General features: G+C 39.5%; 123 protein-coding genes, 4 tRNA genes and 4 pseudogenes (1 of these 131 running past the window's edge). 90 read left to right on the top strand and 41 right to left on the bottom strand.

What is annotated here, in order from left to right:
* From AC1M9M_RS12985 to AC1M9M_RS12950, 8 genes and pseudogenes are all read left to right on the top strand, one after another.
* On the top strand, positions 1–468 hold part of the coding region annotated (locus AC1M9M_RS12985; protein ID WP_481596535.1) for a DUF2345 domain-containing protein (this coding region is incomplete at its 5' end). The annotated region extends 311 nt beyond the left edge of the window; 468 of 779 annotated nt are visible.
* A complete protein-coding gene (locus tag AC1M9M_RS12980) occupies positions 465–1,928 on the top strand; it encodes a hypothetical protein (RefSeq protein WP_481596534.1) in 1,464 nt (487 codons plus the stop codon). The genes AC1M9M_RS12985 and AC1M9M_RS12980, both read left to right, overlap by 4 nt.
* 5 nt (positions 1,929–1,933) lie before the next feature.
* Positions 1,934–3,001 (top strand): PoNe immunity protein domain-containing protein, encoded by a 1,068-nt coding sequence (locus AC1M9M_RS12975; RefSeq protein ID WP_481594916.1) that lies wholly within the window; start codon positions 1,934–1,936, stop codon positions 2,999–3,001.
* An 89-nt stretch (positions 3,002–3,090) separates the two neighbouring features.
* Positions 3,091–3,204: pseudogene (locus AC1M9M_RS12970) on the top strand (hypothetical protein); the annotation flags it as partial.
* A 4-nt stretch (positions 3,205–3,208) separates the two neighbouring features.
* Positions 3,209–4,276 carry a PoNe immunity protein domain-containing protein gene (locus tag AC1M9M_RS12965; protein ID WP_481596533.1) on the top strand — a complete coding sequence of 356 codons (1,068 nt, stop codon included), beginning with the start codon at positions 3,209–3,211 and terminating at the stop codon, positions 4,274–4,276.
* A 93-nt stretch (positions 4,277–4,369) separates the two neighbouring features.
* A pseudogene (locus AC1M9M_RS12960) lies at positions 4,370–4,477 on the top strand (hypothetical protein); the annotation flags it as partial.
* A 4-nt stretch (positions 4,478–4,481) separates the two neighbouring features.
* On the top strand, positions 4,482–5,549 hold the full coding sequence (locus AC1M9M_RS12955; protein WP_481596532.1) for a PoNe immunity protein domain-containing protein: 1,068 nt from the start codon (positions 4,482–4,484) through the stop codon (positions 5,547–5,549).
* A gap of 428 nt (positions 5,550–5,977) precedes the next feature.
* Positions 5,978–6,766: a hypothetical protein gene (locus AC1M9M_RS12950; protein WP_481596531.1), complete on the top strand. Its 789-nt coding sequence runs from the start codon at positions 5,978–5,980 to the stop codon at positions 6,764–6,766.
* Between the two features lie 131 nt (positions 6,767–6,897).
* Here the strand turns inward: AC1M9M_RS12950 and AC1M9M_RS12945 are convergent, their stop codons facing one another.
* Complete coding sequence (locus AC1M9M_RS12945; protein WP_481594913.1) at positions 6,898–7,179, bottom strand: helix-turn-helix domain-containing protein; 282 nt, start codon at positions 7,177–7,179, stop codon at positions 6,898–6,900.
* A gap of 364 nt (positions 7,180–7,543) precedes the next feature.
* Between AC1M9M_RS12945 and AC1M9M_RS12940 the strand changes: the two genes are divergently transcribed.
* The 3 genes and pseudogenes from AC1M9M_RS12940 (at position 7,544) to AC1M9M_RS12930 (ending at position 9,905) form a co-directional block, all read left to right on the top strand.
* Positions 7,544–8,629 (top strand): Imm72 family immunity protein, encoded by a 1,086-nt coding sequence (locus AC1M9M_RS12940; protein ID WP_481596530.1) that lies wholly within the window; start codon positions 7,544–7,546, stop codon positions 8,627–8,629.
* A gap of 87 nt (positions 8,630–8,716) precedes the next feature.
* Positions 8,717–8,833 (top strand): annotated as a pseudogene (locus AC1M9M_RS12935) (hypothetical protein); the annotation flags it as partial.
* Between the two features lie 4 nt (positions 8,834–8,837).
* A complete protein-coding gene (locus AC1M9M_RS12930; protein ID WP_481596529.1) occupies positions 8,838–9,905 on the top strand; it encodes a PoNe immunity protein domain-containing protein in 1,068 nt (355 codons plus the stop codon).
* Between the two features lie 87 nt (positions 9,906–9,992).
* Here AC1M9M_RS12930 and AC1M9M_RS12925 read toward each other — a convergent pair whose 3' ends face one another.
* Entirely contained in the window at positions 9,993–11,705 is a 1,713-nt protein-coding gene (locus AC1M9M_RS12925; RefSeq protein ID WP_481596528.1) for an electron transfer flavoprotein-ubiquinone oxidoreductase, read from the bottom strand.
* A 183-nt stretch (positions 11,706–11,888) separates the two neighbouring features.
* Here AC1M9M_RS12925 and AC1M9M_RS12920 point away from each other — a divergent pair, with 183 nt between their 5' ends.
* From AC1M9M_RS12920 to AC1M9M_RS12900, 5 genes are all read left to right on the top strand, one after another.
* A complete protein-coding gene (locus AC1M9M_RS12920; RefSeq protein WP_035264966.1) occupies positions 11,889–12,500 on the top strand; it encodes a DUF1285 domain-containing protein in 612 nt (203 codons plus the stop codon).
* A gap of 49 nt (positions 12,501–12,549) precedes the next feature.
* Positions 12,550–13,434, top strand: a complete 885-nt coding sequence (gene murI / locus AC1M9M_RS12915; RefSeq protein ID WP_481592062.1) for a glutamate racemase — start codon at positions 12,550–12,552, stop codon at positions 13,432–13,434.
* A gap of 72 nt (positions 13,435–13,506) precedes the next feature.
* A complete protein-coding gene (locus AC1M9M_RS12910) occupies positions 13,507–14,469 on the top strand; it encodes a DUF4062 domain-containing protein (RefSeq protein WP_481586764.1) in 963 nt (320 codons plus the stop codon).
* A gap of 125 nt (positions 14,470–14,594) precedes the next feature.
* On the top strand, positions 14,595–15,611 hold the full coding sequence (gene hemH / locus AC1M9M_RS12905) for a ferrochelatase (protein WP_481596527.1): 1,017 nt from the start codon (positions 14,595–14,597) through the stop codon (positions 15,609–15,611).
* Positions 15,612–15,625: 14 nt separating this feature from the next.
* Positions 15,626–16,270: an MBL fold metallo-hydrolase gene (locus AC1M9M_RS12900; RefSeq protein ID WP_092768141.1), complete on the top strand. Its 645-nt coding sequence runs from the start codon at positions 15,626–15,628 to the stop codon at positions 16,268–16,270.
* A 350-nt stretch (positions 16,271–16,620) separates the two neighbouring features.
* Here the strand turns inward: AC1M9M_RS12900 and AC1M9M_RS12895 are convergent, their stop codons facing one another.
* Positions 16,621–16,800 (bottom strand): DNA gyrase inhibitor YacG, encoded by a 180-nt coding sequence (locus tag AC1M9M_RS12895; protein ID WP_035264978.1) that lies wholly within the window; start codon positions 16,798–16,800, stop codon positions 16,621–16,623.
* 84 nt (positions 16,801–16,884) lie between these two features.
* Here AC1M9M_RS12895 and AC1M9M_RS12890 point away from each other — a divergent pair, with 84 nt between their 5' ends.
* Both AC1M9M_RS12890 and AC1M9M_RS12885 read left to right on the top strand, forming a co-directional pair.
* Positions 16,885–17,550, top strand: coding sequence for a class I SAM-dependent methyltransferase (locus AC1M9M_RS12890; RefSeq protein WP_481596541.1), 666 nt, complete (start codon positions 16,885–16,887; stop codon positions 17,548–17,550).
* Positions 17,547–18,773 carry a TIGR03862 family flavoprotein gene (locus tag AC1M9M_RS12885; RefSeq protein WP_481596526.1) on the top strand — a complete coding sequence of 409 codons (1,227 nt, stop codon included), beginning with the start codon at positions 17,547–17,549 and terminating at the stop codon, positions 18,771–18,773. The genes AC1M9M_RS12890 and AC1M9M_RS12885 overlap by 4 nt, the downstream gene beginning before the upstream one ends.
* A gap of 24 nt (positions 18,774–18,797) precedes the next feature.
* Here AC1M9M_RS12885 and AC1M9M_RS12880 read toward each other — a convergent pair whose 3' ends face one another.
* Positions 18,798–19,130, bottom strand: coding sequence for a HopJ type III effector protein (locus AC1M9M_RS12880; protein WP_035264987.1), 333 nt, complete (start codon positions 19,128–19,130; stop codon positions 18,798–18,800).
* A 119-nt stretch (positions 19,131–19,249) separates the two neighbouring features.
* On the opposite strand from AC1M9M_RS12880, the gene crcB reads away from it, so the two are divergent.
* Positions 19,250–19,630, top strand: a complete 381-nt coding sequence (gene crcB, locus AC1M9M_RS12875; RefSeq protein ID WP_481596525.1) for a fluoride efflux transporter CrcB — start codon at positions 19,250–19,252, stop codon at positions 19,628–19,630.
* A 73-nt stretch (positions 19,631–19,703) separates the two neighbouring features.
* On the opposite strand, the gene AC1M9M_RS12870 is transcribed toward crcB, so the two are convergent.
* The 4 genes from AC1M9M_RS12870 to AC1M9M_RS12855 all read right to left on the bottom strand — a co-directional run bounded on the left by AC1M9M_RS12870 (position 19,704) and on the right by AC1M9M_RS12855 (position 23,335).
* Positions 19,704–19,955 (bottom strand): type B 50S ribosomal protein L31, encoded by a 252-nt coding sequence (locus AC1M9M_RS12870; RefSeq protein ID WP_481596524.1) that lies wholly within the window; start codon positions 19,953–19,955, stop codon positions 19,704–19,706.
* Between the two features lie 77 nt (positions 19,956–20,032).
* Positions 20,033–21,325, bottom strand: coding sequence for an ABC1 kinase family protein (locus tag AC1M9M_RS12865; protein ID WP_481596523.1), 1,293 nt, complete (start codon positions 21,323–21,325; stop codon positions 20,033–20,035).
* Positions 21,326–21,469: 144 nt separating this feature from the next.
* On the bottom strand, positions 21,470–22,774 hold the full coding sequence (locus tag AC1M9M_RS12860; protein WP_481596540.1) for an MATE family efflux transporter: 1,305 nt from the start codon (positions 22,772–22,774) through the stop codon (positions 21,470–21,472).
* A 99-nt stretch (positions 22,775–22,873) separates the two neighbouring features.
* Positions 22,874–23,335, bottom strand: a complete 462-nt coding sequence (locus AC1M9M_RS12855) for a DMT family transporter (RefSeq protein WP_035264998.1) — start codon at positions 23,333–23,335, stop codon at positions 22,874–22,876.
* Between the two features lie 112 nt (positions 23,336–23,447).
* Between AC1M9M_RS12855 and hemW the strand changes: the two genes are divergently transcribed.
* Both hemW and AC1M9M_RS12845 read left to right on the top strand, forming a co-directional pair.
* Entirely contained in the window at positions 23,448–24,602 is a 1,155-nt protein-coding gene (gene hemW / locus AC1M9M_RS12850) for a radical SAM family heme chaperone HemW (protein ID WP_481596522.1), read from the top strand.
* A 205-nt stretch (positions 24,603–24,807) separates the two neighbouring features.
* A complete protein-coding gene (locus AC1M9M_RS12845) occupies positions 24,808–25,143 on the top strand; it encodes a hypothetical protein (RefSeq protein WP_481596521.1) in 336 nt (111 codons plus the stop codon).
* A gap of 59 nt (positions 25,144–25,202) precedes the next feature.
* Here the strand turns inward: AC1M9M_RS12845 and AC1M9M_RS12840 are convergent, their stop codons facing one another.
* The 5 genes from AC1M9M_RS12840 to hemF all read right to left on the bottom strand — a co-directional run bounded on the left by AC1M9M_RS12840 (position 25,203) and on the right by hemF (position 30,455).
* Entirely contained in the window at positions 25,203–25,808 is a 606-nt protein-coding gene (locus AC1M9M_RS12840; protein ID WP_481596520.1) for an SRPBCC family protein, read from the bottom strand.
* 172 nt (positions 25,809–25,980) lie between these two features.
* On the bottom strand, positions 25,981–27,804 hold the full coding sequence (locus AC1M9M_RS12835) for an acyl-CoA dehydrogenase C-terminal domain-containing protein (protein ID WP_481596519.1): 1,824 nt from the start codon (positions 27,802–27,804) through the stop codon (positions 25,981–25,983).
* A 381-nt stretch (positions 27,805–28,185) separates the two neighbouring features.
* Positions 28,186–28,974: a shikimate dehydrogenase gene (gene aroE, locus AC1M9M_RS12830; protein ID WP_481596518.1), complete on the bottom strand. Its 789-nt coding sequence runs from the start codon at positions 28,972–28,974 to the stop codon at positions 28,186–28,188.
* A gap of 84 nt (positions 28,975–29,058) precedes the next feature.
* Positions 29,059–29,271, bottom strand: a complete 213-nt coding sequence (locus AC1M9M_RS12825; RefSeq protein WP_481596517.1) for a hypothetical protein — start codon at positions 29,269–29,271, stop codon at positions 29,059–29,061.
* A gap of 242 nt (positions 29,272–29,513) precedes the next feature.
* Complete coding sequence (gene hemF, locus AC1M9M_RS12820) at positions 29,514–30,455, bottom strand: oxygen-dependent coproporphyrinogen oxidase (RefSeq protein ID WP_035265021.1); 942 nt, start codon at positions 30,453–30,455, stop codon at positions 29,514–29,516.
* Positions 30,456–30,700: 245 nt separating this feature from the next.
* Between hemF and hemN the strand changes: the two genes are divergently transcribed.
* Positions 30,701–32,071 (top strand): oxygen-independent coproporphyrinogen III oxidase, encoded by a 1,371-nt coding sequence (gene hemN / locus AC1M9M_RS12815; RefSeq protein WP_481596516.1) that lies wholly within the window; start codon positions 30,701–30,703, stop codon positions 32,069–32,071.
* A gap of 86 nt (positions 32,072–32,157) precedes the next feature.
* Here the strand turns inward: hemN and ribA are convergent, their stop codons facing one another.
* Positions 32,158–32,760 carry a GTP cyclohydrolase II gene (ribA, locus tag AC1M9M_RS12810; protein ID WP_180028265.1) on the bottom strand — a complete coding sequence of 201 codons (603 nt, stop codon included), beginning with the start codon at positions 32,758–32,760 and terminating at the stop codon, positions 32,158–32,160.
* Between the two features lie 317 nt (positions 32,761–33,077).
* Here ribA and dxs point away from each other — a divergent pair, with 317 nt between their 5' ends.
* The 8 genes from dxs to AC1M9M_RS12770 all read left to right on the top strand — a co-directional run bounded on the left by dxs (position 33,078) and on the right by AC1M9M_RS12770 (position 41,813).
* Entirely contained in the window at positions 33,078–34,982 is a 1,905-nt protein-coding gene (gene dxs / locus AC1M9M_RS12805; protein WP_481596515.1) for a 1-deoxy-D-xylulose-5-phosphate synthase, read from the top strand.
* Between the two features lie 118 nt (positions 34,983–35,100).
* Positions 35,101–35,931 carry an inositol monophosphatase family protein gene (locus AC1M9M_RS12800; RefSeq protein ID WP_035265030.1) on the top strand — a complete coding sequence of 277 codons (831 nt, stop codon included), beginning with the start codon at positions 35,101–35,103 and terminating at the stop codon, positions 35,929–35,931.
* Positions 35,932–36,339: 408 nt separating this feature from the next.
* Complete coding sequence (locus AC1M9M_RS12795) at positions 36,340–38,154, top strand: DEAD/DEAH box helicase (protein WP_481596539.1); 1,815 nt, start codon at positions 36,340–36,342, stop codon at positions 38,152–38,154.
* Positions 38,155–38,586: 432 nt separating this feature from the next.
* Positions 38,587–39,405: an ABC transporter ATP-binding protein gene (locus AC1M9M_RS12790; RefSeq protein WP_035265033.1), complete on the top strand. Its 819-nt coding sequence runs from the start codon at positions 38,587–38,589 to the stop codon at positions 39,403–39,405.
* Positions 39,402–40,181 (top strand): lipid asymmetry maintenance ABC transporter permease subunit MlaE, encoded by a 780-nt coding sequence (gene mlaE, locus AC1M9M_RS12785; protein ID WP_481592051.1) that lies wholly within the window; start codon positions 39,402–39,404, stop codon positions 40,179–40,181. The genes AC1M9M_RS12790 and mlaE overlap by 4 nt, the downstream gene beginning before the upstream one ends.
* A complete protein-coding gene (gene mlaD / locus AC1M9M_RS12780) occupies positions 40,181–40,861 on the top strand; it encodes an outer membrane lipid asymmetry maintenance protein MlaD (RefSeq protein ID WP_180028249.1) in 681 nt (226 codons plus the stop codon). The genes mlaE and mlaD overlap by 1 nt, the downstream gene beginning before the upstream one ends.
* Positions 40,862–40,880: 19 nt before the next feature.
* Positions 40,881–41,513, top strand: coding sequence for an MlaC/ttg2D family ABC transporter substrate-binding protein (locus AC1M9M_RS12775; RefSeq protein ID WP_035265038.1), 633 nt, complete (start codon positions 40,881–40,883; stop codon positions 41,511–41,513).
* A gap of 12 nt (positions 41,514–41,525) precedes the next feature.
* On the top strand, positions 41,526–41,813 hold the full coding sequence (locus AC1M9M_RS12770; protein ID WP_481592050.1) for an STAS domain-containing protein: 288 nt from the start codon (positions 41,526–41,528) through the stop codon (positions 41,811–41,813).
* Positions 41,814–41,923: 110 nt separating this feature from the next.
* Here AC1M9M_RS12770 and AC1M9M_RS12765 read toward each other — a convergent pair whose 3' ends face one another.
* The gene (locus tag AC1M9M_RS12765) at positions 41,924–42,937 is read right to left on the bottom strand and encodes a CorA family divalent cation transporter (RefSeq protein ID WP_481596514.1); all 1,014 of its coding nucleotides are present in this window, start codon (positions 42,935–42,937) and stop codon (positions 41,924–41,926) included.
* 155 nt (positions 42,938–43,092) lie between these two features.
* Here AC1M9M_RS12765 and AC1M9M_RS12760 point away from each other — a divergent pair, with 155 nt between their 5' ends.
* A complete protein-coding gene (locus tag AC1M9M_RS12760) occupies positions 43,093–43,692 on the top strand; it encodes an LOG family protein (protein WP_481596513.1) in 600 nt (199 codons plus the stop codon).
* Positions 43,689–44,090 carry an NUDIX hydrolase gene (locus AC1M9M_RS12755; protein ID WP_481596512.1) on the top strand — a complete coding sequence of 134 codons (402 nt, stop codon included), beginning with the start codon at positions 43,689–43,691 and terminating at the stop codon, positions 44,088–44,090. Before AC1M9M_RS12760 ends, AC1M9M_RS12755 begins: the two co-directional genes overlap by 4 nt.
* A gap of 17 nt (positions 44,091–44,107) precedes the next feature.
* On the opposite strand, the gene AC1M9M_RS12750 is transcribed toward AC1M9M_RS12755, so the two are convergent.
* Positions 44,108–44,740: a ComF family protein gene (locus tag AC1M9M_RS12750; protein ID WP_092768104.1), complete on the bottom strand. Its 633-nt coding sequence runs from the start codon at positions 44,738–44,740 to the stop codon at positions 44,108–44,110.
* A gap of 67 nt (positions 44,741–44,807) precedes the next feature.
* A complete protein-coding gene (gene recG / locus AC1M9M_RS12745) occupies positions 44,808–46,853 on the bottom strand; it encodes an ATP-dependent DNA helicase RecG (protein ID WP_481596511.1) in 2,046 nt (681 codons plus the stop codon).
* Positions 46,854–46,906: 53 nt separating this feature from the next.
* Between recG and AC1M9M_RS12740 the strand changes: the two genes are divergently transcribed.
* Positions 46,907–47,692: an NAD-dependent epimerase/dehydratase family protein gene (locus AC1M9M_RS12740; protein ID WP_481596510.1), complete on the top strand. Its 786-nt coding sequence runs from the start codon at positions 46,907–46,909 to the stop codon at positions 47,690–47,692.
* Positions 47,693–47,740: 48 nt separating this feature from the next.
* On the opposite strand, the gene plsB is transcribed toward AC1M9M_RS12740, so the two are convergent.
* Positions 47,741–50,314 (bottom strand): glycerol-3-phosphate 1-O-acyltransferase PlsB, encoded by a 2,574-nt coding sequence (gene plsB, locus AC1M9M_RS12735; RefSeq protein ID WP_035265057.1) that lies wholly within the window; start codon positions 50,312–50,314, stop codon positions 47,741–47,743.
* Positions 50,315–50,615: 301 nt separating this feature from the next.
* Here plsB and AC1M9M_RS12730 point away from each other — a divergent pair, with 301 nt between their 5' ends.
* Together AC1M9M_RS12730 and AC1M9M_RS12725 are read left to right on the top strand one after the other, a co-directional pair.
* On the top strand, positions 50,616–51,488 hold the full coding sequence (locus AC1M9M_RS12730) for an acyl-CoA thioesterase (protein ID WP_035265059.1): 873 nt from the start codon (positions 50,616–50,618) through the stop codon (positions 51,486–51,488).
* A gap of 168 nt (positions 51,489–51,656) precedes the next feature.
* Complete coding sequence (locus AC1M9M_RS12725; RefSeq protein ID WP_481596509.1) at positions 51,657–52,910, top strand: dicarboxylate/amino acid:cation symporter; 1,254 nt, start codon at positions 51,657–51,659, stop codon at positions 52,908–52,910.
* Positions 52,911–52,965: 55 nt separating this feature from the next.
* Here AC1M9M_RS12725 and AC1M9M_RS12720 read toward each other — a convergent pair whose 3' ends face one another.
* The 6 genes from AC1M9M_RS12720 to AC1M9M_RS12695 all read right to left on the bottom strand — a co-directional run bounded on the left by AC1M9M_RS12720 (position 52,966) and on the right by AC1M9M_RS12695 (position 59,247).
* Positions 52,966–53,910 (bottom strand): metal-dependent hydrolase, encoded by a 945-nt coding sequence (locus tag AC1M9M_RS12720; RefSeq protein ID WP_481596508.1) that lies wholly within the window; start codon positions 53,908–53,910, stop codon positions 52,966–52,968.
* Between the two features lie 133 nt (positions 53,911–54,043).
* Complete coding sequence (gene yihA / locus AC1M9M_RS12715; RefSeq protein WP_481596507.1) at positions 54,044–54,898, bottom strand: ribosome biogenesis GTP-binding protein YihA/YsxC; 855 nt, start codon at positions 54,896–54,898, stop codon at positions 54,044–54,046.
* An 86-nt stretch (positions 54,899–54,984) separates the two neighbouring features.
* Positions 54,985–55,431: an RrF2 family transcriptional regulator gene (locus AC1M9M_RS12710; protein ID WP_481596506.1), complete on the bottom strand. Its 447-nt coding sequence runs from the start codon at positions 55,429–55,431 to the stop codon at positions 54,985–54,987.
* Positions 55,432–55,537: 106 nt separating this feature from the next.
* A complete protein-coding gene (locus AC1M9M_RS12705; RefSeq protein ID WP_481596505.1) occupies positions 55,538–56,299 on the bottom strand; it encodes a globin domain-containing protein in 762 nt (253 codons plus the stop codon).
* Positions 56,300–56,448: 149 nt separating this feature from the next.
* Positions 56,449–58,032 (bottom strand): helicase HerA-like domain-containing protein, encoded by a 1,584-nt coding sequence (locus AC1M9M_RS12700; RefSeq protein WP_481596504.1) that lies wholly within the window; start codon positions 58,030–58,032, stop codon positions 56,449–56,451.
* Between the two features lie 12 nt (positions 58,033–58,044).
* On the bottom strand, positions 58,045–59,247 hold the full coding sequence (locus AC1M9M_RS12695; protein WP_481596503.1) for a PLP-dependent transferase: 1,203 nt from the start codon (positions 59,245–59,247) through the stop codon (positions 58,045–58,047).
* 152 nt (positions 59,248–59,399) lie between these two features.
* On the opposite strand from AC1M9M_RS12695, the gene AC1M9M_RS12690 reads away from it, so the two are divergent.
* The 30 genes and pseudogenes from AC1M9M_RS12690 (at position 59,400) to AC1M9M_RS12545 (ending at position 75,630) form a co-directional block, all read left to right on the top strand.
* Entirely contained in the window at positions 59,400–60,158 is a 759-nt protein-coding gene (locus AC1M9M_RS12690; protein WP_481596502.1) for a type 1 glutamine amidotransferase, read from the top strand.
* Positions 60,159–60,393: 235 nt separating this feature from the next.
* Positions 60,394–60,705 carry a 30S ribosomal protein S10 gene (gene rpsJ, locus AC1M9M_RS12685; protein WP_004725677.1) on the top strand — a complete coding sequence of 104 codons (312 nt, stop codon included), beginning with the start codon at positions 60,394–60,396 and terminating at the stop codon, positions 60,703–60,705.
* A gap of 59 nt (positions 60,706–60,764) precedes the next feature.
* Entirely contained in the window at positions 60,765–61,403 is a 639-nt protein-coding gene (rplC, locus tag AC1M9M_RS12680; protein ID WP_035265091.1) for a 50S ribosomal protein L3, read from the top strand.
* 11 nt (positions 61,404–61,414) lie between these two features.
* On the top strand, positions 61,415–62,017 hold the full coding sequence (rplD, locus tag AC1M9M_RS12675) for a 50S ribosomal protein L4 (protein WP_035265093.1): 603 nt from the start codon (positions 61,415–61,417) through the stop codon (positions 62,015–62,017).
* Positions 62,014–62,334 carry a 50S ribosomal protein L23 gene (gene rplW / locus AC1M9M_RS12670; protein ID WP_035265097.1) on the top strand — a complete coding sequence of 107 codons (321 nt, stop codon included), beginning with the start codon at positions 62,014–62,016 and terminating at the stop codon, positions 62,332–62,334. Before rplD ends, rplW begins: the two co-directional genes overlap by 4 nt.
* 11 nt (positions 62,335–62,345) lie before the next feature.
* Positions 62,346–63,170 (top strand): 50S ribosomal protein L2, encoded by an 825-nt coding sequence (gene rplB / locus AC1M9M_RS12665; RefSeq protein WP_035265099.1) that lies wholly within the window; start codon positions 62,346–62,348, stop codon positions 63,168–63,170.
* Positions 63,171–63,189: 19 nt separating this feature from the next.
* Positions 63,190–63,465 (top strand): 30S ribosomal protein S19, encoded by a 276-nt coding sequence (gene rpsS, locus AC1M9M_RS12660; protein WP_004281508.1) that lies wholly within the window; start codon positions 63,190–63,192, stop codon positions 63,463–63,465.
* A gap of 11 nt (positions 63,466–63,476) precedes the next feature.
* Positions 63,477–63,806, top strand: a complete 330-nt coding sequence (rplV, locus tag AC1M9M_RS12655; protein WP_035265103.1) for a 50S ribosomal protein L22 — start codon at positions 63,477–63,479, stop codon at positions 63,804–63,806.
* Position 63,807: 1 nt separating this feature from the next.
* Positions 63,808–64,624: pseudogene (gene rpsC, locus AC1M9M_RS12650) on the top strand (30S ribosomal protein S3).
* A complete protein-coding gene (rplP, locus tag AC1M9M_RS12645) occupies positions 64,564–64,977 on the top strand; it encodes a 50S ribosomal protein L16 (RefSeq protein ID WP_035265110.1) in 414 nt (137 codons plus the stop codon). Before rpsC ends, rplP begins: the two are co-directional and overlap by 61 nt.
* On the top strand, positions 64,977–65,174 hold the full coding sequence (gene rpmC, locus AC1M9M_RS12640) for a 50S ribosomal protein L29 (protein ID WP_035265113.1): 198 nt from the start codon (positions 64,977–64,979) through the stop codon (positions 65,172–65,174). The genes rplP and rpmC overlap by 1 nt, the downstream gene beginning before the upstream one ends.
* On the top strand, positions 65,171–65,428 hold the full coding sequence (gene rpsQ, locus AC1M9M_RS12635; protein ID WP_004691314.1) for a 30S ribosomal protein S17: 258 nt from the start codon (positions 65,171–65,173) through the stop codon (positions 65,426–65,428). Before rpmC ends, rpsQ begins: the two co-directional genes overlap by 4 nt.
* A gap of 91 nt (positions 65,429–65,519) precedes the next feature.
* Entirely contained in the window at positions 65,520–65,888 is a 369-nt protein-coding gene (gene rplN / locus AC1M9M_RS12630; protein ID WP_035265119.1) for a 50S ribosomal protein L14, read from the top strand.
* 11 nt (positions 65,889–65,899) lie between these two features.
* The gene (rplX, locus tag AC1M9M_RS12625; protein WP_035265122.1) at positions 65,900–66,217 is read left to right on the top strand and encodes a 50S ribosomal protein L24; all 318 of its coding nucleotides are present in this window, start codon (positions 65,900–65,902) and stop codon (positions 66,215–66,217) included.
* 16 nt (positions 66,218–66,233) lie between these two features.
* Positions 66,234–66,770 (top strand): 50S ribosomal protein L5, encoded by a 537-nt coding sequence (gene rplE / locus AC1M9M_RS12620; RefSeq protein WP_004809796.1) that lies wholly within the window; start codon positions 66,234–66,236, stop codon positions 66,768–66,770.
* 9 nt (positions 66,771–66,779) lie between these two features.
* Positions 66,780–67,085: a 30S ribosomal protein S14 gene (gene rpsN / locus AC1M9M_RS12615; RefSeq protein WP_067731180.1), complete on the top strand. Its 306-nt coding sequence runs from the start codon at positions 66,780–66,782 to the stop codon at positions 67,083–67,085.
* Between the two features lie 12 nt (positions 67,086–67,097).
* A complete protein-coding gene (gene rpsH / locus AC1M9M_RS12610) occupies positions 67,098–67,493 on the top strand; it encodes a 30S ribosomal protein S8 (protein ID WP_035265132.1) in 396 nt (131 codons plus the stop codon).
* Between the two features lie 13 nt (positions 67,494–67,506).
* On the top strand, positions 67,507–68,040 hold the full coding sequence (gene rplF, locus AC1M9M_RS12605; RefSeq protein WP_035265135.1) for a 50S ribosomal protein L6: 534 nt from the start codon (positions 67,507–67,509) through the stop codon (positions 68,038–68,040).
* Positions 68,041–68,054: 14 nt separating this feature from the next.
* A complete protein-coding gene (gene rplR, locus AC1M9M_RS12600; RefSeq protein ID WP_035265138.1) occupies positions 68,055–68,405 on the top strand; it encodes a 50S ribosomal protein L18 in 351 nt (116 codons plus the stop codon).
* A gap of 2 nt (positions 68,406–68,407) precedes the next feature.
* A complete protein-coding gene (rpsE, locus tag AC1M9M_RS12595; protein WP_035265141.1) occupies positions 68,408–68,905 on the top strand; it encodes a 30S ribosomal protein S5 in 498 nt (165 codons plus the stop codon).
* Between the two features lie 6 nt (positions 68,906–68,911).
* Positions 68,912–69,088 (top strand): 50S ribosomal protein L30, encoded by a 177-nt coding sequence (gene rpmD / locus AC1M9M_RS12590; RefSeq protein WP_004786899.1) that lies wholly within the window; start codon positions 68,912–68,914, stop codon positions 69,086–69,088.
* Between the two features lie 3 nt (positions 69,089–69,091).
* Complete coding sequence (gene rplO / locus AC1M9M_RS12585) at positions 69,092–69,532, top strand: 50S ribosomal protein L15 (protein ID WP_179999269.1); 441 nt, start codon at positions 69,092–69,094, stop codon at positions 69,530–69,532.
* Positions 69,533–69,577: 45 nt separating this feature from the next.
* A complete protein-coding gene (gene secY / locus AC1M9M_RS12580; RefSeq protein WP_171076742.1) occupies positions 69,578–70,897 on the top strand; it encodes a preprotein translocase subunit SecY in 1,320 nt (439 codons plus the stop codon).
* A gap of 20 nt (positions 70,898–70,917) precedes the next feature.
* Positions 70,918–71,034: a 50S ribosomal protein L36 gene (rpmJ, locus tag AC1M9M_RS12575; RefSeq protein ID WP_000867907.1), complete on the top strand. Its 117-nt coding sequence runs from the start codon at positions 70,918–70,920 to the stop codon at positions 71,032–71,034.
* A 106-nt stretch (positions 71,035–71,140) separates the two neighbouring features.
* Positions 71,141–71,497, top strand: coding sequence for a 30S ribosomal protein S13 (gene rpsM / locus AC1M9M_RS12570; protein WP_035265156.1), 357 nt, complete (start codon positions 71,141–71,143; stop codon positions 71,495–71,497).
* A 19-nt stretch (positions 71,498–71,516) separates the two neighbouring features.
* Entirely contained in the window at positions 71,517–71,903 is a 387-nt protein-coding gene (gene rpsK, locus AC1M9M_RS12565; RefSeq protein ID WP_001040166.1) for a 30S ribosomal protein S11, read from the top strand.
* Positions 71,904–71,915: 12 nt separating this feature from the next.
* The gene (gene rpsD / locus AC1M9M_RS12560; protein WP_035265160.1) at positions 71,916–72,542 is read left to right on the top strand and encodes a 30S ribosomal protein S4; all 627 of its coding nucleotides are present in this window, start codon (positions 71,916–71,918) and stop codon (positions 72,540–72,542) included.
* Between the two features lie 17 nt (positions 72,543–72,559).
* A complete protein-coding gene (locus AC1M9M_RS12555; RefSeq protein ID WP_035265161.1) occupies positions 72,560–73,567 on the top strand; it encodes a DNA-directed RNA polymerase subunit alpha in 1,008 nt (335 codons plus the stop codon).
* A gap of 18 nt (positions 73,568–73,585) precedes the next feature.
* Complete coding sequence (gene rplQ / locus AC1M9M_RS12550; protein WP_034587447.1) at positions 73,586–73,951, top strand: 50S ribosomal protein L17; 366 nt, start codon at positions 73,586–73,588, stop codon at positions 73,949–73,951.
* 179 nt (positions 73,952–74,130) lie between these two features.
* Positions 74,131–75,630 carry a flavin-containing monooxygenase gene (locus tag AC1M9M_RS12545; protein ID WP_481596538.1) on the top strand — a complete coding sequence of 500 codons (1,500 nt, stop codon included), beginning with the start codon at positions 74,131–74,133 and terminating at the stop codon, positions 75,628–75,630.
* A gap of 48 nt (positions 75,631–75,678) precedes the next feature.
* On the opposite strand, the gene AC1M9M_RS12540 is transcribed toward AC1M9M_RS12545, so the two are convergent.
* A complete protein-coding gene (locus tag AC1M9M_RS12540) occupies positions 75,679–76,851 on the bottom strand; it encodes an acyl-CoA dehydrogenase family protein (protein WP_481596501.1) in 1,173 nt (390 codons plus the stop codon).
* 179 nt (positions 76,852–77,030) lie between these two features.
* Between AC1M9M_RS12540 and AC1M9M_RS12535 the strand changes: the two genes are divergently transcribed.
* The 5 genes from AC1M9M_RS12535 (at position 77,031) to AC1M9M_RS12515 (ending at position 82,479) form a co-directional block, all read left to right on the top strand.
* Positions 77,031–77,291 (top strand): FAD assembly factor SdhE, encoded by a 261-nt coding sequence (locus tag AC1M9M_RS12535; protein ID WP_035265169.1) that lies wholly within the window; start codon positions 77,031–77,033, stop codon positions 77,289–77,291.
* A 61-nt stretch (positions 77,292–77,352) separates the two neighbouring features.
* A complete protein-coding gene (locus AC1M9M_RS12530; protein WP_481596500.1) occupies positions 77,353–77,667 on the top strand; it encodes a hypothetical protein in 315 nt (104 codons plus the stop codon).
* 537 nt (positions 77,668–78,204) lie between these two features.
* Positions 78,205–79,248 (top strand): hypothetical protein, encoded by a 1,044-nt coding sequence (locus AC1M9M_RS12525; RefSeq protein ID WP_035265182.1) that lies wholly within the window; start codon positions 78,205–78,207, stop codon positions 79,246–79,248.
* An 84-nt stretch (positions 79,249–79,332) separates the two neighbouring features.
* Positions 79,333–79,920: a rhombosortase gene (rrtA, locus tag AC1M9M_RS12520; protein ID WP_092768072.1), complete on the top strand. Its 588-nt coding sequence runs from the start codon at positions 79,333–79,335 to the stop codon at positions 79,918–79,920.
* A 339-nt stretch (positions 79,921–80,259) separates the two neighbouring features.
* Positions 80,260–82,479, top strand: coding sequence for a TRAP transporter large permease subunit (locus tag AC1M9M_RS12515; RefSeq protein WP_481592036.1), 2,220 nt, complete (start codon positions 80,260–80,262; stop codon positions 82,477–82,479).
* 54 nt (positions 82,480–82,533) lie between these two features.
* Here the strand turns inward: AC1M9M_RS12515 and AC1M9M_RS12510 are convergent, their stop codons facing one another.
* The 3 genes from AC1M9M_RS12510 to rnr form a co-directional block, all read right to left on the bottom strand.
* Complete coding sequence (locus AC1M9M_RS12510) at positions 82,534–82,743, bottom strand: YheV family putative zinc ribbon protein (protein ID WP_171076743.1); 210 nt, start codon at positions 82,741–82,743, stop codon at positions 82,534–82,536.
* 40 nt (positions 82,744–82,783) lie between these two features.
* Positions 82,784–84,823: a M3 family metallopeptidase gene (locus AC1M9M_RS12505; RefSeq protein ID WP_481596499.1), complete on the bottom strand. Its 2,040-nt coding sequence runs from the start codon at positions 84,821–84,823 to the stop codon at positions 82,784–82,786.
* Positions 84,824–84,995: 172 nt separating this feature from the next.
* Positions 84,996–87,434, bottom strand: coding sequence for a ribonuclease R (rnr, locus tag AC1M9M_RS12500; protein WP_481596537.1), 2,439 nt, complete (start codon positions 87,432–87,434; stop codon positions 84,996–84,998).
* Positions 87,435–87,696: 262 nt separating this feature from the next.
* Here rnr and AC1M9M_RS12495 point away from each other — a divergent pair.
* The 4 genes from AC1M9M_RS12495 to AC1M9M_RS12480 all read left to right on the top strand — a co-directional run bounded on the left by AC1M9M_RS12495 (position 87,697) and on the right by AC1M9M_RS12480 (position 88,437).
* Positions 87,697–87,787, top strand: a tRNA-Ser gene (locus AC1M9M_RS12495).
* A 16-nt stretch (positions 87,788–87,803) separates the two neighbouring features.
* Positions 87,804–87,880 (top strand) — tRNA-Arg (locus tag AC1M9M_RS12490).
* A gap of 43 nt (positions 87,881–87,923) precedes the next feature.
* Positions 87,924–88,000: transfer RNA gene (locus AC1M9M_RS12485), tRNA-Arg, on the top strand.
* Between the two features lie 360 nt (positions 88,001–88,360).
* Positions 88,361–88,437 (top strand) — tRNA-Arg (locus tag AC1M9M_RS12480).
* Between the two features lie 75 nt (positions 88,438–88,512).
* On the opposite strand, the gene AC1M9M_RS12475 is transcribed toward AC1M9M_RS12480, so the two are convergent.
* Positions 88,513–89,820, bottom strand: coding sequence for an SRPBCC family protein (locus tag AC1M9M_RS12475; RefSeq protein WP_481596498.1), 1,308 nt, complete (start codon positions 89,818–89,820; stop codon positions 88,513–88,515).
* Positions 89,821–89,991: 171 nt separating this feature from the next.
* Here AC1M9M_RS12475 and AC1M9M_RS12470 point away from each other — a divergent pair, with 171 nt between their 5' ends.
* Both AC1M9M_RS12470 and AC1M9M_RS12465 read left to right on the top strand, forming a co-directional pair.
* Entirely contained in the window at positions 89,992–90,495 is a 504-nt protein-coding gene (locus tag AC1M9M_RS12470; protein ID WP_481596497.1) for a YcxB family protein, read from the top strand.
* A 45-nt stretch (positions 90,496–90,540) separates the two neighbouring features.
* Positions 90,541–91,179, top strand: coding sequence for a fumarylacetoacetate hydrolase family protein (locus AC1M9M_RS12465; RefSeq protein WP_481596496.1), 639 nt, complete (start codon positions 90,541–90,543; stop codon positions 91,177–91,179).
* A gap of 51 nt (positions 91,180–91,230) precedes the next feature.
* Here the strand turns inward: AC1M9M_RS12465 and AC1M9M_RS12460 are convergent, their stop codons facing one another.
* Positions 91,231–92,034, bottom strand: coding sequence for an AraC family transcriptional regulator (locus AC1M9M_RS12460; RefSeq protein ID WP_481596495.1), 804 nt, complete (start codon positions 92,032–92,034; stop codon positions 91,231–91,233).
* 102 nt (positions 92,035–92,136) lie between these two features.
* Here AC1M9M_RS12460 and AC1M9M_RS12455 point away from each other — a divergent pair, with 102 nt between their 5' ends.
* Positions 92,137–93,078: a DMT family transporter gene (locus AC1M9M_RS12455; RefSeq protein WP_481596494.1), complete on the top strand. Its 942-nt coding sequence runs from the start codon at positions 92,137–92,139 to the stop codon at positions 93,076–93,078.
* On the top strand, positions 93,075–93,962 hold the full coding sequence (yddG, locus tag AC1M9M_RS12450) for an aromatic amino acid DMT transporter YddG (RefSeq protein WP_481596493.1): 888 nt from the start codon (positions 93,075–93,077) through the stop codon (positions 93,960–93,962). Before AC1M9M_RS12455 ends, yddG begins: the two co-directional genes overlap by 4 nt.
* Positions 93,963–93,999: 37 nt before the next feature.
* Here yddG and AC1M9M_RS12445 read toward each other — a convergent pair whose 3' ends face one another.
* Positions 94,000–95,244, bottom strand: a complete 1,245-nt coding sequence (locus AC1M9M_RS12445) for a YihY family inner membrane protein (protein ID WP_481596492.1) — start codon at positions 95,242–95,244, stop codon at positions 94,000–94,002.
* 114 nt (positions 95,245–95,358) lie between these two features.
* Here AC1M9M_RS12445 and wrbA point away from each other — a divergent pair, with 114 nt between their 5' ends.
* A complete protein-coding gene (gene wrbA / locus AC1M9M_RS12440; RefSeq protein ID WP_035265209.1) occupies positions 95,359–95,955 on the top strand; it encodes an NAD(P)H:quinone oxidoreductase in 597 nt (198 codons plus the stop codon).
* 51 nt (positions 95,956–96,006) lie between these two features.
* Here the strand turns inward: wrbA and AC1M9M_RS12435 are convergent, their stop codons facing one another.
* On the bottom strand, positions 96,007–96,381 hold the full coding sequence (locus AC1M9M_RS12435) for a hypothetical protein (RefSeq protein WP_035265212.1): 375 nt from the start codon (positions 96,379–96,381) through the stop codon (positions 96,007–96,009).
* Positions 96,382–96,652: 271 nt separating this feature from the next.
* On the opposite strand from AC1M9M_RS12435, the gene AC1M9M_RS12430 reads away from it, so the two are divergent.
* The 3 genes from AC1M9M_RS12430 to AC1M9M_RS12420 all read left to right on the top strand — a co-directional run bounded on the left by AC1M9M_RS12430 (position 96,653) and on the right by AC1M9M_RS12420 (position 99,649).
* Positions 96,653–97,633 (top strand): aliphatic sulfonate ABC transporter substrate-binding protein, encoded by a 981-nt coding sequence (locus tag AC1M9M_RS12430; RefSeq protein ID WP_481596491.1) that lies wholly within the window; start codon positions 96,653–96,655, stop codon positions 97,631–97,633.
* A gap of 115 nt (positions 97,634–97,748) precedes the next feature.
* Positions 97,749–98,798 carry an isopenicillin N synthase family dioxygenase gene (locus tag AC1M9M_RS12425; protein ID WP_481596490.1) on the top strand — a complete coding sequence of 350 codons (1,050 nt, stop codon included), beginning with the start codon at positions 97,749–97,751 and terminating at the stop codon, positions 98,796–98,798.
* The gene (locus AC1M9M_RS12420) at positions 98,795–99,649 is read left to right on the top strand and encodes a MetQ/NlpA family ABC transporter substrate-binding protein (protein ID WP_481596489.1); all 855 of its coding nucleotides are present in this window, start codon (positions 98,795–98,797) and stop codon (positions 99,647–99,649) included. Before AC1M9M_RS12425 ends, AC1M9M_RS12420 begins: the two co-directional genes overlap by 4 nt.
* Positions 99,650–99,685: 36 nt before the next feature.
* Here AC1M9M_RS12420 and AC1M9M_RS12415 read toward each other — a convergent pair whose 3' ends face one another.
* The 7 genes from AC1M9M_RS12415 to miaB form a co-directional block, all read right to left on the bottom strand.
* Positions 99,686–100,261, bottom strand: coding sequence for a xanthine phosphoribosyltransferase (locus tag AC1M9M_RS12415; protein ID WP_035265221.1), 576 nt, complete (start codon positions 100,259–100,261; stop codon positions 99,686–99,688).
* An 82-nt stretch (positions 100,262–100,343) separates the two neighbouring features.
* Positions 100,344–101,057: a DUF3108 domain-containing protein gene (locus AC1M9M_RS12410; RefSeq protein WP_035265223.1), complete on the bottom strand. Its 714-nt coding sequence runs from the start codon at positions 101,055–101,057 to the stop codon at positions 100,344–100,346.
* 141 nt (positions 101,058–101,198) lie between these two features.
* The gene (locus AC1M9M_RS12405) at positions 101,199–101,879 is read right to left on the bottom strand and encodes a hypothetical protein (protein ID WP_179999309.1); all 681 of its coding nucleotides are present in this window, start codon (positions 101,877–101,879) and stop codon (positions 101,199–101,201) included.
* A 258-nt stretch (positions 101,880–102,137) separates the two neighbouring features.
* Entirely contained in the window at positions 102,138–102,431 is a 294-nt protein-coding gene (locus tag AC1M9M_RS12400) for an antibiotic biosynthesis monooxygenase family protein (protein ID WP_481596488.1), read from the bottom strand.
* A 74-nt stretch (positions 102,432–102,505) separates the two neighbouring features.
* Positions 102,506–102,994, bottom strand: a complete 489-nt coding sequence (gene ybeY / locus AC1M9M_RS12395) for an rRNA maturation RNase YbeY (RefSeq protein ID WP_481592023.1) — start codon at positions 102,992–102,994, stop codon at positions 102,506–102,508.
* 30 nt (positions 102,995–103,024) lie between these two features.
* Positions 103,025–104,110, bottom strand: a complete 1,086-nt coding sequence (locus tag AC1M9M_RS12390) for a PhoH family protein (protein ID WP_092768044.1) — start codon at positions 104,108–104,110, stop codon at positions 103,025–103,027.
* 38 nt (positions 104,111–104,148) lie between these two features.
* Positions 104,149–105,606 carry a tRNA (N6-isopentenyl adenosine(37)-C2)-methylthiotransferase MiaB gene (gene miaB, locus AC1M9M_RS12385; protein ID WP_481592022.1) on the bottom strand — a complete coding sequence of 486 codons (1,458 nt, stop codon included), beginning with the start codon at positions 105,604–105,606 and terminating at the stop codon, positions 104,149–104,151.
* Positions 105,607–105,966: 360 nt separating this feature from the next.
* Here miaB and AC1M9M_RS12380 point away from each other — a divergent pair, with 360 nt between their 5' ends.
* From AC1M9M_RS12380 to AC1M9M_RS12360, 5 genes are all read left to right on the top strand, one after another.
* Positions 105,967–107,880, top strand: coding sequence for a lytic transglycosylase domain-containing protein (locus AC1M9M_RS12380; RefSeq protein WP_481596536.1), 1,914 nt, complete (start codon positions 105,967–105,969; stop codon positions 107,878–107,880).
* A gap of 26 nt (positions 107,881–107,906) precedes the next feature.
* Positions 107,907–108,569, top strand: coding sequence for a ribonuclease T2 family protein (locus AC1M9M_RS12375; protein ID WP_481596487.1), 663 nt, complete (start codon positions 107,907–107,909; stop codon positions 108,567–108,569).
* Between the two features lie 173 nt (positions 108,570–108,742).
* On the top strand, positions 108,743–109,729 hold the full coding sequence (locus AC1M9M_RS12370) for a malate dehydrogenase (protein WP_035269892.1): 987 nt from the start codon (positions 108,743–108,745) through the stop codon (positions 109,727–109,729).
* A gap of 148 nt (positions 109,730–109,877) precedes the next feature.
* Positions 109,878–110,117, top strand: coding sequence for a DUF2789 family protein (locus AC1M9M_RS12365; protein WP_179999322.1), 240 nt, complete (start codon positions 109,878–109,880; stop codon positions 110,115–110,117).
* Positions 110,118–110,236: 119 nt separating this feature from the next.
* On the top strand, positions 110,237–110,488 hold the full coding sequence (locus tag AC1M9M_RS12360; RefSeq protein WP_035269894.1) for a DUF2789 family protein: 252 nt from the start codon (positions 110,237–110,239) through the stop codon (positions 110,486–110,488).
* A gap of 25 nt (positions 110,489–110,513) precedes the next feature.
* Here the strand turns inward: AC1M9M_RS12360 and AC1M9M_RS12355 are convergent, their stop codons facing one another.
* The gene (locus tag AC1M9M_RS12355) at positions 110,514–111,041 is read right to left on the bottom strand and encodes a hypothetical protein (protein ID WP_035269895.1); all 528 of its coding nucleotides are present in this window, start codon (positions 111,039–111,041) and stop codon (positions 110,514–110,516) included.
* A 58-nt stretch (positions 111,042–111,099) separates the two neighbouring features.
* A complete protein-coding gene (locus AC1M9M_RS12350; RefSeq protein WP_092768036.1) occupies positions 111,100–111,702 on the bottom strand; it encodes a 2OG-Fe(II) oxygenase in 603 nt (200 codons plus the stop codon).
* A 117-nt stretch (positions 111,703–111,819) separates the two neighbouring features.
* Between AC1M9M_RS12350 and AC1M9M_RS12345 the strand changes: the two genes are divergently transcribed.
* The 3 genes from AC1M9M_RS12345 to AC1M9M_RS12335 are packed head-to-tail and all read left to right on the top strand — an operon-like array spanning position 111,820 to position 114,627.
* The gene (locus tag AC1M9M_RS12345; protein WP_035269897.1) at positions 111,820–112,677 is read left to right on the top strand and encodes a 23S rRNA (adenine(2030)-N(6))-methyltransferase RlmJ; all 858 of its coding nucleotides are present in this window, start codon (positions 111,820–111,822) and stop codon (positions 112,675–112,677) included.
* A gap of 39 nt (positions 112,678–112,716) precedes the next feature.
* Positions 112,717–113,541: a CDP-diacylglycerol--serine O-phosphatidyltransferase gene (gene pssA / locus AC1M9M_RS12340; protein WP_035269898.1), complete on the top strand. Its 825-nt coding sequence runs from the start codon at positions 112,717–112,719 to the stop codon at positions 113,539–113,541.
* Between the two features lie 18 nt (positions 113,542–113,559).
* The gene (locus AC1M9M_RS12335; protein ID WP_481596486.1) at positions 113,560–114,627 is read left to right on the top strand and encodes a DUF6670 family protein; all 1,068 of its coding nucleotides are present in this window, start codon (positions 113,560–113,562) and stop codon (positions 114,625–114,627) included.
* The last annotated feature ends 170 nt before the right edge of the window (positions 114,628–114,797 follow it).

Here is a 114,797-nt window from a genome sequence, read left to right as displayed (position 1 = left end):
GATGACTTAAAACCTGTTGCACAAGCTCCATTTAAACTGATTTTTGCTGATGGTTCTGCCCAAGAAGGTGTATTAGATGCCGAAGGTTATGCCAAAGTCACTATTCCTAGTGATAAAACTCAACCTAAAGTCTACTATGGCTTTAGTAGTGTTGAGGCGAAACCAGATAGAGAAAAAATTGATAATCCTTTTAAAGATCAAAAAGTGATGAGTGTTAGTGAAGCTGAACAACTTATTGAGCAATACAACCAACAAGAATTAGATGCATTATTAGATGAATATTTCCCTGATGAAATTGAAGACATGCTCATGTCGAATAATATCGAATACGATGATCATGTAAGCGATTATGAAGAACAATTAATACCACAACAAAATAATGTAGATGATGCAATAGCAGATGATTTAGAAGAAATTTTACTTACAGATGATTCTACTTCTAGATTAGACCTAGGAGATAAACAATGAATACTGCCGTAGCCAAGGGTTCAACGCAAGCTGTAAGAGTAACAGCTAAAGGGGAAGAATCGGCGGCTCAATGGATTAAAGGTGTACTTGATGGTAGTGGCTCCAGTCCCGCTCAAATTATTGTTGCAGTTGTGATAGGTTGTATACCCTTTGTTGGTCAAGGCGTTGATGTCGGGAATGTGATTGTCTCAGTCGTTAAAATATCAGAAAAGCCAGATAATAAAGAGAATTGGTTTGATTTGGTATTTAATCTTGTTGCATTTGTTCCAATTGCTGGTGATGGATTAAAAATTGTTTTTAAACAATTGCGTTCAGGTAAAGCTATGGGAGCTATTTTGGATGCAATACCAAGCAAAACATTACGTGGTGATGTAGATAAATGGTTTAGAACCTTAAATTGGAATACATACACAAGAGAGCTGCAAACAACTAGTAATAAAATTATTGATGGTTTAATTGGCGTTTTTGATAGTTGGATGACACGAGCTGTTCTCGGCAATGCTAAGTTAAAAACATTAGTAACTCAGCTTCAGCAAATGAAGAAAGTTGCCAATCAAAAAATTGATATGGTTATGAAAGAAATGCAAGCAGCCCATAAAAAGGCACTAGCAACTCCTTATCCTAACACTACAGCTAGAGCTCCAATTACGACTCGAACACCGACAACAACCAGTAGACCAAATCAAAATCCAGCCCCACGCACTCAGCAAAATGGCAATGTATCAAGAAATACTGGAGGAAATAATGTAAGCCCAGGTCGTCAAAATACTTCAACACGACGTCAACAATTACAGCGAAAAAGAAGATCGAATCAAGAACTTGGTTCAGGTGGTGAGCACATTACGGATTATTACTATGTAAAACGCATGAAAAGTCGCTCTAAAATTAATAATAATGGCGTGCTGTACGAATATCACGATACGGGTCATAACGGACTTGATCATGTATGGCATAGTGCTCGACTAGCACATAAGTATCGTATTACAGACAGTAAAGCGACCAATGCACTGAGTCATCGAACACTGATGACACCAAAGGCAGCCATGATGGCATTGAAAATGGGTCTCGATGTTTATATGGCATCAGACCAAGATGATAAAGTGAAACGCTCCGTTGGAACAACGGTGAGTGATGGCGTACAAATGTCACATTTATGGATTTCTCGGAAAATTAAAAGTTCAGGTTTAACAATAACTCACCGACGTAGTTTAGAAAGTGCAATTGATGCATGGGAGCGTGTTGAGTTTAAACCTGCTTCTGAAAGGGTCATGGTAAATGGAAAGGGTCAAACCGTAGCAGTACGTTGCCCATATGATCGCAGTTTGGTCACCATTACTGGTGATAAATTTGATCATCATGAAAAATGTAAAGGCTTAAATAAGCCAAAATGTACACGTACAGTAACCGCACATGGTATTAAGTTAGAATTTGTTTTACCTAATGATATGTTACCGGAGTAATAAAATTGACTAATCAAGTAACTGATATAGATATTAATTGGGAACAATGGTTTAAGTTCGAAATAAATGATACGAATTATTATCGTGAAAAACTATTACCAGAAGAAATATATCATGAACGCTATTCAATTTTTCTAAATGGTATTTACTCTGTGACTGATGGATTTCAGAAATATAAATCTGGTGCTAAATCCAGTAAGAAAATGGCAGCGGGTCGAAGAAGAGTAATTGATGTACTAGATTTAATGTCACTACAATATTCAGCAGGTGGTGATATTGCTTTTATCCAAGAGCTTTATCCTTATTTATTAAATTGGACAGAAGAATATGCAGATGTTCATACACAATATCATCAAAGCCCAGATGCAGGCGGACGTTATGTTTGGCATATTGCCATGGGGACTGAAGATTATTGGTACATTGCTTTACGTTTAATTTGTTTTGGATTATTGACTGGTAATGCAGATCAAATGACGAGAATTATGCCAATTATTGATTACACGGAAGCAACGTCTGAAGGACAGGAAAAAGATGGCTTAATTGAGCGATTGGTTGCGCCCTTTGTAGAAGACCGTGGATTACCTCCTAAAGATGCACGTCGTCATTTGCCTTATCGTAAGCTCATTAAAGTATTTGATGCTACACCTGAAAAACGTCCAGCAATGATGTTGCAATACTTAGAAGATTGGTATGAAGCCAGTCGTCGTGAACCTTATTATGATCAACATCCTCAGGCTGATATTAATGAGGGTTTTTCATTTTTTGGCTATTGGTCATGGGAAGCAGCAGCAGTAACATGGCTATTAGATATTGACGATTCAACTTATCGAGAGCATCAATTTTATCCTAAAGACTTAGTTGATTTTGCTAGATCGCAAGCTGAATCGGTTTCAGCTGAAACAACTATTGAAAAAATTAAAATCAAAGGTGGAGAGCAATCCACGAAAACAGGTTTTTGGACGACACCTGCGCAACCGAATGGACGCCAATATTTCAAAAAAGGTGAGATTTTACCAATGCTTTCAGAGACAGATTGGGGTGAAGTATATTGGTATTTTGATGGTGAAGAATAATTTTAATTTGCCCTTCGGGCATTATTTTTTATTTATAATAATATTCTCAGTTAGACATTTCAAATAACAAAAGTTTAGACATAACTAAATTTTATCATCATGAAAAATGTAAAGGTTTAAATAAACCCAAATGCACACGGACAGTTACGGCACACGGGATTAAATTAGAATTTGTTTTACCCAATGAGATGTTGGAGAGATAAAAGAATGTCGATACAAGTAGGTGATCAAGAAATAGATTGGCAAAAATGGCAATTTTTAGAGATTAATGATGAAACAAAATTTAGAGATAATTTTTTAAATGCCCAAGATTATCATGAAAATTTTGAAGAACTTATAAATGGACTATATACCGTTGTAGATGGATTTAGTCATTATAAAAATGATTCTAAGTTTAGTGGATATATCGCAGCTGGTCACCAAAGAATTAGAGATGCTTTAGATTTGATGTCCTTACAATATTCAGCAGGTGGTGATTTAAATTTTATAAAAGAACTTTACCCGTATCTTCTTCATTGGACAGAAGAATATGCTGAAACGAGTCATCTTTATAATTTAAGCCCTGATGCAGGTGGCCGTTATGTCTGGCATATTTCCTTGGGAACTGAAGATTATTGGTATATTGCTTTACGTTTAATTTGCTTCGGCTTACTTGCTGGCTATGCAGATCAAATGAAGCGAATTATGCCAATTATCGATTATGTGGAAGCAACGCCTGAAGGGCAGGAAAAAGATGGTTTAATCGAGCGATTGATTGCTCCATTTGTAACAGATCGAGGCATACCACCGAACGATGCACGTCGTCATTTGCCTTATCGTAAGCTCATTAAAGTTTTTGATGCTGCACCTGAAAAACGTCCAGCAATGATGTTGCAATACTTAGAAGATTGGTATGAAGCCAGTCGTCGTGAACCATACTTTGAACAGCACCCAGAAACCGACTTAAGATCTGGTAGAAGTTATTATGGTTATTGGTCATGGGAAGCAGCAGCAGTAACATGGCTATTAGATATTGACGATTCAACTTATCGAGAGCATCAATTTTATCCGAAAGATTTAGTTGATTTTGCTAAAGCACAATCAGAAAAAGTACAAGCACAAGATTCGATAGAAAAAATTAAAATCAAAGGTGGTGATAAATGTCCAAAAACAGGTTATTGGACGACTCCTGCCCAGCCAAATCAGCGTCAGCACTTTAGTAAAGGTGAGATTTTACCAACGCTTTCTGAGCAAGATTGGGGTGAAGTATATTGGTATTATGATGGTGAAGAATAGAATTAAAAATGCCCTTCGGGGCATTATTTTTATATGGATAATATTATTGCCCATTCTTAATATCATAAGTCCAAAGAAAAAAATAACTTCAACCATTATGAGAAATGTAAAGGCCTAAATTAGCTAAAGTGTACACTGACAGTAACCGCACACGGTATAAAATTAGAATTTGTTTTACCAAACGAGATGTTGGAGAGATAAAAGAATGTCAACACAAGTAGGTGATCAAGAAATAGATTGGCAAAAATGGTTAAGTTTAGAGGTAAAAGACACAAGTTTGTTTAGAGATAATTTGCTTGAACAAGAAATGTATCATAAACGATTTGACATTTTAGTGAATGGTATATATTCCGTTACAGACGGTTTCAATAAGTATAAAAATGATTCTAAATTTGGCGGATATATCGCAGCTGGTCATCAACGCTTACAAGATGCTTTAAACTTAATATCTTTACAATATTCCGCGGGTGGAGATTTAAATTTTTTAACGGAACTTTACCCATATATTCTTCATTGGACAGAAGAGTATGCTGAAACGAGTCATCTTTATAATTTAAGCCCAGATGCAGGTGGACGTTATGTCTGGCATATTTCTTTAGGAACTGAAGATTATTGGTATATTGCTTTACGACTGATATGCTTTGGTTTACTGACAGGGTATGCAGATCAAATGAGTCGAATTATGACGATTATCGACTACACAGAAGCAACACCTGAAGGACAAGAAAAAGATGGCTTAATCGAGCGATTGATTGCTCCATTTGTAACAGATCGAGGCATACCACCGAACGATGCACGTCGTCATTTGCCTTATCGTAAGCTCATTAAAGTTTTTGATGCTGATGCAGAAAAGCGTCCAGCAATGATGTTGCAATACTTAGAAGATTGGTATGAAGCCAGTCGTCGTGAACCTTATCATGATCAACATCCACAACCTGATATTAGATCAGGCATCAGTTATTTTGGTTATTGGTCATGGGAAGCTGCAGCTGTGACATGGCTATTAGATATTGACGATTCAACTTATCGAGAGCATCAATTTTATCCGAAAGATTTAGTCGATTTTGCTAGATCGCAAGCTGAATCGGTTTCAGCAGAAACCACTATAGAAAAAATTAAAATCAAAGGTGGAGAGCAATCCACGAAAACAGGTTTTTGGACGACTCCTGCCCAGCCAAATCAGCGTCAGCACTTTAGTAAAGGTGAGATTTTACCAACGCTTTCTGAACAAGATTGGGGTGAAGTATATTGGTATTATGATGGTGAAGAATAAAACTATATCGCTCAAGGGGAAACTTTCGTATTTATCGAAGTTTAATAAAAAAACTTTAGCGAGGGTTTTAAAAGACATTACATATTCGAATAGCTCATACTAGCTGCACCCTCATGTATAACCTAAGTAATTTTTTATAACGGATCTTTAGTTAAGATTAATTTGGCTGCGGAAAAATATCACCGTTTAATGTTGGATGATAAAGGCGTGTCTTTTTACATCAGGAATTAAAACTAATAACGAGGTGGAGTCAGAGCAAAGCAAACTTTCTCTTTGGAATACATCCAAGTAGTAATGAACGGAAAAATAACGATTTTTTTAACAAAAGTTTCAATATGAAAAATTATCTGAGTTTAATTTTTGGATTTTCGATATGTTGCCTATTATTGGCTTGTACTCCAAATACGAAAAGTAAAGGAAATGAAATCATGCCACCACAAAGTGCTATTTTACATTTTGGACAGCAAGGATTAAAAGATTTTATTCAATATAGTTATGCGCCATTAGACCGCCAACCTGCGGGGATGAATTTTTTGTCACTAGATTGGAGACCGCCCAAACTGGGACAGGTTAAAATTGTAACTGAACAAAGTAACTTTGAAATTGATAATGTTATTAGTGTAATGGGGACGCAAATTGCACGAATGGGCAATGATGGTCTTTTGATTATGGATGTAACCGCTAGTTTACATGCTAATGAATATACGACTAGAGAAGATGCATATCAGGCTTATGTAAAACTTATGAAGCAAATGAGTGAGAAAAACTGGAAGCAATATTTTTTACCTTATTCGGAACGTATAGATAAAAAAGATAATTTAAAATATATGAGTCAAAACATGGGAGAGGTTATTGACCCTAGCTATATTTTAAGTTTTAAAGAGTGGCAAGAAATGATGGATCTGACTAATGGCCATATGTATTTTAATTTATATAATAGTAATATTAATTTGGCGATATCTCTTTCTAAAACATATAAAGATGATAAAAAAGAACAGTATATGCTGAGATACAGTTTTGAGCATTTTAGATATACTGGTTTCAATGCTATTTCTAACTCAGATGAAATGACAGCAGAACAGTTAAAACAAGCCTTTTTAGATGAAAGAAGAGACAATGAAAAAGATCGTAAATTTAAGGAAGAAAAAATTAAACTAGAAGGCTATCATATTGATGACAGCTATGTAGACCCTGATGTTTGGCAATATATGAAATAGGATATTTGGTGGGCTTTGTTTTAGAAAGTTGTTTGTTAGGTTTGATTTAGCAATATAATTGTGAGACGAGTAACCCCACACCTAAAATCTATTCGACATCCAACTGGCCTAATTACAATAAAAAGATTTAATTAATCGTGGAAATATTTCGATTTGTTTCGATCTTCAGACTCAATACCTTCGCCTTCAGGCAAACTCTTGGGTAAATTAAATAGATTGGACTTGATCAGGAAAGCCTCTACGTGGCGGACGATTCTTGAAGCCGTAGGCTCTGACACGCCATAACTCGTTGCGACATGAAATAATGTTCGATATTCACGCCAATAACTTAAGCTCAGAAGGATTTGATCTTCTACACTTAACTTAGATGGTTTACCTTTAGCAGGTACAAGCATTTTTAGCTGTTCAGCCATTAAATCAAAGGTTGGCCATGAGATGCCTGTATATCGCTTAAACTGTGTTTCAGAAAGCTTTTTTTAGTCGATGTATTTCATTCGCAAATTATGCATGAATATTTAAAATTATTCGGTACACATAGTCAGCAAGTGATAGATCGTTTTTTGATTTATGAAAGAGATCTATTGATAAAGTTATTAAAATTCAAAATACAAATTGGAAGGATGCAATCTTACCTAAGGATACAACCGAAACTGTTGAATACCTATTAAATCGAGAAGCTTCAAAGAAAACAGTACAGCAGGGACAAATATTACATGCGACATCAAGTACTAGTCGTGCTAATTCAAGAGAGAGTAGCTCAAATAAAGCAGATAGATAATGAAAGTTGATCAAAAACTGAGATTTAGAGTAATTAATTTTTTAAAAATGATTACAAGTTATAGTTTTTTAAAAAAAATTTACTATCTCAATAAGGAATTTACTGTTGCTTTTGAGAATGCTTTAAGAAAATCTAGTGAAGAGTTTGAATTATTAACTAGACATGAGAGAGAATTATTAATGTATCTCTATGTTCTAGATATTGAAGAAAAAACTTTATTAGATTTTCTAGGAAGTAAGTTCAAAAAAGAAGTCTATTCAGATTTTATATCTGAAAATATACACTCTACAATTTTTGGAAGATATGGTGATGAGCGCGGGCTTGAAAATGATCCTCTATATAAAAAATTAGGAATGGTCGGAAGGGATTCTGGTTGGATATTCGAAAATCTACATGAAAATGAAATAAAAAAGATATGTATTGCAAATGAGTTTACAGCATTTATAAAAATAACCCTATCTGATTTTGATAACGAATATTATATTCCTCATTATCCTTTTTTGTATAAAAAATGGAATTTTGAATCATTTAACAAGTTCGTGTATTGGAGTTTCATTCGCAGTTTTAAAGTTGAATTAATTTTCGACAATAATCAAATAAATAGTGATATTGAAATTTTTTCAGGTGAAGAGATCCAAATTTCAGGTATATATGAACCTTGGTTTGAAAAATCCGTCTATCAAAAATTAACCAATGACCCTGAATATAATGTGTATGTTGGTTGCCCAAATTATTTTTTGGAAGGTTCGGAAGCTACTCAATATAAATTAGAAGGCACAGATGATTGGTATGATGTTAAATGGCGTTTAATTTGGGAAGACAATCGCTATATAGATGGAACCATACCCGAGGAAGAAAAGAATTATATTTTTGATATAGAAAATATAGGAAAACAATCCAATCAACCCGAAACTGAATCAACTGAAAAATTAAGTATGGCGGCTGGGCAGGTTAGCCCTAAAGCAGGCTATTGGTATACAACAGCGAAATTAAATTCACGGCAATACTTTAAAAAAGGCGATATTTTTCCTGATTTTGAAAGTGATTGGGGCGAGGTGTACTGGCAGTTTGATGGTGAAGAATAATTTTAATTTGCCCTTCGGGGCATTATTTTTTATTTATAATAATATTCTCAGTTAGACATTTCAAATAACAAAAGTTTAGACATAACTAAATTTTATCATCAAGAGAAATGCAAAGAATTAAATAAAATTAAGTGCACACGGACAGTAACTGCACACGGTATTAAATTAGAATTTGTTTTACCAAACGAGATGTTGGAGAGATGAAAGTATGTCAATACAAGTAAATGATCAAGAAATAGATTGGCAAAAATGGTTGAGTTTAGAAGTAAAAGATGCAAGTTTATTTAGAGATAAGTTGCTTGAGCAAGAAATGTATCACAGAAGATTTGATACATTTGTTAATGGGTTATATACAGTTGTTGATGGATTTAGCCATTATAAAAATGATTCTAAATTTGGTGGATATATTGCTTCTGGAAGAAGACGGATTATTGATGCATTAGATTTGATGTCCTTACAATATTCAGCAGGTGGTGATTTAAATTTTATAAAAGAACTTTACCCGTATCTTCTTCATTGGACAGAAGAATATGCTGAAACGAGTCATCTTTATAATTTAAGCCCTGATGCAGGTGGCCGTTATGTCTGGCATATTTCCTTGGGAACTGAAGATTATTGGTATATTGCTTTACGATTGATATGCTTTGGTTTACTGACAGGCTATGCAGATCAAATGAATCGGATTATGCCAATGATCGACTACACCGAAGCAACGCCTGAAGGGCAAGAAAAAGATGGCTTAATCGAGCGATTGGTTGCACCGTTTGTGGAAGATCGTGGTACTCCACCGAAATATGCTCGTAGACATTTTCCATATCGTAGACTCCTTAAAATTTTTGATGCAACCCCCGAAAACCGATCAGCAATAATACTACGATACCTAGAAGATTGGTATGAAACAAGTCATCATGAACCTTATCATGATCAACATCCACAACCTGATATTAGATCAGGCATCAGTTATTTTGGTTATTGGTCATGGGAAGCAGCTGCTGTGACATGGCTATTAGATATTGATGATTCAACTTATCGAGAGCATCAATTTTATCCGAAAGATTTAGTTGATTTTGCTAAAGCACAATCAGAAAAAGTACAGGCACAAGATTCGATAGAAAAAATTAAAATCAAAGGTGGAGATAAATGTCCACAAACAGGTTATTGGACGACTCCAGCCCAACCAAATGAGCGTCAATATTTTGATAGAGATGACATTTTACCAATGCTTTCAGAACAAGACTGGGGTGAAGTATATTGGTATTTTGATGGAGAAGAATAAAACTATATCGCTCAAGGTGAAAACTTTCGCATTGATAGAAGCTTAATAAAAAACCCGCTTACGCGGGTTTTTTGATCTCAAACGAGATTACATATTCGGATAGTTCGGACCACCCGCACCCTCAGGTACAACCCAAGTAATATTTTGTGACGGATCTTTAATATCACAAGTCTTACAGTGAACACAGTTCGCAGCATTAATTTGGAAACGCTTAGAACCATCATCATTTTCCATGATTTCGTATACGCCAGCAGGACAGTAGCGCTGAGCAGGCTCATCCCATTGAGGAAGGTTAACGTTTATTGGAATTGATGGATCAGTTAATTTTAAATGCGCTGGCTGATTTTCTTCGTGTACTGTATTCGAAACAAACACTGAAGATAAACGGTCAAATGTAAGCTTACCATCTGGTTTTGGATAGTTTGGTTTGAAGTTCACAGCATCAACAGTTTTTAAAGCACTGTAATCAGGTGTCAAATCACGTAAAGTGAACGGAACTTTAAATACATTTTGATCGATAAAGTTGAATGCACCACCGAAGAATGTACCAAACTTATGCATTGCAGGGCCAAAGTTACGAGCATTATATAACTCTTCTTTTAACCAACTGTTGTTAAATTTCTCTGTATATGACGTTAACTCTTTAGCAAAGAAATCTTCGCCTTCTGTCACACGAGCAATTGCAAGGTCGCCGCCTTTTTCTACACCAGCTTTAATTGCTTCAAATACAGCTTCACCACATAACATGCCTGATTTCATAGCAGTGTGTGAACCTTTAATTTTTGCAAAGTTCAAGAAGCCAGCATCATCACCAATTAAGCTTCCACCTGGGAAGGTGAATTTAGGAAGAGAGTTAAAACCACCTTTAACCACTGCACGTGCACCGTAAGAAATACGTTTACCGCCTTCCAATACATCTTTAATTAATGGATGTGTTTTCCAACGTTGCATTTCCATGAATGGATACATATGAGGGTTTTGGTAAGATAAGTCGACAATCATACCCAATGATACTTGGTTATTTTCAGCGTGATATAACCACCAACCACCAGATGAACCAGTTTCAGTTAAAGGCCAACCCGCACCGTGCATGACTTTACCTGGTTTGTGCTTCGCTGGATCGATTTCCCAAAGTTCTTTAATACCGATACCGTAATGTTGAGGATCAGCGTCTTTATCTAAGCCGAATTGAGCGATTAGGCGTTTACCTAAATGACCACGGCAGCCTTCAGCGAATAACGTGTATTTCGCATGGAGCTCATAGCCTGGGGTAAAGTTATGTGTTGGCTCACCATCTTTACCAATACCCATATCACCTGTTTGGATACCTTTTACAGTACCATCAGCATGATACAGAATTTCCGCTGCTGCGAAGCCCGGGAAAATGGATACTTCAAGCTCTTCAGCTTTTTGTCCTAACCAGCGTACGACGTTACCAAGAGAGATGACATAGTTACCGTCGTTGTGCATTGTTTTAGGCACAAAAGCATGAGGCATTTTTTGAGATTTTTGATCTGAAAGAAGGAAGTACGTTTCATCTTCTGTAACAGGTACGTTTAAAGGCGCACCTTCTTCTTTCCAATTTGGGAACAATTCATTAATAGCGCGTGGTTCAAGCACAGCACCAGAAAGAATATGCGCACCTACTTCAGAGCCTTTTTCAACGACACATACAGATAAATCGTTGAGGTTGTTTTCAATTGCAAGTTGACGGATTTTGATCGCAGCTGAAAGACCCGCAGGGCCCGCTCCAACGATTACAACGTCAAACTCCATCGATTCACGTTCGATGTGTTCCATAAAGGACTCCTCATAAAGTAAAGGGTGGCAACCGATAATTCCGACGGTGCTGCCATGAGTGTTCTTAGTTGCAGGTACAATTTTGCTCTCGTACCTTTTATATATTTTGCGCTAGTATAGGTTCAAACCTTGATCAAGCCAATTGGCTGAGTCGCTTTATTTTCCGTCAGCAGGGCATAAACCATGGTAAAACAAAATGATTCTATAACAGCACAGCCTGATTCACTTGTACCTGATGATAAAAACTTAATCAATATCGTACAATATCTAAAAGATGCACAGTCAAGTCACAAAAGGTCAATCCCACCTCTTGAACAATGGAACCCAAAGCATTGTGGCTCAATGGATTTGAAAGTAAAAGCGAATGGTGAATGGTGGCACGAAGGTCAATTGATTAAAAGACAAAGCCTCATTGACCTATTCTCGACAGTACTGTGGAAAGAAGACAACAAATTTTACTTAAAAACACCCGTTGAGCAAATCGAAATTGAAGTCGAAGATGAACCTTTATTGGTCAATCAGGTAGATCAAGTCGAGATTCAAGGGCTTTCTTATCTACAGCTAACAACGACCACTCAAGATCTCATTATTGTGGATCAAGATCATCCAATCTTTATGCGAGATTTTCAAGGAGAGATGCGTCCTTACGTGCATGTGCGTTTCGGCATCAACGCATTGATACAACGATCAACTTTTTTTCATTTAGTTGAAATGGGGGAGTTGAGCGAAAATGAGCAAGGTGAATCAGTTTTGAATTTAAAAAGTGGTAATCTGCTATTGCAATTAGGGACTTGAGGTTTAAGCTTAGCCCATTCATTTAAGCATTATAAAAGTAGTCGTTGAGATGTCTGCAATTTTACCCCAACCGAGCTCTAATGAGCCTATGCCTCATGCACTTGAACATGCCCCTATTGGGATTTTCGACTCGGGGATTGGTGGTTTATCAGTTGCATTGGAAATAGCAAAATATTTACCCAATGAGCATATCCTTTACTATGCAGATACAGCTCATGTCCCTTATGGTCCGCGCGAAGATCAAGATATTCGTCAGCTCACAGCACATGCAATTGAGTGGTTGTATCGTCAAGGATGTAAAGTTGCGGTTGTTGCGTGTAATACGGCATCAGCTTTTAGTCTGGATTACTTAAGGACACATTATGGTGAGCGATTTCCGATCATTGGGTTGGTTCCTGCGTTAAAACCTGCAGTTTTACAGACACAGTCTAAAGTGGTGGCTGTATTGGCGACTCCAGCGACTTTTAGAGGCCAGTTAATCAAGGATGTAATGCAGAATTTTGCAGATCCTTTAGGTGTTAAAGTTCATCAAGTCACCAGTTTGGATTTGGTTCCTTTCGTGGAAGCAGGGCAACAAAATTCGCAAGCCTGTATTGCAACATTACAACGGATACTTGATCCCGTCATGCAAGATCAAGCCGATTATTTGGTGTTGGGTTGTACGCATTATCCATTTTTAAAATCAGCAATTGAGCATCTTTATACAGAGCGACTGACTTTGGTTGATTCAGGATTTGCTGTTGCACGCCAAACAGCAAGAGTCCTTATCAAAAATAAATTCAATGCTACTCAACCATATGACAAATCAGTGCAGTTGCGTTGTGTCGTCAGTGGCGGAAATGCGCTTGAACTTCAGCCTGTACTTCAAAATATGATCGGGCATGAAATACTATGGTCAATTGAAAATTTAACTGATACATTCGAAGAAGAATGATCAATATCAAGCTATATATTTTAAGCCTTATGAGTAAGGCATTTTTACCTAGATGCAGGATTGGATTAAGGCATGCTAGATAAGCGTTACCAAGTGTTTATTACAACTTCTGGTAAAGAGATGCAGCCAGAGCGTATGGTTGTGTCACAAACGCTGATCGGTATGGGTTTTTTTTCATGGGGTTTAGAACAAAGAACACCTGTAACAACCGCTTTTGCACGCCGTCAAATTGATGATTGTGATTATGTACTTCTGCTTTTAGGAAGCCAGTATGGTGAGCAATCTGTCTCTGGTATTAGTTACATGCACTTGGAATATATCTATGCCGTGACTAAGCAAAAGCCCATTATTGTATTTATGCATGAACAGCCAGAATCGCGTGAGGAGCATTTACGAGAGCATGAAGTGGATCTTCAACAGCGCTTTCAAAATTTCCGTCAACAGATCATTCGAGAAGTTGATCAGGTCGTATTTTTTAAAAGTGCTCGTGAATTAGAGCTAGCACTCAGGTCTCATATGCCTCAAATGCTTGAACGTTACCCTGTTTTGGGTTGGGTAAGACCACAAAGCATTCAAGCAAAACAAGATGAGATTGATCGATTAAGAGCTCAGCTGGCACAAGCAAAAATGGAACAAGCCAAATCTGAAGTCGATCCTTTTCTATCTTTGCCTAGAATAGAGTGGGATGATCAATTCAGTTTTGATTATCGTATGCATGCCTATGTTGATAGTCATTTTAAAGAAATTATTTGTATACGTTCCATGCGATGGCATGAAATTTATACTGTTCTTGAGTCTCAATTTTCCCAAGCAACACCAGAAGATTTTTATTCTAAAGTGTTGAATCAGTATTTGACTGATACGGGGCTGGTCGATGCTCAATTGCAACTTCCTAAGGCACATATGGTATCTAGAGCACAGATTAATGTACGTGCATTGCATACCATCAAGCAACAAATGCGTAATAATGAATGGATCGTTCCTGTAGGACGAGATGATCGTCAGCGGATGTTATGGAAATGCATGAATAAATAGATCAAGTTCATATGATAGTTTTTCTCTTTCATTCACATTTTAAAAAGCAATCATAAAATCACGCCGAATTTACTTAGACTCTGATAAAGTATTTCTTAATTAAACAGTGAATTGATGTGGATCAGATGTCTGAGTTAAAGCCGAAAATCACCGTAATTATTGCCAACTTGGGAACACCAGATGCCCCTACAGTGCCTGCGGTACGAACTTTTCTAAAACAGTTTTTATCTGATCAGCGTGTGATTGAGATTCCATCGTTTTTGTGGAAAATTATCTTACATTGTTTTGTTTTACCATTTCGACCAAAGCATGTTTCTGAAGCATATGCGCAGGTGTGGAATGAAGATTCACCTATGCGTGAAATTCTGTTAAAGCAAACAGATTTAATCCGTCAAAAAGTTATTCAAGATTATCCAGATTTTGAGGTTCAGGTCGTTCCTGCGATGACTTATGGTCATCCTAGTATTCATGATGTTCTAAAAAAACTCTCTCAGACACCGCAAGATCACGTCATTTTATTTCCACTTTTTCCTCAATATTCAGCGACATCTACAGCACCTTTGTATGATGCATTGGCGAAATGGGTTTTAACGCAGAGAAATTTACCTGGCTTAAGTTTAATACGCGATTATTATCAACATCCAAAATTTATTCAGGCTTTGGCAAAGAGTGTTCAGGTTTTTCAGGCGCAACACGGTAAAGCGGAAAAATTATTAATGTCTTTCCATGGGATTCCTCAGCCTTATGCAGATAAAGGTGATCCATATGCCGACCGTTGTAGAGTTACAGCGAAAAAAGTCGCAGAGGCTCTGGGATTACGTGACGATGAATGGGCTATCAGTTTCCAATCACGATTCGGTAAACAGGAGTGGGTCAAGCCATATACAGATGCGTTGCTGACTGAATGGGGACAACAAGGAGTTCAATCTGTCCATGTGCTCAGCCCTGCTTTTTCAGCAGATTGCTTAGAGACTTTAGAAGAGTTGGCTGTGGAAAATGCCGAAACCTTTAAAACGGCGGGCGGGAAAGATTATGTCTATATTCCAGCATTAAACACTGATGCAGCACATATTGATTTGTTGGTCGATTTAGTAGAAGCTCAACTGGATGCACTCAAGATTACCCTTCAACATTCTGCATAAATTTAAAGGTTCCTATGCTTCAAGTTAAAATTATTCCTGTGACAGCATTTCAGCAAAATTGTTCCTTGGTTTGGGATCAAGAGACCAAAGAAGCTGTGTTAATTGATGCTGGAGGTGAGCCTGAAAAAATTATGCAAGTTGTGCAAGAGTTAGACTTAACCGTGAAGGAGCTATGGTTAACTCATGGTCATCTTGATCATGCTGGTGCGGTCGGAGCATTGGCGCGAGAGTGGGGTATTCCAGTAATTGGTCCTCATAAAGAAGATGCATTTTGGTTAGATATGATTCAGGAAGTTTCAGCACGATATGGGTTTCCGATACCTGAACCTGTTGTGGTTGATCAGTGGCTTGAAGGTGGTGAAACTTTAAAATTGGGGGATGAGTCCTTTGAGGTTCGATTCGCTCCCGGTCATACGCCTGGCCACGTCATGTTCTATAATGCTAACTATGGCTTGTTATGGACTGGCGATGTTCTTTTCAAGGGTTCAATTGGTCGAACAGATTTTCCCAAGGGAAATCATCAACAGTTGCTGGATTCGATTGAGAGAGAATGTTTTAGTTTGCCAGATGAAACACAGTTTATTTCAGGGCATGGTCCAATCAGTACCATTGGCTATGAGAAAAAGTTTAACCCGTTTGTGGCAGGTAAAGCTGGTTAATTAAAAACGAAAAAAGTGATCTCGATTGATGTCATTCAATTCCCAAAAGAGAAGGGCAGCGGCTAACACAAATAGTGCAGAGATTAAAATCAAGACGAAATCATGTTGATAAATGCCTAGACCTGCAAAAAGGAGGCCTAGGCAAGATAAAATTATACTGAGTGTGAATGTGAATTTATAAAGTCTCATGTATTTATGAAGGTAGAATTGTTGTTTTAATGTGATTATCATCACAATATCACAACATAAACTTAAATAAAATCACATTTATTGAGTTTTCTTAAAAAAGCTAATTTTTTGTTTGTGTAAATATAATTGAATTATTCTTTTAATATTGAGCAAAGTTGGCATTATTCATGATATTCCCCTTGATCAGCTTGAGGAGAATCCTGTGTCGGAAGGCGATATTCATCATTTGCCCAAGCCCCTAAATCGATAAGTTTGCATCGTTCAGAACAAAATGGACGAAATTCATTGCCAGTCCATTGACTAGGCTGTCCACAGCGTGGGCACGGAAATGTTTTTGGCATAAATCAATCCTAGTAAAATAAAACAGCTAAAATAGGCAAAAGCATCTAGAGTTGCTAGACTTGTCGCGTTTTCATAAGTTTGATCTGATTATGCCGATTCGTCAATTTCAAGCACAGCGTATGCATGCGCCACGCGACTTTCAACCGATTCTAGCTGAACCACTATGTGTTGAGATTGGGGCGGGTAAAGGTAAACATGCTTTATTGTTTGCGCAACAAAATCCGCAAAGACAACTAATCGCGATTGAACGAACTAGAGAAAAATTTCTAGCGATGCAAAAACAGCATCAACTAGAGGGACAAACCAATTTGCGACCTGTACATGCAGATGCAATCCCTTGGATCGTACATGCGCTATTTCCACAGCAAGTTGAAGATTTTTTTATTTTATATCCGAATCCTGAACCTCATAATCCAGCGCAACGTTGGTTGAATATGCCTTTTTTTGAATTTTTACTGTCTCGATTGCAACCGAATGGTACGATCACTTTAGCCAGCAATATTCCTGAATATATTGACGAGGCAGAGGAACAACTGCTTAATGTTTGGAACCTTTCTTATGTTAAAGAACGAATCTCTTCAACTTCGGCAAGAACGCATTTTGAAGTAAAGTATCTAGAGCGTGGTGAATTATGCCAGCAGTTGATTATTCAAAAACCTGAAGCGTACCAAACTCGCTTCGATCACTTTATGCCTCTGCAAGGGCAAATGCCGATCTCTTCTGAAAATCAACAAACGAATAATCTATGAATTTGGAATATTCAAAGCGAATCGCAATCGTAGGCGCAGGTCCAGCAGGTTTAATGGCTGCTGAAGTTTTATCTGCTCATCCTGCATTTGAAGTTCATATTTTTGAACAAAAGCCTTCAGCTGCACGTAAATTTTTGATGGCAGGTAAAACAGGTTTAAATATTTCTCATGCCGAACCTATCGATCAATTTATTGGTCGTTATGATCATGCCGAATGGCTTGCACCTTGGGTAAAAAAATGGGATGCGCGTTGGATTCGAAATTGGATGAAAAACCTAGGGATTGAATCCTATGTTGGAAGCTCTGGTCGTATATTTCCCAATGAAATGAAAGCAGCTCCATTACTGCGTGCTTGGTTAAAAAGTTTAGTAGATACCAAGGTCAATTTTCATTATCGGCATCAAATTACCGCGCTTAATCAAAATGAACTGACAGTTTTTGATACTCAATCCAATTCAATACGAACTGAGCAATTTGATGCGATTGTATTGGCGTGTGGCGCTGTGTCATGGGCGCAGTTGGGTAGTGATGGGGCTTGGCAGTCATGGTTGGCTAAAGAAGAGTTAAAAGCGTTTTCCCCGAGTAATGCTGGTGTAGTCAGAGCTTGGTCTTCGTATATGGAACCTATATTTGGCTCGCCACTCAAACGAGTTGAAGCTTGGGTGGATCATCAGCCCAAAGCTAAGGGGGATATCGTGATCACCCATTATGGTTTGGAGAGTGGGTTGGTCTATAAGCATGGTCGGGCACTTCGAACACAATTGCAATATCAAGATTCCATGGTTTTAAATTTAGATTTACTGCCAGAATTATCTGAGCATGAAATCATCTCTAAACTTAAGAATGCTAAGAAGCAAAGTATTAATAATATTTGGCGAAAATTGGGATTAGACACTGCAAAGTCAAATTTATTACGTGAATTGACCCCAAAGCATGATTGGGCGATTGCAGAGAAAATGGCTCAGCATATTAAACATTTATCTATCAAACTAGATGGTTTTAGACCCATTGAAGAAGCCATTAGCTGCGCAGGTGGTGTACGGGAAATTGCCTTGACTAAACAGTTACAGTTGAAAAGTAATCCAATTGTTTTCTGCTGTGGAGAGATGTTGGATTGGGATGCCCCGACAGGTGGTTATTTACTTACAGCATGTTTTGCAACAGGTCGAGCAGCAGGATTAGGTGTAATTGAATACCTAAATAAAACTGTTGAAAAAGACTAGCCAAGCGCTAGTCTTTATTTATGATTATTTCGCAGTGAGTGCATTTCCTTCAAATTTAATGCCATCCCATCCATGAATCATGAATTGACGGATATTTTGATGATCTGATGCTTCAGGTGTCGCCAGAACAGAAGCGTAGTGTTCTGCAAAAAGCTGTAATGTTTGTTCTTGAGAAAGACCATTTAATTTGGCAAAGGAAAAAACTTTAGCACTCCCTTGATTTTCATTACTGGCATTATATTGTTGACCATTACTAAATGCGGTTGGCGTATGTGTATAACCTGCTTCAATAAATGAAATTACGTCGGCAAATTTTGCTTCGCCATTTTTTAATTGTTCCAATAATGCTTGAGCCATAATTGAGTCCTTACACGTTTAAATTTGCTACATCTTAACGAAAAAACGCGTGAATCCAAGACAATAATTCGTTACTTTTTAAGGTAAAAATATGATCAATACACGAGAACGGACATAATATGAGTTGGTTATGGGTAGCATGTGGTGGAGCGATTGGTGCAACACTTCGATATATGACCAGTATGTGGTTCATGCAAAATGCAGATCAATTTCCATGGGCAACTTGGATTGTGAATATCTTGGGCTGTGTTCTAGCAGGGGGATTTTTTGCATTCAGTTTACAATATCCTGTATTACAACAAGAAGCTCGCCTATTTTTTATGGTTGGCATATTAGGTGGTTTTACCACATTCTCAAGTTTTGGCTTGGAAACTTTTCAATTCATAAAATCTGGGCAATACAATTTGGCACTGATGTATGTTGTGAGTAGTATCATGATTGGACTCTTGGGATTGGTTTTGAGTTTTTCCTTTACTCAATTTTATTTAACCCATAAATAACGATAAGAATAAAAAAAAGCCTAAATTGGAGGAGTAAATTTAGGCTTTAAAATAGTGAGAGTCGAAAATTTTATTATTTACGTTTAAAGCGACCGAAACGCTTATTGAAACTTGCCACACGTCCTTCATTATTAGCTTGACGGACTTCACCAGTATAGAAAGGGTGCGAAGCACTTGAAATATCTAGCGTGACATAGGGGTAAGTTTTCCCTTGATATTCTTTGGTTTGCTTTGACTGAATCGTACTACCGATGATGAAATACTGATCTGAGTTGGTATCATGAAACAGTACTTCATGGTATTCAGGATGAATATTGGGACGCATGGAAACACTCCTAATTATTTATATTTTGTTATAATATAACATAACAACAATGAGCATTGTAAGGTCTTGTTAATTTTTCAATTAGGAACGAGCGTTTCAAACAAATCATTGAGATTGTCATCGACTTTTAAGTTAATCAGATTCCAATAGTGTCCAGAAATCGTACGATTGACCATTAATGTGTCTGGAGAGGGCTTAAATGTATCCCAATACTTAAGTGATTTTTTCACTAAAATGACGCCATCATGATGAGATGAGTTTTTAGCAAAATTGTATTGAGTGGTAAGGGGTCTGAGCAACACTTCTAACCATTGTTTGTAAAGTTCCTCAGGGAATTTTCCTGTTTCAGCAAGAGCATCCAACGCGAATAGATGTTGTTCAATCTCTTGGATATTTTCAGCACGACCAGCGCGAACTAATTTTTTAAATCGATCCACCAGTTCAGCAGATAAGGTTTTAACACCACCAAAATCATAGATGATGACACTACCATCTGAGCGGAAAGCAAAATTGCCAGGATGCGGATCACAATGAAAGCGTTTTAGATAGAAAATCTGATGGCCAAGAGCCTGAATTAGTCGACGACCAATTTCGTTACGTGTTGCAAGCGGCCAAGTGCTTGCGGTTTCAATATTGTCACCTGCTTCTAAGCTCAATGTAAGAACTCGTCTGCTGGAATAATCTTTGAAAACTTGTGGGATAATAATTTTAGAATCCAATGCTTGATGGAAGGTTCTAAATACCTCTAAATTTTGCGCTTCAATTTCATAGTTGAGCTCTTCGTGTAAGCTGTCTTGAATTTCTGCAAATAATCGATCTTGTAATTTTTTATCGACTTTTAATACACCCATCAAACGTAAAGCCAAGCGAACTTGTTTTAGATCGCTTTCGCATGCTTCATCTACGCCTGGGTACTGTACTTTCACAACGACTTCTTGGCCATTTTTTAAGGTTGCTTTATGAACTTGCCCAATCGAAGCTGCTGCAAAAGGTTGTTCATCGAATGTTTTAAAAACCTCTAACAGTGGCTGACCAAGTTCTTTTTCTACTTGTTGCTTGATTTGTTGGAAGGGCATCGCAGGGGCTTGACGTTGTAATTTAGCAATAGCCTTCGCGACTTCAGGCGGGAAAATATCTTTATATTGTGATGCAATTTGACCAACTTTCATTACAGCACCTTTCATTTCCCCAAGGGTATCTGCAATTTGAACACCAATGTCTTGAAATAGCTTACTGCGTGCTTCGTTTTTTTTATCATCATCTGCATTAAAGGTGCGGATAGAGTTGGACACGGTTTTAGTAGCAATACTTGCAGTCATACCTGCGAGTTTCATGAAACGACGGCCGGGAGAGCTCGCTTTGTTTGCCATGAGTTGAGAACCTCGATTCATTATTTTCATCTTCTGATTTGATCATAGGCGACAAATCAAAAGATGCATATTTGAAATTGTTAATGAGTTGTAAGTAAATGATTGGCATAAAAAAATAAATCCCGAGCATCCGGGATTTATTGTTCATGATGATTGACTACGCTCAAGTCGCTGATTATTCATATATAAACGTCCGAGTAAGAGTACACAGGCAATACTTAACCCCACGATCAATCCAATCCATACACCCGCAGGGCCAATGTTGGTAAATCTAGAGAGATATACGCCTACAGGGAATGCAATCACCCAATAGGCAAGCATAGTAATCCACATAGGACCCTTTGTATCTTGCATGCCTCTTAGACAACCTGCAGCACTGATTTGCCAAGCGTCCATCAGTTGGTAAGCAACAGCGAATAGCACCAAGTAAACCGCAATTTGAGTCACCAATACATCAGAGGTATACAACGCGACAATTTGATGGCGGAAGACCCACAATAAAACCATGGTCATTACTGCCAGTACAGTACTTGATGCTAAACCCAACCATTGGACTTTACGCATAGATTGGTAATCCTTTTCACCATAATACGTTCCCACTCGGATGGTAAGTGCGATCGCGAGAGACATCGGGATCATAAATAATTGTGACGTAATGGAGATGGCGATCTGATGCGCTGCTACCGTAATTTCACCCAATGGACTCAATACAATTGCTGCAGTACTGAAAATACTGACTTCAAAGAAGATAGCCAAGCCAATTGGGAAACCTAAAGCAAGGATGCGTTTTAACCAGTAGCGATCAATTTTTTCAAAATGACTAAAGGGTTGGGTTTTTTGATATGCCTGATTATTCAAGATATACAATGCCAACGTGATCAGCATCAGCCACTGTAGAATTGCCGTTGCAAATCCACATCCAGCACTTCCCAATGCAGGAATTGGACCTAGACCATACATAAACACAAAATTAAGCGGAATAAGTACGACTAAGGCCATTAAACTGATCACAGTCACTGGGCGTGGATTACCAATCGCCTCAGAGTATCCTCGTAGTGCAGCAAACATGGTGACCGCTGGCATACCGAATCCAATCGCATGTAAAAATAGGCCAGCTTTAGGGTGAAGTGACTCTGGAACGCCAAGAAGAGGAAGCGTATAGGGGAGAATCTGTAAGACTAGACCAGCAATAATCCCGAGAACTAAAGCAACCCATAATGCTTGTCGTGTAATAGTGGCAATTTTCTCTGGAGTCCTCGCACCGTTTGCTTCAGCAACCAACGGCGTTGTTGCAATCATAATACCGCTAAATAGCAACATGACAGGAATCCAAAGACCTACCCCGACAGCGATTGCTGCTAAGTCTAATGCAGATAAATGTCCTGCCATAATGGTATCAATCAGTCCTAATCCTGCTTGCGAAAATTGCGTAATCAAGATTGGGATCATGAGATGAAATAGTTTTTTTAATTCATAACTGATGTTGGAGGTTGCAGTCACATTAGACACAAAAATTACTCATCGTTTTTATGTGCTTAGAATGAAGGTTTAGCGTTGTAAAGTGAGAAGCACACCTATAAAAATCACCACGCCACCCAAAATGCGCTGCCAATTAATGGCAATTTTTTCTGTACCTAAAATTCCAAAATGGTCGACTATCATGGACATAACAATCTGTCCAAAAATAATTAATGCCGATAAGGTTAAGAAACCTAATTTAGGTGCGGAATAAATACTAATACTGATGGCATAAACACCTAAAAAACCGCCAAGCCAAAGATGCCAAGGAATTTGTACAATTTCGCTCAATTGTGGTTTTTCAGTCTGTTGAAAAAAAACCAGTATTGCGAGAACTATTGTACCAATCAAAAATGATAAAAGTGCAGCTTGTAATGGAGAATATAAATATTCACGTAATTGTGTGTTAATCGCAGTTTGGAAGGTCATTGCGATTCCGATCCCCAGCGCTAAAGGGATAAAGAATAAAAATTGGCTCGCGACTTTAAACATAAATGCACCCACGTCCTTGTTTTATATTGAGTGTAAAGTAAAAACTGAATCAGTTCTGAGCGTTATGGTGTAGTCATGTTAAAATAAGTTTTTTAAGTTTTGAGCTGTACGTTTGGCTACTTTGAATCCACAAGATATTCCATTGTCACTTTATATTCATATGCCGTGGTGTGTGCGTAAATGTCCATATTGCGACTTTAATTCGCATGCAGTACCCAATGGGGCATTGTCCATGACGTTGGAGAAAGAATATTTACAAGCATTGGTTGAGGATTTCAAAACACAGATAAATTTTGCTCAGGGTCGTCAAATTCATAGCGTGTTCATAGGTGGAGGTACTCCTTCTCTCATTTCTGCTCAAGGGTATCAATGGCTATTTGCTCAGCTAAGCGCTTTGATTCCGTTTGAGGATGATTGTGAAATTACCTTAGAAGCCAACCCGGGAACGGTAGAACATGATCCATTTGCAGATTATTTAAAGGCGGGGATCAATCGATTGTCTTTAGGTGTCCAAAGTTTTAACTCGAATCATCTTCAAAAACTGGGGCGTATTCATTCCAACCAAGATGCAATTTCAGCAATTGGTTTGGTGAAGGATGCAGGCTTTAAGCGAATTAATGTTGATTTAATGCACGGCTTACCTGAACAAACGCTTGAACAAGCATTACTTGACTTAAAACTTGCCGTGGAGCACGGTGCTACACATATCTCGTGGTATCAGTTAACCATTGAGCCCAATACCGTATTTTTTCGAACTCAACCTATATTGCCTGTCGATGATGTATTAGAAGAAATTCAGGTACAGGGTGAGGCCTATTTAATCGAAAATGGTTTTACTAACTACGAAGTGTCGGCTTGGCGTAAAGAAAAACCCTCAGCACATAATTTAAATTATTGGCAATTTGGCGATTACTTAGCGATTGGTGCTGGTGCGCATGCTAAAGTGACGCTAAGTGATGGTGTATATCGTTACCAAAAAACACGATTACCGAAAGATTATCTAGCGAAAGTCCCTGCAGAGCATTTGCAGTTTAAGAAAATTGAAGCTGATGAAATGCCATTCGAATTTATGATGAATGCACTTCGACTTAATCAAGGTGTACCAACTTCACATTATGAAGCTCGTACAGGTTTATCTTTGCAATCAATCCAAGATCAAGTTCAATCATTGATTGACAGAAAATTAATGGTAGATGATCCAAACCGTTTGTCATGCACTGCTCAAGGACATTTATATTTGAACTCATTGCTTGAGGAGTTTCTGTAAGTTTTATAGTTAAACTCCAATGTAATTTTTAACAGCGAAACTGTTAAATCCACATTTATTTCGCTTTTTTACTGTGAAAATAATGATGAGTTTTTTTAATGGTTTTCATCAAGATAGGTAATAAAAATGAAATTAGTTCTAGTGGCTTCAATCTTGGGATTGGCATTCGTTGGTTGTGCTGATAAAAAACAAAAATAGTGAGCAAATGTCAGAACAAGAGAGACCAGCGCATTTAAATGCTGAAGCTTCAGCGCCTGTTGATCAAGTTGCTCGTGCTGAAGGTGAACAGGTGATCCATTTTACTGGACCAATGGATTTAACATTAGAGCTAAAAACAAAAGACAATTTTCAGACGGCAGAACTCAGGGATAACTCGGATGCGGTTTATCACTTGAAGAGCGCGGTTGCTGCAAGTGGTGTAAAACTTGCAAATAGAGATGGTGTTTCAATTCATTTTAAAAATTTCAATGGTTTGAATGAGGGAACAGTTGAACTCGTGAAAGATAAGCCAATAGAGATTAAAGAGTACCGAGAGCATTAAAATATATGCATTAATTTACAACACCTGATTGGTTGTTCAATCAGGTGTTTTTTAATCCCTTAATTTGAGCGTTGATCTTCAACATATTTTTTTAAATGATTGGCCATTTCCCACTGAGAACCAATAAAACGATACAGGGCTTCAACTTCTTGTTTTGTCGCGTCTTGAATAAATTTATCGTCTAAAGTTACTTCAATAGTTCGTTCAAATTCTGTGCTATTGGCGTTGATACGATCAAATTCATAGGTAATTTTTGAATGGATTGGGACTTGAGCAAATTGTTCTATGGTTGCGATAACAAACTTCTTATCTTTCTCAAACTCAATCACATGCCATTCATTACTCCAATCTTTTATGCCTTGAATAGGGCTGCTAATAAATTCTTTGAAAGTCGTACCTTTTTGAACACGAATATTCTTAGGCTCAATGGCTTGAGTTGCACCCACATTAATTTTTGGCCAAAGATTCACATTGGTTAAAATATTGAAGACTTCACTCACAGGGCGATGAATAATGACCTCAGCAGATCCACTCGTCGAGTAATTCAAATTCTTTGTTGAATACGTCGTGGTTTTTTGGTGATTTTTAATATCCGATTCAGCGAAGCTATTTGTAGCGAGAAAGACTGCACTGAGTAAAGAGAAGGAGATCAATGTCTTATGCATATTATTTTCCTTTTTGTATATTGATAAAAGCTCATTTGGAATATTTATATCGCTTGATCAAGATACCACTGTTGTATTCTTGCTCTAAATGTAATTTCGTATTCTTAAAGTACAATGGTTTATTGAATTAATAAAAAAAGACCGCCTTGGCGGTCTTTTTTTCTATGAAATCTTAGTAATCAAAACTGAAGTGTTCAGCTTCTAAAGACATTAAAGTTTTCGAAGGGTTAACCATAGATTCAGCATGACCTTGGGCACGTGGAAGTAAACGCTCAAAGTAGAAATCTGCAACTTTGATTTTCGCTTTATAAAACTCAGGAGTTTCTTGACCATCACCTGATGCTAACTTCGCTGATGCCACTGCCGCTTGTTGAGCCCAGTAGTATGCCATCATTGCATAACCAGAGAACATTAAGTAATCCACAGAAGCACTTGAAACGATGTCGCGATCTTTGCGTGCAGCAAGCATAATACGTACAGTTAATGCGTTCCATTGTGCACAAATCTTAGTTAAGTCCCAAGCAAAACGGCGCATGTATTTATTGCGTGCGTGCTGGCCACAGAATTTTAAGATTTCAGCTGTATAGTCACGAACGACTTTACCTTTAGAAGATAACAGTACTTTACGACCGATTAAGTCTAGTGCTTGAACACCAGTTGTACCTTCGTAAAGCGTTGAAATACGCGCATCACGAACGATCTGCTCCATACCATGTTCTTTGATATAACCATGGCCACCAAAGACTTGCATACCGTGGTTTGCTGCTTCTAAACCTAACTCTGTTAAGAAGCCTTTCAAAATTGGGGTATAGAAACCTAATTTATCATCGTAATCATCAAACTTCGCTTGATCACCTTGAGCTAAAGCATCAGTCATTTTGTCAGCAAGCTGTGCAGCATGATAGATCATTGCACGGCCACCTTCAGCAATCGCTTTTTGAGTCAAAAGCATACGGCGAACATCAGCATGATGGATAATTGAGTCAGCTACTTTTTCAGGCTCTTTTTTACCTGAGAGTGCGCGCATTGACATACGTTCTTTTGCATAAGGTAATGCACCTTGGAATGCAAGTTCTGCATGTGCTAAACCTTGAACAGCAGTTCCGATACGCGCCGTATTCATGAAGGTAAACATTGCGTGTAAGCCTTTGTTGACTTCACCAATCAGATAACCCGTTGCAGCATCAAAGTTCAGTACGGCAGTAGCAGATGCTCTGATCCCCATTTTGTGTTCAATAGAACCGCAAGTCACAGGATTGCGTTCGCCTACACCACCATCAGCAGTTGGGATGAATTTTGGAACAATGAATAATGAAATACCACGCGTACCAGCTGGAGAGTCTGGAAGACGTGCCAACACAATATGAATGATATTTTCAGTTAAATCGTGTTCACCCGCAGAAATAAAGATTTTAGTACCTGTGATAGCATAAGTACCGTCACCTTTAGGTTCAGCTTTAGTTTTAACTTGACCCAAGTCTGTACCACATTGTGGTTCAGTCAAACACATTGTGCCTGACCATGTACCAGCAGTGAGGTGAGGCATGTAGGTGTTTTTCTGTTCTTCAGTACCAAATTGCATGATGGTATTCATACAACCCATACTTAAGCCCGGATACATCGTGAAAGACCAGTTTGCTGTACCCATCATTTCTGATTTGATCAGGTTCAGCGACATAGGCAGTGCTTGACCACCAAACTCTTCAGGATAAGAAAGACCTTGCCAGCCACCTTGTACAAACTGCTCGTAAGCTTCTTTGAAACCTTTAGGCGTTTTGACTTCGCCATCTTTAAAATGACAGCCTTCTTCATCTCCAGACTGATTAAGTGGAGATAATACATTTTCACAGAAATCTGCAGCACCTTCGATAATCATATCGACAGTATCAGAGTCAGCAGCTTCGCCGTTGCTTAGAGTTTTATAGTGCGCAGGATAATCAAAAACTTCGTTCATTAAGAAACGAATATCACGTACGGGCGCTTTATATGCAGGCATTGAACTTTTCCTAATTTGAATAGAGAAAATACTTGTTAGATGATCCGATTATTGACCTACAACACTAAAAAAACATTGATGTAAGTCACGGAAATAAATGTCAGAATTGCGAATTAGTGTTTAGGCTCTTGAATGAATATAAACTGAATTTATTTGTTGTAGTAGGAGTTTATTAGGAAAAATAATATTATTAATACATAAGCTTAGGTTGGTTTTGTTGTGTGGATGACCATATGTTTAATTTGAATTTATTCAATTTGAATATGCACTAAAAATATGTCACTAAAATCAATTCGAAGAGATTTAATCGATATTATAGAGAGAAAAAAGTGCAATTTAAAAAATTGCACTATTCACAAGGCACTAAACGTGTGCAAAAAACTAAATAAAATCTTTTAATTCTGGACGCACACCATTCCAAATCGCGAAAGATTCAATCGCTTGTCCAACGAGCATTCCAAATCCTTCTGCAGTCGGAATTCCACGCTGTTTCGCTTGATCAAGGAAAGTGGAAGGTTTGCCATAGGCCATTTCATAGGCATATTTGAATTTTAACTGTTGAGGTAGATTGATTGCATCGCCAGATAAGCTTGCCGAGGTAGCATTAATAACAATATCAAATTCACCTGCTATGTGATCAAGACCACAAGCGTTTAGCTCTAGATCTGGGACAGCAGGTTGTAAGTCCTGAATCAATTGCTCTGCGCGAGCAACCGTTCGATTAGCAATCATGATTTTATTTACACCAGCTTTATGCAGTGGATAAATCACGCCACGTGTTGCACCACCTGCGCCTAAAATAAGCACGGTTGCTTGCTCAAGAGGCCAATTTAAATGTTGAATGGCTGCAACAAGTCCTTGGCCATCGGTATTGTCGCCATGCAATACACCATCTTTCATCCATAGTGTATTTACTGCTTTTGCAATTTTGGCACGTTCAGTGAGTACATCACATTGTGCAAAAGCTTGTTCTTTAAACGGCACCGTGACATTCAGACCAATACCACCAGCCTTAAAAAATTCATTGATACTCTGTGTAAAACCATCGAGAGGAGCAAGGCGTTTGCTATATTCAAGGATCACCCCAGTCTTTTGTGCGAACGCATGATGAAGCTCTGGAGATCGAGATTGTTCAATGGGATTTCCAATTACGGCAAATTGTTTGCGCATTGCTCTAATTCCTGATGAAGAAGTGGCAAACAATATACGTCAAATGCAGAAAGTTCCCAATATGAACATCTTTAATGAAGTGTATTAATGACTTGGGTTACAAATTTCAAATAGGGTATGAAGTAAAATATGCGCAATGTTGAGCAGTAGACCAACAGCTGCAAACACCATCAAGCTAAAACCAAAGCTATCATTGAGTAGTGTTTCTGAAAATATAGTGGTACTGATTGCACTCAAAAGAGCAATAATCAGTGTCCAAAATACGACAACACGTGCGCGAATAGAGTTGTGTTGCATATCGATTCCTTATGCAGAAGTAAAGACTTCCATGAGTAATACAAGTAAAAATTGATTGTACAGTACTTTGCTTAAATTAAACTTAAGAGCTGTGTCAGAAGTGTGACAAAATTTAATCAATTTTATCTATTGTGCCTTTTTTTCTAAGAGAATGTAATGTAATTATTCAATTTCGTTAGACAATGGGATGAATATATTGCTCAACAAAAAAGCCCTGTTTTAACAGGGCGAGTGATTTACATTTAATGCAGTTCAGCGAGCCAATCTCTCGGTTTTAAATAGTAGTCGGTTAATTTTTTTTCAGCAGAGCCTTCATCCCATTCAGGTCTGTATTTCCAACCCGTTAATGGAGGAAGACTTACTAAAATAGACTCAATTCGACCGCCAGTTTGTAATCCAAATAACGTCCCTCGATCGTAAACTAAGTTATATTCCACATAGCGCCCACGACGATACAATTGGAAATCGCGTTGAGCTTCACTATAGGGTTTATCTTGATTACGTTGGAAGATTGGTAGAATCGCATTGAGATATCCATTGCCTACAGCTTGCATGTATTTAAAACAAGTTTCGAAATCCCACTGATTTAAGTCATCAAAAAATAACCCACCGACACCACGTTGTTCATCACGATGCTTCAAATAAAAATAATCGTCACACCATTTTTTATGATCTTGGTAGACATGATCGCCAAAAGGTGCACAAAGATCGTGCGCAGTTTGATGCCATGATTTAACATCTTCATCATTCGGATAAAATGGCGTTAAATCAAAACCGCCGCCAAACCACCAAATAGGATCTTGTCCTTCTTTTTCTGCGACAAATAGTCTTACGTTGGCATGTGAGGTCGGCACATTTGGATTTCTAGGATGGATCACTAAAGAAACCCCCATGGCTTGTGCTTGTGCGCCAGCTATATGTGGGTGCCGTTCGGTAGCAGATGCTGGTAACTTTGAGATATTGATGTGCGAGAACATCACACCACCTTTTTCGATCACTGTACCATCTTGCAATACGCGTGATCTGCCACCACCACCTTCGGGACGTTCCCAATCATCGATCTCAAATTGGGCATTACCGCCACCTTGTTGTTCTTGTTGTTCAAGCGCAGCACAAATTCGAGTTTGTAAGTCGAGTAAAAATTCACGAACACGTTGAATATCTGCAGAAGTCGGGTGTGACATACCAAGCCTCTTGGGCAATGAAAAACTAGCTACATCAAAACATAAATTGTATGAAAGATTAAGGTAATTTTATCGATATAGCAGATCGAGATTTAAGTTTAGTCAGGGTAAACGTACTTTGTGATTTGAATTTGCTTATGAATCCTGACCAAGATACTAGGTTGAATTAAAACAATAAGCTCCTCAAAATAGGACGACTGAAAGCAGTTAAGCTTTTAATATGTGGTGATTTTAAAGGTGGGGATATGTTCGAAAACGTTGTTTCACTGGTGCAAAAATATAATGTTCCAGGTCCTCGATATACGAGCTATCCCACAGTTCCGTATTGGGAGCAGTCGACTTTTGATCGAGTACTATGGCAGCAAAAACTAAAAATACGTTTTGATAAATCGAATAGCCAACATGGTATTAGCCTTTACATTCACTTACCTTTTTGCGAGTCCTTATGTACTTTTTGTGGATGTCATAAAAAAATCACTAAAAAACATGAAATGGAACAGCCCTATATTTTGGCTCTGTTAAAAGAATGGAAATTGTATTGTGAGTTATTTGTAGAGCGTCCTTTGATTAAAGAGATACATCTAGGCGGAGGGACACCTACATTTTTTTCTCCTCAGCATCTTAAACAGTTGATTGATGGGCTTTTAGCGTTATCAGCAGTAGCTGAAGATCATCAATTTAGTTTTGAAGGACATCCTAATAATACTTCCTACGAACATTTAAAGACGCTGTTTGAATTGGGTTTTAGACGCGTTAGTTTTGGTGTGCAGGATTATAATGAAACCGTGCAGAAAGCGATCCACCGAATTCAACCTATTGAACACGTAAAGCAGGTTACAAAATGGGCGCGTGAAATTGGTTATACGTCTATTTCGCATGATTTGGTCTACGGGCTGCCCTTTCAATATTTAGATGATGTTTTAAACACAATTGATCAAACCATTCAAATTAAGCCAGATCGTTTAGCCTTTTACAGTTATGCACATGTACCATGGATCAAAGGTAATGGGCAACGTGGTTTTAAAGACCATGATGTTCCGCGCGATGAAGAGAAAAGACAGTGTTATGAGCAAGGAAAACAAAAATTATTGTCTGCTGGATATCATGAAATAGGAATGGATCATTTTGCGCTTGAGCATGATGATATGTATCAGGTATTTCAAGCCCAACAGTTACATCGTAATTTTATGGGATATACCGTTTCAAAAACAGAAGTGATGATTGGCTTAGGGATGTCAGCTATTGGCGATTGTTGGCAAGGTTTTGCCCAAAATGAAAAGACGCTTGAAAATTATTATGCTCGATTAGAACAAAATGAAATTCCAGTTTTTAAAGGCCATCTTTTAACAGAAGAAGATTTGAAAATCAGAAAACACATTTTAAATCTCATGTGCCACTTTGAGACGAATTGGCAAGGTGACATGGATTTTGCACAGCGACCACAAGTTTTAGAAGATTTAGCTGAAATGCAAAATGACCAACTTGTGAAGATGAGTGAATATGGATTGAAGGTAACGGAAGCTGGAAAACCATTTGTACGAAATATCTGTATGGCTTTCGATTTAAGGTTAAAAAGAAACAAACCTGAAAATCGGATATTTTCTATGACGATATAGTCATCTTCACAAATTAGATTGAGTCTAAGTGAAAAAATACCCCTAAGCATCGGGGTATTTTTTACAACGATTAAATTATGCTGTAGTTAAAAATCATCCTTTTGATACATATGTGACATGCGCTCATGTTTGGTTTTTAAGTATTCTTCATTGAATTTATTCAAACCGACCGTTAACGGGACACGATCAACCACATCAATTCCTAAATCAGTTAAAGCTTTAATTTTGAGAGGATTATTCGTAACCAGTTTGACTTTTTTCACTTGTAAGTGATCCAGCATGATACTGCACATATCGTATTTACGCGCATCAGCGGGTAAGTTGAGCATCAGGTTGGCATCCACTGTGTCATGTCCTTGATCTTGCAAGGCATAAGCACGAATTTTATTGGTTAAACCAATACCACGACCTTCTTGACGTAAATATAAAATTACGCCTTGTCCTGCTTCGTTAATCAGTTTTTGAGTTGCTTGAAGTTGTGGGCCACAATCACATTTTAATGAAGCAAAAGCATCACCTGTTAAACATTCGGAATGGATTCGTACCAAGACAGGAGAGGTGGGTGCTGTATCTAATCCTTTTGACAATGCTACGTGTTCTTCACCTGTTTTAGGATCTTGAAAAACAGTGATTTTAAAATCACCAAAGGCAGTGGGTAATTTAGATGTGGCAACAAACTCTATAGGCACAGCGACTTCCATTACATGTTCATAATTTGGCTAAAGTATAGCTGAATGATCAGACCATAGTTGAGTATCATTGTGCAAATTTACACAGAAGATTTCCTTTTTTTTGCAAAGCACAAGATAATAGTTGATAAGTAGCATCGATATTCAGGATAATCTAGCTACCTAACAACGCCCGTTTAGCGAAAGCTTAACACTGGACCAATATAAATGTGGTTGATTTAAGGTGTTTTTTTTCGATTTCTCGATCAATAAGAAGAATCGAGCTAACCCATTTACCTAGCTTAGGATTTGCCAGGCTTTAGAAGGCATTGCCACATATGTTGTATACCGAAATACCTAGTCAACGTCCTGTTACGCCTTTGTTGGATGCGATTGATCATCCAATGCAATTGCGTCAACTAGCCAAAGAACAATTGAGTCAAGTGTCGGACGAGCTACGTCAATTTATTTTGTATGCTGCTGGACAAAGTGGTGGGCATTTCGGTGCCAATCTGGGTGTAATCGAATTAACTGTTGCTTTGCATTATTGTTTCAATACACCACATGATCGTCTTATTTGGGATGTGGGTCATCAAGCATATCCACATAAAGCTTTGACTGGACGTCGTGAGCAACTAACAACAATTCGTGCAAAAAATGGCTTAGCGGCGTTCCCCGCTCGTGAAGAGTCTGAGTTTGATACTTTTGGTGTGGGCCACTCATCAACTGCTATTTCAGCGGGTTTGGGAATGGCTTTAGCTCGTCGTTATCAAAAAGATCCTTGTGAAGTGGTTGCAATTATCGGTGATGGTGCAATGACAGCAGGGATGGCATTCGAAGCCATGAATGATGCTGTTGCACATAATGCTGATCTCATGGTGGTACTGAACGATAATGATATGTCGATTTCATGTAGCACGGGTGGTTTTGCAAAACATTTGGCTGCGATTTGGGAAAAAGGGCAATCTGTACACATTGATGAGCAGGGTAATCCATTTATTCGGGATTATCCTGAGTGGGACTACACTTCACGCTTACATTGTGCTGCTACAGAGGCTGCAGATAACTTATTTAAAGCGATTGGATTTGACTATTTTGGTCCATTCGATGGTCATAATGTTGATGAACTTGTTAATGTATTTAGTGCCTTAAAAAAACGTAAGGGGCCGCGCTTAATTCATATCTATACCAAGAAAGGTAAGGGCTTCGCACCTGCTGAAGTAGATCAAATAAAATATCACGCAATTGCTAAATTAAATGCTGCATCAGCTTCAACAAAAGCACCCAAATATTCTGATGTTTTTGGGCAATGGTTGTGTGATGAAGCCCAGTTGGATGATAAGTTGTTAGCCATTACACCTGCCATGTGTGAAGGTTCAGGTATGGTGCAATTCGCCAAACAATATCCTGATCGTTACTTTGATGTGGCAATTGCAGAACAACATGCAGTGACCTTAGCTGCTGGTATGGCATGTGAAGGTTTAAAACCAGTAGTGGCAATTTATTCAACCTTCTTACAGCGTGGTTATGATCAGCTCATTCATGATGTGGCATTACAAAACCTTGATGTCACATTTGGTATCGATCGTGCAGGTTTAGTAGGTGAGGATGGACCAACTCATGCTGGTGCATATGATTACGCATTTATGCGTACAGTTCCGAATATCGTGATTATGGCACCAAAAGATGAAAATGAATGCCGTCAAATGCTACATACCGCTTATTTGCACCCGGGTCCTGCTGCAGTACGTTATCCACGCGGAAATGGTTTAGGTGTTGAAATTCAAAAAGAACTGACAGCGCTTGAAATTGGTAAAGCTGAGTTAACTTTGGAGCTGAATGTAAAAGCCGAAGAAGTGATTACTATTTTAGCTTTCGGTAGCCGCGTGAGTGTTGCAGAACATGCTGCTCAGCTTTTAGTTGATCAATTGGATGTTGCAGTACGCGTTGTGAATATGCGTTTTGTTAAACCCCTAGATGGTCAAATCATTCGACAATATGCAGATCAAACCCAACTTTTTGTAACGGTTGAAGAGCATGCAGTCATGGGTGGTGCTGGAAGTGCTGTGAATGAATTTATAATGGCCGATCACATTCTTAAGCCAGTTTTGAACATAGGTTTACCTGATCAATTCTTAGCGCAAGCCAGTCATGCTGAGATGCTTAAAGATTGTGGATTAGATGCAGAAGGTATTCAATCTTCAATTCAACAAGCTTGGTTAAAACTTGTACAGGTGGTTTAAATACAAGTCATAAAATTTTAGAAACATTTTTTACCTAAAAGCGTCGATATTTGATAAAATGTCGGCGCTTTTATGCATTATTCTTTATCAGTATCTTCAAATTTGTAGTGGGTGTTCAATGGAACCTATGGTGGTGATGGCTGCGCGTGCGGCTCAAACAGTTGGTCAAGAGCTTTTAAAAGCGCATCAGAATCGTCATAAACTTGATCTGCAAGTTGAAGAAAAAGGTATCGAAGGTCCTGTGACTCGCGTTGATCGCTATGTTGAAGAGTTGACGATCGATATCTTGCGCAAAAGCTATAAAAATCACAGCTTCCTTGGTGAAGAGTTTGGTATGCAAGAAGGTAAAGGTCACGATGCTGACTGGTGTTGGGTGATCGATCCTTTAGATGGTACTTTAAACTTCATTAATGGTGTCCCACACTTCTGTATTTCTATTGCAGTTCAACACAAAGGCGTGACTCAACACGGTGTTGTGTATGACCCAATCAAAGATGAATTGTTCTCTGCGAGTCGCGGTCGCGGTGCAATGATGAACCAACGTCGTATTCGTGTGAATGTAAAAGATAGTTTAGATCGTACATTCTTGGCTGTTGGTCATGCATATCGTGCTAAACGCGATGGCGAAGTAGTTTCTTATGCAAAAAATCACTTCGATTCTTTGTTGGCTGTATCTGAACAAGGTGCTCAATTCCGCCGTTTAGGTTCGGCAGCACTTGACTTAGCTTATGTTGCTGCTGGTCGTTACGATGGTTATTTCGAACTTGGTTTGAAACCATGGGATATCGCAGCGGGTGAGCTAATTGTTAAAGAGGCTGGTGGTACAGTAGTTGATGCGCGCGGTGGTTCAAATTCAATGGAAAATGGTCAAGTCTTGGCTTGTTCTATGAAATTATTGAAACCATTGATGCAAGCAGTTGTCCCAGCCTGGGGTGCTGCTGCTAAATAAGCAGATCAAATTTATGAAAGCTCCCTAACTGGGAGCTTTTTTATGTCCAAAACATGATAAATTTGAATATTTGTACTTGAATGCACCAAAAAGCAATTAAACTTAATGACATTATAAAAAAATCTGTTATACTCCGCGCACGCACTAAATTTCGTTCATTACCTGAACATTTCTCTTCTATATTGTGTATGCGCGTCCGGTCCAAAGAGAGGACATTATTTCGCGCCCCACCCAATCGCTAAAAGCGATTCCTTCAGGTTCAGGCTGTAATCATGTGTGCGTTATACGCATCGTCGTTCTCGGATCGCCGCTGATTCTATATTTTCAGCGATTATTGCTGTACCGCTTTTTGCCGATGTCCATCAGACTTTATTTAATGGAGCACCCAATTTTCGGGTGAAAAACTCTATGAGCAAAACTTTTGCTGATTTTCCACTACACGAATCACTTCAACAAGCATTACAAGCATTAGGCTTTACATCGCCTACTCCTGTTCAGGAACAATCAATTCCTGCTGCTTTAGATGGTAAAGATCTTTTAGTATCAAGCCAAACAGGTTCTGGTAAAACTGCTGCATTCTTATTACCTACACTTCACGCTTTAGCGGGTAGTGAAGATACGTTGCTTTCTTTCAAAGAGCGTATGCGTGCTGTAACCGCACCTACAATTTTAGTACTTTGCCCAACACGTGAATTGGCTCAACAGGTGAGCCAAGATGCGATTGCATTTGTACGTCACATGAAAGGTGTTCGTATTGCTGCGATTATGGGTGGTATGCCTTTTGGTAAACAAATCCAACAATTAAAAGGTGCACAAGTTGTTGTGGCGACTCCAGGTCGTTTACTTGATCTAGTAAACCGTCGTCAAATCAAATTGGACAAAGTTAAATCATTAATCGTAGATGAAGCAGACCGTATGCTTGATCTTGGTTTCTCTGAAGATTTAGAGGCGATCAGTGATTTAGCGGGTAACCGTGATCAAACATTAATGTTCTCTGCGACTTTCGCACCACGTATTATTACGTTGGCAGAACGTATGATGAATGAACCAGAACGTATTGCGATTGAAACTGGTCACACGACGAATACTGACATCACTCAGACTTTACATTGGACTGATGGTTTTGAGCACAAGAAAAAGCTTTTAACACATTGGTTAAATGAAGAAGATCTTGATCAAGCTGTTGTATTTGCTTCTACGCAAGAAGATACAGATATGCTTGCAGAAGAACTGTCTGAAGCTGGTCTTTCAGTTGTAGCACTTCATGGTGCAATGCCACAGACTGTACGTAACCGTCGTTTGCGCAGCATCCGTGAAGGTCGCGCAAAAATTTTAGTTGCAACTGATGTTGCAGCACGTGGTCTAGATGTACCAACAATTTCACACGTGATTAACTTTGGTCTTCCAATGAAGAACGAAGATTATGTACACCGTATTGGTCGTACAGGTCGCGCAGGTCGTACTGGTAAAGCAATCACATTAGCGACCTACCGTGAACGTGGTAAAATTCGTGCTTTAGAAGACTACTTAGATGCACGTCTAGAAGTTTCTGAAATTGAAGGTCTTGAGCCATCTCCACCTCCAGCACGCGGTAGTCGTGATGGCGCTGGTCGCGGTCGTGGCCGTGGTGGTGAAGGCCGTGGCCGTGGTGGTTTCGGTGGTGGTCGTCGTTTTGAAGGTGAATCAAACTTCAAACGTCGCGAAGGTAACCGTGATGGCGAACGCCGTTCGTTTGGTGAAGATCGTCCACGTCGTGAATTCAATGGTGAGGATCGTCCACGTCGCGAGTTTAACAACGACCGTCCACGTCGTGAATTTAATGGCGAAGATCGTCCGCGTCGCGAGTTCAACAACGATCGTCCACGTCGTGAATTCAATAGTGAAGATCGTCCACGTCGCGAGTTTAACAATGACCGTCCACGTCGTGAGTTTAATGGCGAAGATCGTCCACGTCGCGATTTCGGTGACCGTCCGCAACGTTCATTTGATGATCGTCCAAAGCGTGATTTCGGTGATCGCCCTCGTTCTAACGATGACAATCGTGGTAACCGTGTAGATTATAAACCTCGTGAAAACAGTTTTGGTGACCGCCCAAAACGTGATTTCGGTGACCGTCCAGCACGTCGTGAAGGTGGTTTTGATCGTCCAAAACGTACATTTGGTGATGACCGTCCAAAGCGTGAATTCAATAGCGATCGCCCACGTCGTAAATTTAACGACTAATCGGTAAAGCTAAATAAAAACCAGCCTTTGGGCTGGTTTTTTATTGCTCATATAAAAAAATCTGTTAGAATAAAAGTGAATAAGTTCACATTATTTATGGTAAATGTAAAATATGAATAATAAGATTATAATGATTGAGACGAAGCAAATGAATGTTGGTGCAATCATGATGTACGTGTTCTTTTTATTGGTATTACTTAATCTTGCCTATTACTTTTTTAGTATCACATTATAAATTTATAAAAAAGAATAATTTCAAATCATTGTTTCATAAATAAAACACATCTTTCTATATTTCTATAAGCAAAATTAATAAAAATGATCAATAATGCTACAATGTCCGCTTAACCTTGTATTTTATAAATAACATTTAAATTCAGTTATTTCAGAGTATAGTATGCAAGCTGAAAAATTGTAGGAACACGCTCAGCTATGAATAATCAAATACAAATCGATGAGCAAGCGTTGATCGAAGTAAAAAATTTAAGCTTTAATCGTGGTGATCGTGTTATTTACGACCAAGTCAATTTAAAGATTCGTAAGGGTCAAATTACTGCCATTATGGGGCCTTCAGGGACGGGGAAAACCACGCTTCTTAGACTCATTGGGGGGCAACTTGTACCTGATGCAGGCGAGGTCTTGTTGGATGGTAAAAATATTAGCCAAATGAGTCGTCAGGAATTGTTTAAAGCTCGTGCTCGTATGGGGATGCTCTTTCAGAGTGGTGCGCTTTTCACTGATATGACTGTCTATGAAAATGTAGCTTTCCCTATCCGCGCCCATACTCAATTGCCTGAACATTTGATTGCAGAACTGGTCGCTTTAAAACTCGAATCTGTGGGATTACGTGGCGCTGAGCAAATGATGCCTTCTGAGCTTTCAGGGGGGATGAATCGCCGTGTGGCGTTAGCTCGTGCAATCGCACTAGATCCAGATTTGATTATGTACGATGAACCATTTGCTGGTCAGGATCCCATCGTAATGGGGGTTTTAACCCGATTGATTCGTTCTTTACGAGAAGCGTTAGACCTAACGACCATTATCGTGTCTCACGATGTTGCTGAAACATTATCGATCGCAGATTACATTTATGTGGTTGCGGAAGGTAAAGTACAAGGCGAGGGCACACCTGATCAGTTAAAGAATCATAGTTCGCCTTTCGTCCGTCAATTCTTAACAGGTTCGGTCGAAGGTCCTGTGGATTATCAATTTAGTCATCAAGCATATTTAAGTGATGAGGTGCGTACATGAATGCGATAGCCTCACTAGGTAGACGCGTTATAGAACGTGTTCAAGGTATTGGCGTTGCAGCCATTATGCTAGTTCAAATTTTATTTTCGATACCGACTTGGATTGGAGTCAAACTCTTTATCTATCAAATGTATCGTGTTGGCGTATTATCATTGCTTATCATTGTGGTGTCAGGGCTGTTTATAGGTGCAGTCTTGGGTTTACAGATGTATAGCATTTTGGTCACTTTCGGCAGTGAAGCGATGCTTGGTGCAGCAGTTTCGTTGACCTTGTTGCGTGAACTTGCGCCAGTGGTTGCTGCACTTCTTTTTGCGGGGCGTGCAGGATCTGCTTTAACCGCCGAAATTGGTTTGATGAAAGCGACTGAGCAATTGTCTAGTATGGAAATGATCGGTGTTGATCCACTTAAACGCATTATTTCACCACGTTTATGGGCGGGTATATTTAGTTTGCCTATGCTTGCCGTAATTTTTGCTGCTGTGGGGATCATGGGCGGAAAAATGGTCGGTGTGGATTTTTTAGGTGCTGATGAAGGTTCGTATTGGAGTGGTATGGAAAGTGCCGTTCAATTTTATAAAGATGTCTTTAATGGCACGATCATCAAAAGCTTTGTATTTGCTTTAATCTGTACGTGGATTGCCGTATATCAGGGATATTCATGCGAGCCTACATCAGAAGGCATTGCGACAGCAACAACAAGAACGGTAGTGTATTCATCACTATGTGTTTTAGGATTTGATTTTGTTTTGACTGCGGTCATGTTTGGAGGTGTGTAATGAAATCACGTACGAGTGAGCTCGCAGTTGGAATATTCGTGATTCTATTTGGTTGTGCATTATTTTTCTTGGCAATGAAAGTAAGTGGCTTAGCTGGGACAAATTTAAAAGACAGTTATAGCATGACCGCAACTTTTGATAATGTGAATGGTATTAAACCACGTGCTAAAGTTGCACTGAGCGGTGTAAAAGTTGGTGAAGTTGAGTCAATCACATTAGATCCGTTAACACGTCTTGCAACAGTGAAAATTAATTTAGATGGTGAGCTGACATCTTTCAATGATGAACAACTTAAAACTGTGCAAGAAGGTGCTTTAGAAGAGTTGCGTTATAGCAGTGACTATGAAGCTGCGACGCCATCGCAACAAAAAGAAATGGAAAAGCAACTGATCGCTAACATGAACTCCATCACCAATATTGATGAAGATGCTTACATTATGGTAGCGACAAATGGCTTACTGGGCGAGAAGTATCTCAAAATTGTTCCAGGTGGTGGTTTAAATTATTTAAAACGTGGTGATCAAATTGGCAACACACAAAGCACAATGGAAATTGAAGACTTAGTGTCTAAATTTGTGACAGGTGGTGCTGGTGATTCAGCTGCGAAAAAAGATTCAAATGGTTCATCAGATGCAGAAACTGTGGAGTTCACAGATGAAACTGCTTCTTTTGTTGAATGATTAAATAGAGGAAAAATAAATGAATACGTTCGTCAAGCAAACACTGACTGTTAGCGTTTTATCGACGATGATTGCGAGTACAGCATTTGCTGCACCTACGGAGACTCCTCCTGCATTTATCAAAAAAGTAGCTGATGGCTTAATTTCACGTTTAAAAGCAGACCAAGCTAAGTTACAAAATAACCCTGCTGCGGTACGCGCAATTGTTCGTCAAAATTTAGATCCATATATTGATTCGCAATCATTTACTCGTATCGTGATGGGAACTTATGCGACGAATCAATATAGTAATGCTGCTCAACGCGCACAGTTTGAGAAGAACTTCCGTGAAACATTGATTGAAAACTATGGTAGTGCTTTCTCTAAGTTCTCTAATCAGACATATACAATTCGTCCCTATAAAGCATCTAACACTAAAAACCCTGTTGTAACGATTGATTTTATTAACAAAGGTGAGAAGATCCCTGTATCGTTCCAATTGGCTGATAAAGGTGATCAGTGGAAGATTCGCAATATCAACGTTTCTGGAATTGACTTAGGTTTGCAATTCCGTAATCAGTTTGCTGCTACTGTGAAGCGTAATGGTGGCGATATCAATAAAGCAATTGCAAACTTTAAGCCTGATGCTGAAGCTGCAGTTGAGAAAAAATAACAGAGAACAATTGTGATTTCACTCAAAGATCAAGAAATTATAGTTTCTGGAAAAATTAGTTTCGACAATGCTGAACAGTATTATCAACAAGGTTTAATGTTGATTCAGCAGGCAAAGCAGTTTCCACTTACTGTAAATTTATCAGGTCTTGAACATGGTAGTACTCTGGCGCTAGCTGTTTTAGTGCGTTTATTGCGTCAAGCACCTGGAATATCGAGTTTACAGTTTAAATCTGTGCCAGAAAAAATGATGAAAATCATTCAATCTTGCCATTTAGAAAATGATTTAAAATTGATTTGATTGAAAAATAAAAAAGCACCTTAGGGTGCTTTTTTATCGCTTTAAAATAGTAATTTACTCAACAGAAGGTACTTCATACGTTGTTTAAAAAACACAACATCCAAGCGTGCTCAAATCCATTTTTTCCATCTAAAATAAATCAGTGGTCCAAATAAGAATACTAGGATAATCAGAGTGACAACAACAAAGCTCGTCGTTCCTTGAGCAAAGGGCAGTACATCAGTGTTCATACCATAAATACTGGCCACCAACATCGGGGGAGCAAGCATGCTAGGTAAAATCGAGAATCGACGAATCGTATCATTCTGTTCAGTATTAATGAAACCCGAAGTGGTATCCAATAGGAATCGAACCTTTTGGAACAAGAATGCATCATGTTCTACTAATGAGCGAACATCCTCACTGAGTTCTCGAATATCAGCATCATAAATATGACTGCCTAAGGCACGAGGTCTTGCTAAGAAGGTCAGAACGCGGCGTAAGTCAATCAAACAGAGTTGTGCTTTACCCAACATATCTTCTTTTTGAGCAAGACGGGTAATCATATCATCGAGATCAAGAATTTGTTCACGGTGGCGAACATTCAATACTTCTGTAGAGTAGAGTTCTAGATCCTTGTGGATATCTTCTAAGATATCCGCAAGCTCATCGAGTTTAGCTTCGAGTAAACCCAAAAGTATCCAAGTCGGATCTTTATAGTCAATGTCGTAATCATTACGGCGAGCACGTGCTCGAAAGGCACGGAAAGCAACGAGCTTTTCACCACGTAAAGTAAATAGTCGATCTTTATGTAAAATAAATGCAACGGTTTGAACCGTTCCTAGCATATTGGATGACTCTTCAGGGTCACCATCGACTTGGTAGTTTTTATTTTTCGTTAAAAAATACGTACTGATATGTAAAATGCCATCATCATCACGGTAGAATCGTGCAGATGAAGAAATATCTTCTAATGATTTTAGTGTTGGAAGATTTTGTTTATAGGCATCTAAAACCCATTCTTGCTCATCTTGAGAGGGTGCAATTAAATCGATCCAAACCAATTCAGGGTGTAAATCAAACCCACCATTGATCGTTGCATCTTCTAGACTACCGCGCTCTGTGGCATAAAAGGCTTCAAGCATTTTATCTTTTCTCCCTTGCGCAGTTTGTGTGTGAACGATGGGTGTATTTTAGACAAGGATGCCATGAAAAAAAACTGATTCCATCATTAATTAGGTTAAAAAACACAGAACATATCATTTTAATTGTTGTTATAAAAACTTAAGGCTAATTTTAAATGAATTCTATTGCAATATTTTGTGGTTCAACATTAGGTTCCGATCCTGTTTATGCTGATGCAGCAAAGAAAACAGGGAAATATTTAGCGCAACAAGGCAAGAACTTGGTGTATGGTGGCGGTCGTTCAGGATTAATGGGGATTGTTGCGGATAGTGCATTAGAGGCTGGTGGAAAGGTCATTGGCGTGATTCCACAAGGATTGGTGGATCGTGAATTAGCACATCCAAATTTGACTAAACTTCACGTTGTTACCAGTATGCATGAGCGTAAAACGCTGATGGCAGATTTGTCGGATGGTTTTATTGCCTTACCGGGTGGTGCAGGAACAATTGAAGAAATTTTTGAACAATGGACATGGGCGCAACTCGGTATTCATCTTAAACCCTGCGCATTTTTAAACATCAACGGGTTTTATGATGGTTTATTACAATTCATTCAACATACGACAGATCAAGAGTTTACTCGAGCTCGCTTTACCAATGCATTAATCAATTCAACTTCAATCGAGGATATTGTGTCAAAATTCGAGTCTTATCAGGCACCACTACCGAAATGGGGTGTCCAAGATCGAGAAGATTTGGTGAAACTAGATACATGAGCAAAATCATTACTGTCGCAGCAGCGATTATTTCCAATGACGATCAGCAGTTGTTGTTGGTTCGAAAAAAGAATACCCAGTTTTTCATGCAGGTTGGTGGGAAGTTAGAGGAGAATGAGCCTTCTGAGGACACGATTCTGCGAGAAATTAAAGAAGAAATTGGCGCTGAGGCAGTAATAGATCAATATATAGGTCGTTTTGAAACCAAAGCTGCAAATGAAGCGGATCATCAGTTGATTAGTTATCTCTATCGAGTTCAGCTTAAACAAGAGCCTCACATTCATGCAGAAATTGCTGAAATGAAATGGATCGATTTAGATGATGATGCTACGCCTTTAGCACCGTTAACTCGAGAAATCGTGATTCCTTGGTGTAGGCAGCATTTTAATGCCGATTAAAACTTAAAGTGACTGTGTCAATATTCTGCAGCTGCAATGCATGCGATCTGAATGTTCTGACAGCCGAGCTTTTCTAGTGCATTGGCCAACGCATTGACTGAACTCCCTGTGGTCACGACATCGTCAATAATCAGGATATTTCTAAACTTTCCTTTTTCTGAACGTATTGGTTTGAATTGAGATTGAATATCCTCGATTCTTTCTACACGTGTTAAGCCTTTCTGTGAGTGTTGTGCTGAACGTTCAATTGGCTGCCAAATGGGTATTTGCAGTTTTTTGGAAAGAATTTTTCCGATGACCATCATTTGATTATAACCACGCTCTTTCAAGCGCTCGTTTGAAATAGGCATAGGTACAATCGCTTGAAAACGTTTCAGTTTAAGTTCTAGCAATGTGTGTGCTAGAAAAGTTTGATAATGAAGTTGTTGTTCATATTTGAATAAGTGAATAATGCGATCTATAGGAAAGCTATAGTCGAAACAAGCATAAATATTTCTTTCATGTCGATGAATGAGTGAAGGGCTTTTCCATGGAAGCATTGTCCAACAGTCATCACATAGTCTGTGGGTTTGAGTTGGAGAGAATCCGCATAATTGGCAAGCGCGTCGTGATAATAATGTGTGATAGAGGTTATGAATAGGGCTCAGCATCATGGCTCAAGTTATTTTTATTGTGAGTACCTATGATTATAACTGAGCTCGTTGATTAAGGAACATATTAAACATACGCATATCTAGGCGCTTCTGGTAACCATCGTTTAAGAAGAGCATCCGCTTGATGTGGGTAATCTTTTAAAATTTGAGTCGCGACATAGTGCGCTTGAGTTAACAGATGGTCATCCCGTTCCAATTTAGCCACGCGAAAGCCCATGTCTCCAGTCTGTTTCGTTCCTAACAGTTCGCCTGGGCCGCGGATTTCCAAATCTTTTTCTGCTATTAAAAAGCCATCATTGGTTTCACGCATAATGCGTAAACGCTCTTGTCCATTCTGCGATAAAGGACTTTTATATAATAATGCGCAAAAACTTGCTTTAGCACCTCGACCCACACGCCCCCTTAATTGATGTAGTTGAGATAGACCCAGTCGCTCCGCATTTTCAATGACCATGATGGATGCATTTGGTACATCCACTCCAACTTCGATCACAGTTGTTGCGATCAGCAGTTGTAATTGATTGTCTTTGAACTGTTGCATGACAGCTTGTTTTTCATCAGCTTTCATTTTGCCATGAACCAAACCAATATTGAGGTGCGGAAAGCGTTCTTTAATCTCCTGATAAGTCGCTTCAGCAGCTTGGGCATCTAACGTTTCTGATTGTTCCACTAATGTACAGACCCAATAAGCCTGCTTACCTTCAGCGCAGTTTGTCGCAATACGCTGCAGGACCTCTTCACGACGATCGAGTGGAATAGTGACTGTTTGGATTGGGGTACGCCCTGGGGGTAACTCATCAATCACAGAAGTATCTAAATCGCCGTACGCTGACATTGCTAACGTACGTGGGATAGGCGTGGCGGTCATTACCAACTGATGTGGTGTCGTATCCTGTGCCCCTTTATTTCGTAATGCTAGACGCTGGTCAACTCCAAATCGATGCTGTTCATCAATGATGACAAGACCCAATTTATGAAACTGGACGTTATCCTGAAATAGTGCATGAGTGCCGACGACCAATTGGGCAGAGCCTTCTCTAATCTGCTGTTCTGCAGCAGCGCGTGCTTTCCCTTTTTGTTTGCCTGATAACCAAGAAACTTGGATGCCGAGTGGTTCGAACCATTTTTTAAAATTTAAATAATGTTGTTCTGCGAGGATTTCAGTCGGTGCCATAAGAGCAACTTGCCATCCCTCTTCGAGTGGATGACATGCCGCAATGCCTGCTACTAAGGTTTTGCCTGCACCTACATCACCTTGTACTAGTCTGAGCATCGGTTTGTTTTGTTTAAGATCTTTCACAATTTCATTTGAAACACGTTTTTGAGCATTCGTCATTTCAAAGGGAAGTATGGAGAGAAGTTGTTTGGCAAATGTTCGACTGGCTGAAAATGCAGGTGCGGAGATCTGTTGAATGTATGCACGACGAGTCAATAAACTAATTTGATGACTGACTAACTCTTCAAAGATGAGACGTTGCTGCGCAGGATGCTGTCCTTCAGCCAGTTGCAACATATTGGCATCGGTGGGAGGGTGATGAATATATTCTAGTGCTTCTTTTAAAGCATACCCATTGGTAAATTTTGCAGGAATCAGTTCTGGTAAATCATGGGCATGTTGTGCTAAAGCTTGTTTAATATATTCGCGCAGTTTAGGTTGAGTGAGTCCTTCCGTTGATGGGTAAATTGCGGTTAGCTGCGTTTTTGGAAGTGGGGTATGCTCCGTAATCAATTGAATTTCTGGGTGATACATTTCTAGGCCACGAGCGCCTACTCGGACTTCACCAAACACTCTTAAACGATTTCCAGGCTTTGCGCGATCCATCAATGCTTTATAAATATGATAAAAACGTAAGGTGACTTTTCCAAAATCATCTTGTAATAATATTGCCATGGATTTGCGTTTACCAGGCGGCATATCCATTGATGCGACAGTGCCTTCAAGTAAATAGCTTCGACCTACTTGAAGTTGATTCATGGGCACAATAGTACTGCGATCTTCATAATCTCGAGGCAGATGAAACAAAAGATCATCCGTATTCCAGATATTTAATTTTTCGAGTAAAGCGGCAGCGGCGTTTCCTACACCTTGCAACTGATGGACTGCAGTCATGTCCCCTCAACTTTGCTTAAATTGACTTTATAACACTAGAGAATAGGTCTTACATGCATATTCTATTTATCGGTTATGGTAAAACATCGCAACATGTTGCTAAACAATTATTTCAACAAGGACATCAAATTACCACAGTCAGTTTAAGCAGGAAAGATCAAGCAGGTGCTATGCATCTTCAACAAGATATACACCAACTTGATTTATCGACATTGTCGCCTATTGATGCAGTATACGTGTTGATTGCACCCAAAGACCCATCACTAGACGGGTATAAAGCTGCTTTCATAGATGCGATTCCACATATGAGAAATCAGCTGGCATTGCATCCCATCCAAAAGATTATTGTTGTCTCATCAACACGCGTTTACGGACAAGATCAAGGGGAGGAGATTGATGACCAAACAGAGATCAATCCGCAAGATGAGAAAGCATTAGTGTTAGCCACAATGGAGAAACTTTGGCAAGAAGCCTTCCCACAGCAATGTATCATTGTGAGACCCACTGGTATTTATGGCGTATCCGTGAAGAGAATGATGCAGCTTGCTCAAAATACAATGACCTATCCCAATGTGCATTGGTCGAATCGAATTCATATCGAAGATTTAGCGGGTTTTCTTGTCCATTTACTTCACGTGGAACATCCAGAAAAAACTTATATTTGTAGTAATAATCAACCCATTCCATTACATGAAATTATTCTGTGGTTCCAAAAGCAGTTAAACATCCTTCCATTAAAATTATTGAGTGAGGCACAGCATGGAAAGAAAATTTATGCCTCTCGAATGTTCAACACTGGTTTTAAATTGAAACATAATCAATTTTTTAAGGATTATTGAGAACTCATTTAGGCATAAAAAAACCCTCGCTGGGGAGGGTTTTAGATACTATTTTTTCTTGCGTTTTAAGCGTTTTTTGGCTTGTTGATCAGCAACTGCATCCAAAGCTTCTTTGAGCTCTTCATCGTTAAATGAAGTGATATGTTGCAACATTTGTAAGGTTACATCATCTAGTACCAAGTTGGCATATTGAGCAACCTCTTTGAATTGTGCATCAAAGACTATTGCGCCTTCTTCGTTATTACTGATATAGCCTTGTTGAGTCAGAACTTTGATAAAACTTTGGAAGAGCGCTTTATCAAAGAATTCAGGTGAGTTGAACTCATAAAGTACAGATAAACGCTGACCTAATAGATGGCTTAAATCTTCGACCTGCTTGGTCGTAATATTTCCAGAGCCACGTTGAGTAATTAGGGCAAGTGTCATGTAGTAGCGTTCAATACTTTGCTTCACTGGAGCAGCAAGCACGACTAACTGATTGTGTTGTTCAGAGTTAGGTGCAGGGCTACATAAATTTCCATGTTCATCAATCGTAATCAACTGTGCTTCTACCAGACCTTGAACATAGTTACAGATCTGTTCTTTAAGCTCATCCGTATTCCACTTAAGGAAAAGTTCAGCTTTCAAGAATGGATAAAGTGTACGAATGACATTAATCAAATCGCCCTGTGAAATTTTACCATTGTGCTCGACCATCGCAGCAATCAGTGATGGCAAGACATAAGCATGCAAAATATTATTGCGGAAATATGTCAGTAATACTGCTTGACCATCTTCAATCGCAATGATGTCGCCAAGGACATGTTTTACACGCTTAATCAACTTGAGTTTTAAACCATAAGCAATGATTTCTTTACCAGACAGTGGTGTGATTTGAACTCGATGATCATAAGGTAAAGCTGTTAGAAGATTGCGATAGGTATCTAACTGTTTAATACAAATCTCTTCATCAAGCGTGTGCTTGGAAGTCGATAGAAGAATAAGTGACAATAACGAAACTGGGTTGATAACAGCAGCACGGTTAATATTTTCAAGAATTGCATTTGCTGAGGTGTTGACTGCATCAGAAACTTCTTGAGGAATCGGGTCATCATTCTTCTCAATTTTGATATGTTCAGCACCATGCTGTTTCAAAATCTCATCAAGGAAGACGGGTTCACCAAAGTTTACGTGTACTTTACCGAAGATGCGTTCAATCTTTCTTAAGGTTTGTAAAATACCAAAGATAGATTCGGCCTCTTTAGGCTTACCATTCATTTCACCGACGTAAGTTGCACCTTCCATCAGGCGTTCATAACCAAAATAGGTCGGGACAAATACAATAGGTTTAGCACGACCACGCAAATGACTATGCACAGTCATTGCCAACATACCTGTTTTCGGCGGTAATAAACGTCCAGTACGTGAACGTCCACCTTCAATAAAGTATTCTAATGGCGTGTTGCGCGATAGGATACTGTATAGATATTCTTTGAATACAGTGGTGTATAACGCATTTCCACGGAAGGTTCGACGTATAAAGAATGCACCGCCACCACGTAAAAGCTGTCCAACGAATGGCATATTCAGGTTATCACCTGCAGCAATGTACGGTACCATCATCCCACGCTTATAAATCACATAAGAGAGTAATAGGTAGTCAATATGGCTACGATGACAAGGTGTATAAATAATTTCGTAGTCTTTCGCTAATTCACGAACTGTATTGAAATTATGTACTTCTACGCCGTCATAGAGTTGAGTCCAAAGACGCGTCAGGGCTTGTTCTGCAAAACGTACGGTTGCATGAGAATAGTCTGATGCAATTTCATTCACGTAGCCGATCGCACGGCGCTCAGCTTCAATCAAACTGATTTTAGAGCGAATACTTTCTTTGCGAATTCCGTCCTGAACATCTTGAGATTTAATCAATGATTGCATCACGTTTCGACGATCTGACAAATCTGGACCTAATACAACTTCACGCTGACGATCTAGATAATCATTGAGTTGATTGACGATATATGTTGCAGGAGACAAGTTTGGATGTGTTACACGTGCGTAATCTACCAATTCGCGCAGTGATTTTGGTTCATGGAATTCAAGAAAAGATTGGCGACCATGTAAACCAATATTCATCAGTTGTTTAACAGTACTTGGCGTTGCCCAAGTGTCCGTAAATAGCAATTTAAATAATGAATCTTCTTTGTCCGGTGAGCGGCCCCACAATACAGTCACAGGTATAAGTTCAATGTCAGTATCTGGATGCTTATCCAATATCTCGATCAATCTGAGGAGACGAGGCGGAAATGCATGGGGTGGCGGATTAAGTAAGTTTGTTTCATCTTGGTGTTGTAAAAATAATACAGCAGCTTTCTCTTTATGGTCCCCGATCATGAGTGGGTCAAGTGCTGGCGCGAGATTTAATCGACGAGTTTCGCCGTCAACCACTAACGCATTACTACGCGAGTAATTTTGTAATACATAGCACACCACTTTTTTGTGAGTCGTATTATTTTCAGTGGGTGGTGTTGAAGGTTGGGTTTCAGTAGGAACCTCTCCAAGAACATGCGGTGTTACTACGAGGTCAAGCAACTTACTGGAAAGTCGACGATACATTTGACCAAAGCCATTCTTGGACATACATACTCCTAGCCAAAGACGAATTTCGCATGACGCGAATGAAGGCAATTATTTTCTTAAATCTGTGATCAAAACAATATGTCATTTTCTAACAAAATGCACAGAATTTGGATGAATTTTCGTTAATAATCGTATTTTTAGCCAAAATATCAAATTTGTTTTATGACAATATAGTCAAGCAAAGTTTAGTTGTTTACTCGGAAATTATGGCAATATAAAGATTGAGTCATTAAATTGGAAAATCTGTTTAAATTCAACAGGCCCAATTTAATGTCGTAGCAATGAAATATATAGGTCCGATATGAATCAGCTCACGCAAGAACTCGTAGATTTACTCACGCTAGAAAGACTTGAAGAAAACATTTTTAGAGGCAAAAGCCAAAATTTGGTTGGCAAACGTGTCTTTGGTGGGCAAGTTCTAGGTCAAGCGTTACGTGCTGCTTCATATACAACTGATCGCCCTGCACACTCATTGCATGCATATTTCTTATTTGGTGGGGATGTTAATGCACCCATTATTTATGAAGTAGATCGAATCCGTGATGGACGTAGTTTCGTGAGTCGCCAAGTTCGTGCGATTCAACATGGCAAAACGATATTCATGTGTATGGTATCTTTTGCAGACCAAGAAGAGGGTCTCAATTATCAAGTTGCTGAACCAGAATACCCGCCAGTAGATGGGCTAAAATCTGAAGCTGAACTCAAGAAAATGATTGTCGATTTCGTACCAGAGAATGTGCGTGCCAGCTTTATGCGTGATCGTCATGTTGAAATTAAGCCTGTAATGCCAGTCAATCCATTCCAACCACAACCTGAAGCGCCGTCTTATGCGCACTATATTCGTACACACGATCGTTTGGCTGATGATGTAGATGAAAATGCATTACATCAGGCGATCGCTGCTTTTTATTCAGACTTTACTTTGATGACAACTGCACTACGACCACACGGACTCAGTTATATTTCACCGAGTTTACAATGTGCCAGCATTGACCATACCATGTACTTTCATAAACCATTTCGTGTAGATGATTGGATGCTCTATGACATGGAAGCAACGATTAGTGCAAGTTCTAGAGGATTGAACTTTGGACGAATGTGGCAAAATGGACAATTGGTCTGTAGTACAGTGCAAGAAGGTCTAATTCGAATTCGTGAAATTGAAACGCAATAAGATAATTGATCCATGCTTCAAGCCAAATCTTCAGATTTGGCTTTTGACTTCATATTTGTATTTATAAATTATTCGTTTCGGTTGCAAAGCTAACAAGAAAAAATGATCGATTCTTGAGGGCGCTCATGGCATAGTGCGACTAATAAATCAAAATGAAAAGCACATGACATGAGTCTAAATACGCAAATTTTAATTGCTGCAATTTTAGGTGTGGCTTTTGGCTTCTTGTTAAATGTATTCCCTGATACAGCATTTTTTAACGGAAGTTTATATGGCTTAGGGATTGCCAGTAGTATCTTTATCGGCTTACTAAAACTATTACTGATTCCTCTCATTTTTAGTTCTATTGTTGTCGGAGTTTCCAATCTACAGAATGGTGGCCAACTTGGTAGAACTTGGAAAATTACCCTCGCTTGTTGTGTCACAACCACAACTTTGGCACTGATTTTGGGGCTTGCGTGTGCGCATCTTTTCGAGGTCGGGAAGGGTGTAGACATCACCATTTTTCAAGAGACCATGAATCAGCATCAGACGCCCGATACTTTGACGCCCTCGAGTTTTTTTACCAACTTTATCCATAATACACTAATAAACCCGTTTAAAGCATTTGCTGAAGGTAATGTGTTAGCCGTTGTCGTTTTTGCACTTTTAATTGGGGTGGCTCTCGTTAAAGGTGGTGAAAAATTTAAAACAGTGAAAGCGTTGAGTCAGCAATTTTTTGAAATCATGATGTTGATGATTGGTTGGGTGATGAAGCTCGCACCAATAGGGATTTTTGCGTTACTGGCAAAGTTAATCGCGACGGAGGACCTATCCGTTCTGAGTCGATTAGCAGAATTTGCAGCAGTAGTCACGGGAACGACCATCTTTCATGGCCTTGTTGTTTTGCCTTTGTTGCTCTGGATTTTCGGGAGAATGAATCCAATTACATTTTTTAAGGGAACACGAGCAGCCTTGATTACGGCGTTTGCTACCAGCTCAAGTTCCGCAACTATGCCGCTATCAATGAAGTGTGCTCAGGAAAATTTAGGAGTAAGACCCCAGACTGCAGGATTTGTGATCCCTCTCGGGACACAGTTGAATATGGATGGGACGGCATTGTATGAGGCTGCGGCGGCGCTGTTTATTGCGAATTTAATGGGGCTTGATTTAACGTTAGGACAACAATTGATTGTGTGTGCGACAGCAATGATTGCATCTTTAGGGGCACCAGGTATACCTAGCGCAGGTATGGTTACCATGATTATGGTTTTACAATCAGTTGGACTCCCAGCAGAAGCAATCGCAATATTATTGCCGATTGACCGTTTGTTAGATACTGTCAGAACAGTGGTAAATGTGCAGGGAGATATGATGATTAGTGTTGTTGTAGATCGTTACACGAATCCTGATCATGAACCTATTGAAAAAAATACAGCTTAAAAGATTAGATCAGATATAAAAAAGCAGGGATCCCCCTGCTTTTTTATTAAATACATTATGCAACTTTCAGTGCTGCACGTTCTGCTGCTGGTGATTGATTTAGATAGTTAATCGCATCTTCAGTTTTTGCTTCATGAACAGGGTCATACCAAGGCATTAAATAGCCGAGTTGTTGAGAAACAAGCCACAATGGGTGAGGGAGTAAACCATTGTCTTTTTGGGCAATTCGTGCCCATTCACGCCAAATCCAAGGTTTGTAAACAGCTGGTTTAATTGATTTAAAGCGAGGGTCTTGACCCATAATATGAGCAGCACCATCAACCCATAAACCTAATACAGCAGCAATCACAACTACACTTTGATAATAGCGAGAAATATAACCACCGCCAAGATGACGATATAAGTCAAATGCAACGGTACGGTGTTCAATTTCCTCAGCACCATGCCATTTTACGAGATCGAGCATATTGGCATCAGCACCCAATTCTCCCCATTTTTTGTTGTACAAGGCATATTTGCCGAGGACACAAGTCATATGTTCAACAGTAGCAATAATACCTAATCTGAATAAATCCCACTGATGATCTAAGGCTTTTGGGACGTTTAGACCTAAAGGTTTATCTGCTAAAAGTTTTCCAAAAAGAAAGTCCATAATATCGAGATTACGTTGAATATCGATATGACGTGCGCTGAGATATTCTTTATTCGCTGAATTATGTGCTTGAGCGTGCATCGCTTCTTGGCGAATAAAAGCTTTCACATCTTCTGCAAGTTTTTCATCAGTAATTTTGGGCAAAACTTTGTTGTACAGACGACAAAACCAAAATTCGCCTGCTGGTAAGATGTTATTAATTTCATTGATAAAATAACTAACGAAAGGCTGATTTGGAACCCAATCTACTGGTGTATCCGCCCACTCAAATTTAACTTTACGAGGTTTGATGTGATACTCAATAGAAGATCCAATCTTACTATTTCTTAATCGAGACAATAATTTCATCACACTTTCCTGAATTTTTGTTGTGATTATCATTTTTCAGTATAAAAAAATGCCCTCAAATAACCTTAGCATTTGAGGACATTGATGTATCAATTAGTGAATGTAATGATTTAACCATTCGGTAGGGTAGATACTATTCGGCTTTGTTGGATTCTAGTTCGGTTGTTTCGCTTGGTGATTCATCATCTTCTTGAATAACATGATCAAAATCTTCATCGATGTCTGATTCACTTACTTCAGGAATTGCACTTAGATCAAATCCGTTAGGTTGCTCAAGCGTAAAATTTAAACGACCAGCAATAACGCTTGCGAGTTCTTCAAGACCTTGCTTATTGAGGGATGAGAACAATTGGATGGAGAAGTTAAGCTTCATTTTCTTTAATTGAGCTTTGACTTCTTGCAATGCTTTGGAAGCTGGACCACGATTTAACTTATCTGATTTTGTTAATAAAACATGGACAAATAATTTGCGTGAATAAGCCCATTCTAACATCATGACATCGAAATGTTGTAATGGGTGTCGTATGTCCATTAGCAGTACAAGCCCTTGTAAACTTTCACGATGAATGAGGTAGTTTTCAAGCTCTTTTTGCCAAATGATTTTCATGCTTTCAGGTACAGCAGCATAGCCATATCCAGGAAGGTCAACTAATCTTTGTTCGGCATTGCCCATGCTAAAAAAGTTAATCATTTGTGTGCGACCAGGTTTTTTAGACGCACGTGCAAGTTGTTTTTGATTGGTTAATGCATTAATCGCACTCGATTTACCAGCATTCGAACGACCTGCAAAAGCAATCTCATAACCTGTGTCATCGACACATAAATTCAGTTTTGGTGCACTCATTAAGAATTCGGCTTTGCGCAACCAGTTGAGCGCTTGAACCGAATATTCAGTAATCGCTGGATCGGCTTTTTTCTCATAGCTGATCTTTTGCTTTGGGGCATTTGACGCCTTACTGTTTTTCGACTTTCCTCTGCTGTGATGCATAGCTCAACTTCAATAACTCAATTTACAATCAGCTATTATAAAGGAAGTCGCGCATGCAAGCGAATACTCAATCGAATTGAGTCAATCTATGGTGTAACTTGAATGAAAGGAATGAGTGAATCTGAATTGAATTTTGTAACTGAGGTGGGTATAACATCCTTCAGTTTAAATTGATCTAAATGCTGATAAAACTGTTTGACTGCATGATCTAAAATGCCTTTTAAGCCACAGTCACTTCTTAATACGCATGGTGGGTTATGACACTCTACAATTTGCTGATCGCCTTGAAGTGTTCTCACTAAAGTCCCTAATGAGATATTCAGAGTTTGAGGGGCTAGACGTATACCGCCACCTTTGCCTCGAGTGGTCATTAGCCAATTTTGTTTTGCCATAAAGTGAACGATTTTCATGGCGTGGTTTTCTGAGACCTGCAATTGGTTTGCCAGTTCTGCAATGGTATAAGGCAAGTCACGAGGTTGTGCGACATACATCAATATACGCAGGGCATAGTCGGTAAATTTATTCAGTTGCATAGATCGTCATAAAAGATAGCTTATTTCTATCTTAACATTGAAAGCCCCGTGAACGGAGCTTTCAATGATCTCTTAAAATCTTATTTCGGTTAAAGATTTAGATGAATTAATTTTTTAGTGGTGCAGACACCTCAACCACATCACCTACTTGATAGTGGTTTAATAAGATATTTGCCACAGAATATTCAGTTGCTTCATCTACCGCTTTTACTGTGATTTGATACTGGTCAGCTTGTGCAGCATCAAAGCTAAATTGTTGTGGTTGGCGCATCTCTTGCCCCGGTACTTGGACTCGTACCGAAATATATTCACCTGCTTCAGCCGTCGCAATGGTTTGACCGTCCTTGGCAGCTAAAGTTAAGGTTTTGGTGTTAGCTTCAGCTTCAATCGCTGTAATTTTAAATTCACGCCAGCCAGCCCAACCGCCATTTTGTGCAGTCAAAGCTTCATATTTTGATTTTTCGACACCAATTAAAATGTCTGCCAATTGCATATACGCGGCTTTCCAAGCAGCAATCAGATCAGAGTCCATTGGCACATCTAATACTTCGCTGATTGAATGCAGAAGGTTTTCACCCACAATCGAGTATTGATCCGCTTGAATGTCTAAACTTACGTGTTTAGTGGTAATTCGCTCAATCGCTTTTGCCAAAACTGTAGGATTTTCAATATTTTCAGCATATGCCAAAACAGCAGCAGCTAAAGCACGTGGCTGACGACCAGTACTTTGATGATCCATGTTAAATGTATTTTTTAACTCGGGGTTGTTGTTCAGCATGCGATTATAGAAATAGGTTGTAAGGGCAACACCATTCTCACGCAGGACGGGAACAGTCGCTTTTACAAGTTCAATATGTTGTGGCGTCATGAGCTTCAACTTTAGTTTTATTAAAAGATATATTTAAAATACATCTTTTAGGGTCGAGCTGCAATATGACTTGCATAGAAAACCTTAAAATAATTATGGGATATTGAGATATCCCATAATGAAGTTAAAAATGATGAGTAAAGGGAGGGCTATTTTTTTCCAAATAATGAGCCCAGTAGACCGCGTACGATTTTTTGCCCAGTGCTTCCGCCGAGGCTTCGTGCAGCACTTTTAGCAAACGTACCGACAATATCTTGGGTGAGTTTTTCGCGTTGTTTGGCTGCACGTTCTGCTTCTTTTTGTTGTTCACGGGCAAGGCGTTCTTGTTCTTTGGCTTGCTGTTTTGCGAAAGCTTCTTGCTCTTTAGCAATTTGCTTCGCGTAGGCCTCTTGTTCCTTAGCTTGTTGTTTTGCTAACGCTTCTTGTTCGGATTGTTGTTGACGCTGAACTACTTTGTTTTGCAGCATTTCAAAAGCACTTTCTCGATCAAGTACTTGCTCATAAACACCTGCAACCACACTGTTTGTCATGAGCGTCTTACGCTCTTCAAGCGTGATAGGTGTAAAAGATGAATATGGGGGCATAACCCAACCGCGTTCAACTATTTGTGGCGTACCTTGCTCATCTAGACAGCTAATCAGCGCTTCACCAACTGCCAGCTCCGTAATAGCATCTTGTACTTTGAATGCAGGATTTGCTCTAAAAGTATCAGCTGCAGTTTTTACTGCTTTTTGATCTTTTGGTGTGAAGGCACGAAGTGCATGCTGAACACGGTTGCCCAGTTGTCCTAAAACACTTTCAGGTAAGTCCAGAGGATTTTGGGTGACAAAATAAATACCTACTCCCTTAGAGCGGATTAAGCGTACCACTTGTTCGATCTTTTCTTGCAAAGCAGGGCTGGCATTGTCAAACAGTAAATGAGCTTCATCGAAGAAAAATACCAATTTCGGTTTATCCATATCACCGACTTCAGGTAATTGTTCAAAGAGTTCGGAAAGCATCCACAGTAAGAAAGTCGCATAAAGCTTTGGGGTATTCATTAATTTATCGGCAGCGAGCAAATTAATATTGCCGTGACCTTGTGCATCGGTTTGGATAAAATCCATGAGGTCTAATGCAGGCTCACCAAAAAATTGATCACCGCCTTGATCGGACAGTGCTAGCAAATTACGTTGGATTGCACCCAAGCTGGCAGGAGAAAGATTGCCGTATTCTGCTTTAAAGTCAGCTGCATGCTCAGTCACATAAGTGATCATCGCCTTGAGGTCTTTAAAGTCGATCAGTAATAAACCTTGATCATCCGCAATGCGGAAAATCGCAGAAAGCACACCTTCTTGGGTATCATTCAAATTCAGCATTCGGGCTAAAAGCAATGGACCAATTTCTGATACAGTAGTCCGAATCGGGTGACCTTGTTCGCCAAATAAATCCCAAAAGACCACAGGTGATGCGCTAAATGGGATTGATTCAATATTGAGGCTCTTGATGCGTTCATCAAATTTTGAATTGCTTTCACCTGCTTTGGCAAGGCTCGAGACATCACCTTTTGCATCAGCTAAAAATACCGGCACACCAATACGAGAAAAGTTTTCTGCCAAGACCTTTAAAGTGACTGTTTTGCCTGTTCCTGTTGCGCCGGCAATCAAGCCATGTCGGTTTGCCAGTTGCGAATGTAAAACAATCTCTTGGGATGTATCTGAGGTTTTTTTTGCGATGACAATTGGTGTGCCCATAATTATTCCTTTTTATTCGATCTTTTGTTGTTGCATTATTTTGAGTGCTTGTTGAATATCTTCTATCAAATCGTGAGGATGTTCCAGTCCTATACAAAAACGAACCAATATTCCTTCTTGTAAATGTGGATGTGCAAGCTCACGCATTTGATCAATTTGATAGAGCATTACTAAACTCACTGGGCCACCCCAGCTAAAACCTAATTTAAACAGGTGGAGAGCATCACAAAAATGGCGTATATCTTGAAGATTATATTTTTTATCAAAAATTACACTGATTAAACCTGCACTTAATTCTGATAGGCAAACTTCCTTCCAAAAAGTATGACCTGCAGATTTTGGATTGGCAGGGTGTAACACTTGTGCAAACTCATTTTGCTTTTGAAGCCAGCTCAATAAAGTTAGCGCTGATTTAGATTGGTGCGTATAACGGAGTTCCATTGAAGATAGGCTGCGCTGAATCTGTGCAGTATCATCGCCTGATATTGAAATCCCTTGAATTGCATGCATACGAAATAGCTTGTGGTATAAATCCTTGGTTTTTGTAACGACACTCCCCATGAGAATGTCACCACCACCGCTTGGATATTTGGTGAGTGCATGGACGGTGATATCGACTGCTAAGTGTTCTGTACCAAAATCAAAAGCATTAAAAGCCAGACCTGCTCCCCAAGTATTATCAAGTGCGGTAAGGATCTTATGCGTTTGAGCTTTTTTGACCAGATTCTTTAAATCTGGAAATTCGAGTGTTACAGATCCTGCAGCTTCTAACCAAATTAACTTAGCTTTATCACTGGGTTTAAAGCTCTCAACATCAATTGGGTTATAGACCTTAACGGCAATACCATAACGTGATTCTAGGTTTCGCAAATGCTCCATATTTGGACCGTAAATATTGTCAGCGACCCAAACTTCATCACCATGTGCTAAAAAACAAGAATTCACCAAGTTGATTGCAGAGAGTCCGCTTGGTGCAAGGAGGCAGTATTCTCCGCCTTCTAATTGTGCAATATTGTCGCCTAGCGTAAACGTAGTGGGGGTGCCATGCGTTCCGTAACTATAGTCATAAGCATCGGTCCAATGGCGATTGAAAAGAGCATCGGTATTTTCAAAAATGATCGTTGATGCACGATAAATAGGAGGTTGAATACTATTTAAAAGTTGAGGTGCTTTTCTAGGGCTATGTATGAGTTGAGTTTGCGTATTTATTTTCACAATTTACCTGTATAAACCGTCATTTTATAACTAACAAAACATACTACTAAAAAACTGCATAGCTGTGCTTTGTTTAAAATTATTTAACAACCTATAGGTTGGCTTCATTTTTGCAACTGCTAGTGCAATATAAGAAAAGTTCGGGTTGGAAAATGAAGCCATTAAAAGTGCATTACTTTCAGCATATTGCTGGTGAAGGGTTCGGAAGTTGTTATGAATATTTAAAATCAATTGGAGCACAAATTAGTGCTACGGAGTTTTTTGCATTACCTGTTGAGATGGCATTAGAAATCGAGGCGTTACCAGCAATTGAAGATATTGATTTACTCATCATCATGGGTGGAGCAATGAGTGTAAATGATGAGGCAAATTATCCATGGCTAAAAATAGAAAAAAGATGGATCCGTCGATATTTATCACTAGGCAAGCCTGCAATTGGTTTGTGTCTCGGAGGTCAGCTTATAGCCAATGCTTTGGGAGCAAGTGTACGTTTAAATGAACAACAAGAGTTAGGTTGGACTAATGTCTTCAGAACTCAACATGGTTTATCAGATTACTTTGAAATACCTAAAGAATTGGAAATAATGCAATGGCACAGTGAGACTTTTGAGATTCCTAAAGGAGGCGTCAGACTGGCTGAAAATAATGTGTGTGCAAATCAAATGTACCAAATTGGAAAGAATGTGCTGGGTTTTCAGTTTCATCCAGAAATAACGCCGAAAGTTTTACAAATGTATATTGAGAATGAAGAGCATGAGAAGGTATTTTCTGGCACTTATGTACAATCATTAGATACCTTAAAACAAACAAAAAAAACGAGGTTTCAAAAAGGGAATGAATTGCTGATCGATGCAATTGATTATGTATTGGGGTTCGGGCAGGGTGTACAAAAGAAAGCCGCCAACGCTTAACCGTAAATTGAGAAAAAAAGATAAATAGGTTTGCTTAACAGTTAAACAATCGTTATAATGGGCGACCCTTTGATATTAAGGGCTAAACAACGTTGATTGTTGTTTAGATCGTTACAGTCGTGGCATCGATCACGACCTTAGTGATTTTCACTGCCTCTGACACTTGCCTTGTTTTCGGACAGGGGGAGATGCGTCATGGGTGATTCTTTATATATTTGGCTTGGAGTTTACTGGTATGTCTAACCAGAGAATCCGTATCCGTTTGAAGTCTTTTGATCACCGTTTAATTGATCAATCTTCTCAAGAGATCGTAGAAACAGCAAAACGTACTGGCGCACAAGTTTGTGGTCCAATCCCGATGCCAACTCGCATCGAGCGTTTTAACGTTCTAACTTCACCGCACGTTAACAAAGACGCGCGTGATCAGTATGAAATCCGCACTTACAAGCGTTTGATCGACATCGTTCAACCTACAGACAAAACTGTAGATGCATTGATGAAATTAGATCTTGCAGCTGGTGTAGACGTTCAGATCGCATTGGGTTAAGGCTTTCGGTTAATTAACACTCTAAGTTAATTAAGCCGCTTTTTTAGAGGTTTATGCACATGGCTATTGGTTTAGTCGGTCGCAAGTGCGGTATGACACGTATCTTTACAGATGCTGGTGTTTCTGTACCTGTTACAGTGATTGAGGTTGATCCTAACCGCATCACTCAAATCAAAACGCTTGAAACTGATGGTTATCAAGCGATTCAAATCACTACTGGTGAACGTCGCGAATCTCGCGTTACTAATGCTCAGAAAGGTCACTTCGCTAAAGCGGGTGTTGCTGCTGGTCGTTTAGTTCAAGAGTTCCGTGTTACAGAAGCTGATCTTGAAGGTCGTGAAGTTGGCGGAACTATCGGTGTAGATTTGTTCACAGTGGGTCAAATCGTTGACGTAACTGGTCAGTCTAAAGGTAAAGGTTTCCAAGGTGGTGTTAAGCGTTGGAACTTCCGTACTCAAGACGCTACTCACGGTAACTCTGTTTCTCACCGTGTTCTAGGTTCTACAGGTCAAAACCAGACTCCTGGTCGCGTATTCAAAGGCAAAAAAATGGCTGGCCATTTAGGTGCTGAACGCGTAACTACACAGGGTCTTGAAATCGTTGCTATCGATACAGAGCGTTCAGTTCTTGTAGTTAAAGGCGCGGTTCCTGGTGCTACCGGTGGTGACGTAACTGTTCGTCCTACTATCAAGGCTTGAGGGGAAATAACGTGAATTTAAATACTGTTTCCGGCTCTGCTGTTGAATTATCAGAAGTTGCGTTCGGTCGTGAATTCAATGAAGCTCTTGTACACCAAGTTGTTACAGCTTATTTAGCTGGTGGTCGTCAAGGTTCAAAAGCTCAGAAATCACGTGCAGACGTTTCTGGCGGTGGTAAAAAACCATTCCGTCAAAAAGGTACTGGTCGCGCTCGTGCTGGTTCTATTCGTAGCCCAATCTGGGTTGGCGGTGGTAAAACTTTTGCTGCTCGTCCACAAGACTGGTCTCAAAAAGTAAACCGTAAAATGTATCGCGGTGCTATGCAATGCATCCTAGCTGAACTTGTTCGTCAAGATCGCTTAGTTTTAGTTGAAGAGTTTGCTGTAGCTGCTCCAAAAACTAAAGAATTGCTTGCAAAACTTAACGACTTGAATGCTACTCGTGCATTAATCGTTACTGATGCTGTTGATGAGAACTTGTATCTAGCTGCTCGTAACCTTCCACACGTTGATGTGGTTGATGCTGCTGCTATCGATCCTGTTAGCTTGATCGCGTTCGATAAAGTTGTTATGTCTGTAGCTGCTGCTAAGAAAATTGAGGTAGAACTCGGATGAACAACGAACGTATCTATCAAGTCCTAAAAGGACCTGTATTCTCAGAAAAAGCACAAGTTTTAGGTGAAACTGCTGGTGTTCAAGTGTTTAAAGTTGCTATCGATGCAAACAAACTTGAAATCAAAAAAGCAGTTGAACAATTATTTGGTGTAGAAGTTGTTAAAGTTAACACGACTATCACTAAAGGTAAGACTAAACGCTTTGGTAAAACTATCGGACGTCGTTCTGATGTTAAAAAAGCATACGTCACCCTGAAAGCTGGCCAAGATGTAGAAATGGCTGACTTGGGCGATACCGCTGAAAGCACAGCGGAATAAGGACGAGAATTATGCCTATTCAAAAATGTAAGCCAACGTCTCCAGGACGTCGCTTTGTAGAGAAAGTCGTTCACGACCATCTTCACAAAGGTGCGCCTTATGCTCCGTTGGTAGAAGCTAAAAAACGTACTGGTGGTCGTAATAACAACGGTCACATTACTACACGTCACGTTGGTGGTGGTCACAAGCAACATTACCGTATTGTTGACTTTAAACGTAACAAAGATGGCATTCCTGCGACTGTAGAGCGTATCGAATACGATCCTAACCGTACTGCACACATTGCATTAGTTTTGTATGCTGACGGTGAGCGTCGTTATATCATTGCGCCTAAAGGTCTACGTGCTGGTGATAAAGTTCAATCTGGTAACGATGCTCCAATTCGTCCAGGTAACTGCTTACCACTTCGTAACATGCCTATCGGTTCTACTCTTCACAATATCGAGCTTAAAATCGGTAAAGGCGCTCAATTAGTGCGTTCTGCTGGTGCTTCTGCTCAGTTATTGGGTCGTGACGGTTCTTACGCAATTATTCGTCTACGTTCTGGCGAAATGCGTAAAGTACACGTTGAATGTCGCGCAGTTCTTGGTGAAGTTTCTAACCAAGAAAGCAACTTACGTTCACTAGGTAAAGCTGGTGCTTCACGCTGGCGTGGTGTTCGTCCTACCGTTCGTGGTATGGCGATGAACCCGGTAGATCACCCGCATGGTGGTGGTGAAGGGCGTAACAAAGGTATTCAACCTGTAAGCCCATGGGGTCAAAAAGCTAAAGGGTACAAGACACGTACCAATAAGCGTACGACTAAGATGATCATTCGCGACCGTCGCGTTAAGTAACAAGTAAAGGAATCTGACAATGCCTCGTTCTCTGAAAAAAGGCCCATTCGTCGATGCGCACTTGTTCGCTAAGGTTGAAGCGGCTATCGCGGCTAATAACCGTAAGCCGATCAAAACTTGGTCGCGTCGTTCGATGATCCTCCCGGATTTTGTTGGTTTAACAATTTCTGTACACAATGGTCGTAACCATGTTCCGGTAATCGTATCTGAGCATATGGTTGGTCACAAGCTTGGTGAATTTGCACCGACTCGTACTTACCGTGGTCACGGTGTTGACAAGAAATCTAAACGTTAATAGGTGCTATGATGGAAGTAACTGCTAAATTACGCGGTGCCGCTATCTCGGCACAAAAAGCTCGTTTGGTTGCAGACTTGATTCGCGGCAAATCTGTTGCGCACGCTCTTAACATCCTAAACTTCAGCAACAAAAAAGCTGCAGTTTTAGTTAAGAAAGCGTTGGAATCTGCGATTGCAAATGCTGAACATAATAACAGTTTAGATGTAGACGATCTTAAAGTTTCTACGATCTACGTTGATGAAGGCATGAGCCTTAAACGTATTTTGCCACGTGCTAAAGGCCGTGCAGATCGTATTACTAAGCGTACTTGTCACATCACCGTTAAGGTAGGGGTTTGATATGGGTCAGAAGGTTCATCCAATCGGTATCCGCCTAGGTGTTGTGAAACGTCATAACGCTAACTGGTATGCGAATCCGAAACAATACGCTGAATACTTGCTTAAAGATCTTCAAGTTCGTGAGTTTTTAAACAAAAAACTTAAGAATGCGATGGTGAGCAATATTCTTATCGAACGTCCAACAGGCGCTGCTAAAGTAACAATTAGCACTGCTCGTCCTGGTATCGTGATCGGTAAAAAAGGCGAAGACATTGAAAAATTACAGCGCGAACTTACCAATATTATGGGTGTTCCAGCGCAAGTAAGCATCAACGAAATTGATCGTCCAGATTTAGACGCTCGTCTAGTTGGTGAAGCAATTGCTTCTCAATTAGAAAAACGTGTAATGTTCCGTCGTGCTATGAAGCGTGCGGTTCAAAACACTATGCGTGCTGGTGCGAAAGGTATCAAAGTTGAAGTTTCTGGTCGTTTAGGCGGTGCAGAGATTGCACGTACTGAATGGTATCGTGAGGGTCGTGTACCTCTACATACTCTTCGTGCTGACATCGACTATTCAGCGGTTCGCGCAGAAACTACTTACGGTACGATCGGCGTTAAAGTTTGGATCTTCCGTGGTGAGATCTTGGGCGGCATGAAACAAGTCATGAACCCAGCTCCAGCTGAAGAACGTCCAGCTAAACGTGGTCGCGGTCGTGGTGAAGGTCAAGAGCGTCGTGGTCGTCGCAATGATCGTTCTGCTGAAAAAGGAGAATAATCCATGTTGCAACCTAAACGTACTAAATTCCGTAAAGTGCAAAAAGGCCGTAACACTGGTCTAGCACATCGCGGTAGCACAGTATCTTTTGGTACTATCGCACTTAAATCAGTTGAACGTGGTCGCATGACTGCGCGTCAAATTGAAGCAGCGCGTCGTACAATCAGCCGTCGTGTAAAACGTGGTGGTAAGATCTTTATCCGTGTATTCCCGGACAAACCAATTACTGAAAAACCATTAGAAGTTCGTATGGGTAAAGGTAAAGGTTCTGTGGAATATTGGGTTTGTGAAATCAAACCAGGTAAGATCCTGTACGAAATGGAAGGTGTGAACGAAGAATTAGCGCGTGAAGCATTTACGCTTGCTGCTGCTAAACTTCCGTTTAAAACCACTATCGTGACTCGGACGGTAATGTAATGAAAACTAAAGATCTACGTGAAAAGTCGGTAGAAGAATTGACAGCTTTGCTTGATGAGCAACAGTTGAACCAATTCCGTCTTCGCATGGCTAAAGCAACTGGTCAATTGGGTAAATCGCACGAAGTGCAATTAACTCGTAAAACTATTGCTCGCATCAAGACCCTCCTTACCGAAAAACAGGGGAACGCACAATGAGTGAGCAAACAGTTCGCACGTTAACAGGCAAAGTAGTAAGCGACAAGATGGACAAGTCTATCGTTGTTCTTATCGAACGCCGCGTTCAACACCCGTTGTATGGCAAATCAATCCGCCGTTCAACAAAATTACACGCTCATGATGAGAACAACACTGCTAAAACTGGCGATGTTGTAACTATCAAAGAAAGCCGCCCAATTTCTAAAACTAAGTCTTGGACTTTAGTTGAAGTTGTTGAAGCAGCTGCTGAGTAAATAACGTTCTTGTTGCATCATCGGTCAATTTCGAGTACTCTTTGAGCCTTTCGAAATTGTGACCGGTGATGCTCGGTTTTGGAGTAGGGCAATGATTCAGACCGAAACTATGCTCGACGTAGCAGACAACAGTGGTGCTCGCCGCGTACAATGTATTAAAGTACTTGGTGGTTCACATCGTCGTTATGCTTCAGTTGGCGACATTATTAAAGTTACTGTAAAAGAAGCAATTCCACGTGGCCGTGTTAAAAAAGGCGACGTAATGAATGCAGTAGTTGTACGTACAAAATTCGGTATCCGTCGTCCAGATGGTTCTGTTATTCGTTTCGATGATAACGCTGCTGTTATTTTGAACAACAACAAAGCTCCGATTGCTACTCGTATTTTCGGACCAGTGACTCGTGAACTTCGTACTGAACAGTTCATGAAAATCATTTCATTGGCTCCTGAAGTTCTATAATAGAGGCAATCATGGCTAAGATTAAAAAAGGCGATCAAGTAATCGTGATCGCAGGTAAAGAAAAAGGCAAACAAGGTACTGTTTTGTCTGTTTCTAATGACCGAGTTAAGGTTGAAGGTCTTAACTTAGTTAAGAAGCATCAAAAGCCTAACCGTGCAACAGGTGCTGAAGGCGCTATCGTTACACAAGAAGCTTTGCTTCATATCTCTAACGTGGCAATTTTTAATGCTACAACCCAAAAGGCTGACCGTGTTGGTTACCAAGTGATTGATGGCGTGAAAACTCGCGTTTACAAATCAAATGGTGAATCAGTGGCGGTAGCGAAGTAATAGGTTGAAATAGGCAATGGCCAGACTTAAAGCGCGTTACAACGACGAACTTAAAGCTCAATTACAAGAACAATTGGGCGTTAAGAATGTGATGGAGATCCCTCGCATCACTAAAATCACGATCAATATGGGTGTTGGTGCAGCAGCTGCTGACAAAAAACTCCTTGATGGTGCTCTTTCTGATATGCAAGCTATCGCTGGTCAAAAACCAGTTCTTACGTTAGCTCGTAAATCTATCGCTGGTTTCAAAATCCGTGATGGTTGGCCGATTGGTTGTAAAGTTACTTTACGCGGCGAACGCATGTACGAATTCTTAGACCGTTTGATCTCTATCGCGATCCCTCGTATCCGTGACTTCCGTGGTTTCTCTGCGAAATCATTTGACGGTCGTGGTAACTACTCTATGGGTCTTAAAGAACAGATCATGTTCCCTGAGATCGATTTTGATAAGATTGACCGTATTCGTGGTATGGATATTACCATCACTACGACTGCTCGCACCGATGACGAAGGCCGTGCGCTTATGCGTGCATTCGGCTTCCCGTTCAAATAAGAGGTCGATATGGCTAAGAAAGGTATGATTAATCGCGAATTGAAACGCGAAGCTACTGTTGCTAAATACGCTGCAAAACGTGCTGAATTAAAAGCTGTTATTGCAAACGTAAATGCAAGCGACGAAGAGCGTTTCGAAGCGATGATGAAGTTACAAGCATTACCACGTAATGCATCTCCAGTACGTCTTCGTAACCGTTGTGGTTTAACTGGTCGTCCTCATGGTTACTTCCGTAAGTTCGGTTTAAGCCGTAACAAATTACGTGACACAGTAATGCAAGGTGATGTACCGGGCGTTGTTAAGGCAAGCTGGTAAGGAGCACTATAAATGAGTATGCAAGATACCGTTGCCGACATGTTAACACGTGTTCGTAACGCACAAATGGCGAAGAAACAAACTGTTTCTATGCCAAACTCAAAGTTAAAAGTTGCGATTGCTAACGTTCTTCAACAAGAAGGTTATATCGCTGACGTAGCTGTTGCGGATGCTGAAGGCAAACCAACACTTACTTTGACTTTAAAATATTTCGAAGGCAAACCAGTTATTGAAACTGTGAAGCGCGTTAGCCGTCCAGGTTTACGTCAATATCGCGGTAAAGATAACCTTCCAAGCGTTAAGCAAGGTTTAGGTATTGCAATTGTTTCTACAAGCAAAGGCATCATGACTGATCGCGCTGCACGTGCTGCAGGTATCGGTGGTGAAGTTATTGCTTTTGTTTCTTAATAGGTGATTCCTCATGTCTCGTGTGGCTAAAGCCCCAGTAACTGTACCTAACGGTGTAACAGTTACTCAGAACGGCCGGCAGGTCGAAGTGAAAGGCAGCAAAGGTACTTTGTCTTTCAACCTGCATGCGCTGGTCGAGCTAAAACAGGAAGACGGTATTCTAGCTGTTGCTCCTAAAGCTGAATCTAAAGATGCTTGGATGCAAGCTGGTACTGCTCGCGCTGTGCTTAACAACCTTGTTAAAGGTGTTAGCGAAGGTTTCGAACGTAAGTTACAACTTATCGGTGTTGGTTATAAAGCTGCGGTTAAAGGGAACACAGTTCACCTTAACCTAGGTTTCTCTCACCCGATCGATTACAACCTTCCTGAAGGTGTAACTGCTGAAACTCCTACAGCTACTGAAATCGTGCTTAAATCTGCTGATAAAGCAGCTTTAGGTCAAGTTGCTGCAGATATCCGTGGTTACCGTCCACCAGAGCCATATAAAGGTAAAGGTGTTCGTTATTCTGATGAAGTTGTACTTCGTAAAGAAGCTAAGAAGAAATAAGGCGCGAGGTTCTTATGAACGAAAAGAAACAAACCCGTTTGCGTCGTGCGAAAAGCACACGCTTGCACATCCGTGCATTGGGTGCGACTCGTTTGTGTGTAAACCGCACTCCGCGTCACATCTATGCTCAAGTAATCTCAGCAGATGGTGGCAAAGTATTAGCGCAAGCTTCTACTTTAGATGCTACGTTACGTAGTGGTACTACAGGTAACGTTGAAGCAGCTACTAAAGTTGGTGCTTTAATCGCTGAACGTGCTAAAGCAGCTGGCGTAACTAAAGTTGCATTTGACCGTTCTGGTTTCAAATATCATGGTCGTATCAAAGCCTTGGCTGATGCTGCTCGTGAAAACGGCTTGGAGTTCTAATCATGGCTAAAGTTGAACAAAACGAAGGTCTTGTTGAAAAGCTGGTTGCCGTTGATCGTGTAGCCAAAGTTGTTAAGGGTGGTCGTATCTTCTCTTTCACAGCATTAACTGTTGTGGGTGATGGTAATGGTCGCGTAGGTTTTGGTCGTGGTAAAGCTCGTGAAGTTCCAGCTGCTATTTCTAAAGCACTTGAAGCTGCTCGTCGCAACATGATTACTGTTGAACTTGTTGATGGTACTGTTCAGCACCCTATCAACGCTCGTCACGGTGCTAGCCGTGTTTACATGCAACCTGCTTCTGAAGGTACTGGTGTAATTGCTGGTGGCGCTATGCGTGCTGTTTTAGAAGCTGTTGGTGTACGTAACGTATTAACTAAATGTTATGGTTCTACTAACGCTGCGAACGTAGTAAACGCGACTTTTAATGGTCTGCGTGATATGACTTCTCCTGAGAAAGTTGCTGCGAAACGTGGTCTTTCAGTAGCACAAATTCAAGGGTAATCAATCATGAAAACGATTAAAGTTACCCAGACTAAATCTGCATCGCATCGCTTGAAAAATCACAAGCTTAGCCTTAAAGGTTTAGGTCTGCGTCGTATTGGTCACACTGTAGAAGTTCAAGATACTCCTTCTAACCGTGGTATGATCAATCAAGTTTACTATATGGTTAGTGTAGAGGAATAAGCCATGACTCTGCGTTTAAATACAATTGCACCTGCAGAAGGTGCTAAACGTGATAACCTTCGTTTAGGCCGTGGTATTGGTTCTGGCGTTGGTAAGACTGGTGGCCGTGGTGTCAAAGGTCAAAACTCACGTAAGAGCGGTGGTACTCGTCCAGGTTTTGAGGGTGGTCAAACTGCATTATATCGTCGTCTACCTAAGTTCGGTTTCACTAGCCAATTGGCTTTGAAAACTGCTGAAGTACGTTTGTCTGAACTTAACAAAGTTGAAGGCGATATCGTGTCTCTTGAAACTTTAAAAGCAGCGAACGTTGTACGTAAAGATATGATTCGTGCTCGTATCGTTCTTTCTGGTGAAATCACTCGTGCATTCACTGTTCAAGGTGTTGCATTGACTAAAGGCGCTAAAGCTGCTGTTGAAGCTGCTGGCGGTAAAGTCGAGGAGTAATCGCGAGTGTCTATGTCTCCTAGTTCTACAGGTCATGTTCACATGATGAAAGGTCAACCATTTCACGTTAAATATCGTGAAATTATACGCCGATTAATGTTTTTAATTGGTGCTTTGGTGGTCTTTCGACTAGGAGCGCATATTCCGCTGCCAGGTATTGATAATGTCGCTTTAGAACGTTTCTTTAATGCAAACCAGGGTACTTTCCTTGGTTTGTTTAATATGTTCTCAGGCGGGGCATTGGAACGAATGTCCATTCTTGCGTTGGGGATCATGCCGTATATTTCTGCATCGATTATCGTGCAGTTAATGTCAACGGTTGTTCCTTCGCTGGAAGCATTGAAAAAAGAAGGCGAGCAGGGCAAGCGTAAGATTAACCAATATACGCGTTACGGCACATTATTCCTTGCAATTGTACAAGGTATTGGTATGTGTGCGGGTCTGATCAGTCAAGGGATTACCTTTACTTCAGGTTTAGCATTCTATATTCCTGCATTAACGTCTTTAGTTGCAGGTACCATGTTCTTAATGTGGTTGGGAGAGCAAATTACCGAACGTGGTGTTGGTAATGGGATCTCTATGATCATCTTTGCAGGTATTGTTGCTGGTTTACCAAGTATGGTTGTGCAATCATTTACCCTTGTGGAAAATGGTCAATCAAGTTTAATTGGTATTGCTATATTTGGCTTATTGTCTTTAGCTGTTTTAGCTGCGATTGTGTTTATTGAAAAAGCACAACGTCGTATACCTGTTAACTATGCTCAAAAGCAGCAAGGTCGCCGAGTATTTACTGCACAGCAGACTCACTTACCATTAAAAATAAATATGGCGGGTGTAATTCCAGCAATTTTCGCAAGTTCGTTATTGCTGTTTCCTGCAAGTTTAGGTCAATGGTTAGGTAGTTCTGATCCTAATGCAGGGATCGTTAAGCGTACACTACAAGATTTGGCATTAGTTTTATCGCCTGGACAACCATTATATTTGGTGCTATTCGGTGCGCTTATTATTTTCTTCTGTTATTTTTATACGGCACTAGTTTTCAGTCCTAAAGAAGTATCAGAAAACTTAAAGCGTAGTGGAGCTTATGTACCTGGTATCCGCCCAGGTGAGCAAACTGCTCGTTATTTAGATCATATTCTTAGTCGTTTAACATTTATCGGTTCGATTTATATCACTGTTGTATGTTTAATGCCGATGGTTCTTCAAAGTTCTTTTGGTATTCCATTCCATTTGGGTGGTACATCACTGTTGATCGTGGTTGTTGTAGTAATGGACTTTATGGCTCAACTACAGGCACATCTCACATCGCGCCAATATGATAATCAAACACTAATGAGTAAAACGACTGCTCATCCTAAGGGATAAGCGCACTTAGAGGTTTCATCATGAAAGTTCAAGCTTCTGTAAAGAAAATTTGTGGTAGCTGTAAAGTTATCCGTCGTAATGGGGTAATCCGCGTGATTTGTAGCGCTGAACCTCGTCATAAGCAGCGTCAAGGTTAATCTGATCAAGACCTGTTGATTTCAGTAGGCTAATTAGGTTATTATCCGCCCCTCAAAGATTTTGTGGGGCGGTTGATTATCTCTACTGCCTTTTTGGAGAAAGTGAATGGCTCGTATTGCCGGTGTAAACATTCCGGATAACAAGCATGCTGTTATCTCTCTTACGTATATCTTTGGTATTGGTCGCCATACTGCTAAGCAAATCTTAGCTGCAACTGGTATTGCACCAACTACTAAGATCCGTGAATTAGATGACGCTCAGCTTGATGCGATTCGTGCAGAAGTTGCTAAGGTTCCGACCGAAGGTGACTTACGTCGCGAAATTTCCATGAACATTAAACGTTTAATGGATTTAGGCTGCTACCGCGGTCTTCGTCATCGTCGCAGCTTGCCTGTCCGCGGACAACGCACCAAAACTAACGCACGTACCCGTAAAGGTCCGCGCAAACCTATTAAGAAATAAGATTTCTGGAAGCTAAAAGATGGCTAAAGATACTCGCACACGCAAGAAGGTCACTCGTACCGTCTCTGAAGGTGTTGCACACATTCACGCTTCTTTTAATAACACCATTGTGACTATTACCGATCGTCAAGGTAATGCACTGGCTTGGGCCACTTCAGGTGGACAAGGCTTCCGTGGATCACGTAAATCAACTCCGTTTGCTGCTCAGGTAGCTGCTGAAGTTGCTGGTAAAGCTGCTTTAGATTACGGTTTGAAAAACTTGGACGTCCTTGTTAAAGGTCCTGGTCCAGGTCGTGAATCTGCGGTTCGTGCTTTAGGTGCAGTGGGTTATAAAATTAATAGCATTACCGATGTGACTCCAATTCCTCACAACGGTTGCCGTCCACCTAAAAAACGTCGCGTGTAAGGAGAAACATTCATGGCTCGTTATATTGGTCCAAAATGCAAACTCTCTCGCCGCGAAGGGACAGACCTGCAACTTAAATCAGGCGTTAAACCGTTTGATGTTAAGACAAAAAAACATGCTAAAGCTCCTGGCCAACATGGTGGAGCTCGTGGTGGTAAACAATCAGAGTACTCACTACAATTACGTGAAAAACAAAAAGTACGTCGTATGTACGGTGTTTTAGAACGTCAATTTAGTAACTACTATAAAGAAGCTGCTCGTGTTAAAGGCGCAACAGGTGAAAACTTGTTGAAATTGCTTGAAAGCCGTTTAGATAACGTTGTTTATCGTATGGGCTTTGGTTCTACACGTGCAGAAGCTCGTCAGCTTGTATCTCACCGTTCAATCACTTTAAATGGTCGTCGTGTTAACATCGCGTCAATCCAAGTTAAAGCTGGTGACGTGATTGCAGTACACGAAGGCGCTAAACAACAATTACGTATTAAAAACGCAATTGAATTGGCTGCTCAACGTGGAACTCCTTCTTGGATGGAAGTTGACCATTCTAAATTAGAAGGTACATTCAAATCTGCACCTGATCGTTCTGATTTACCTGCTGAAATCAACGAAAGCTTGATTGTTGAATTGTATTCTAAATAATCCTTGAGGTAGCAATAATGACGCGTACTGCAAACGAGTTTCTAACTCCGCAAGCGATCAAGGTCGAAGCGGCAAGCGGGACCTCGGCAAAAGTGATTCTAGAACCTTTAGAGCGTGGCTTTGGTCATACTCTAGGTAATGCTTTACGTCGCATTCTTTTATCATCTTTACCTGGCGCTGCTGTGGTTGAAGTTGAGATTGAAGGCGTCGAGCACGAGTACAGTACTTTAGAAGGCTTGCAGCAGGACATCGTCGAGCTCTTGCTGAACCTTAAAGGATTGTCTATTAAGCTGTTCGATCAAAATGAAGCATATTTGACATTAGAGAAACAAGGTCCTGGCGATGTAACTGCCGCTGATCTTCGTTTACCTCACAATGTTGAAGTGGTTAACCCTGAACATTTGATCGGCACGTTAAGTGCTTCAGGCTCATTGAAAATGCGCTTGAAAGTTGTTCAAGGTCGTGGTTATGAGACTTCTGATTCTCGCTTCCCAGAAGGTGAAACTCGCCCAGTGGGACGTTTACAATTAGATGCGTCTTATAGCCCGATTAAACGTGTTTCTTACACAGTTGAAAATGCTCGTGTAGAACAACGTACAGACCTTGACAAGTTGGTCATTGATCTTGAAACAAACGGGACTGTTGATCCTGAAGAAGCGATCCGTAAAGCGGCAACAATCTTGCAACAACAAATTGCAATCTTTGTTGATCTTCAGAAAGATCAAGCTCCAGTTGCTCAAGAACCTCGTGAAGAAGTTGACCCAATCTTGCTTCGTCCAGTAGATGATCTAGAGCTTACTGTTCGTTCTGCTAACTGTTTGAAAGCAGAAAATATTTACTACATTGGTGATCTTGTTCAACGTACTGAAGTTGAGTTGTTAAAAACTCCTAACTTAGGTAAAAAATCGTTGACTGAGATCAAAGATGTTCTGGCTTCAAAAGGCTTACAACTCGGCATGCGTTTAGAAAACTGGCCACCAGCTAGTTTACGTATGGACGATCGTTTTGCCTATCGTAGTCGTTAATTAAGTAGGACTATCACCATGCGTCATCGTAATAGTGGTGTGAAATTAGGCCGTACAAGCAGTCATCGTAAAGCGATGTTCCAAAACATGGCTAATTCTTTGTTTGAACACGAGTTGATCAAAACAACTGTGCCTAAAGCAAAAGAGTTACGTCGTGTAGCTGAGCCTTTAATCACTTTAGCTAAAGTCGATACAGTAGCAAACCGTCGTTTAGCGTTTGCTCGTACTCGTTCAGCAGCAACTGTTGGTAAATTATTTACCGTTCTTGGCCCTCGTTACAAAGAACGTAACGGCGGTTATCTACGTGTTCTTAAAGCGGGCTTCCGTGCAGGTGATGCTGCACCGATGGCTTACGTTGAGCTAGTAGATCGCGAAGTTAAATAATTTCGTGTAGAACATCGCAAGTTGTTCAAAAAAGGTCGGTTGAATAAACCGGCCTTTTTTTGTCTAACAATTGGCATTACTTGACCTGAATTGATATGTTTTTTGCAACTTTTAGTCAAACTTGACATTGTGTATTGTCAAAAATATGTTTTAATAAAAATGTTCTTATAAAAAGGTTAATAAAAGAAATGGATAAGCAAGTCGATATTCTTATTGTTGGTGCTGGTATCTCTGGAATTGGAATTGCAGCACATTTAATTAAAAATAATCCGAACCGTAAATTTGAAATACTCGAACGTCGTAAAAGTTTCGGTGGAACGTGGGATTTGTTTAAATACCCAGGTATTCGCTCCGACTCAGATATGTCTACTTTTGGCTACAATTTTAAGCCATGGCGTAAAGCGAATGTGCTTGCAGATGGCGCTTCGATTAAAGGTTACTTGGGTGAAGTTGTAAGTGAGTACAATATTAAAGAAAAAATTCATTTTGAGCATCGTGTAGTTTCTGCGAATTACGATACTTCAATCAAAAAATGGATTGTAGAAATCGAAGATCAAAATGAAAAGAAACAAACTTGGCAAGCTAATTTTGTCTTAGGCTGCACAGGCTATTATAACTACGATCAAGGTTTCCAACCTGATTTTCCAAATCAAGATAAATTTAAAGGTCAATTGATTCATCCACAATTTTGGCCTGAAAATTTAGATTATACCGGCAAGAAAGTAGTTATCATTGGTAGTGGAGCAACTGCAATCACTTTAGTACCAGCAATGGCAAAAGGTGGGGCTGGGCATGTAACAATGTTACAACGTTCACCAACTTATATTGCTTCAATTCCTTCGATTGATTTTGTTTATGACAAAACACGTAAATTTATGACAGAGGACATGGCATATAAGTTCACGCGTGCTCGTAATATCGGAATGCAACGTGCAATTTTTGCTTTGTCAAAAAAACAACCTCAACTGGTTCGCAAGTTACTTCTTAAATCTATTGAAATGCAGTTGAAAGGTAAAGTGGATATGAAACACTTTACCCCAAGTTACAATCCTTGGGATCAACGTTTATGTGTAGTGCCAGACGGTGATTTATTCAAAATTTTACGTAGTGGTAAAGCAAGTGTTGAAACAGATCATATTGAATCATTCACTGAAAATGGTATTCAATTGAAATCTGGTAAACACTTAGATGCAGATATCATTGTTTCTGCGACTGGTCTAGAAATTCAAATTATGGGCGGTATCAAAGCGACTGTTGATGGTCAGCCGATCAAGACTAGCGAACATATGCTTTATAATGGTGTGATGGTAAGTGATGTACCAAATATGGCGATGGTCATTGGTTATGTGAACGCGTCATGGACCTTAAAAGTAGATGTAGTCGCTGATTATATTTGCCGTCTATTCAAATTTATGGATCAGAACGGTTATGATGAAGTTGTCGCACCAACTGACCATTCTGCAATGCTCGATGAAACAGTTATGGGTGAAATGTCATCAGGTTATATTGCGCGTGCGGCTGATCAACTTCCAAAACAAGGTACTAAGGCACCTTGGATGGCAACGCATAACTATTTAGCTGATCGTAAAGATCTCAAAAATGCGACTTTTAATGATGGTATTTTAAAATTTGCGAAGGCTCCGGCACAGTCTGTAAAAAAGCCTAAATTAGTGTCTTAATGAATAGCTATTAAAATAAAAAAGGAAGCGAAAGCTTCCTTTTTCTATCTACAAAGAACGTGATATGAGTTCTTTCATGATTTCATTGGTACCTGCATAAATACGATTTGCACGGTTGTCGATATATGCGCGTGCAATAGGGTATTCAAGCATGAAGCCATAGCCACCGTGTAACTGCAAGCATTCATCGACGACTTTAGAGAACATATCAGAAATTTTATATTTTGCAGCTGCAGCCGCATCTACACCTAACGTACCCTCAAGCTGTAATTCCATACAACGATCTAAATAAGAACGACAAAAGTCTATTTCAGTTCGAAGTTCTGCTAGCTTAAAACGTGTATTTTGAAATGCGCCAATTGGCTTGCCAAATGCTTTACGATCTTTTGTATATTGTACTGTGTGTGCAAAGGCAGATTCTGCACCAGCTTGGCAGATAATCGCTACAAGCATACGTTCCCAAGCGAGTTCTTTCATAAGCATGATGAAGCCCATGCCTTCTATACCAATCAAATTTTCCTTTGGTACACGAACATTATCAAAGAACAATTCGCAAGTATCTTGTCCTTTCATACCAATTTTATTGAGTGGTTTACCTTTGGTGAATCCTGCTCGATCAGCTTCGACAATGATAAGCGATAAGTTGGCTGAACCTTTATCACTATTACCTGTCTTGCACACAACAATCGCCATGTCACATAGATAACCATTGGTAATAAAAATTTTAGAACCATTGATGACATATTCATCGCCATCTAAAACTGCAGAAGTTCGTACAGCTTGTAAGTCTGAACCTGTACCAGGCTCCGTCATCGCAATGGCAGTGACAACTTCGCCAGAAGCCATTTTAGGGAGCCATTTTTTCTTCTGCTCTTCGTTGGCAAAATTATTCAGGTAGTTCGCAACAATATCCGAATGCAATGAAAAACCAGTTGATGAATCCATTGCATAAGCTTGTTCTTCAATGAGGATCATACTGTAGAGTCGATCTACACCATATCCACCATATTCTTCAGGCATTGTGGTGCACAATAGACCCATTTCACCCGCTTTATTCCATAAGTCACGATCTACATGTTGTTGTTCTTCGTATTTGGCAATATTTGGAACGACTTCTTTTTCATAGAATTTTCGGACAGTATCACGAAAGGCTTCATGTTCTGCATTGAATAATTTTCGAGGCAACATATTAGGAATTGGTCGAATTGCGCCTGATTGCATATTTATATTTCCATAAGTGTTATTAGAATAGCCACAACATAAGAGAGTCTGAACATTGGTGCAATGTGTTGAATGCTCAAAACACAAGAAATGCTGATGAATTTGGTCAATTGATATTTTTAAAACACAAAGCTCATGGCTTCAGTTAAAATGGAATGAACACAGATTAGGGGATAAAAATGTACGATGAATTAACGCTTGAAGAGCGTAAAGTTATCTATCGCGCACGTCGTGGGTTAAAAGAAATTGACGTGTATTTTGATCCTTATGTAAAGCAATACTATTTGCAAGCTGAACCTGAAGAGAAAGCAATGTTTGCTGAATTGGTTGAGCAAGAAGATCCTGATTTATTGGATTGGTTTATGGAGGTTTCTGAACCACCTCGACCTGAATTGCGCCAATTTATTCAAAAATTAAAAGATTATGTCCATAATCCATGAGCGTTATTCACTGAAACACAGCCTTTATTCAGCTGTGTTTCACGCTTTCTTTATGTTCATCATGAGTATTACTTTATTAATCAGTATTGAGCTCATTTATGCTTTAAGCAGTATTATATTTATACTGATTATCTGGTGGGGTTTTAGAAAAAAACCACAATTAAGTGAATTACAAAAACTAGACAAAGATTTATGGTCGATTCAAATGACTTCAAATCCAAAAATATACCAAGCAAAACTGACTCGAGTTTTTCATTTTCATTACTTCGTTGTACTCAGTTTTAACGAAAAGAAATTAGATTCTTTGGTGATTTGGAGAGATCAAATAGATGAAAAACAATGGAAAAGCTTGATTACTCATGCAAATTTTGGCTAATTGTTAGACAAAAAGTGCTTTATTTTACAATTTAAAACATGATAAAAAACAATTATTTAAAAACGTATAGTATGAACAAAAAATGAATTGTTTGACGAAAATGAAAGAAAATCAAATTGTTAGACAAAAATGCGATGAAATCTAAATTTCTAAAGTACATTAAATATACCAACAGCTAATGAGGAATTTCAAAATGAGCGAAATTCATATGTGGTTGTTTCTAGTGGTTGCTGCTGTTATGGCAATTATAATTGGAAGACTAGGAACTGTGCTGAAGGAACGAATTGAACACCACAACAACGAACAAAATAAACTCTCTTGAGTTTACCATTTAATAAGTAGCATGTGCCGAACCGTCGCAATGCTACTTTTTTTTGCCCAAAATTTTAACAATTCAAAAAATAAGTCAATTATTTCAATTCAGATCAATGACAGACTAATTGTTAATGAAGTGCATTGCTGCACTTTTATTCAGCGATTGCATCTGATATTTTAAATCGCAAGGATGACAAAATTATAAAATTGAGGACAGGAAGTATGTCTAAATTAAAGACTCAAGGTCTTTTCACGGCAATTGCGGTTGTAGCAGCTACAACTTTATCTGGATGTTCATACGTAATCAAAACTGGTGCGAATGCATCACTTGCGTTTAGTGAAAAACACATCTTACCGCCAGTACTCTCAATGGGTGATGTGGATATGGTGTGTAATCAGGGCACAGCTTTGACTCCTGTGATTATGGCGACTAAAGATATGGGTGCTGATCCGACCCGTATGGCAGTTCTTTTATATTCAGCTTCAGGGATGTGCGCAGAAAATCGTGCCTTAGATGCAGAATTAAGATACCTAAGAGCATCAAAAGCAGGTCAAGTGACAGAAGCACAAGATGCGCGTATTGAACAAAAGCGCTGGGCTGCTGTTGCTGCCGAACGTCAATATACGGGTTATCAATTGTTTGCGGAGCGTTGGCAGTCTAAATATAAATATAATTTAGGTGACTCATGTCCAACTATGCGTCGTAATCTTGACCAAACAGTATATCTGTTAGGCATGTTAAGTGGCTTACAAGCGATGACCAATGATATTGCTTCTGGTGGTCAAGTGCATGTTCCTAAAGATATCGCAGCAATTGTTGAACGTGGCATGGTCTGCCTCGATAACAACAAGTTCTGGGGCGTACCGAATGCTACTCGAGCAGTGATTTGGACATTATTACCTGGAGCTGATGCAGGCAAACCAGATCCATACCAAACGCTTAAACAATCTATGCAAATTGGTGAGCAAAAAGGAGTACGCTTATCGCATGCCTTGTATGCTGTTGCAGCACAAGCCAGTGGTGACGATGCAAAAATACGTGATGCATTACGTTCTTATGCCGCTTCACGTGCTGAAGAAGTTCCTGTAAATCCAGAGTTTAAGTTATTGGATAATATGGCAGGACAAATGATACAAGCGATCTCAGACCGTTATTGGACGGAGAATACAGGTGTCCGAACTGAAGCAGATGGAATGTCGAGCTTCTGGGATGATCAAGCGACCAATGAAGCCGATGATCTTTTCGAGAACACATTAGGCGAATAAGATTTTTTAATTTTGTTCAAAATTAAAAATGGAGTTATTCAAGAAAAAGAGCTTTAAGCTCTTTTTCTTTTAGGAATACGAAAGATGAAAGATACTATCCTGATTCGAAAAATACTGTTTATTGCATGCTGTATCAGTATTGCTGCTAGTTTGCAGATTTTTCAGGAGTATTTTTTCTATTGGCGTCCTGTATTGGATGAAGAAATTTGGCGAGTATGGACAGCTCACTATGTACATGTGGGATGGATACATTATGCATTGAATATGGTGGGTTTAGCCTGCCTACCATTCATCTTCCCATATGTCAAAATTAGGTACATGTTGTACTTGTTGATCGCACTCCCGCCATTAATTAGTTTAAGTTTTTTTTATGTTTATCCTCGCGTTGAAGCTTATGCAGGTCTATCAGGGGTGCTACATGGTATGTATATGGCTTTGGCAGTTTATTTTTTTAAATTTGAAAAAGAACGTAAATTCTCGCTGCTTGTATTAGCTTTAATCACGGGCAAAATTTTGTGGGAAAATATCTTTGGTTCTCTCGATACTGCGCAAATGATTGGTAGCCCAGTATTGGTTGAAGCACATTTAACAGGTGCAATATGGGGGGCATTACTCAGCATGCTCTTTTTAATTTATCAGCATATCTCCGTGAAGGACACACACATCTCTTAATTCCTCTGATGCTTAATTATCACTTATTTTAATGTGTGATCAGATTCAAATCTTTTGCATTTATTTTTTTAAGGTCATATTTGTTTAAAAAAAGAAATACAGTATGGTATAGCCTACTGATTTAGTTGGTTTTTATCTCGCTCTTAAGAGGTGAATTGATGAAAATTGGCATAAATTTAAAAAAAATGGAAAAGTCAGTCATTCTTTTTTAAAAAAAAATCAGTCAGATTCATGTGATAAAAGTGGTAAGGAAATTAGGTAAAGGATTTTGCCTAAGCCCGAATTAGAAAAGATGAGCTGTACAGGCAATGTATAGCAGTATTAAATAATGGAATAACAATGCAAGAGCCTTCTAAAAAGAGATCTGGGTTAGGTCTACTTAGTTATATATGGACTGAGTGGATATCTGCGTTTACGATTTTGCTTCTACTGTTACTGACGCTCATCATCGGGACAGGAGAAATGATTCACGGGCAGATGTTACGTATAGGTGAAAGTCTATACGGTGACGAAAAAATTGGTATGCAGTATTCATTCTTGCGTGCCGAACCTGAAAAGCCAGTCTGTGATCGAAATCCAAATATTGACCTTTTGGTTCAAAACCAAATGCAAGCTAATGCAAAAGATGAATTTGCAGATATCTTTGGTACAACGTCTGAAGAAGATGTTCGTGCCTCTGTATTGGCTGGTCAACAGTTATGTGAAGAAAAATATGCCTTCTATGATAAGTCAATTCAGTATTTAGAAGATAATCCTTCAATACGAACTTACCGAACCATGGAAACAACTTTCTTTGGTATTTTCCAATTTGGTACGGAAAATAAGGCAGTTCTATTGATTATCATGGTGGTACTTGCAGCGATCACTGCAACACTTAAAATCCACCACATTGGTCTACGCGGTCCAAGTTCTGTTTTAGATTATCGGGTTTACGCTGTCGCAATGATACTTGCGAACAGTTTCTTAACCAGTTCAGCGATCAGTCAGTATAGATCTGTATTGAACTCTGGTGTTCCGCCAACCAGTGAGATGACAATCATCTATTGGTTATGGATAATATTGTTCAGTACACTGACATTAATTAGTTTGTACCAATTGTTCCGTGTACCAGAAAATGCGAAGCCAGGTGGTACGATTGGCATGGCATTATTGTCAGTCCCACTTTATGCCTATATGGCGATCACAACAGGATTTAACTTTACCTTTGTGATGGACTATCCAATGGGTCAAGGGATTTATTTAGGGCAGCTGGTTGAGTTCTCTACCATTTTCCTTAATTTATCACTGTTCATTTGGGCAGGTATGCTGCTAAAGCAGACCTTGATTGTTGATAAATTCCTAAACATTTTACGTCCATGGAATCTAGCGCCTGAAACGCTTACCTGGTTAATCTTACTTGCTGCTGCATTACCTACAGCTTATACAGGTGCATCAGGTATTTTTGTAATCGCTGCAGGTGCGATCATTTATAAAGAAGTTTGGAATGCGGGCGGACGCCGTCAATTCGCTTTGGCTACGGCTGCAATGTCAGGTTCGCTTGGTGTGGTACTCCGTCCATGTCTATTGATTGTTGTTGTTGCATCGCTGAACAAAGAAGTGACGACTGACTTGTTATACCAATATGGTATTGGTGTTTTCCTCATCACTTCAACTTTGTTCTTATTGATTTCACTGTTCTTTGCTGAGCAAAAATTCCGTATTGCAGCGCCATCAGTTGCATTCCCGAATTCAGCTAAGGCATTAGTGGCAGTAGTTCCTTATGTGATCGTATTCCTGATTGTGTGGGCATTCTACAAGTATGCGTTAAATACCAACTTGAATGAGTTTACTGCACCAGTCATGATGCCAATCATCTTACTTGTCATGGTGCTTTATGAAAAATTACGTCATGAACCAGCACCGCTCGCACCAGTAGGACATTGGGATACGACATTAAGCCATACTTCGGTTGAACAAGAAGCAGCTAAGGCGCGAGTGTCAGCATCTGAAATTGCAGCACAGGATAGTCCAGACAATCCTGCACGTAAAGTGAGTTTCTGGAAGTCAATTCATGTATCTGCAAGTGAAACAGTCGGACATATCGGGGCGCTTGTGATCTTAATGGCATTGTCTGTCAGCGTTGGTGGATACTTAGAGCGTATCGAGTTGATGGAACACTTCCCAACGGATATTGAAAATATCTATATCGTGATTACCTTGATCGTATGTCTCATGGTATTTGTCGGTATGATTATGGATCCGTTTGGTGCTGTCATCTTAATTTCAGCAACAGTTGCGCCTGTCGCCTACGCTTATGGTATTGATCCTGTTCACTTCTGGATGATTGCTTTAATTGGTTTCGAATTGGGTTATATATCACCTCCAGTTGCACTCAATCACTTGCTCGCAAGGCAGTCGATTGGAGATGAAGAGGTGGCTGCTGCCGATGCAGAAGTGAAAGATAAAACGTTCTACTACAAATACGAACGTTGGATTCTACCTCTGATTGTGATGATTCCAGCAATGTTGATTATCGCCTATGTGCCTTATATCTTTAAGTTATTCGGTTGGTATCAATAATTAAATAAAATAAGCACCTTCGGGTGCTTATTTTTTGTTGATTTTTAAAACATCTTAATTTCTTGGGCGCGGCTTAAATTGAATAACACCAATTTCGTCTGCAACCTCAGGCATTTGAGGTTCGTCAATGTGTGTCGGACGATTTTCAGAATAGTTGCATTCAATACATTCGATCCATTCTGAATCACCTGAAGTGAGCATGACAATACGATCCATAGCTTCACATTTCGGACATTTTGCACCTGCAATGAAACGACGTTTGATCGACATAATGACTCTCACCTGCAAAAATTAGTAGCGTAGTTTAAGCAGTTTTAGTGTCATTCGTCCAACCTTGATGGCGTAATAATGCATCAATTTTAGGCTCACGACCTCTAAATTTAACAAAGGCATCAAGCGCTGTATCTTTACCGCCTACAGCCAGCACTGCCTTGCGGAAAGCAAGTCCAGTCTCTTGGTTGAAGATCCCTTCTTGTTCAAAGCGATCGAATGCATCACTTGCTAAAACTTCAGCCCATTTGTAAGAGTAGTAGCCTGCGGCATAACCCCCTGCGAAAATATGGCTAAAACTATTTTGGAATCGGTTGTATGGTGCTGTAGGGAGAACAGCATATTGTTCACGAATTTCGTTTAAGGATTGTTGAATACCTGTTGCATCTAAAGCAGGAGATTGTTTATGTATATTCAAATCAAACATGGCAAACTCAAGCTGTCGAAGGGTTTGCATGCCTGATTGGAAAAATCTCGCATCCAAAAGAGACTTAAGGAGTTCTTCAGGTAACGGTGTTTTGGTTTCAATGTGTTGGCTGATTAAAGCCAAGCTTTCATTATCCCAAGTCCAGAATTCCATAAACTGACTTGGCAGCTCGACGGCATCCCAAGCGACACCATGTGTGCCTGCTACAGAGATATGATCTACTTCTGTGAGCATATGATGCAGACCATGTCCAAACTCATGGAAAAGAGTAACGACTTCATCATGTGTTAAAAGCGCAGGCTGTTGACCAATTGGTGGTGTAAAATTACCGACCATGTAACAAATCGGTTTCTGCATGCCATTGTTGGTTTGCATACGTGAGCGGAATCCGCTCATCCATGCTCCACCACGTTTCCCACTTCTAGCGTACAAGTCAAAATAGAATCCACCTATGACACTGCCTTGATCTTCAAGCTCATAATATCGTGCATCTGGATGCCATACTGGTGCTTCACGTTCAATGACTTGAATACCATATAAACGCTCCACAATTTTAAATAAACCTTGAATGACGACAGGGGTAGGGAAGTATGGCTTAAGTGCTTCCTGAGACAGATTAAACTGTTGAACTTTGAGTTTTTCCGAGAAATACGTCGTGTCCCAAGGTTGTAGTTCATCTACACCATGAGATTGAGCAATTGCTTTTAATGCCTCAATTTCTTGTAGGGCAGGTTTACGAGCATGTTCTGCCAACTCAATCAGGAATTGATCTACAGCTTCAACACTTGGAGCCATCTTACTTGCCAGTGAATATGCTGCATAATGATCAAAACCTAAAAGTTGAGCCATTTCTTGGCGCAATTTGAGAATTTCTTCCATCACCGCAGTATTGTCATATTCAGGGTGATCTGACTGATCCGACGCTCGCGTGGTATATGCTTTATATAAGGCTTCGCGAAGCTCTCGATTATCTGCGTAAGTCATGATCGCAAGATAAGAAGGGAAATCCAATGTCGCCACGGCTTGATCGAGTTCACGTTGTTGACCGTATTGCTTTAGCAGTTCGATACTGCTCGCAGGTAAACCAGCAAGTTCATCTTCAGTTAATGGTTTGAAATATGATTGTGTGGCATCAAGAACGTGGTTAGAAAAATCTGAAGAAAGCTGCGATAAACGAGCTGATATTTCTGCGTAGCGTTTTTTTGCATCGCCTTCTAGAGCCACGCCTGAGAGTTTAAAGTCTCTAAGTGCAAGTTTAATCGCACTCTGTTGAGCTTCTGGTAAATCCGAAAAAATAGGTGCATCATGCACATGTTGGTAGGTTTGATAGAGCGCAGTATGTTGCCCTAATTGTGTGTAGTATTCACTTAAGCTAGGTAAAAGAGACTGATAAATCTCGCGGGTTTCAGGATTGTTCATCACAGCATTTAAGTGAGACAAAATTCCCCAAGATTCGCTCATTTGGTTTTCTAATTCATCGATTTGATCGAGCACATTTAATTGTAATTGTACCGTGTCTGGGACTTTCTCGAGTTGGTTTATAAAGTGTTGACCATTTTGAATCGCTTGTTCAATCTGTGCTTTAAGTTGATCAAGTGTAATTTGAGAAAAATCGGGTACAGGCAAAGTTGCCTTTTCTAAAGTCATTCAAGGACCTAATTGATTCATTTACTTCATTTAGATGTAGGGGTTTATGGACTTTAAATCAAGTGATACATTCAATTATTTACGTAAGTGCTAAATAAAGAATCGGTGCACTTGATTATAAATTAAAAAAATAAAGCTTAAAAAAAAGAGCGCCGTAGCGCTCTTTAAAGATTTAGTCTAATTTAGCTTTCGCATTCGACTTTTTCTTTTTCACTTTAGCTTTCTTTTTCGCTTTATCTTTTACTTTTCCATCAGATTTTTTGTCTGATTTTTTAGAATAAGAGCTTGGTTTTGCTTTGGACTTTTTCTTACGAACAGGGCGTTCACCGTTTTCATCTTTATCTTTTAGGAGTTCGACAGGCTCATTCAACATGCGATTTAACGCTTCTTGCTTGGTGACCGGTTTTTCCTTTACGACACGTGGTGCTCGACTACGAATAGCGCGACCTGCATGGCTGAGTTGTTGAATCAATTCAAAATCAATCTTACGTTCTTCTAAATTGACACCTGCAACCTTGATGCGTACTTCATCACCCAAACCGAAGGTCTGACCACGATTTTGCCCAACTAAACTTTGACTCGCTTGATCGAAGACAAAGAAGTCATCGCCAAGCTGGCTTACATGGACCATACCATCGACATATAAATCTTTTAAAGTGACAAATAGACCAAACTCAGCCGTAGCACTAATGACGCCAACAAACTCTTCACCAAGATGCTGTTGCATATAATGGCATTTTAACCAAGTGGTTACTGAGCGAGAAGCTTCATCAGCTCGACGTTCTGTTGCCGAGAAATGATTACCGGCTTCTTCTAGTGCGCCACCTGAGACTGGTGCAGGTTTATTTTTCAGGTGTGCTTTGATAGCACGATGTAATAATAAATCTGGATAACGACGAATTGGAGAGGTGAAATGAGTGTATGCCTCATACGCCAAACCATAGTGACCAGCGTTATTTGGCCCATAATAAGCTTGCATCATGGAGCGAAGAAGCACAGCATGAATACTTGGCGCATCAATACGGTCTTTAGTGGCTTCAATGACCGCTTGGTAGTCCGCTTGCGTAGGTTGATCAGGGAATTTCAAACCTAATAACTTAACAAAGTCGCGAACTTTTTGAATGCGTGAGAATTCAGGTGGCTCATGCACACGATACAACATTGGAACTTCGTGTTTTAAAGCAAATTCAGCAGCAGCGACATTGGCTAACAACATACATTCTTCAATGAGTTTATGAGCATCGTTACGTGATCTTGGTAGAATTTCTTTAATTCCACCAAGTTCATCAAAGGTCATGTACGTTTCAACGGTTTCAAATTCCATTGCATGGCGTTCTGCACGTAAACCTTTTAATACTTGGTAAAGTTGGAATAATGTATTCAGTGATTTACGCACTGTACGATCTTCAGGTACAGCTTGACTATCACCTTCAAAATATTTTGCAACTTGGTCATAGGTGAGTCGTGCTTTAGAGTGCATCACCGACGGATAGAATTCAAATTTTGTGACTTTACCTGCGCGACTTAAATTCAAATCACAGACCATACATAGACGATCGACATTTGGGTTGAGTGAGCATAAGCCATTTGAAAGTGCTTCAGGCAACATCGGTAAGACAAAGTGAGGGAAGTACACAGACGTACCGCGTTCTTGTGCTTCATCATCTAAAGGTTTACCAATACGAACATAATGACTGACATCTGCAATTGCAACCACGACGCGATAGCCGCCACCAGGACGTTTTTCTGCATAGACAGCATCGTCGAAGTCACGCGCATCTTCACCGTCAATTGTGACTAAGGGTAAATCTCTTAAATCAATGCGTCCTTGACGATCTCGTGCTGTCGGTTCTTTAAAACTTTCAGCTTCTTGAACTACTTCTTCTGGAAATTCGTAAGGTAAACCATATTCTAAAATGGTTTGAGGAATAATAATTTCAGTATCAGATTTGTCGGCCATAGATTGAATAATATGACCTGTAGCAAACTCTTCACGATTTGGAAAATCATCAATTTCAACTCGAAGAGAATCACCAACTTTAGCTTTCGCATGCGCAATGAGTTCTTTTTCTAAGGTAATCGGTTGATGCGCATTTGGATTTGCTGGTTGAATGAAGTATTCACCTTCATATTCTGCGAGTTTCCCAATGATTTGTTTGACGCGTCGTTGGGTAATTTCAGTAATGAAACCCCATGGTTTACCTTTACGGTCAACAGAGGTCTGTTGAACTTTAACTCGGTCACCATGGAAGACTTGACGTAATTCACGCTCAGGTAACAAATATTCTTCTTTCTTACCATCTATACTCGCAACCCCTAAACCTTTGCTATTGATATAGATGGTCGCATCATGAACAGGTTGATCTGCCATAAGCTGGAACTTATAACCTTCTTTCGTCAATTGACCATCACGAACCATCGCACTTAAACGGTGACTAAGTGCTTCAATACTTTTTTGATCCGCAATTTCGAAGTGTTCCACAAGGTCTGCATGAGACAATGCTTTTTTCTTATTCTCAATCGTTTCTAGAATCAGAACACGGCTTGGAATAGGATTATCGTAACGTTCAGCTTCCGCTTTGGCTTCAGGGTCGACCCAATTTTTCATAATGTCTTTGGCTTCATATCAGAAGATAAGTTTAGCATAAGACATGATGAGAAATACTGCACGTAAATGATTGCAATAAAGTGTTTTTAGTTCATAAATTATAAAAGAGATGCAGAATAGACAGTATTAAAGTGAAATTAATGCAGATTAAAGGCAAAAAAACTGAAAATTGTTTAAAAAATATATGATTGAACAAAAAACATAGAATTTTTTAAATTCTCACTTGAAGAGTAGGGACGAAGTTTGTATTATGGCGTCTCGTTACGGTGAGGTGGATGAGTGGCTGAAATCACTTCCCTGCTAAGGAAGCATACCTATTACTGGTATCGAGGGTTCGAATCCCTCTCTCACCGCCAACGATAAACTTGAAATGCGCTCATAGCTCAGCTGGATAGAGCACTTGGCTACGAACTAAGGGGTCGGGAGTTCGAATCTCTCTGAGCGCACCAATCAAGTTAATCGATGTAACGAAGTCGTAAGACACTCAAGTACGCGCTCATAGCTCAGCTGGATAGAGCACTTGGCTACGAACTAAGGGGTCGGGAGTTCGAATCTCTCTGAGCGCACCAACTTGATCATCTCTAAGATGTAAAAAAGAGAAGAAACCGCTTAATTGCGGTTTTTTTGTTTCTAGAATGAAGTGATGCTCTAAATCATCATATTTTATTAGCTACTTAAGAAAGAAATAAATTTTAAAATTTCTACACATATTATTTTTAATTAATAGATATTAGCTCTTATAAAAACATCATCAATCCAACTCAGGATTGTTTGGAATTTGGATTGATCTTGTTGATCATCTCTTAAGTTGTTGATTATCTAGCCATAATTTACATTTACGTATAAATACTGTTCGCTTGATTTAAATTTTATTAAAAAGTACTTAACAAATAATAATATTCATATATAATGCACTCCATCAAGACGTCGCGCTCATAGCTCAGCTGGATAGAGCACTTGGCTACGAACTAAGGGGTCGGGAGTTCGAATCTCTCTGAGCGCACCAACTTGATCATCTCTAAGATGTAAAAAAAGAGAAGAAACCGCTTAATTGCGGTTTTTTTGTGTCTATTTTTTTATCTTATTTCTTCTGCTCTTCGTTTTTGACTTTCAATGCAAAGACGACATTCGCCCCAACTGTAGGGAGCACATCATGATAAGGCAAGCTCCGTGCTGCACGAATCAGGAACGGTGCTTTTTCATCTATTTTTCCAGCATTCGTCATTTTCAATAAAGTACCTTGTTGAAACTTATCAAATTGCATTTTTCCTTTAATGTATTTCAGATCACCCCCTTGAGCATAAAAACTATTCTGATTCGACTGAGGAAAGCTAAAATTTAGTTTAAATCGGAATGGAATTTGAATAACTCCTAACCCGAGTTCAACTTTAAAATCTGCCAATTGTGTTTGGTCTTTTAGGGTTTCGATATCAATAGATTTGAGTTGGCGGGGAAACAACTTTTTATAATGTACAGGCTGTGTCCATTTTTGTAATCGTTGCACTGGTTGGGAATAATACTGATACGTCGTCACAAAACGCATTGATTCTGCACCGTGTTGATAAGGCACGGTTGTCGGTGTATGGACAAAACTTACAGGGTGTTCGGTGATACGACTGATTTGTGCGATTTTGGCTATTTGATTTGTCGTTAATTGGTCGGATGGAAATTGTCCTGGTTTGAGCGCACTCGAAGAAGGCGCTGTTAATTTTTTTCGAATTGATTCAAGTAAAAATGCATGTGTACCACTTGGAATTCCCATTTTTGCTTCAGGCACTGCATTCAGAACTTTGCTAAATAGAAAACCTTTAGGTTGGTTCAAATCTCCCCATTGCGTTAGGGTCAGAAGAGTATGATTTTGATCCAATTTGAACCATTCAAATTTGCCTAGACCATAAGGAACAGGTGCATCCACAATCAAACTTGAAATACTATTGGCTTCAATATGATGCTGAAACACTATGGTCTCATTAAAGTTGAGCACTGGTATTGGTGTTGGAATGGAAATTTTATATTGAATCTGAGTGATATTTTTTTCTTGATTTAATATTTTAGCTGATTTCAATGTCGGGAATAATCCAACAAAATTTTCAAACTGTGAAAGCGTTTTGGCGACCTTTTCTTCATTAACAGGCAATACGATGGCAGATGATGTGAACTTCACATTTGGATTGGGTTGTTTTTTGCGTGTCGGAATAGATGTTTGGGTATTTGTGTGCGCATAGATGAGAATCTGATCTTTGGCGATGCTGGCGAGTTCGGTACTATTATTTTGAAATGGTTTTAACGCACTGGGTATATTTTCTTTCCATTCAATAATCGCGCTGTACGACAAGCTGGGTATAAAAATAAGGCTTAAGCACAATGCTCGATAGTTAAAGTATTTCATTTTCATCCTGAACTATGAATTTAGACTTTTTATTTTGTGTCATTGTAAATCGTGTGATGCTTTCATCAATAGTGCGATGATGTAATCAACACTATTCATTAAAACGACAATTCGATTTCAGGTAAAGTGGTGTAATATCTTTGCTTAAGAAAATCGATCGTTGAATCCCCTATGTCTGATACTCAACCAGTTTTATCTGTCCGTTACTTCTTAAATTTACAAGAGTCTCAGGATGGTTTTGCATTAGCTACTTTTGGCAAAAAACAATTTACGCGTTTTTTAACGCCACTTGTCAGTATTGCGATCGTGATTTGGGGGCTTTATCTTGGATTAGAGGGAGTAGGGCGCTATTACGTGGCTTTAGGCACGTTCTTTATCTTTTTACAAATCGTTATGCGTTACTGGTTTTTACCTATGATGTTCAAGCGTCAGTTTGAAAAATATCAATTTGGTAAGACTGAACAAGGTATCGATTTGTTTCAAAACTCTGCCGAGCTTTTTTCAAGTGGTCGTCCTAAACAAGCATTTGCCTACATTGAAGTACAAAAATTTGTAGTGGGTAAATTGACCTATATGCTTGAACTCAAAAATCATACAGTTGTCATTATTCCAAAACGTGCATTTGAGTCTGATGTAGACAGAACACTGTTTGAAAATACATTCCAAAAACGTTAAGTTTTGATGAGTTCATTACTCAAACTATAAATAAGAGAGATTTTCATGAGTGCAGTTCCATCAAAAATTGTATGTGTCGGTCGCAGTTATGCTGCGCATGCTCAAGAATTAGGTAATGCGATTCCTGATCAACCTGTCTTATTTATCAAGCCGCCGAGTAGCTTGGTGTCCTTAGCAGAAGGGATTGATTGGAATCGTGCATTGGGACAGTGTCATCATGAATGTGAACTTTCATTGCGAATAGATCGACCGCTCAAAAACGTTAAGGATCCTCAAGAGGCATTAGCAGCAGTAGGTGCAGTCACCCTTGGTTTGGATTTGACTTTAAGAGATCAACAAGATCAGCTTAAAAAGAAAGGACAACCTTGGGAACGTGCGAAAGCATTTGATGGATCTTGTATTTTGGCAGATTGGATTTCGCTTGATCAGGTTCCAGCATTAGATCAAGTCCAGTTTAAACTCGAAATTAATGATCAACTTAGGCAACATGGTGATACGGGGTTACTGATTTTTAAATTAGGAGTGCTTTTGGCAGAAATCAGTCAAAACTTTAGCTTAATGTCTGGTGATGTTGTCATGACGGGTACGCCTGCAGGTGTGGGACCATTAGAATCGGGTGATCAGCTCAAAATGACTTTGACTGGCTTAAAACAAGATTTTGTGTGGACTACGCAAGTGCATTAATGATGCATCAAGCTCAATTAAAAAGGATGATGGTTCATCCTTTTTTTATGGCTAGAGATTGTCTGAATTGATGTTTTTACGAAACTGTTGGGGCGTGATGTGCATCCAGCGTTTAAACATATTGATAAAGGCTGAGGCGTTGGCATAGCCCAAATCTAGAGCAATATGTTCAACGGTTTTATTTTCAGACAATAAGCTTAATGCTCGTGTAATTTTAAAGCGTTGACGCCATTCATTGAGCGACATCGAAATTTCAGCTTCACATAGGCGCGATAAAGTGCGCTCACTCATATTCACCATTTGAGCATAATCTCTCAGTGGACGCTGATCACTGAGATGCTCATGCATGTAGGTAAATATCGTTTGTAATGCAGGATGATCAGAATGGGGTAAGTAGCTTTTGAGCAGGGGTGAGCTTTTTAATTGATCCAGCAAAACCATTAAGAGTCGTTGATATTCGGGTTGATCATATTTGAAATAAGTTTTTCTGAGTTCATTGAGTAGCGCCGTCACTAAGGGGGGGCTTAGTAAAATACCTGATTGTTTGGGCAGTGCATCACACAGGCTTTCATGCACGTATAAGGTGGCATGAGAAACAGCTGTGAGATTAATACTGCTGTGATGCAGATGCGGCGGTAGCCAAATTCCGTAGGGCGGAGGTGTTAAATATTGATTTTGATCAATATGAACTTCCATTACACCATCAAATGCATAGATAAATTCGCCCCATGCATGACCGTGTTTAGGATATTCCGAATGGGCTGGATCATTACGGAATGTTAGCCAAAGATTCTCTTGGATATGATCATAATTATCTAACTGAACGAATGATTCATGTGGATGGCGTTTTGGCATATTAAATTGCCTGAATAAATGTATTTGTTGTCTGTTTTGAATTATATATTCTAATTCAGTCAGCAGTATAGTGACGACTTGTTTGTGTGAAGAGTGCCACTCATGGGTGAGCGAAGAGGTCTTGACCTTCAGGCGTCAAGCTTAATGATCGTATTGTGTTTAGTCTGGGGTTTACAGCAAATTGTCTTGAAACTTGCAGCTACTGATATTAGTCCTCTGATGCAAATCGCATTGCGCTGTGGTTTGGCAACCTTGCTTGTCGTTCCATTATTGTATCGACAACGAGTGCAACAACTGTTCCATTACCGTTATGTTGTTCCTGGAATTTGGTTAGCCTTTTTATTTTCTGCAGAATTTTATTTGGTTGCTGAGGCACTCAGGTACACCAGTGCTGCGCACACTGTTGTTCTGCTCTATACCGCGCCTATTTTTGTGGCTTTAGGCTTACATTGGAAAGTCAAAGCTGAAAAATTGAATAATCTGCAGTGGTTTGGTATTTGTTTCGCATTTCTTGGCATCGCTTATACTTTTTTAGTGCGTGATCAAGCTCAGAGCCAACTCAGCCTTATTTTATGGGGAGATTTGCTTGCTCTAATGGCGGGGATGATGTGGGCATTGACTACGATTTCTTTAAAATTTTCAACGCTTTCAGAGGCACCGCCTACTCAAACATTATTTTATCAATTGCTTGGGGGCTTTATTTTTTTATTACCCTTAGCTTTTTGGACTGGACAAGCAGATGTGCGCTGGTCACAACTGACGTTTCTGAGCTTAACATTTCATGCGGTTGTCATGTCTTTTTTAAGTTTACTGTTATGGTTTTGGTTGTTACGAACTTATTTAGCAAATGGCTTAGGTGTGTTTTCGTTTTTGACCCCCATGTTCGGCATGTTGTTTGGTGTCTGGCTATTAGATGAGGAGATCGAAACGAGTTTCTTGGTCGGTTCTTGTATGGTTCTTGCAGGGATTATGATTGTATCTTTGCACCGCTATTTGAGAATTTATCTTGATCGAATCAGCGCAAGAATTGGAGCATTCCATTGAATCAGCATACATGGCTGGGATTAAGCTCGATTTTGATTTGGGCCTCGTTGGTTGCGGTGGTGAAACTTGTAACTGAATCATTAAGCCCGGTACAGGCGGTGGCACTGATCTATAGTTTTAGTGCATTGTTCATGTTATGGAAAAATGGCTTTCCCAAGCTTTTACTCATGCCTAAAAAATACCTATTGGGCTGTGGTGCTCTTTTTGTTGGCTATGAAATCCTATTTTTAATTTCGATTGCTCTTTCAACACATCGAGAACAGGTATTAATTATTGCAATGATTAATTATCTTTGGCCTCCTTTGCTGATTGTATTTTCGATTCTTGCACGGCAATTGAGCGCGAATATTTGGGTGATTGCTGGCTTTGCATGTGCCATTCTTGGGTTAATGATGGTTGTTAATCCAGATATTCTCGAGCCGAAACGCATATTGGTGGCCGTGCTTGAAAATCCATTGGCGTACTCATTTGCTTTCATTGGCGCCGTGCTATGGCCTTTGTACAGTATATTTACCAAGAAATATGCAGAAGGTCATAATGCTGTTCCATTTCTTTTTCTAATGACTGCAGTTGGATTGTGGGCTGTACATTTTGTGATGCGAGAACCGTTTATTGAGCTGAATTTGATGACATGGCTGATGGTTGTAGTCATTGGCAGCTTAATTGGTTTAGCTTACAGCAATTGGAACCAAAGCATCCAATATGGACATCTCAAAATTTTAATTTTGGCAACGTATTTTATGCCCATTTTTTCAAGTCTGATGTCGATGCTGATTCTAGATGTGCAACCTCTAATAAGCTTTTGGATCGGTTGTGTCTTAGTGACCTTAGGCGCACTTATTTGTTGGCAATCTACACGTCCATATAATCCGTCTACGAAATAAGAAAAGACCTATAGAGGTCTTTTCTTATTGCAAGAGTTTATTTTTCTTCAAGTATGGTCGATAGCGGTACGGAGAGCTTTGCAGCCAGATAATCATCAGCTTCAATCAGTGCTGGACCAATACGGTTCATCCATACATCATCTTCATGGATTTGTCCGATATCATTTTTATCTGGCAGTGTATAAGGCAATGATTTATAAAATGACCAAAAATCAAGATGATCTAAATTTCTAACCAAAACATATTCATTATTATCTGTACGTTTAATAATATTCTGTTCTTCCAATAGATTGACATATTTAGGCCAGCGGCCAATTTCACCGCGTCCTAAAATATCAAGTGCCTCCAGATCGGTTACGGTTTTACCTTGTTTTTGTTGTTTATAGAATAACTCAAGCATATCTAGAAGCATGAGAATTGGATGGCGCGTTTCAGTTTTACCTGTATGAAATGCTGTGAGAGCATAACTTATCTCAACACCAAGCAGTACGATGTTCCAAGAGAGATAAATCCACAACAGGAAAATTGGAACTGCTGCAAAAGCACCGTAAACCAACTGATAACTGGTAAAGTTAGTCATCACGAAGCCGAATAAATTTTTCAGTAACTCGAAGGTAACAGCACTAAAAATCGCAGCAATCATGGCTGCTTTTATTGGAACAGAGCGGTTTGGAATCGTCCAATACAAGGCAAAAAAACCAAATGCGGTGAGTGCAAATGAGATGACCCATAAAATAAACGTGCCATTCAATTCATAACCTGCAAAATTATTGCTTAGGATGTTCATAGACGCTAAAGTCGATGAAATCACAAAAGCCGAACCCAGCAGGATTGGTCCCAGTGAAATGATGGTCCAATAGCGCATAAAACCAATAATGCCATTACGCGTTTCTGTCACACGCCAAATACGATTGAATGCTGTCTCAATGCTAGTGAGCATCATTACTGTGGTAAAGAATAAAAACAGCACACCAATAATGGTTAAGTTGCTCGAATTGTCAGTAAATGCATTCAATGCTTTATCAAACGCGATACTGGTTTTAGGCAGAAAATTACTGTAGATCAATTGTTGTAATTGTTGCCGAGCAGGTTCTAATGCTTTAATCGATGAAATGATAACCAAGAATACGGTCAACATCGGCACGACAGCGAAAAGTGTGGTGTAAGTTAAAGAGCCTGCTTGCTCACGACAATTGTTAGCTTCAAAGCGTCGTAGTACAAACAAAATAAACTGAAACCATGTTTTATTGTAGAAAGGTAACTTTTTTAAGATTTCCGCCATAAATAATGAGTCTCGAGTATTTTTTAGTTAAAATTCTGTACGTTCGTTGCACAGCTTAACCAAATTTTAAAAAAAATACCGTATAGTTTTCTTTTTTCATTGGATGATCTTTTTATGCAAGCATATGTTCTAGTTTTGTATTACAGCAAATATGGTTCAACCAAGGAAATGGCACATTTAATTGCTCAAGGAATTGAATCTACTGGAATGCTTGCGAAAATTAGAACAGTTCCACAGTTGGCAACAGTGGTGACCGAAGCAGCACCAAGTATTCCAGAGGAGGGCGATATTTATGCGACTTTGGATGATCTTCAACATTGTTCGGGACTTGCATTAGGATCACCAACTCGATTTGGCAATATGGCATCAGAAATGAAATATTTTTGGGATCAAACAACGAGTTTATGGCTCAATGGTGCATTGCATAATAAACCTGCTTGTGTGTTTGGTTCATCGGGCTCTATGCACGGCGGGCAGGAAAGTACATTACTGACTATGTTGCCACCTTTGTTTCATCATGGAATGTTGATTTTGGGTTTAACCAATGCCAACCCAGCTTTATCGAATACAAAATCAGGTGGGACACCCTATGGTGCTACACATGTCAGTGGACCTAGACACGATCAATCTCTAAGCCAAGATGAAAAATCACTGTGTATCGAGCAAGGGAAACGATTAGGTGAAGTGGCGTTGCAAATGTTAAAGAAATAATTTTAAAGATTATTTTATCAGGCATAAAAAAAGTGAGCTTCTCGCTCACTTTTATTTTGAAATATGTTTCTGTTCAAATCGGTGTTTGCACTTTTTGCATTGGTAATCGAGGAAAACATTCTTATCGACAATTTCTCCCGCTTTTTTTCCAAAACGATGACCTAAAAAGCCACCAGTCACACCCACACTGATTGCACCAACAAAAGTGCCAATTGTGCCACCCATGATTACACCTAAAGGGCCCGCAACAGCACCAATGGAAGCACCAATAGAAGCACCTGATGCAGCACCACCCACAGTACCCGCAGTTGTACCCGCTGCGGAAAGAAGAACACCACCTGTTTTTTGCAGTAATTGTTCATGGTTGCGTTTTTCAATATCAGTTGAACCGCATTTTGGGCAGTGTATTTCTAAGTTTTCAGTCATTTAGGATTGCTCTAATCTATACATCCATTTATTTAAAAGATTCTAGCATTGCGCTTAAAGTTGCAACATGGCCGAATGTAGAAAAACTGTAATGCTAGATAAAATAAAAAATTGATTTGAAAATAGATTAATTTAATTTTTAAGGATAAAACCATTTTTTATGAGCAGGATGGCTTAGATCTTGAACTGAATAACTAAGCGCAAATAGTGATTTAATTTTTTTCGAAGTTTGGCTTATTTTTTTATTCCAATCAAAAAAATTACCAAGACAATGAAAAAATTATTTGTACTAAGCACCATTGTGACATTGAGTTTTAGCCTCATTGCATGCTCAAAAGAAAAGCCTACTGAGCTTAAGGGGCAAGATGAATCAAAAGAACAGTTAACAACATTGAATATTGGCTATCAAAAAGCGGCGCTTAAATTCATCGTTGCAAAACAAAATAAAACTTTTGAGCAGGCATTTCCTGGTGTGAAAATTCAATGGAAAGAATTCCCGGCAGGTCCTCAAACACTAGAAGCATTAAATGTCGGTGCTATAGATGTGGGGTATACAGGAGATACACCTGTAATTTTCGCACTTTCTGCAGGTAAACCAATTCAATATTTAGCGTATGAAAATGGATCTAAAAATGCACACAGCTTACTGTTACCCAAAGACAGCACGATTCAAAGCTTAAAGGATCTAAAAGGTAAGCGCATTGGTGTTACACAAGGTTCAAGTGCGCATTACTTTCTCTCACAAATATTAGATCAAGCTCAATTGAGTTGGTCTGATATTCAACCCGTCTGGTTAACGCCTGCAGATGCACGAGCTGCTATTGATAAAAAATCACTCGATGCTTGGGCGATTTGGGATCCTTATGCAAGTGCTGCTTCGCTTAAAGGTGATACACGTGTTCTTATTGATTCAAAAGCTTTGCCATTGGCATATAGCTTCTATTTGTCTTCACCAAAATTTTTAAAACAACATGCGGTTGAAGCCCAAAAATTTGTGCAAACATTAAATCAAGTAGATGATTGGATCAATCAACACCCAGATCAAGCCGCAAAAATTTTGGCGCAAAGTACAAGCTTGGACGAAAATATTACCAAACTGGTTTTAGAAAAAAGAAATATTCCTGCTTATGCCAAACTGGTCGATACAGATACAGTCACGGCGCAACAAAAAATTGCAGATTTGTTTTATCAACTTAAACTCATTCCGAATGCCGTGTCTTTAAAAGATCATGTGTGGACTGGGCAAGAGTAAGTGATTGAACGTGAATCATATTTTTATAGACGCATAAGTATCCAATTTAAATGATTTCAAAAGCATTCATCTTTCAGTCATTAATACAATGAAGTATTAGAAAGATGAGTGCATCATGACTCAACCATTAAAACAAAGCTTAAACGCATTTCCTATTCTGAATTTAAGTCAATTTGATCAATCATCAACTCAAGCAGATTTTCTGCAACGACTTGCACATATCGCCAAGGATATTGGTTTTTTTTATTTGACGGGTCATGGCATTCCAACTGAAAAAATTTCAGAGATTCAGCGTATTACTCGGCAGTTTTTTTCGCTGCCACAAGAACAAAAAGATGAAATCGCTATGATTCATTCCCCGCATTTTCGAGGGTATAGTCGAGTAAATGCCGAAGTTACACGTCTGCACCCTGATTTTAGAGAACAAATAGACATTGGTTTTGAACTGGCAGCATTAGAACCTGAAACTGGACCGACATGGAGACGCTTACAGGGACCAAATCAGTGGCCTTCGAATTGGCCTGAGTTTCAACGCGCAGTCACCGCATGGCAACGAGATCTCAGACAAGTTGCAATTAAATTATTAAAAGCCTTGTTGCTTTCATTGGGGCAGCAGGACACAGCACTTGATCAATTGATTACAGGCAGTCCACATGAACTACTCAAGCTGATTCATTATCCTCCAATTGATCAAATGAATCATCAGGGTGTAGGCCCTCATAAAGACTCCAATATTTTAACTTTACTTTTACAAGACCAGATCGGAGGACTTCAGGTCTTAAGTCAAGGCAAATGGATTGAAGTACCATTTGTTGAACACGCATTTGTCGTCAATATCGGTGAGGTTTTAGAGCTTGCCACAAATGGATATTTGATTGCGAATCAACATCGAGTCATATCTCCAACGAATGCAGATCGGTATTCGGTTGCTTATTTTCTTTCTCCCAATTTATTTGCTGGTGAAATTCCGCTTTTAAATCTTGCAGATAATTTAAAAACGCTTGCACAAGGACCAGAGACAGATCCGCTGAATCCTTTACTGAGAAATGTGGGAGAAAACTGTATCAAAGGTCGACTTAGATCTCATTTAGACGTTACTGAAAAATATTATCCAGCACAATTTAAACAACTCAAACAATCAACAACAATATCGAGTAAATCATGAAGTCAAAATACGCCCAATTTTTATTTATTATTTTTGCAATTCTCATTATCAGTGCATGTAGTGCTCAACCTGAACCTCAAAAAACAAAACAAACACAACAAACAATCGTGATTGGGTCACATGGATCGGATGTTGATATTTGGAGACATATCGCGGATTCTGATCAGGCCAAAACAGCAAAAGTTGACATTGAGGTGAAAGAAATTAATGACGGTGTGGCTTTGAATCAAGCTTTGCTCGATGGTGAAATTGATGTAAATGCATTTCAATCTTGGGCGTATTTCAAAGAATTTAATGACTTGAATCATCATAAGCTTGCTGTCTTGGCGACCACTTATTTAGAGCCTATGGGGTTATATTCTCAAAACTACAAGTCACTAATTGCTTTGCCTGATCGGGCCTTAATTGCAATTCCAAATGATGTGGCGAATACAGCACGTGCATTAAGGTTATTAGAGCGTGCTCAGCTAATTAAACTTAAGCCTGATTTTAATACGATTTCTGGAACTCTTGAAAGTATCCAGTCAAATCCGAAATCACTTCAATTTAAATTGGTCAAAGGTGCACAACTCCCACGTGTCTTGTCTGAGGTGGATTTAGCCGCAATTGGAAATACTATTGCTCTGGAAAGTGGACTAAATGTAATAACAAATGCGATATTTAAAGAAGAGGTCACTGATAAAGCTTTAGAAAATGTCAATATACTTGCAGTGCGTAAAGACCGATTGAATGATCCAAAATTTCAAAAACTTTCAAATCTTTACCATCAGCCTTACGTTGAGGATTATATTCAAAAGCATTTTGGTGGTACAAAATTGGGCATTCAACTAGATCCTGCCACATTAAAGTAAAAAAGCGCCGTTAGGCGCTTTTTTTAATGTTCAACATTATTCTTGAACAAAAGTCACTGTCCCATTTGCAAGTGATTCAACACGAGCAAGTGATTCAACGCGGTAACCTTTTTCAAGTAAAAGATCACGGCCGGGTTGGAACGACTTTTCAATCACAATACCAATCCCGACAACTTCAGCTTCAGCTTGGTGAATCAAGTCAGCCAGACCTAAAGCAGCTTGTCCATTTGCAAGAAAGTCATCGATCACAAGAACCTTATCTGTTGCTGCAATGTGCTTCTTAGAAATAGCAATTGTGCTTTCTACTTGCTTTGTAAATGAGAATACTTTTGAACGATATAAATCATCTTTTAAAGTTAAAGATTGATACTTACGTGCAAAAATTACCGGTACACCAAGTTCCAAGCCAGCCATCACAGCAGGTGCGATACCTGAAGCTTCAATTGTGATGATTTTGGTGATGCCTGCATCTTTGAATAGACGAGCAAATTCTTGACCAATTTGTTGCATCATCACTGGGTCGATTTGGTGGTTTAGAAAAGAATCAACTTTTAAAACCTGATCAGATAGAACGATACCTTCGTTTAAGATTTTCTGTTCTAGTGCGTACACGGGAGAATCCTCTAGGGCAGGTGCCTTTTTAAGCAAAGACGTATTTTAAAAAGCATCTGCAAAAAAGCAAGTAAAAAATGCCTTAATTTTGTGGACCGTTATACCCTGTCAGTAAGAGCCCGTATGAAGATTTCTTATCTTGGTGTGTGACTTTCACTGGTAAATAGTCCAATTTCGGAGACAGCCAAAAAATCGTTTCACGACCTGGTTTATCATGCTTCATCACTACTTTGATGGTATCAAACGTACCGTACTTGGTTTCTACTTTTTCAGTGCCTTGTTTGACGAAACGACGTGATTCAACTTCTTTAGCATCTGCAATCCAATATTGCGATTTTAAACCGTTATTTTTTAAGTCTTCACGAATTTGCAATTCTGCATTTAACTCATCCAGTACACCAGATTTCCAAGCAAATGAGCGTTGCTCTTTATCTTTGGTGGTGTTAATGGTTTTGGCACTTGGATTAAATTTAATGCTCATTGTATTGTTATGAACCAAAATTTTACTGGTGCGACTGAAATTGGATGATTGAATCTGATTATTGTTGAATGTGAAGTTACTGGTTTCAGTCGCTGAAGCAATACCACCTGCTTTAGCTGCAAAAACGTAATTCCATGTGTTACCTGATTTTTTCAAGGTTCGTGTTGCTGACCCCAAGTTTTTACCATTGTATGCAAACTGATAAGAGGCTTGGAAGGGCGTCATGGCAAGCGCTTGACTTGAATAGCCTGTGAAAAGCACGGCTGTACCTACACTTGCAATCACACTCAAAGTTTTAAACGATTTAAATGCCATAAATATTTTCCTTTACCTTCGTATCGAAGGATCACTTGAAGTTTTATTATCTCTGATAAATAAGGAGAAATAATCAATAATCACAGTGAAAATGTATTTTTCTGTAGCTTAAGCTTTATGACGACATCAAAACGCTGCGCTCTAGTCGTCCTTTTGTTTAATTGGTGTAATGTGATCACTTTCCACTTCATCAGATTTCGATTTGAATCGATCAGTATTCATTTTGCTGAATAAAGCCATCAAATTTACATTACCAATCACCACCAATTCTGTTTCACGAAGTTCTGCATGGTTGACGTGTACTTTGCCCAATGTTTCAATGATCGAGCGATTTTTTCCGAGCCACTGATTTAAATCGAGATGTAAGAGATCGTCTTTGACTTTAATGACATTAAACCGCTCTAAAATCATGCCAAGTGGATCTTTACGAAGAATTTTTTGATAGAAAAATAGGGCAGAGCGGAATGCAATTTTCATCCAAAAGGTTTGAAATTTTGCTTCAATGACTTCGGTTTCACTAATTTGTTCAAATACAATCAGTTGTACATCTTTATTCAATTCCATTTGAATCAGCTTTAAATCTACAGAGAGAATGGTATAAAGCCCTTTCACATTCAAAGTGGCATAGAGTCGAAGCCAATCGTCGTGTAAATCAGCATGTAAGTCTTCAAGGATGCTGACATTGTCGGTCACAAAGCGCTTGAAAGTCGCATTTAAAAAAACTTGAGAGACAGGAAATTCACGTTCTTCTTCAATAAACCCTTCAGCCTTTTGATAGACTTTACGAAATTTGTTCGCGATATTTGAAATAATCGTTGGCATAAGTGAAGTTCCATTACCTCTAAATCTTGTGAGATGTCAGCTAGTGTATATCTTGTAGGTGATTACTGCCGAAGGATAACAGCTTATCCAATTGCGATGTAATGTTTACAAAGACGTTTATTATGGTTTTGATGGTCAGGCGTTATTTAAGTTTAATCTATTGGTTTCGCATGACTTTATCTTATTTTATCTGAAGAACTTGCTCAATATTTAACTCATTTGTCTAAAATATGTCATCAATATAAAGATCAACTCGATTTACTCAGATTGATAAGCGCGCTGAATCTGACAGACCTCAATCGAATACGTGTCATACCATGATAGGCGACCTTTTTGTTGGGCATAAAGATGTTGGGTGTCTTGATGCCAAGCTTGAATATCTTCTAACCGACTCCAATAAGAAAGACTGACTTCATTATCCTTCTCTTGATAGCTTTCAAACTTTGTACAATTGTAATCATGCATCGCTTTATGCCGCATTTGGCTAGCCAATATTACATATTCATCATCAATATTTTTTATTTTAGCTTTGAAGATGACAACGAAGTTCATTTTTGAATACTCATTTATTATTTTAATTTGCTTCCCGAATAACGGGAAGCATAGACCGAAGTCATTGAGGAGTGTTATTCGTCATCCAAAAGCAAGTAAGGGTTTTCAAAACCTAGTTTTTGTAAAATCTCAATCTCAATTGCTTCCATTTCCTCAGCATCTTGTTCAGAAGTTTCATGATCATAGCCCATCAGATGTAAAGTACCGTGAACCAACATATGAGTGAAATGTGTTAATGGTGCTTTAAATTGTTCTTCTGCTTCTCGAAGCACAACGGGAATACAAATCACCAGATCTCCGATAGGGAAACTGTCTAAAATTTCAGCCATTTCATCTGGTAAGTCGCTTGGAAAAGATAAAACATTGGTTGGCTTATCTTTACCACGATATTCAAGGTTAAGTTTGTGACTTTCTTCGACATCTACGCAAGCTATTCCAATTTCACAATCGCTTTGTGTATCAATATGACGAAGGGTGGTTTCAATAATTTTTTTAACATACGCACGTTTGAGCACCAAGTTTGATGCTTCAAACGATTGTTGTAATGAGAGACTGAGTTTCAAAATCTTGCCTTGAGCGTGATTAGATTTAAATTACTCTGCATCTTGATGCTGAGCATCAGCAGCAGAATCATTTTCTGATATGAGTGCTTCTTGACGCGCTTTACGTTCCGCACGTGCTTCAGCAGTTAAACGATGTTGTTCACTGTCCCAACCTTCGTATGCTTCTACAATTTTTTGTACAAGCTGATGTCTTACAACATCACGTGAGTGAAAACGTGTGATATGGATTTCTTTAATCTTTTCAAGCACACGTAATGAATGTGCCAAACCAGACTGTTGTCCACGTGGTAAATCCACTTGAGTAATGTCACCGGTAATGACTGCACGCGAACCAAAACCAAGACGAGTTAAGAACATTTTCATCTGTTCTGGCGTTGTATTTTGAGCTTCATCTAAAATGACAAAGGAGTGATTGAGTGTACGACCACGCATATATGCAAGTGGGGCTACTTCAATAATTTGACGCTCAATTAATTTTGCCACTTTTTCAAAGCCAAGCATTTCATACAGGGCATCATAGAGTGGGCGTAAATAAGGATCAATTTTTTGTGATAAGTCACCTGGCAAGAAGCCAAGTTTTTCACCAGCTTCCACAGCAGGGCGAACTAAAAGAATACGTTGAATTTCATTGCGTTCAAGCATATCAACGGCAGCAGCTACAGCCAAATAGGTCTTACCTGTACCCGCTGGACCAATCCCGAAAGAAATATCACTTTGAAGAATACGTTGTACATAGCGTTTTTGGTTGGCCCCCCGCGGATTAATGCGGCCCTTGCGAGTTTGGAGCCAGACTTCGTCAAGTCCTGTGTGTTCTTGATTAGGATCCAATTGTAATTCATGATCAGTCTGGCTGCCTTGAATCATTAAATGAATCAAATCAGAGCTGATTTGTTGAGAAACTTCAGCTTCGGCGTATAAGCGCTGAAGTAAGCTTTCAACTCTCTCGACTTCATCAATTCCACCGTCAATAAAAAAACTATCACCACGCTGACTGATTTTTACATCTAAACGTTGTTCAATTTGTTTCATATGACCGTTGTACGCGCCAAGCATGGTTTGTAAACGGTCCATTGAAACACCGGGAAAAGCCACTGTACGTCGAATCGCTGCAGTCAAGAGATTTCCTTTAGAGTCTATTAATCTATACCTCTACATTACGCCACGTCAGGTTCAAGATTCAAGAGTTCACCGTAAACTAAATTCAAGGTTTTAATCTCTGTAATCTCAATCTCTGCAAAGCGTCCAAGCCAAGAGGCATCACCAATAAATGTTACTAAACGTGTATTGTCTGCGGTTCCTACCAATAAGTTTGGATCGTGCTTTGAAACGCTCTCAATGAGCACACGTTGGACAGTACCAAGCATAGCATCAGTTTTTTGGATACTTGACTGCTTAATCCATTGTTGAACTTTAGCCAAGCGCTCTTTTTTAACATCTTCAGGTGTTAAATCTTCCAGCTCTGATGCTGGTGTACCAGGACGTTTCGAGTAGATGAAACTATAAGAATGATCAAAATCTAAGTCTTGAATAAATTGATATGTCTCATCAAAGTTAGCATCAGTTTCACCAGGGAAGCCAATAATAAAGTCTGAAGACAAATGCATATCAGGGCGTACCTGGCGTAATTTAGCAATCTTATCGATATAAACGTCAATCGTGTGGTTACGCTTCATCGCCTTCAATACATCATTTGAACCACTTTGAACTGGTAAATGAAGGTGAGAAACCATCTGTGGTAGGTCACGATAGCATTGGATAAGGTCATCATTGAATTCTAATGGATGAGATGTCGTATAACGAATACGACCAATGCCTGGAATTTCCGCCACTAAACGAAGAAGATCAGCAAACGTACAGATTTCACCTTCGAATGTTTCTCCGCGGTAACCATTTACGTTTTGACCGAGTAAAGAAACCTCACGTACGCCCTTTTCCGCAAGACCAGCAATTTCAGCAAGTACATCATCTAGGGGACGAGAGACTTCCTCACCACGAGTGTATGGCACCACGCAGAATGAACAGTATTTTGAACAGCCTTCCATAATCGATACGAAAGCTTTATAACCTTCAACGCGAGGTTCAGGTAAGAAGTCGAACTTTTCGATATCTGGAAATGAGATGTCTACCAGTTTGATTTTCTCTTTTTTCGGCTTTTCAATTTGATCCGTATGCTGATCAAGCATTTGTGGCAAACGGTGAAGTGTTTGTGGACCAAATACCATGTCGACATAAGGTGCACGTTTTTGGATATTGTCACCTTCTTGAGATGCAACACATCCACCTACACCAATCACCAAATCAGGATTTTTTTCTTTCAGCTTGCGCCAGCGACCTAATTCTGAAAATACTTTTTCTTGCGCTTTTTCACGAATTGAACAGGTATTCATTAAAAGAATATCTGCATCAGCAGGGTCTGTCGTTAATACATAACCGTGTGAATCACCTAGCAAGTCGGCCATACGATGACTGTCATACTCATTCATCTGACACCCTTGCGTTTCGATATACAGTTTTTTGACTGCACCATCGATGGCTGGGGTGTGCTGTGGCTGGGTAACAGTGTTTTCTGAGGCAGCTGGGGCACTATTCGGAATGAAGGTTTGAACCGTCATGAAGGCTCCTATCCTATAAAAAGGGATAAATATGTTCCGGTGAAGTATGGGGGAATCCCACACTCGATAAAAGCGAGCTATTTTACAGTATTTGTACTACGGGTTGAACAAATATATAAATCAGATCAAGTTTATGGATTTACAGTAAAAATACTTTAAAATAATAGTGGTTAATCAGCGCTTTACATAACAGAACAGTACTTGATCATTAGAGTATTTAAAATACATTTTAAAATTGCCAAGCGCTGCAAAAGAGTTGATCATGCAAAAAAGCATGTCCAAATGTAGCGACGAGTTAAAGTTGAGAAGAGAAGCGTGTTAAAAAAAGCAGTGAAGCAAAAACAGTTAAAACAATATTTAATGGGGCTGATAACACTAGGTTGTTTGCCCGCTGCTCATGCGGCTGAAGAGCAATTTAATGAGGCGATTAAATTTGCGAACTCGGGTAATACAGCTCAGCTCGAATATTATCGTTCTGCAATGCAAAATGATGCGCTTGGATATTATCCAGAATATTGGATGTTGAATAATAATTTAGGCTTCCAACCCGCAACGAATATTATCAGCTTTGCACAGCGCTATCCTCAATCTGCAATGGCTGAAAAATTAGCTGCTGATTATGTCGAAGAAAAGGTAAAACAAGCAGATTTCAAGACAGCTCAACTTGTTTTACCTTATGTCACCAATCCTGATCAAGCTGAAAGCTGTGCGGTTGCGCAAGTAAGAGCAAAAAATGGCGATACATTGGTATACGCTGAATACAAAGATGTCTGGTTTACAACAGAATCGCAGCCAGAATCGTGTAATGGTTTAGGTCGCTTAATGCTAAGTAGTCCCTTACTCACCACCACAGATCGTCAACAGCGCCTGTATGCGCAACTTAGAGCGGGACAGTCTGGTCAAGCGATCGCAACAGCACAAACTCTGGGTTTAAACTTGTCATTAGCACAATTAAATCAAATTCAGGCAGATCCTTTGAATTATTTATGGTCTGCGACCAAAGGAACAACAGTAGATTATGCTTATTTGGTGTTTGCTTTAGGTCGTGCTGCAGATGCTGACTTGAACACGGCGCTTCAAAATCTTCCTCGTGTCGTGCAAGGTGTTCCTGCAGATGTTCAAAAGTATATGTACCGCACGGTGGCGTATATTGGAGGCACGACAGTGATGAAAAATAATTTTAATCCTGAAGTGCTGAAGAACTTTGATTACAGTTATGGCGTGCCTTTTACACCAGAAGAGGCTGAAATTTACGCGCGTCAAGCGATTCGTTTTGGTGAGTGGGAAAGTGTGTTGCGCGCCATAGATAGTATGAGCGTTACGCAAAAACAAGAAGATCGCTGGCAATATTGGATGGCGAGAGCGTATGAAAATCGCAAAGATCAAGCTTCCAAGCAAGCTGCAAAAAGTATTTATCAACGATTAGCTGCCGCTGGCGATGATTATCACAATCTGTTGGCAAAAGATCATTTAGGTATTCGTTATAATGAAGCACATGATCGAGCACAACCAAGCGCACAGGATATTCAACGTTTAGATCAAGATATTCACTTTAGACGTGCTTTTGCATTACGCAATATCAATGCTTCAGCAACTTACACAAACCGTGAATGGAATTGGGCTGTCCGCCAAGCTTATCTTAAGCAAGATGATGGTCTATTACTGGCTGCGGCAAAACGTGCCACAGAAATGGGGTGGTATGACCGTGCTATTTATGCGGCGGAAAGAACACTTAAACGTCATAACTATGCATATCGTTATGCGACACCACATCAAAATCTAGTGGTGACGCATAGTAAAAATGCAGGGATTGATCCTTCGTGGGCTTATGGTTTAATGCGTCAAGAAAGTCGCTTTGTAACCACGGCCCGTTCACATGTAGGTGCTGGTGGATTGATGCAAATTATGCCTGCAACAGCAAAAGATGTGGCACGAAAAATGGGTGAAACGTATAATCCTGCTGCATTATCAGATCCGAATACCAATATTCGTTATGGGACATATTACCTGTCAATGATTCAAGGTATGCTGAGTAACAGTCCAGTTCTAGCTACGGCTGGCTATAATGCAGGGCTGACTAGAGCACGCCGTTGGCAACCAGAGTTTAAAAGTATTGCGGCGGATCAATACACAGAGTCAATACCACTTCATGAAACACGTGACTATGTGAAGAAAGTTATGACCAATGCTGCTCATTATGGTGTTTTGCTTGGTCAGGGGCCGCAAGCGATCGAAAGTCGTATGCCGCCTATTCCAGTAAGAAATACGCAATAGCATTTCAACTACTTTTGTGAGCTTGGATGAATCACGCAAAACTGCTGTTTAGTCGTCAACACACTTACCTCCTCTGTAGTTTGAGCGTAGGGGCTTTGTTGTGTTCAGCAGATGTGATGGCATCCGGGAAAGGTTTACAAGGATATGTGCTTCAAGTACAGATGACACCTGCCATTTGTGCATTAGATCGAACAAAAGCGAAACACCGTAAATGCCTAGAAGGATATTCACTGACGATAAAGGGTCTTATCCCAGAAACCAGTCGTCATGATTGCCAAACGAGTTCATCTGCCACCTTGGCACCGCTACAGAAGAGGGTTGTTGCTAGGGTGATGCCTGATGAGCAGGCTAGAATTAGGTTATGGGCCAACTATGGTGGTTGCGTTCCAATGAATGCCAGTCAGTATTTTCGTACCATTATTAATCATGCAGACCAATTAAAAGTTCCTGATTCCTTAACAGGAGTGGATCGTAAAACAGTCTCTATGGCGACATTACGATCACAATTCATCAAACTCAACCCAAAATTACCCAGCCAAGGTATTGAATTTCAATGCCAAAGCTTAAATGGTCGCCCAGTGTTAACGGGGGTTGAAATCTGTTATCGCACGAATGGTCAATTCAAGTCATGTGCGTCTGATATTGTCTCGACCTGCCCAAATAGATTTGACATAGAGGGCGCCTACTAATTTATTTCCGCGAAGTTAATTTATATTTCCTATCAGACTTTTGTTGAAATTCATTCTCTTTTCAATGCATCTGTCAAAGTATTGGAGTACAATCTTCGCCGTTTATGATTATTAAGATTAGATAGAACAGCTATTTAATCGCATTGACTATCCTCTCAACTGGAGATAATTACATGAAGCAACCTGTTCGCGTTGCCGTTACTGGCGCTGCTGGTCAAATTGGTTACAGCCTTTTATTCCGTATCGCTAGCGGTGAAATGTTGGGTAAAGACCAACCAGTTATTCTTCAATTATTAGAAATTCCTGTTGAGAAAGCTCAACAAGCGCTTAAAGGCGTGATGATGGAACTTGACGACTGTGCTTTCCCATTATTGGCTGGCATGATCGGTACTGATGATCCTAAAGTTGCATTCAAAGATGCTGACTACGCGCTTCTTGTTGGTTCACGTCCACGTGGTCCTGGTATGGAACGTGCTGACCTTCTTAAAGTCAACGGTGAAATCTTCATCGGTCAAGGTCAAGCGCTTAACGAAGTTGCTAGCCGTGACGTTAAAGTTCTTGTTGTAGGTAACCCTGCTAACACGAATGCTTATATCGCAATGAAATCTGCTCCAGATCTTCCAGCGAAAAACTTCACAGCAATGTTACGTCTTGACCACAACCGTGCGTTAACTCAACTTGCTCAAAAAGCTGGTGTTGCAGTTTCTGACATCAAAAACATGACAGTTTGGGGTAACCACTCTCCAACAATGTATGCTGACTACCGTTTTGCTAACGTAAACGGCGAAAGCTTAAAAGACAAAATCAACGATGCTGCATGGAATAAAGACGTATTCCTTCCAACTGTTGGTAAGCGTGGTGCTGCGATCATCGAAGCGCGTGGTCTTTCTTCTGCTGCTTCTGCTGCAAACGCTGCAATCGACCATATGCGCGATTGGGCTCTTGGCACAAACGGCGAATGGGTAACTATGGGTATTCCTTCTGATGGTTCTTACGGTATCCCTGAAGGCGTAATGTTCGGTTTCCCTGTAACTTGTGAAAATGGCGAGTACAAAATCGTTCAAGGTCTTGAAATTGACGAATTCAGCCGTGAGCGTATCAACTTCACGCTTAATGAGTTAGAAGAAGAACGTGCAGCGATTGCTGACATGGTTAAATAATTTAGTTCTCAACTAAATTAAAAAAGCACTCCATTCGGAGTGCTTTTTTAATGCACAAAACTTAACAATGCTTAAGAAATCCTTCTACATAGAACTTTGTATTGACATGTTATCTTGAACAAAATCATGAAAATTCAAGGAGCAATCCATGTTGGATATGGAAGTAAATCAAGAATTACTTTTTGAGCAATTGGGCTTAGATAGCTCACCTGAAGGGATTGATCAATTTATACAAACACATCGGCTTGATCCCAATACGCCGATGCATGAAGCTGATTTTTGGAACCCATCGCAACGCGATTTTATTATTAGTCATTGGAAAAAAGATAATGAATGGGCCATTGTCATTGACCAATTGAGTGAGCAGCTCACAAACGATACAAAGTGATGAAAATATAATCACAAATTGAAACAATAAACCCAGACCAAAAGCTGGGTTTTTTCATGGATTTCTTATAAGTTATTTAAATAATAATTTTATTAAAATCTGATAAGGGGAGTCTCTTGATGGAACATAAACCTTCCTTAGCGTTATTGTTTTCTCAATTGGGGTTGGCAAATAGTCCAGCGGCAATTGAACTCTATATCCGTACACATCAGCTTTCCGCTCAACAAAATTTACATGATGCACCATTTTGGAATAAAGGTCAGCGCGACTTCTTAATTAGTCATTTAGTACAAGATGATGATTGGGCAATATGGATAGATGAACTTAATCAACAGTTACATATGGATGCATATAAATTAAAAATGGCCTAAAAAAGCCCCTTTCATGGGGCTTTTTTTAATGCATCTTAGGTTTGGTTAACTGGATAAACCACTCTTGGTCATGAAATTGTTTGAAAGCAGGGTGAGTTCTTATCACCTCTAAATCATGATCAATAGTTTTAAAATATTTATTTAGCCAATGGCGTGTAAGTGCTGACTCTTTACGAGAAGCGCAAGCATAAGCCAGATTAAAATAAACATCACTATGATTGGTCGATGTTAATGATTTTAAAATTTGCTGAGTGATGATCGCAAATTTTTCATCTTGAGTAATCTCAAAATACATCATGTAGGCTCTAGCTAACATCAGGGTAAGATTAATATACAAACGCATTGGCATTTCTTCGAAATCTACTCGACCTTGTTCAAGAAGAACAATCGCTTCTTGAAGAAAATGAATTTGTTCCTGACGAAGCTTACTCATACTGACCAGCTCTAAACGCAATTCGGCACGTTCAAAGGCAAGCTCAGGCGTATTTTTTTGTAAGTAAAGTTGGTCTGTTTCACCAATGCGTTGAATAATTAGCTTGGTATTTGATTGCATGGATGAGTCCTCATCAGGTTTAAAACCTATATGGAGGCAACTTCGAAAAAATAAAGCGCTAAATTAAAGTTCGTGCGGTCCTTAACCAAGCTGTAATCGAAAGACGTTGGTGGTGTGCAACAAGAACTTCATGTAATAAATCGCTTTGAAATAGAGCGATGCGATTAGGTTTGGGTTCAATAATATGCCACTGATTATTCTTATCTTGTAGCTTTAGTTGACCACCCCAATGCTGATGCCATTCCTCATGCAGATAAAAAACTGTCGACATCACACGACCATTTTTGCCTTGAGGGTTGTCTCGATGTAAAGCATAGAAATCACCAGGATTATAACAAGCGAAGTGGGCTTCGACTTCTTGAATGCCTAAATAAAATGCACGATTTAATTCCTGAGAGAGTAAATCTAAGGTTTTTATGTGTTGATGGGAAATTGATAGTTTTGGATCTAACCACAAAATGTGATCGCTGCGGATTGTGCTGACAATGCCATTTTGAATTGCTGCATTTCGAAAATCATCAAGATGGATTTGGCATTCATTTACAACGTTTTTTAAATAGCTTGGTGGGTATGCATGATCGATGATACTGAAGCCATGTTGATCTAAATCATCAAGGATTTGATCAACATTCCAATCCCCTGGGATGACAACTGCTTCCATATTTATCTCGCTATTTACTGTATAAAAAAAAGGTCAGCTATTTTAGAGTAATAATCGATTCTGAATGAAACACTTTTTCATGTTAAAATGATTGTTGATCTTAGGAATAATTGAAACATGAATTACCGTCACCATTTCCATGCTGGAAACTTTGCCGATGTCATGAAGCATGTATTGTTGCTTCAGATTTTGTCACGTCTTAATCAAAAAGATAAGCCGTATCGTTACATTGATACACATGGTGGTGCAGGTAAATACGATTTATCAACGTCTGCAGCACAGAAGTCGGGAGAGTTTTTAAATGGTATTCACCGTTTAGTTAAACTCGATGACTCAATTAAGCGTAATGCCCCTGAAGGTGTTAAGCAATATCTTAAAGTTGTAGAAGATATGCGTGCAGGTGCCGGAAAAGGCGCTTATCCGGGTTCGCCATGGTTCGCTTTGGAAGGAATGCGCGAAACAGATAAAGCAACAATTTTTGAGATGCAACGAGATGTATTTCAGCAACTTTACATGAATGTGCGTGATCGTCGTGCAGGTTTGCATGAGCGTGATGCTTATGAAGGTTTGCTCGGTGTGATTCCTCCTAAAGAAAAACGTGGATTGGTCATGATTGATCCACCATATGAGGTGGAGCGAAAGGATTTTCCGCAGTTGGTTGAACTCATCGCTACGGCATATAAGAAATGGCCTACAGGCATATTTGCAATTTGGTACCCAATTAAAGACCGCGCAATGATTGATCGTTTTGAGAAAAAAATGATTAAGACTGGTATTCGCCGTCAATTGGTTTGTGAAGTATGTGTATGGCCAGACGATACACCTGTAGGATTAAACGGTTGTGGTTTATTGGTGATTAATCCACCTTGGAAGTTTTCTGAAGATGCAGATGAAGCATTGCAATGGCTTTTCCCGCACTTAAGAATGAGTGAAAATGGTGGTCATGCTGCCGTTCGTTGGTTGGTCGGCGAATAAGAATATTGAGAGATAAGGCTACAGTTAGGATGAATGACAATGACAAATATAAATAAACCTGAAACTGAATCTTCTCCAAGAAATGTTCCGGGCTTTGATGGTATTACTTTCGAAGTTGAAGAAGAGGAACATACGCAAGAAGGGCAAAAGGTTAAGCGTCGTGGGATTTATCTGTGGCCAAATCTGATTACTACTGCGGCATTGTTGTCAGGGTTTTACTCAATTATTGCAAGTATGAATGGCGAATTCACACAAGCTATTTATGCCATTTTTATCGCTGCTTTATTTGATGGTTTAGATGGTCGGGTCGCACGAGCAATTGGAGCGCAAAGCCCTTTTGGTGAGCAGTTTGATTCATTATCAGATATGTTGGCATTTGGTGTTGCGCCTGCAATTTTGATGTATAGCTGGAGCCTCCATGATCTAGGTCGAATCGGTTTGGCTGCATGTTTTGTCTATACTGCTTGTGCTGCATTCCGATTGGCACGTTTCAATGTGCAAATAGGTGTGGTTGATAAACGCTATTTTATTGGTGTAGCTAGTCCTCTAGCCGCAGTAATGATCATTTCTTTGGTTTGGGTGGGGCGTGATTTCCCTGAAATTTTTGTCCTATCTGATCCAATGATTCAGACGATAAATGCAGTCATTATTATTGCAGTTGGCTTGCTGATGATTTCGAATATTAAATACTATTCGTTTAAAACCGTAGATCGTAAACGTGTGCCGTTCGCAGTCTTGCCTATTGTTGTGTTTATCTTTGCTGCGATTACATACAATATTCCTGTCGGTATTTTAGTGCTCTCGATAATTTATGCACTTTCAGGTTTCGTCACTACATTTTTGGCTCGAGAAAAAACAATATAAATAAAAAAGGAGTTTGGTATGCAGTTGTTGATGAGTTTAGCGGACGATTCAAAACAGCTGAATCAGGCTCCTTTTCCTCTTCGGTTGGATTATCACGGTCCACGAGGAATCTATAAAATTATTCATCAAGGATTGATGATTCCAGGATTACCATCTCCACTTCATTATTTTAATTTTTTAACCATTATCGGACAGCCGAATGTTCCAATGCTGCGTAATGATTATGCAATTAAAACAAGAGCCTTGGATACTGTTTCACTCATTACGAGCATTAGTCCACATATGGTTGGACATTTTCATGGTTATTCAATCATTAATGATTGCGAGATTAAAGAGAATAAATTTGTATTCGGACAAAGAGAGCAACTAGAAGGCTCAATCCCAAACTTCAAATTAATAAGAAAGGACAATGAACTTTCCGTTGATCTGAATATTCAAACTCAACCAATTATTTCGCACTTTACCAAACTAAAATTAGGTTTATTTGATCACTGGTCATTAGTGTGTCAATGCAAAGGAACAGTGACCTATAAAGAACAAACATATAAAATTGACCAGTTAGGATCATTTGAATTTGCCAGAGCGATCAATATTCCGTATCTACCGCTTCATTTTTTTACCTATCAGATAATTAACTTAATCGACCAAAGACAGTTACTTCTTGCTCATATACGCAATGGTTTAAATCAAATTGTGCAATCAAGGATGTATCTAAGAGATTTAAAAGCTCAGACATCTGAAATGTTTGATGATGTTTATTTCAAAGTCCATCGTGTATACCCAAAAATAAAGACCCCTAATGGACATGAGATGTATTTAGCGCGGGTATTTGAATGGTCATTTGAAAATAAAAAAAGAAAAATAATCGTGAAAGGTGAAAGTCGTGGAGATTTTAAATTCGGTCTTGCCGCAGGTTATGTCGGTAGTTTTAGTTATCAGGTGCAGATTGATGGAATTAAAGAAGTGGGACAATCTGGGTATTGTGAATATATAGATTGCCGTAGTTTAAAGTGGCAAGAAATTAATAAAGATGAAAAATTAATGGATAATTTTGCAAGTATTGTGCCATGCACGCTTAAAAAATAGCTCCAAAAGCATAAAAATCACGTAAATTGAACAATAAATATCCAGTTAATCATATTTTTTTTAAATATTTAAAAAACATGGTTGCATTGGATATGAAATACTGTAGAATGCACATCCATCGGCGGTGATGTTGATTAAAACTTGTTGAAAAACAAGGATTTAGCTGAATA

The organism is Acinetobacter sp. ANC_7503, assembly GCF_056780035.1.
Note: the sequence above shows the minus strand (reverse complement) of the source record. Positions and strands in the feature narration are given on the sequence as shown.

Bases quoted from the DNA above. Each gene is read 5' to 3' on its own strand.
- rrtA (WP_092768072.1), top strand. From the start codon at position 79,333: ATGAAAGATACTATCCTGATTCGAAAAATACTGTTTATTGCATGCTGT.
- crcB (WP_481596525.1), top strand. From the start codon at position 19,250: ATGAGTTGGTTATGGGTAGCATGTGGTGGAGCGATTGGTGCAACACTT.
- murI (WP_481592062.1), top strand. From the start codon at position 12,550: ATGTCTGCAATTTTACCCCAACCGAGCTCTAATGAGCCTATGCCTCAT.
- AC1M9M_RS12460 (WP_481596495.1), bottom strand. From the start codon at position 92,034: ATGCCAAAACGCCATCCACATGAATCATTCGTTCAGTTAGATAATTAT.
- dxs (WP_481596515.1), top strand. From the start codon at position 33,078: ATGTTGTATACCGAAATACCTAGTCAACGTCCTGTTACGCCTTTGTTG.
- AC1M9M_RS12365 (WP_179999322.1), top strand. From the start codon at position 109,878: ATGTTGGATATGGAAGTAAATCAAGAATTACTTTTTGAGCAATTGGGC.
- plsB (WP_035265057.1), bottom strand. From the start codon at position 50,314: ATGTCCAAGAATGGCTTTGGTCAAATGTATCGTCGACTTTCCAGTAAG.
- AC1M9M_RS12870 (WP_481596524.1), bottom strand. From the start codon at position 19,955: ATGCGTCCCAATATTCATCCTGAATACCATGAAGTACTGTTTCATGAT.
- AC1M9M_RS12410 (WP_035265223.1), bottom strand. From the start codon at position 101,057: ATGGCATTTAAATCGTTTAAAACTTTGAGTGTGATTGCAAGTGTAGGT.
- AC1M9M_RS12705 (WP_481596505.1), bottom strand. From the start codon at position 56,299: ATGACGCCACAACATATTGAACTTGTAAAAGCGACTGTTCCCGTCCTG.
- AC1M9M_RS12790 (WP_035265033.1), top strand. From the start codon at position 38,587: ATGAATAATCAAATACAAATCGATGAGCAAGCGTTGATCGAAGTAAAA.
- AC1M9M_RS12530 (WP_481596500.1), top strand. From the start codon at position 77,353: ATGAGTATTACTTTATTAATCAGTATTGAGCTCATTTATGCTTTAAGC.
- AC1M9M_RS12710 (WP_481596506.1), bottom strand. From the start codon at position 55,431: ATGCAACTGAATAAATTTACCGACTATGCCCTGCGTATATTGATGTAT.
- AC1M9M_RS12350 (WP_092768036.1), bottom strand. From the start codon at position 111,702: ATGGAAGCAGTTGTCATCCCAGGGGATTGGAATGTTGATCAAATCCTT.
- AC1M9M_RS12540 (WP_481596501.1), bottom strand. From the start codon at position 76,851: ATGCAATCAGGCGCAATTCGACCAATTCCTAATATGTTGCCTCGAAAA.
- AC1M9M_RS12980 (WP_481596534.1), top strand. From the start codon at position 465: ATGAATACTGCCGTAGCCAAGGGTTCAACGCAAGCTGTAAGAGTAACA.
- rplN (WP_035265119.1), top strand. From the start codon at position 65,520: ATGATTCAGACCGAAACTATGCTCGACGTAGCAGACAACAGTGGTGCT.
- AC1M9M_RS12955 (WP_481596532.1), top strand. From the start codon at position 4,482: ATGTCAACACAAGTAGGTGATCAAGAAATAGATTGGCAAAAATGGTTA.
- AC1M9M_RS12335 (WP_481596486.1), top strand. From the start codon at position 113,560: ATGCAGTTGTTGATGAGTTTAGCGGACGATTCAAAACAGCTGAATCAG.
- rplO (WP_179999269.1), top strand. From the start codon at position 69,092: ATGACTCTGCGTTTAAATACAATTGCACCTGCAGAAGGTGCTAAACGT.
- AC1M9M_RS12845 (WP_481596521.1), top strand. From the start codon at position 24,808: ATGTCAGAACAAGAGAGACCAGCGCATTTAAATGCTGAAGCTTCAGCG.
- AC1M9M_RS12795 (WP_481596539.1), top strand. From the start codon at position 36,340: ATGAGCAAAACTTTTGCTGATTTTCCACTACACGAATCACTTCAACAA.
- AC1M9M_RS12775 (WP_035265038.1), top strand. From the start codon at position 40,881: ATGAATACGTTCGTCAAGCAAACACTGACTGTTAGCGTTTTATCGACG.
- AC1M9M_RS12355 (WP_035269895.1), bottom strand. From the start codon at position 111,041: ATGCAATCAAATACCAAGCTAATTATTCAACGCATTGGTGAAACAGAC.
- AC1M9M_RS12800 (WP_035265030.1), top strand. From the start codon at position 35,101: ATGGAACCTATGGTGGTGATGGCTGCGCGTGCGGCTCAAACAGTTGGT.
- AC1M9M_RS12515 (WP_481592036.1), top strand. From the start codon at position 80,260: ATGCAAGAGCCTTCTAAAAAGAGATCTGGGTTAGGTCTACTTAGTTAT.
- AC1M9M_RS12425 (WP_481596490.1), top strand. From the start codon at position 97,749: ATGACTCAACCATTAAAACAAAGCTTAAACGCATTTCCTATTCTGAAT.
- yihA (WP_481596507.1), bottom strand. From the start codon at position 54,898: ATGCATCACAGCAGAGGAAAGTCGAAAAACAGTAAGGCGTCAAATGCC.
- AC1M9M_RS12965 (WP_481596533.1), top strand. From the start codon at position 3,209: ATGTCGATACAAGTAGGTGATCAAGAAATAGATTGGCAAAAATGGCAA.
- AC1M9M_RS12755 (WP_481596512.1), top strand. From the start codon at position 43,689: ATGAGCAAAATCATTACTGTCGCAGCAGCGATTATTTCCAATGACGAT.
- AC1M9M_RS12725 (WP_481596509.1), top strand. From the start codon at position 51,657: ATGAGTCTAAATACGCAAATTTTAATTGCTGCAATTTTAGGTGTGGCT.
- AC1M9M_RS12825 (WP_481596517.1), bottom strand. From the start codon at position 29,271: ATGCAACACAACTCTATTCGCGCACGTGTTGTCGTATTTTGGACACTG.
- hemF (WP_035265021.1), bottom strand. From the start codon at position 30,455: ATGTCACACCCGACTTCTGCAGATATTCAACGTGTTCGTGAATTTTTA.
- rpsJ (WP_004725677.1), top strand. From the start codon at position 60,394: ATGTCTAACCAGAGAATCCGTATCCGTTTGAAGTCTTTTGATCACCGT.
- rpsE (WP_035265141.1), top strand. From the start codon at position 68,408: ATGGCTAAAGTTGAACAAAACGAAGGTCTTGTTGAAAAGCTGGTTGCC.
- AC1M9M_RS12400 (WP_481596488.1), bottom strand. From the start codon at position 102,431: ATGAACTTCGTTGTCATCTTCAAAGCTAAAATAAAAAATATTGATGAT.
- AC1M9M_RS12880 (WP_035264987.1), bottom strand. From the start codon at position 19,130: ATGGCTCAAGCATTATTGGAACAATTAAAAAATGGCGAAGCAAAATTT.
- rplW (WP_035265097.1), top strand. From the start codon at position 62,014: ATGAACAACGAACGTATCTATCAAGTCCTAAAAGGACCTGTATTCTCA.
- AC1M9M_RS12700 (WP_481596504.1), bottom strand. From the start codon at position 58,032: ATGGGCACACCAATTGTCATCGCAAAAAAAACCTCAGATACATCCCAA.
- AC1M9M_RS12730 (WP_035265059.1), top strand. From the start codon at position 50,616: ATGAATCAGCTCACGCAAGAACTCGTAGATTTACTCACGCTAGAAAGA.
- AC1M9M_RS12380 (WP_481596536.1), top strand. From the start codon at position 105,967: ATGGGGCTGATAACACTAGGTTGTTTGCCCGCTGCTCATGCGGCTGAA.
- AC1M9M_RS12945 (WP_481594913.1), bottom strand. From the start codon at position 7,179: ATGGCTGAACAGCTAAAAATGCTTGTACCTGCTAAAGGTAAACCATCT.
- AC1M9M_RS12370 (WP_035269892.1), top strand. From the start codon at position 108,743: ATGAAGCAACCTGTTCGCGTTGCCGTTACTGGCGCTGCTGGTCAAATT.
- wrbA (WP_035265209.1), top strand. From the start codon at position 95,359: ATGCAAGCATATGTTCTAGTTTTGTATTACAGCAAATATGGTTCAACC.
- AC1M9M_RS12855 (WP_035264998.1), bottom strand. From the start codon at position 23,335: ATGTTTAAAGTCGCGAGCCAATTTTTATTCTTTATCCCTTTAGCGCTG.
- AC1M9M_RS12740 (WP_481596510.1), top strand. From the start codon at position 46,907: ATGCATATTCTATTTATCGGTTATGGTAAAACATCGCAACATGTTGCT.
- AC1M9M_RS12925 (WP_481596528.1), bottom strand. From the start codon at position 11,705: ATGGAACACATCGAACGTGAATCGATGGAGTTTGACGTTGTAATCGTT.
- rpsK (WP_001040166.1), top strand. From the start codon at position 71,517: ATGGCTAAAGATACTCGCACACGCAAGAAGGTCACTCGTACCGTCTCT.
- rpmC (WP_035265113.1), top strand. From the start codon at position 64,977: ATGAAAACTAAAGATCTACGTGAAAAGTCGGTAGAAGAATTGACAGCT.
- rpmD (WP_004786899.1), top strand. From the start codon at position 68,912: ATGAAAACGATTAAAGTTACCCAGACTAAATCTGCATCGCATCGCTTG.
- mlaE (WP_481592051.1), top strand. From the start codon at position 39,402: ATGAATGCGATAGCCTCACTAGGTAGACGCGTTATAGAACGTGTTCAA.
- miaB (WP_481592022.1), bottom strand. From the start codon at position 105,606: ATGACGGTTCAAACCTTCATTCCGAATAGTGCCCCAGCTGCCTCAGAA.
- AC1M9M_RS12860 (WP_481596540.1), bottom strand. From the start codon at position 22,774: ATGATCCCAATCTTGATTACGCAATTTTCGCAAGCAGGATTAGGACTG.
- rpsQ (WP_004691314.1), top strand. From the start codon at position 65,171: ATGAGTGAGCAAACAGTTCGCACGTTAACAGGCAAAGTAGTAAGCGAC.
- rplB (WP_035265099.1), top strand. From the start codon at position 62,346: ATGCCTATTCAAAAATGTAAGCCAACGTCTCCAGGACGTCGCTTTGTA.
- rplE (WP_004809796.1), top strand. From the start codon at position 66,234: ATGGCCAGACTTAAAGCGCGTTACAACGACGAACTTAAAGCTCAATTA.
- rplC (WP_035265091.1), top strand. From the start codon at position 60,765: ATGGCTATTGGTTTAGTCGGTCGCAAGTGCGGTATGACACGTATCTTT.
- AC1M9M_RS12360 (WP_035269894.1), top strand. From the start codon at position 110,237: ATGGAACATAAACCTTCCTTAGCGTTATTGTTTTCTCAATTGGGGTTG.
- AC1M9M_RS12765 (WP_481596514.1), bottom strand. From the start codon at position 42,937: ATGCTTGAAGCCTTTTATGCCACAGAGCGCGGTAGTCTAGAAGATGCA.
- rplR (WP_035265138.1), top strand. From the start codon at position 68,055: ATGAACGAAAAGAAACAAACCCGTTTGCGTCGTGCGAAAAGCACACGC.
- AC1M9M_RS12720 (WP_481596508.1), bottom strand. From the start codon at position 53,910: ATGAAATTATTGTCTCGATTAAGAAATAGTAAGATTGGATCTTCTATT.
- AC1M9M_RS12445 (WP_481596492.1), bottom strand. From the start codon at position 95,244: ATGGCGGAAATCTTAAAAAAGTTACCTTTCTACAATAAAACATGGTTT.
- AC1M9M_RS12865 (WP_481596523.1), bottom strand. From the start codon at position 21,325: ATGGCAAACAAAGCGAGCTCTCCCGGCCGTCGTTTCATGAAACTCGCA.
- AC1M9M_RS12430 (WP_481596491.1), top strand. From the start codon at position 96,653: ATGAAAAAATTATTTGTACTAAGCACCATTGTGACATTGAGTTTTAGC.
- AC1M9M_RS12525 (WP_035265182.1), top strand. From the start codon at position 78,205: ATGTCTAAATTAAAGACTCAAGGTCTTTTCACGGCAATTGCGGTTGTA.
- rplF (WP_035265135.1), top strand. From the start codon at position 67,507: ATGTCTCGTGTGGCTAAAGCCCCAGTAACTGTACCTAACGGTGTAACA.
- AC1M9M_RS12345 (WP_035269897.1), top strand. From the start codon at position 111,820: ATGAATTACCGTCACCATTTCCATGCTGGAAACTTTGCCGATGTCATG.
- pssA (WP_035269898.1), top strand. From the start codon at position 112,717: ATGACAAATATAAATAAACCTGAAACTGAATCTTCTCCAAGAAATGTT.
- rplQ (WP_034587447.1), top strand. From the start codon at position 73,586: ATGCGTCATCGTAATAGTGGTGTGAAATTAGGCCGTACAAGCAGTCAT.
- AC1M9M_RS12690 (WP_481596502.1), top strand. From the start codon at position 59,400: ATGAAGCCATTAAAAGTGCATTACTTTCAGCATATTGCTGGTGAAGGG.
- AC1M9M_RS12930 (WP_481596529.1), top strand. From the start codon at position 8,838: ATGTCAATACAAGTAAATGATCAAGAAATAGATTGGCAAAAATGGTTG.
- hemH (WP_481596527.1), top strand. From the start codon at position 14,595: ATGTCTGAGTTAAAGCCGAAAATCACCGTAATTATTGCCAACTTGGGA.
- rpsH (WP_035265132.1), top strand. From the start codon at position 67,098: ATGAGTATGCAAGATACCGTTGCCGACATGTTAACACGTGTTCGTAAC.
- mlaD (WP_180028249.1), top strand. From the start codon at position 40,181: ATGAAATCACGTACGAGTGAGCTCGCAGTTGGAATATTCGTGATTCTA.
- AC1M9M_RS12535 (WP_035265169.1), top strand. From the start codon at position 77,031: ATGTACGATGAATTAACGCTTGAAGAGCGTAAAGTTATCTATCGCGCA.
- rplV (WP_035265103.1), top strand. From the start codon at position 63,477: ATGGAAGTAACTGCTAAATTACGCGGTGCCGCTATCTCGGCACAAAAA.
- AC1M9M_RS12750 (WP_092768104.1), bottom strand. From the start codon at position 44,740: ATGCTGAGCCCTATTCATAACCTCTATCACACATTATTATCACGACGC.
- AC1M9M_RS12910 (WP_481586764.1), top strand. From the start codon at position 13,507: ATGCTAGATAAGCGTTACCAAGTGTTTATTACAACTTCTGGTAAAGAG.
- AC1M9M_RS12900 (WP_092768141.1), top strand. From the start codon at position 15,626: ATGCTTCAAGTTAAAATTATTCCTGTGACAGCATTTCAGCAAAATTGT.
- secY (WP_171076742.1), top strand. From the start codon at position 69,578: ATGAAAGGTCAACCATTTCACGTTAAATATCGTGAAATTATACGCCGA.
- AC1M9M_RS12375 (WP_481596487.1), top strand. From the start codon at position 107,907: ATGAATCACGCAAAACTGCTGTTTAGTCGTCAACACACTTACCTCCTC.
- AC1M9M_RS12920 (WP_035264966.1), top strand. From the start codon at position 11,889: ATGGTAAAACAAAATGATTCTATAACAGCACAGCCTGATTCACTTGTA.
- hemN (WP_481596516.1), top strand. From the start codon at position 30,701: ATGTTCGAAAACGTTGTTTCACTGGTGCAAAAATATAATGTTCCAGGT.
- rpsM (WP_035265156.1), top strand. From the start codon at position 71,141: ATGGCTCGTATTGCCGGTGTAAACATTCCGGATAACAAGCATGCTGTT.
- AC1M9M_RS12465 (WP_481596496.1), top strand. From the start codon at position 90,541: ATGAGTGCAGTTCCATCAAAAATTGTATGTGTCGGTCGCAGTTATGCT.
- AC1M9M_RS12950 (WP_481596531.1), top strand. From the start codon at position 5,978: ATGCCACCACAAAGTGCTATTTTACATTTTGGACAGCAAGGATTAAAA.
- rpsS (WP_004281508.1), top strand. From the start codon at position 63,190: ATGCCTCGTTCTCTGAAAAAAGGCCCATTCGTCGATGCGCACTTGTTC.
- aroE (WP_481596518.1), bottom strand. From the start codon at position 28,974: ATGCGCAAACAATTTGCCGTAATTGGAAATCCCATTGAACAATCTCGA.
- rpsN (WP_067731180.1), top strand. From the start codon at position 66,780: ATGGCTAAGAAAGGTATGATTAATCGCGAATTGAAACGCGAAGCTACT.
- AC1M9M_RS12405 (WP_179999309.1), bottom strand. From the start codon at position 101,879: ATGCCAACGATTATTTCAAATATCGCGAACAAATTTCGTAAAGTCTAT.
- AC1M9M_RS12760 (WP_481596513.1), top strand. From the start codon at position 43,093: ATGAATTCTATTGCAATATTTTGTGGTTCAACATTAGGTTCCGATCCT.
- AC1M9M_RS12455 (WP_481596494.1), top strand. From the start codon at position 92,137: ATGGGTGAGCGAAGAGGTCTTGACCTTCAGGCGTCAAGCTTAATGATC.
- rpmJ (WP_000867907.1), top strand. From the start codon at position 70,918: ATGAAAGTTCAAGCTTCTGTAAAGAAAATTTGTGGTAGCTGTAAAGTT.
- rpsD (WP_035265160.1), top strand. From the start codon at position 71,916: ATGGCTCGTTATATTGGTCCAAAATGCAAACTCTCTCGCCGCGAAGGG.
- AC1M9M_RS12840 (WP_481596520.1), bottom strand. From the start codon at position 25,808: ATGCATAAGACATTGATCTCCTTCTCTTTACTCAGTGCAGTCTTTCTC.
- recG (WP_481596511.1), bottom strand. From the start codon at position 46,853: ATGACTGCAGTCCATCAGTTGCAAGGTGTAGGAAACGCCGCTGCCGCT.
- rplX (WP_035265122.1), top strand. From the start codon at position 65,900: ATGGCTAAGATTAAAAAAGGCGATCAAGTAATCGTGATCGCAGGTAAA.
- AC1M9M_RS12940 (WP_481596530.1), top strand. From the start codon at position 7,544: ATGAAAGTTGATCAAAAACTGAGATTTAGAGTAATTAATTTTTTAAAA.
- AC1M9M_RS12885 (WP_481596526.1), top strand. From the start codon at position 17,547: ATGAATTTGGAATATTCAAAGCGAATCGCAATCGTAGGCGCAGGTCCA.
- AC1M9M_RS12420 (WP_481596489.1), top strand. From the start codon at position 98,795: ATGAAGTCAAAATACGCCCAATTTTTATTTATTATTTTTGCAATTCTC.
- rplP (WP_035265110.1), top strand. From the start codon at position 64,564: ATGTTGCAACCTAAACGTACTAAATTCCGTAAAGTGCAAAAAGGCCGT.
- AC1M9M_RS12895 (WP_035264978.1), bottom strand. From the start codon at position 16,800: ATGCCAAAAACATTTCCGTGCCCACGCTGTGGACAGCCTAGTCAATGG.
- AC1M9M_RS12505 (WP_481596499.1), bottom strand. From the start codon at position 84,823: ATGACTTTAGAAAAGGCAACTTTGCCTGTACCCGATTTTTCTCAAATT.
- AC1M9M_RS12835 (WP_481596519.1), bottom strand. From the start codon at position 27,804: ATGCCTGCATATAAAGCGCCCGTACGTGATATTCGTTTCTTAATGAAC.
- AC1M9M_RS12435 (WP_035265212.1), bottom strand. From the start codon at position 96,381: ATGACTGAAAACTTAGAAATACACTGCCCAAAATGCGGTTCAACTGAT.
- AC1M9M_RS12555 (WP_035265161.1), top strand. From the start codon at position 72,560: ATGACGCGTACTGCAAACGAGTTTCTAACTCCGCAAGCGATCAAGGTC.
- AC1M9M_RS12475 (WP_481596498.1), bottom strand. From the start codon at position 89,820: ATGAAATACTTTAACTATCGAGCATTGTGCTTAAGCCTTATTTTTATA.
- AC1M9M_RS12470 (WP_481596497.1), top strand. From the start codon at position 89,992: ATGTCTGATACTCAACCAGTTTTATCTGTCCGTTACTTCTTAAATTTA.